The sequence below is a fragment of the Pseudomonas fluorescens genome (assembly GCF_002022275.1).
In the GTDB taxonomy this organism is placed as follows: domain Bacteria; phylum Pseudomonadota; class Gammaproteobacteria; order Pseudomonadales; family Pseudomonadaceae; genus Aquipseudomonas; species Aquipseudomonas fluorescens_AJ.
Genome location: NZ_MSDF01000052.1, coordinates 57,672 through 173,014 on the forward strand (window position 1 = coordinate 57,672; position 115,343 = coordinate 173,014).

Annotated in this window: 95 protein-coding genes (2 of these 95 cut by a window edge); 68 read left to right on the forward strand and 27 right to left on the reverse strand. The window is 58.9% G+C overall.

The window, feature by feature from the left end; translation table 11 throughout:
* From BFW87_RS25385 to BFW87_RS25430, 10 genes are all read left to right on the forward strand, one after another.
* Positions 1–283: the end of a fimbrial protein gene (locus tag BFW87_RS25385; protein WP_254865947.1), read on the forward strand. The gene continues 476 nt to the left of window position 1, outside the view; only the last 283 of its 759 coding nucleotides appear in the window; its start codon lies beyond the left edge, outside the window; its stop codon occupies positions 281–283.
* Between the two features lie 314 nt (positions 284–597).
* Positions 598–1,140 carry a fimbrial protein gene (locus tag BFW87_RS25390; RefSeq protein ID WP_078742449.1) on the forward strand — a complete coding sequence of 181 codons (543 nt, stop codon included), beginning with the start codon at positions 598–600 and terminating at the stop codon, positions 1,138–1,140.
* A 63-nt stretch (positions 1,141–1,203) separates the two neighbouring features.
* On the forward strand, positions 1,204–1,947 hold the full coding sequence (locus BFW87_RS25395) for a fimbrial biogenesis chaperone (protein ID WP_078742450.1): 744 nt from the start codon (positions 1,204–1,206) through the stop codon (positions 1,945–1,947).
* 154 nt (positions 1,948–2,101) lie between these two features.
* Positions 2,102–4,585 carry a fimbria/pilus outer membrane usher protein gene (locus BFW87_RS25400; protein ID WP_078742451.1) on the forward strand — a complete coding sequence of 828 codons (2,484 nt, stop codon included), beginning with the start codon at positions 2,102–2,104 and terminating at the stop codon, positions 4,583–4,585.
* 53 nt (positions 4,586–4,638) lie between these two features.
* The gene (locus BFW87_RS25405; RefSeq protein WP_078742452.1) at positions 4,639–5,778 is read left to right on the forward strand and encodes a fimbrial protein; all 1,140 of its coding nucleotides are present in this window, start codon (positions 4,639–4,641) and stop codon (positions 5,776–5,778) included.
* A gap of 64 nt (positions 5,779–5,842) precedes the next feature.
* Positions 5,843–6,973: a fimbrial protein gene (locus BFW87_RS25410; protein WP_078742453.1), complete on the forward strand. Its 1,131-nt coding sequence runs from the start codon at positions 5,843–5,845 to the stop codon at positions 6,971–6,973.
* A 209-nt stretch (positions 6,974–7,182) separates the two neighbouring features.
* A complete protein-coding gene (locus tag BFW87_RS25415; RefSeq protein ID WP_176159822.1) occupies positions 7,183–8,559 on the forward strand; it encodes an EAL domain-containing protein in 1,377 nt (458 codons plus the stop codon).
* A 128-nt stretch (positions 8,560–8,687) separates the two neighbouring features.
* Positions 8,688–9,353 carry a response regulator transcription factor gene (locus BFW87_RS25420; RefSeq protein ID WP_078742455.1) on the forward strand — a complete coding sequence of 222 codons (666 nt, stop codon included), beginning with the start codon at positions 8,688–8,690 and terminating at the stop codon, positions 9,351–9,353.
* Between the two features lie 86 nt (positions 9,354–9,439).
* Positions 9,440–11,779, forward strand: coding sequence for an ATP-binding protein (locus tag BFW87_RS25425; RefSeq protein WP_176159823.1), 2,340 nt, complete (start codon positions 9,440–9,442; stop codon positions 11,777–11,779).
* Positions 11,769–12,974 carry an MFS transporter gene (locus tag BFW87_RS25430; RefSeq protein ID WP_078742457.1) on the forward strand — a complete coding sequence of 402 codons (1,206 nt, stop codon included), beginning with the start codon at positions 11,769–11,771 and terminating at the stop codon, positions 12,972–12,974. Before BFW87_RS25425 ends, BFW87_RS25430 begins: the two co-directional genes overlap by 11 nt.
* Positions 12,975–13,002: 28 nt before the next feature.
* Here the strand turns inward: BFW87_RS25430 and BFW87_RS25435 are convergent, their stop codons facing one another.
* The gene (locus tag BFW87_RS25435) at positions 13,003–13,431 is read right to left on the reverse strand and encodes a hypothetical protein (protein WP_078742458.1); all 429 of its coding nucleotides are present in this window, start codon (positions 13,429–13,431) and stop codon (positions 13,003–13,005) included.
* 228 nt (positions 13,432–13,659) lie between these two features.
* On the opposite strand from BFW87_RS25435, the gene BFW87_RS25440 reads away from it, so the two are divergent.
* The 13 genes from BFW87_RS25440 (at position 13,660) to BFW87_RS25495 (ending at position 27,441) form a co-directional block, all read left to right on the forward strand.
* A complete protein-coding gene (locus tag BFW87_RS25440; RefSeq protein WP_078742459.1) occupies positions 13,660–14,262 on the forward strand; it encodes a hypothetical protein in 603 nt (200 codons plus the stop codon).
* Positions 14,263–14,355: 93 nt separating this feature from the next.
* Positions 14,356–14,850 carry a CS1 type fimbrial major subunit gene (locus tag BFW87_RS25445; RefSeq protein WP_078742460.1) on the forward strand — a complete coding sequence of 165 codons (495 nt, stop codon included), beginning with the start codon at positions 14,356–14,358 and terminating at the stop codon, positions 14,848–14,850.
* A 116-nt stretch (positions 14,851–14,966) separates the two neighbouring features.
* Positions 14,967–17,492, forward strand: coding sequence for a CS1-pili formation C-terminal domain-containing protein (locus BFW87_RS25450; protein ID WP_078742461.1), 2,526 nt, complete (start codon positions 14,967–14,969; stop codon positions 17,490–17,492).
* Positions 17,493–17,527: 35 nt separating this feature from the next.
* On the forward strand, positions 17,528–18,811 hold the full coding sequence (locus BFW87_RS25455) for a hypothetical protein (protein ID WP_078742462.1): 1,284 nt from the start codon (positions 17,528–17,530) through the stop codon (positions 18,809–18,811).
* A 43-nt stretch (positions 18,812–18,854) separates the two neighbouring features.
* Entirely contained in the window at positions 18,855–19,601 is a 747-nt protein-coding gene (locus BFW87_RS25460) for a pilus assembly protein (RefSeq protein ID WP_078742463.1), read from the forward strand.
* Positions 19,602–19,670: 69 nt separating this feature from the next.
* A complete protein-coding gene (locus BFW87_RS25465) occupies positions 19,671–20,162 on the forward strand; it encodes a CS1 type fimbrial major subunit (protein WP_078742464.1) in 492 nt (163 codons plus the stop codon).
* Positions 20,163–20,702: 540 nt separating this feature from the next.
* Complete coding sequence (locus BFW87_RS25470; protein WP_078742465.1) at positions 20,703–21,026, forward strand: hypothetical protein; 324 nt, start codon at positions 20,703–20,705, stop codon at positions 21,024–21,026.
* 147 nt (positions 21,027–21,173) lie between these two features.
* On the forward strand, positions 21,174–22,106 hold the full coding sequence (locus BFW87_RS25475; protein ID WP_078742466.1) for a cupin: 933 nt from the start codon (positions 21,174–21,176) through the stop codon (positions 22,104–22,106).
* A gap of 353 nt (positions 22,107–22,459) precedes the next feature.
* On the forward strand, positions 22,460–22,630 hold the full coding sequence (locus BFW87_RS32065; protein WP_176159824.1) for a hypothetical protein: 171 nt from the start codon (positions 22,460–22,462) through the stop codon (positions 22,628–22,630).
* A gap of 823 nt (positions 22,631–23,453) precedes the next feature.
* Positions 23,454–24,440 carry a taurine ABC transporter substrate-binding protein gene (tauA, locus tag BFW87_RS25480; RefSeq protein ID WP_078742467.1) on the forward strand — a complete coding sequence of 329 codons (987 nt, stop codon included), beginning with the start codon at positions 23,454–23,456 and terminating at the stop codon, positions 24,438–24,440.
* Between the two features lie 2 nt (positions 24,441–24,442).
* Positions 24,443–25,276 carry a taurine dioxygenase gene (tauD, locus tag BFW87_RS25485; protein WP_078742468.1) on the forward strand — a complete coding sequence of 278 codons (834 nt, stop codon included), beginning with the start codon at positions 24,443–24,445 and terminating at the stop codon, positions 25,274–25,276.
* 126 nt (positions 25,277–25,402) lie between these two features.
* Positions 25,403–26,068 (forward strand): response regulator transcription factor, encoded by a 666-nt coding sequence (locus tag BFW87_RS25490; protein WP_078742469.1) that lies wholly within the window; start codon positions 25,403–25,405, stop codon positions 26,066–26,068.
* Positions 26,065–27,441: a sensor histidine kinase gene (locus tag BFW87_RS25495; RefSeq protein WP_078742470.1), complete on the forward strand. Its 1,377-nt coding sequence runs from the start codon at positions 26,065–26,067 to the stop codon at positions 27,439–27,441. Before BFW87_RS25490 ends, BFW87_RS25495 begins: the two co-directional genes overlap by 4 nt.
* Here the strand turns inward: BFW87_RS25495 and BFW87_RS25500 are convergent.
* From BFW87_RS25500 to valS, 3 genes are all read right to left on the reverse strand, one after another.
* Positions 27,380–28,552 carry an alpha/beta hydrolase gene (locus BFW87_RS25500; RefSeq protein WP_078742471.1) on the reverse strand — a complete coding sequence of 391 codons (1,173 nt, stop codon included), beginning with the start codon at positions 28,550–28,552 and terminating at the stop codon, positions 27,380–27,382. The two genes, BFW87_RS25495 and BFW87_RS25500, sit on opposite strands and share 62 nt — an antisense overlap.
* Before the next feature lie 601 nt (positions 28,553–29,153).
* Positions 29,154–29,744 carry a class I SAM-dependent methyltransferase gene (locus BFW87_RS25505; RefSeq protein WP_078742472.1) on the reverse strand — a complete coding sequence of 197 codons (591 nt, stop codon included), beginning with the start codon at positions 29,742–29,744 and terminating at the stop codon, positions 29,154–29,156.
* Positions 29,745–30,016: 272 nt separating this feature from the next.
* On the reverse strand, positions 30,017–32,704 hold the full coding sequence (gene valS / locus BFW87_RS25510) for a valine--tRNA ligase (protein ID WP_254865948.1): 2,688 nt from the start codon (positions 32,702–32,704) through the stop codon (positions 30,017–30,019).
* Between the two features lie 78 nt (positions 32,705–32,782).
* Here valS and BFW87_RS25515 point away from each other — a divergent pair, with 78 nt between their 5' ends.
* Together BFW87_RS25515 and BFW87_RS25520 are read left to right on the forward strand one after the other, a co-directional pair.
* Positions 32,783–33,625 carry an oxidoreductase gene (locus BFW87_RS25515; RefSeq protein ID WP_078742474.1) on the forward strand — a complete coding sequence of 281 codons (843 nt, stop codon included), beginning with the start codon at positions 32,783–32,785 and terminating at the stop codon, positions 33,623–33,625.
* Positions 33,626–33,641: 16 nt separating this feature from the next.
* The gene (locus BFW87_RS25520) at positions 33,642–34,580 is read left to right on the forward strand and encodes an AraC family transcriptional regulator (RefSeq protein WP_078742475.1); all 939 of its coding nucleotides are present in this window, start codon (positions 33,642–33,644) and stop codon (positions 34,578–34,580) included.
* A gap of 177 nt (positions 34,581–34,757) precedes the next feature.
* On the opposite strand, the gene BFW87_RS25525 is transcribed toward BFW87_RS25520, so the two are convergent.
* The 6 genes from BFW87_RS25525 to BFW87_RS25550 all read right to left on the reverse strand — a co-directional run bounded on the left by BFW87_RS25525 (position 34,758) and on the right by BFW87_RS25550 (position 58,097).
* Positions 34,758–46,613 (reverse strand): hypothetical protein, encoded by an 11,856-nt coding sequence (locus BFW87_RS25525; RefSeq protein WP_078742476.1) that lies wholly within the window; start codon positions 46,611–46,613, stop codon positions 34,758–34,760.
* Positions 46,614–46,643: 30 nt separating this feature from the next.
* On the reverse strand, positions 46,644–48,047 hold the full coding sequence (locus BFW87_RS25530) for an MBL fold metallo-hydrolase (protein WP_078742477.1): 1,404 nt from the start codon (positions 48,045–48,047) through the stop codon (positions 46,644–46,646).
* 24 nt (positions 48,048–48,071) lie between these two features.
* Entirely contained in the window at positions 48,072–51,728 is a 3,657-nt protein-coding gene (locus tag BFW87_RS25535) for a hemagglutinin protein (RefSeq protein ID WP_078742478.1), read from the reverse strand.
* A gap of 30 nt (positions 51,729–51,758) precedes the next feature.
* Positions 51,759–54,980 carry a fibronectin type III domain-containing protein gene (locus tag BFW87_RS25540; protein ID WP_078742479.1) on the reverse strand — a complete coding sequence of 1,074 codons (3,222 nt, stop codon included), beginning with the start codon at positions 54,978–54,980 and terminating at the stop codon, positions 51,759–51,761.
* A gap of 87 nt (positions 54,981–55,067) precedes the next feature.
* Positions 55,068–56,909 carry a Hint domain-containing protein gene (locus BFW87_RS25545; RefSeq protein WP_078742480.1) on the reverse strand — a complete coding sequence of 614 codons (1,842 nt, stop codon included), beginning with the start codon at positions 56,907–56,909 and terminating at the stop codon, positions 55,068–55,070.
* A gap of 282 nt (positions 56,910–57,191) precedes the next feature.
* A complete protein-coding gene (locus BFW87_RS25550; RefSeq protein WP_078742481.1) occupies positions 57,192–58,097 on the reverse strand; it encodes a LysR family transcriptional regulator in 906 nt (301 codons plus the stop codon).
* 139 nt (positions 58,098–58,236) lie between these two features.
* Between BFW87_RS25550 and BFW87_RS25555 the strand changes: the two genes are divergently transcribed.
* Positions 58,237–59,331 (forward strand): alkene reductase, encoded by a 1,095-nt coding sequence (locus BFW87_RS25555; protein ID WP_254865949.1) that lies wholly within the window; start codon positions 58,237–58,239, stop codon positions 59,329–59,331.
* The gene (locus BFW87_RS25560; protein ID WP_078742482.1) at positions 59,331–60,071 is read left to right on the forward strand and encodes a glucose 1-dehydrogenase; all 741 of its coding nucleotides are present in this window, start codon (positions 59,331–59,333) and stop codon (positions 60,069–60,071) included. The genes BFW87_RS25555 and BFW87_RS25560 overlap by 1 nt, the downstream gene beginning before the upstream one ends.
* Positions 60,072–60,119: 48 nt before the next feature.
* On the opposite strand, the gene BFW87_RS31765 is transcribed toward BFW87_RS25560, so the two are convergent.
* Positions 60,120–60,449, reverse strand: coding sequence for a hypothetical protein (locus BFW87_RS31765; protein ID WP_139372502.1), 330 nt, complete (start codon positions 60,447–60,449; stop codon positions 60,120–60,122).
* Between the two features lie 14 nt (positions 60,450–60,463).
* On the opposite strand from BFW87_RS31765, the gene BFW87_RS25565 reads away from it, so the two are divergent.
* From BFW87_RS25565 to BFW87_RS25645, 17 genes are all read left to right on the forward strand, one after another.
* Positions 60,464–61,339: a MurR/RpiR family transcriptional regulator gene (locus tag BFW87_RS25565; RefSeq protein ID WP_078742723.1), complete on the forward strand. Its 876-nt coding sequence runs from the start codon at positions 60,464–60,466 to the stop codon at positions 61,337–61,339.
* A gap of 66 nt (positions 61,340–61,405) precedes the next feature.
* A complete protein-coding gene (locus tag BFW87_RS25570) occupies positions 61,406–62,206 on the forward strand; it encodes a transporter substrate-binding domain-containing protein (RefSeq protein WP_078742483.1) in 801 nt (266 codons plus the stop codon).
* 2 nt (positions 62,207–62,208) lie between these two features.
* Positions 62,209–63,594, forward strand: a complete 1,386-nt coding sequence (locus BFW87_RS25575; RefSeq protein ID WP_078742484.1) for an MmgE/PrpD family protein — start codon at positions 62,209–62,211, stop codon at positions 63,592–63,594.
* Positions 63,591–64,247 carry an amino acid ABC transporter permease gene (locus tag BFW87_RS25580; protein WP_078742485.1) on the forward strand — a complete coding sequence of 219 codons (657 nt, stop codon included), beginning with the start codon at positions 63,591–63,593 and terminating at the stop codon, positions 64,245–64,247. The genes BFW87_RS25575 and BFW87_RS25580 overlap by 4 nt, the downstream gene beginning before the upstream one ends.
* A 10-nt stretch (positions 64,248–64,257) precedes the next feature.
* Positions 64,258–64,902 carry an amino acid ABC transporter permease gene (locus tag BFW87_RS25585; RefSeq protein WP_078742486.1) on the forward strand — a complete coding sequence of 215 codons (645 nt, stop codon included), beginning with the start codon at positions 64,258–64,260 and terminating at the stop codon, positions 64,900–64,902.
* A gap of 12 nt (positions 64,903–64,914) precedes the next feature.
* A complete protein-coding gene (locus tag BFW87_RS25590; RefSeq protein WP_078742487.1) occupies positions 64,915–65,682 on the forward strand; it encodes an amino acid ABC transporter ATP-binding protein in 768 nt (255 codons plus the stop codon).
* A gap of 62 nt (positions 65,683–65,744) precedes the next feature.
* Positions 65,745–66,710, forward strand: a complete 966-nt coding sequence (locus BFW87_RS25595; protein ID WP_078742488.1) for an agmatinase — start codon at positions 65,745–65,747, stop codon at positions 66,708–66,710.
* Between the two features lie 70 nt (positions 66,711–66,780).
* Positions 66,781–67,191 carry a RidA family protein gene (locus tag BFW87_RS25600; protein WP_078742489.1) on the forward strand — a complete coding sequence of 137 codons (411 nt, stop codon included), beginning with the start codon at positions 66,781–66,783 and terminating at the stop codon, positions 67,189–67,191.
* A 271-nt stretch (positions 67,192–67,462) separates the two neighbouring features.
* Positions 67,463–68,359: a nitrilase family protein gene (locus BFW87_RS25605; protein ID WP_078742490.1), complete on the forward strand. Its 897-nt coding sequence runs from the start codon at positions 67,463–67,465 to the stop codon at positions 68,357–68,359.
* Positions 68,360–68,394: 35 nt separating this feature from the next.
* Positions 68,395–69,558, forward strand: a complete 1,164-nt coding sequence (locus BFW87_RS25610) for a substrate-binding protein (RefSeq protein WP_078742491.1) — start codon at positions 68,395–68,397, stop codon at positions 69,556–69,558.
* A 58-nt stretch (positions 69,559–69,616) separates the two neighbouring features.
* Positions 69,617–70,450 carry a branched-chain amino acid ABC transporter permease gene (locus BFW87_RS25615; RefSeq protein WP_078742492.1) on the forward strand — a complete coding sequence of 278 codons (834 nt, stop codon included), beginning with the start codon at positions 69,617–69,619 and terminating at the stop codon, positions 70,448–70,450.
* Positions 70,443–72,254 carry an ABC transporter permease subunit gene (locus BFW87_RS25620; protein ID WP_078742493.1) on the forward strand — a complete coding sequence of 604 codons (1,812 nt, stop codon included), beginning with the start codon at positions 70,443–70,445 and terminating at the stop codon, positions 72,252–72,254. The genes BFW87_RS25615 and BFW87_RS25620 overlap by 8 nt, the downstream gene beginning before the upstream one ends.
* A complete protein-coding gene (locus tag BFW87_RS25625) occupies positions 72,251–72,955 on the forward strand; it encodes a branched-chain amino acid ABC transporter ATP-binding protein (RefSeq protein ID WP_078742494.1) in 705 nt (234 codons plus the stop codon). Before BFW87_RS25620 ends, BFW87_RS25625 begins: the two co-directional genes overlap by 4 nt.
* A 5-nt stretch (positions 72,956–72,960) precedes the next feature.
* Positions 72,961–73,974, forward strand: coding sequence for an asparaginase (locus BFW87_RS25630; RefSeq protein ID WP_078742495.1), 1,014 nt, complete (start codon positions 72,961–72,963; stop codon positions 73,972–73,974).
* Between the two features lie 5 nt (positions 73,975–73,979).
* Positions 73,980–75,131, forward strand: coding sequence for a transporter substrate-binding domain-containing protein (locus BFW87_RS25635; protein ID WP_078742496.1), 1,152 nt, complete (start codon positions 73,980–73,982; stop codon positions 75,129–75,131).
* Between the two features lie 4 nt (positions 75,132–75,135).
* Positions 75,136–75,744 (forward strand): ANTAR domain-containing response regulator, encoded by a 609-nt coding sequence (locus tag BFW87_RS25640; RefSeq protein ID WP_078742497.1) that lies wholly within the window; start codon positions 75,136–75,138, stop codon positions 75,742–75,744.
* A 135-nt stretch (positions 75,745–75,879) separates the two neighbouring features.
* Entirely contained in the window at positions 75,880–76,530 is a 651-nt protein-coding gene (locus BFW87_RS25645; RefSeq protein ID WP_078742498.1) for a DUF3841 domain-containing protein, read from the forward strand.
* 478 nt (positions 76,531–77,008) lie between these two features.
* Here the strand turns inward: BFW87_RS25645 and BFW87_RS31770 are convergent, their stop codons facing one another.
* Positions 77,009–78,325, reverse strand: coding sequence for a hypothetical protein (locus tag BFW87_RS31770; protein ID WP_139372503.1), 1,317 nt, complete (start codon positions 78,323–78,325; stop codon positions 77,009–77,011).
* A 320-nt stretch (positions 78,326–78,645) separates the two neighbouring features.
* Here BFW87_RS31770 and BFW87_RS25655 point away from each other — a divergent pair, with 320 nt between their 5' ends.
* Together BFW87_RS25655 and BFW87_RS25660 are read left to right on the forward strand one after the other, a co-directional pair.
* Positions 78,646–79,155, forward strand: coding sequence for a hypothetical protein (locus tag BFW87_RS25655; RefSeq protein WP_078742500.1), 510 nt, complete (start codon positions 78,646–78,648; stop codon positions 79,153–79,155).
* An 81-nt stretch (positions 79,156–79,236) separates the two neighbouring features.
* Positions 79,237–79,635: a hypothetical protein gene (locus tag BFW87_RS25660; RefSeq protein ID WP_078742501.1), complete on the forward strand. Its 399-nt coding sequence runs from the start codon at positions 79,237–79,239 to the stop codon at positions 79,633–79,635.
* Positions 79,636–80,551: 916 nt separating this feature from the next.
* Here BFW87_RS25660 and BFW87_RS25665 read toward each other — a convergent pair.
* The 3 genes from BFW87_RS25665 to BFW87_RS25675 form a co-directional block, all read right to left on the reverse strand.
* Positions 80,552–81,166, reverse strand: a complete 615-nt coding sequence (locus BFW87_RS25665) for a nitroreductase family protein (protein WP_078742502.1) — start codon at positions 81,164–81,166, stop codon at positions 80,552–80,554.
* A gap of 70 nt (positions 81,167–81,236) precedes the next feature.
* On the reverse strand, positions 81,237–81,590 hold the full coding sequence (locus BFW87_RS25670) for a putative quinol monooxygenase (protein WP_078742503.1): 354 nt from the start codon (positions 81,588–81,590) through the stop codon (positions 81,237–81,239).
* Positions 81,591–81,673: 83 nt separating this feature from the next.
* Complete coding sequence (locus BFW87_RS25675; protein ID WP_078742504.1) at positions 81,674–81,871, reverse strand: tautomerase family protein; 198 nt, start codon at positions 81,869–81,871, stop codon at positions 81,674–81,676.
* Positions 81,872–82,021: 150 nt separating this feature from the next.
* On the opposite strand from BFW87_RS25675, the gene BFW87_RS25680 reads away from it, so the two are divergent.
* From BFW87_RS25680 to BFW87_RS25700, 5 genes are all read left to right on the forward strand, one after another.
* Entirely contained in the window at positions 82,022–82,924 is a 903-nt protein-coding gene (locus BFW87_RS25680) for a LysR family transcriptional regulator (RefSeq protein WP_078742505.1), read from the forward strand.
* An 808-nt stretch (positions 82,925–83,732) separates the two neighbouring features.
* A complete protein-coding gene (locus BFW87_RS25685; RefSeq protein ID WP_078742506.1) occupies positions 83,733–84,443 on the forward strand; it encodes a response regulator in 711 nt (236 codons plus the stop codon).
* Positions 84,436–85,752 (forward strand): ATP-binding protein, encoded by a 1,317-nt coding sequence (locus BFW87_RS25690; protein ID WP_176159825.1) that lies wholly within the window; start codon positions 84,436–84,438, stop codon positions 85,750–85,752. Before BFW87_RS25685 ends, BFW87_RS25690 begins: the two co-directional genes overlap by 8 nt.
* 144 nt (positions 85,753–85,896) lie before the next feature.
* A complete protein-coding gene (locus BFW87_RS25695) occupies positions 85,897–86,172 on the forward strand; it encodes an EF-hand domain-containing protein (RefSeq protein ID WP_217699427.1) in 276 nt (91 codons plus the stop codon).
* A gap of 493 nt (positions 86,173–86,665) precedes the next feature.
* Complete coding sequence (locus tag BFW87_RS25700; protein ID WP_217699428.1) at positions 86,666–87,727, forward strand: alpha/beta fold hydrolase; 1,062 nt, start codon at positions 86,666–86,668, stop codon at positions 87,725–87,727.
* Here BFW87_RS25700 and BFW87_RS25705 read toward each other — a convergent pair.
* Complete coding sequence (locus BFW87_RS25705) at positions 87,699–88,220, reverse strand: TetR family transcriptional regulator (RefSeq protein WP_078742725.1); 522 nt, start codon at positions 88,218–88,220, stop codon at positions 87,699–87,701. The two genes, BFW87_RS25700 and BFW87_RS25705, sit on opposite strands and share 29 nt — an antisense overlap.
* A gap of 153 nt (positions 88,221–88,373) precedes the next feature.
* Between BFW87_RS25705 and BFW87_RS25710 the strand changes: the two genes are divergently transcribed.
* The 3 genes from BFW87_RS25710 (at position 88,374) to BFW87_RS25720 (ending at position 91,377) form a co-directional block, all read left to right on the forward strand.
* Entirely contained in the window at positions 88,374–89,345 is a 972-nt protein-coding gene (locus BFW87_RS25710; RefSeq protein ID WP_078742509.1) for an NADP-dependent oxidoreductase, read from the forward strand.
* A 16-nt stretch (positions 89,346–89,361) separates the two neighbouring features.
* Positions 89,362–90,738, forward strand: a complete 1,377-nt coding sequence (locus BFW87_RS25715; RefSeq protein WP_078742510.1) for an MATE family efflux transporter — start codon at positions 89,362–89,364, stop codon at positions 90,736–90,738.
* Positions 90,739–90,960: 222 nt separating this feature from the next.
* Positions 90,961–91,377: a helix-turn-helix transcriptional regulator gene (locus tag BFW87_RS25720; protein ID WP_139372506.1), complete on the forward strand. Its 417-nt coding sequence runs from the start codon at positions 90,961–90,963 to the stop codon at positions 91,375–91,377.
* A 233-nt stretch (positions 91,378–91,610) separates the two neighbouring features.
* Here the strand turns inward: BFW87_RS25720 and BFW87_RS25725 are convergent, their stop codons facing one another.
* Entirely contained in the window at positions 91,611–92,360 is a 750-nt protein-coding gene (locus BFW87_RS25725; protein WP_078742512.1) for an SDR family NAD(P)-dependent oxidoreductase, read from the reverse strand.
* A gap of 100 nt (positions 92,361–92,460) precedes the next feature.
* Between BFW87_RS25725 and BFW87_RS25730 the strand changes: the two genes are divergently transcribed.
* The 4 genes from BFW87_RS25730 to BFW87_RS25745 all read left to right on the forward strand — a co-directional run bounded on the left by BFW87_RS25730 (position 92,461) and on the right by BFW87_RS25745 (position 95,781).
* A complete protein-coding gene (locus tag BFW87_RS25730; protein ID WP_078742513.1) occupies positions 92,461–92,829 on the forward strand; it encodes a winged helix-turn-helix transcriptional regulator in 369 nt (122 codons plus the stop codon).
* Positions 92,830–92,959: 130 nt separating this feature from the next.
* A complete protein-coding gene (locus BFW87_RS25735) occupies positions 92,960–93,451 on the forward strand; it encodes a DUF4019 domain-containing protein (RefSeq protein WP_078742514.1) in 492 nt (163 codons plus the stop codon).
* A 94-nt stretch (positions 93,452–93,545) separates the two neighbouring features.
* Positions 93,546–94,418 carry a thaumatin family protein gene (locus BFW87_RS25740; RefSeq protein ID WP_078742515.1) on the forward strand — a complete coding sequence of 291 codons (873 nt, stop codon included), beginning with the start codon at positions 93,546–93,548 and terminating at the stop codon, positions 94,416–94,418.
* Between the two features lie 154 nt (positions 94,419–94,572).
* Positions 94,573–95,781, forward strand: coding sequence for a multidrug effflux MFS transporter (locus BFW87_RS25745; protein ID WP_078742516.1), 1,209 nt, complete (start codon positions 94,573–94,575; stop codon positions 95,779–95,781).
* Here the strand turns inward: BFW87_RS25745 and BFW87_RS25750 are convergent.
* The 8 genes from BFW87_RS25750 to BFW87_RS25785 all read right to left on the reverse strand — a co-directional run bounded on the left by BFW87_RS25750 (position 95,751) and on the right by BFW87_RS25785 (position 102,934).
* The gene (locus BFW87_RS25750) at positions 95,751–96,056 is read right to left on the reverse strand and encodes a DUF971 domain-containing protein (RefSeq protein WP_078742517.1); all 306 of its coding nucleotides are present in this window, start codon (positions 96,054–96,056) and stop codon (positions 95,751–95,753) included. The genes BFW87_RS25745 and BFW87_RS25750 overlap by 31 nt on opposite strands.
* Positions 96,053–96,997, reverse strand: a complete 945-nt coding sequence (locus tag BFW87_RS25755; RefSeq protein WP_078742518.1) for a HEAT repeat domain-containing protein — start codon at positions 96,995–96,997, stop codon at positions 96,053–96,055. Before BFW87_RS25755 ends, BFW87_RS25750 begins: the two co-directional genes overlap by 4 nt.
* Entirely contained in the window at positions 96,994–97,833 is an 840-nt protein-coding gene (locus BFW87_RS25760; protein ID WP_078742519.1) for an ABC transporter ATP-binding protein, read from the reverse strand. Before BFW87_RS25760 ends, BFW87_RS25755 begins: the two co-directional genes overlap by 4 nt.
* On the reverse strand, positions 97,833–98,615 hold the full coding sequence (locus BFW87_RS25765) for an ABC transporter permease (RefSeq protein WP_078742520.1): 783 nt from the start codon (positions 98,613–98,615) through the stop codon (positions 97,833–97,835). Before BFW87_RS25765 ends, BFW87_RS25760 begins: the two co-directional genes overlap by 1 nt.
* Positions 98,616–98,628: 13 nt before the next feature.
* Entirely contained in the window at positions 98,629–100,023 is a 1,395-nt protein-coding gene (locus BFW87_RS25770) for an ABC transporter substrate-binding protein (RefSeq protein ID WP_078742521.1), read from the reverse strand.
* A gap of 118 nt (positions 100,024–100,141) precedes the next feature.
* Positions 100,142–100,387: a 4Fe-4S dicluster domain-containing protein gene (locus tag BFW87_RS25775; protein ID WP_028616162.1), complete on the reverse strand. Its 246-nt coding sequence runs from the start codon at positions 100,385–100,387 to the stop codon at positions 100,142–100,144.
* Between the two features lie 58 nt (positions 100,388–100,445).
* Positions 100,446–102,176 (reverse strand): fumarate reductase/succinate dehydrogenase flavoprotein subunit, encoded by a 1,731-nt coding sequence (locus tag BFW87_RS25780; protein WP_078742522.1) that lies wholly within the window; start codon positions 102,174–102,176, stop codon positions 100,446–100,448.
* Positions 102,173–102,934 (reverse strand): GntR family transcriptional regulator, encoded by a 762-nt coding sequence (locus tag BFW87_RS25785; protein WP_078742523.1) that lies wholly within the window; start codon positions 102,932–102,934, stop codon positions 102,173–102,175. The genes BFW87_RS25780 and BFW87_RS25785 overlap by 4 nt, the downstream gene beginning before the upstream one ends.
* 201 nt (positions 102,935–103,135) lie before the next feature.
* Between BFW87_RS25785 and BFW87_RS25790 the strand changes: the two genes are divergently transcribed.
* Positions 103,136–103,399 (forward strand): DUF2790 domain-containing protein, encoded by a 264-nt coding sequence (locus BFW87_RS25790; protein WP_078742524.1) that lies wholly within the window; start codon positions 103,136–103,138, stop codon positions 103,397–103,399.
* A gap of 6 nt (positions 103,400–103,405) precedes the next feature.
* Here the strand turns inward: BFW87_RS25790 and BFW87_RS25795 are convergent, their stop codons facing one another.
* Positions 103,406–104,320, reverse strand: a complete 915-nt coding sequence (locus BFW87_RS25795; protein ID WP_078742525.1) for a site-specific integrase — start codon at positions 104,318–104,320, stop codon at positions 103,406–103,408.
* 108 nt (positions 104,321–104,428) lie between these two features.
* Positions 104,429–105,247, reverse strand: coding sequence for a M949_RS01915 family surface polysaccharide biosynthesis protein (locus BFW87_RS25800; protein WP_078742526.1), 819 nt, complete (start codon positions 105,245–105,247; stop codon positions 104,429–104,431).
* 472 nt (positions 105,248–105,719) lie between these two features.
* Between BFW87_RS25800 and arnC the strand changes: the two genes are divergently transcribed.
* From arnC to BFW87_RS31775, 9 genes are all read left to right on the forward strand, one after another.
* Positions 105,720–106,754 carry an undecaprenyl-phosphate 4-deoxy-4-formamido-L-arabinose transferase gene (gene arnC / locus BFW87_RS25805; protein ID WP_078742527.1) on the forward strand — a complete coding sequence of 345 codons (1,035 nt, stop codon included), beginning with the start codon at positions 105,720–105,722 and terminating at the stop codon, positions 106,752–106,754.
* Positions 106,751–108,742 (forward strand): bifunctional UDP-4-amino-4-deoxy-L-arabinose formyltransferase/UDP-glucuronic acid oxidase ArnA, encoded by a 1,992-nt coding sequence (gene arnA, locus BFW87_RS25810; protein ID WP_078742528.1) that lies wholly within the window; start codon positions 106,751–106,753, stop codon positions 108,740–108,742. Before arnC ends, arnA begins: the two co-directional genes overlap by 4 nt.
* Positions 108,742–109,626 (forward strand): 4-deoxy-4-formamido-L-arabinose-phosphoundecaprenol deformylase, encoded by an 885-nt coding sequence (gene arnD / locus BFW87_RS25815; RefSeq protein WP_078742529.1) that lies wholly within the window; start codon positions 108,742–108,744, stop codon positions 109,624–109,626. The genes arnA and arnD overlap by 1 nt, the downstream gene beginning before the upstream one ends.
* Positions 109,623–111,278, forward strand: a complete 1,656-nt coding sequence (arnT, locus tag BFW87_RS25820; protein ID WP_078742530.1) for a lipid IV(A) 4-amino-4-deoxy-L-arabinosyltransferase — start codon at positions 109,623–109,625, stop codon at positions 111,276–111,278. Before arnD ends, arnT begins: the two co-directional genes overlap by 4 nt.
* On the forward strand, positions 111,275–111,622 hold the full coding sequence (arnE, locus tag BFW87_RS25825; protein ID WP_078742531.1) for a 4-amino-4-deoxy-L-arabinose-phosphoundecaprenol flippase subunit ArnE: 348 nt from the start codon (positions 111,275–111,277) through the stop codon (positions 111,620–111,622). Before arnT ends, arnE begins: the two co-directional genes overlap by 4 nt.
* Positions 111,619–112,032: a 4-amino-4-deoxy-L-arabinose-phosphoundecaprenol flippase subunit ArnF gene (arnF, locus tag BFW87_RS25830; protein WP_078742532.1), complete on the forward strand. Its 414-nt coding sequence runs from the start codon at positions 111,619–111,621 to the stop codon at positions 112,030–112,032. Before arnE ends, arnF begins: the two co-directional genes overlap by 4 nt.
* Positions 112,029–113,408 (forward strand): UDP-glucose dehydrogenase family protein, encoded by a 1,380-nt coding sequence (locus BFW87_RS25835; RefSeq protein WP_078742533.1) that lies wholly within the window; start codon positions 112,029–112,031, stop codon positions 113,406–113,408. Before arnF ends, BFW87_RS25835 begins: the two co-directional genes overlap by 4 nt.
* 3 nt (positions 113,409–113,411) lie before the next feature.
* Positions 113,412–115,034, forward strand: coding sequence for an ArnT family glycosyltransferase (locus BFW87_RS25840; RefSeq protein WP_078742534.1), 1,623 nt, complete (start codon positions 113,412–113,414; stop codon positions 115,032–115,034).
* A 209-nt stretch (positions 115,035–115,243) separates the two neighbouring features.
* Positions 115,244–115,343 carry the beginning of a type VI secretion system contractile sheath small subunit gene (locus BFW87_RS31775; RefSeq protein ID WP_139372507.1) on the forward strand. 101 nt of this gene lie beyond the right edge of the window, so 100 of the gene's 201 nt are visible here — the first part of the coding sequence; it begins with the start codon at positions 115,244–115,246; its stop codon lies beyond the right edge, outside the window.

Consider the following 115,343-nt stretch of genomic DNA (forward strand, 5'->3'; position numbering starts at 1 on the left):
CACCGCAGCTGTCAACTTTGAAGCAGGGCCAGGTGTCGACCCGACTACGTTTAACATTAGAAATACCGCTACTGCCGGCGCCGCCACAAACGTGCAGCTCCGGTTGCGGAACGCTGCGGGCAATACGCTCCGGGCTGGCAGTGCCACTCAAACTAACAATGCGCGGACCCCGCTCACTGACGGTGCGGCAGTGCTGCGTTATTCCGTTGAATACTTTGCCAGCGCTGCTGCTACTGCCGGTGCGGTAGTGGGTTCGGTTACCTACGCGATCAATTATCAATAAATGGGCTGCTGGCGCATCTGGAGTGATTCAGGGGAGCTGGCACTATCGTTTCTCGAAATAACGAATGCACTCGTTATTTTTCGGACAGCTCCTAAAGATACCTGTGCAGAGCTTTCTTATAATTACTGCTCGTACGGCAGTTGAAGCTTTAATAGCGAACAGATCGCTGATTCGACGGCTGGACGATCCATTTGCTTCTGGCAAGTCGCAGTTTAGCGAGCCGTAGCAAGGGTTGGTTTGATTATGCAGCGCGATAAAAAAGTAGCCCTTTGGGCATTTTCTTAACTGATGTTTCGATTTTAAAAAGGCAACTTATGAACCGCACCTTACTCGCTTTCGCAGCACTGACTACCACCCTTGCCATGTCGGTTGCCCACGCTACCGATGGTACGATCAACTTCACGGGCGAGTTGACTGCTCAAACCTGTACCGCACGGGTTAACGGCTCCACCACCGCTGTAAGCACTGTTGCCTTGCCGCGAATCGCTACTACGTCGCTGGCCACCGCAGGTGCGACGGGTGGTGCGACTACCTTCACCATTGCGTTGACCGGCTGCTCTACTGGCGCCAACGTCATTGCCAGCGCTGCGGCATTCTTCGAGGCCGGCCCAGGTGTCGACCCAACTACCCGTAACCTGCGCAGCACTGGCACCGCCAACAACGTGCAACTTCAGTTGCTCGACTCTGACGGCGAAATCATCCAGGCCGGTGCTGCCACGCAAGTCGCAAACACCGCCCGTACCACGGTGACAGCCGGTGCCGCTACCCTGCCTTACTCGGTGCGTTACGTTGCTACCGGCGTACCGACCGCAGGTACTGTTGTCAGTTCGGTTACTTACTCGCTCAACTATCAGTAAACACTGAACTGTCGGCGCATCGGCACACTGTGCGGTGCGCTGACAGTGCCGGGAGGGAAGAGTATGCAGGGCCAAAAAGCCTGGTTTCGTTATGCGGTTTTCATGGCTGCGTTGTTGGGTTGTTCCCAGGCGATGTCTTCCGTGGTGATTACAGGTACCCGTGTGGTGTACCCGGCGGACAAAAAAGAAGTCACCGTAAAAATTAACAACGAAGGCACCCAGCCCGTACTTGTTCAGTCGTGGATTGACGAAGGGGACGCGGCTTCCACACCCAGTAATTCGTCAGCGCCGTTTGTAATTTCTCCACCGGTATCGCGTGTTGATCCCGCCAAGGGGCAGAGCCTGCGCCTGATGTTTACCGGTGCGTCATTGCCAGGCGACAAAGAGTCGGTGTTCTGGCTTAACGTCCTCGAAATTCCTGTGAAAGCCGCAGCAGACGACGATCAGAACATGTTGCAGATGGCATTTAGATCAAGGATCAAGCTGTTTTATCGGCCGGCCAATTTGCCAGGCACGCCTACGGCATCCATAGAAGCGCTTCAATGGAAAGTGGTCGCTCAGCAAAACGGAACGTTCGCACTGCAAGCGTTTAATCCAACTGCTTTTCACGTATCACAAAGTGATTTAACGCTCGTTGCCGGTGGGCAAAGAGTATCCAGTGAATCAGGCATGGTTGCGCCAGGGCAGACGCAGTTGTTTGCGCTACCTGACATGAAGTCCATGCCGGCTGCAGGGGCCCAAGTTGAATACAGCGCTATCAATGATTACGGCGCCTTAGTCCCTGTTCGCAAACCCGTTACGCCATAGCTTACGCCTCAGCTACTTTCTTCTTCAGTTGTTCAGGTAAATTATGAGCCCGCTTTCTGATCTGCGCATCTGCCGCAGGGTTGCCCCTTGCGCGTACACCGGCCTGTCCAGAGTTTGGGTGGGGCGAGTTACCTTGATCTCTAGCGTGTTACTGATGCCCCACGCACTGGCGGAAGAAGTGCAGTTCAACAATGCCTTTCTGCCTGAGGGCTCCAGCGGGATTGACCTCGCGTTGTATCAGAGTGGCAACCCGGTCATGTCCGGCGAATACCGGGCTGATATCTTGGTGAACTCGAGCCTCAACGGGCGCCAGGATGTTCGCATCGTTTCCGACAAGCAGGGCAAGCACCCCAGAGTGTGTGTGAACACTCGTCTGCTCGATCTGGTGGGCGTAGACGTCGCGACCTTGTCGTCTACGGCACTCGCTACATTGGAGCAAGAGGGTGAATGCCCGGTCATCAGTGAAGTGATCGACGGTGCGACCGCTTATTTCTCTACCGACACCCAGCAATTGGATTTCAGTATTCCCCAGATCGCCATGCGCCGTAACGCGCGGGGCTATGTGAACCCGCAGTTGTGGGATCGCGGCGTCGGCTCGGCGATGCTTGGTTATGACTTCAACGCCAACCGCAGCAAGTCCCAAACCGGGCAGTATGATTCGGCTTACATGGGGCTCAGAGCCGGGCTCAACGTGGGTGACTGGCGCTTGCGGCACAACGGCTCGTTCAGTTGGCAAACCCAGAACGGCGGCAAGTACCAGCAGATCAATACCTTTGCTCAACGTGACCTGACCGGTTTGAAAAGCCAGCTGACCGTGGGTGAGGCCAACACCACGGGGGAGATCTTCGACACCCTGGCGTATCGTGGCGTTGAAGTGGCCAGCGACGACCGCATGCTGCCCGATGCACTGCGCGGGTACGCCCCCGTGGTGCGCGGCATCGCTCGCACCAACGCACGCGTTTCCATCAGTCAGGGCGGTAATCTGATTCAGCAAACCACGGTGTCGCCGGGTGCTTTTGCCATCGACGATTTGTACGCCACGGGCTATGGCGGCGATCTGCAAGTCACGGTACTCGAGGCGGATGGTACCGAGCAGCGGTTTATCGTGCCCTATGCTTCGGTCAGTCAATTGTTGCGCCCAGGCACATCGCGTTTCAGCTTGACGGCGGGCGAGACACGCAATAATTACATCGACGAAGAAGCCCCACTCATACAAGGCACCTACCAACGAGGTCTGACTAACGCGTTCACCGGCTTCACCGGCGCTCAGTTGAGTGACGGTTACGCAGCGATGCTCGGCGGCGTGGCATTCGGTACCCCGATTGGGGCATTGGCCATTGACCTGACTCAGGCGCGTACGGAGCTCGCGGCCGGAGCCGAGCAGGGGCAAAGCGTTCGCTTGTCCTACAGCAAAAACATCCAAAGTACCGGCAGTAACTTCTCACTGGCGGCCTACAGGTTCTCCACCAGTGGTTACCTGGACTTCAACAATGCGCTGCTCTTTCGGGATGCCGACAACACCGGAACAGACACGACAACCTTCGGTCGACCGCGCAATCGTCTGACGTTGAGCATCGACCAGAGCCTTGATAATTGGGGGCATCTGTCGCTGAGTGGCTTTACCCAGAACTACTGGAATCAACCGGGGCAGGACGTGCAGTACCAGATGGGTTACAGCAACCGTTTGGGCCGCGTCAGTTATGGCGTCAACGTCAGCCGCAGTCGTGTCGGTCTCGGCGATATGGACAACAGCCTGTTGTTCACGATGAGCATGCCCCTGGAGTTCGGTTCATCTGCCAACGTTCCGCAATTGTCGGCGCGGATGGGACGAGACAGCCAGGGTTATTACAACCAACAGGCATCCGTAAGTGGCAGCGCCGGCGAAGACCATGAGTATGGTTACAGCCTGACCGCAGGCCGCGAGGGTATGGGCGGCTCCACCAGCACCTCAATCGACGGCCAATACCAGGGTTCAAAAATGCGCGTCAACGGCAGCCTGAGTCAGGGTGACGGCTACACCAGTGCCTCAGTGGGCGGAGGCGGCACCCTTGTCGCTCACCCGAACGGAGTGACACTGACGCCGCATAGCGGTGAAACCATGGCGGTAATCAACGCCCCCGGCGCGGCCGGTGCAAAAGTGGTGGGGTATCCAGGGTTAAGGCTTGATGGAAAAGGGACGGCGGTCGTCAGTTACTTGCAGCCTTATCAACGCAATGAAATTGCCATTGACCCTGAAGGCATCGCGGACGGAGTCGAACTGAGCGAGACCAGCCAGCAAATAGCACCACGTGCCGGTGCGGTCGTGTCGGTGGAGTTCGCCACCGTGCGCGGTGACGCATTGTTGTTGAACGTGCGGTTGAAGGACCAGAGTCCGTTACCGTTTGGCGCCAAGGTGGTCGATGACGCCGGCAACTCCGCAGGGACCGTAGGGCAGGGTGGGCAGTTGTATGCACGGGTCAAGGAGGGCACGCACCGTCTGCACGTCAGTTGGGGCGGCCAAGATGATCAGGCCTGCACCGTCAAAGTACCTGAGGTTAAAGAACAGGGGCCGTTGTTCAAGGCCAACGCGATCTGCCTGGACGACACGAGACTGACTGATGTCGATGAGAACAGCGTGAACAAGAGCGCCGGGCGATGAGATGTTGAAACAGCAAAGTAACCGCTTTTTTTTCGAGCTGAAGGGATAACAGTATGAGGAGTAAAGTCATCGCCGGAGCGTTGATAGCGCTGGGTTATTTGATGGTTTCTCAGGGGGCTTCGGCGTTCTGTCTAGCGCCGGTAGCCCAGAACTATAATATGGCATTGAATATCAGCAGTCTCACTGTGCCGCGAGACGCACCCAATGGTACGGTGCTTCACCGTCAGGAATTTCACCAAGCCGGTGAAGGCGGGCTTATTACCTGTCGGGCGCTGGACCGAAATGACGCTCCACCGGTGACCATCTATTTTAATGTGATTGGCTTGCTGGCGAATACTGGCTTCACTGCTGCGCCGTTTGAAAGTCAAGTGTACGCAACGTCTGTTCCGGGCATTGGCGTTAGTTGGTTCAATGGGTGGAACTATGTAGGCGGCACGCGGATAAACCGACCAGCGGGTTCCAATTGTCCGTTTGTCAGGAACGCAGGGAGCGGAACTCAAAGTGATATCTGTCAATCCCAAAGGCTGACACTGACTAATCGTACGAGGGTGGCATTGATAAAGACTGGCCCGGTGGGCTCTGGCACTGTCCGAGCTGCTGATTTGGGACGATTGCAGTTCAGCCTGAGCATTCCCGGGGAGAACATCCCCGTCATGACGGAAGTTGGAGTAACCGGCGCTATCAACGTGGTCAGCCAAACCTGTACAACGCCGAACGTCACAGTCCCTATGGGCACTCACAGAACCTCTACATTCACAGGGGTGGGTTCGGCGTCACCCCAGGTGCCGTTTAACCTCAACATCACGAACTGCCCGGGTTTTCCCGGTTACTACGGTGGAACCACAACTGCGGCAACACCGGCAGCCTCTCAATCAGGGCCGACCAACGCCGGGACGCGAGTCCCCAATACCGTCAGCTTCCGGGTGGACCCGGTCTACACCGCCATTGACGCTGCCAACGGCGTATTCAGTCTGACACCCGGTACGGGTGTGGCGACGGGCATCGGCGTGCAGCTATTGCGTGAAGGGGGCGCCGTGCAACCACTCGCCCAGAATCGTGTGCTGGCTATTTCACCCACAACCTCTACCACCGGGTTTGTGATCAGCCTTGCTGCCCGTTACTTACAATCAACAAGTACCGTCACGGCCGGAAGTGCCAATGCCGTGGTGAATTACACGCTTATTTATCAGTAACGAACGCGCCTGGCGAAGCAGTGCGCACCACAGTATTAAGGTAAGTCATCACTGAGGCACTATTATGAACATGGCCACGCCCACTGGTTTATTGGTTTCGGGGTTGCTCCTGTTGAGCGGCCACCAAACTGCAAGCGCTGCAGTGGGCTGTGGCAACATTACCGGAGTGCCCGCGTTTAATGGCACGATGGCGCTTAATATCAACAGCTTGTCTGCGCCTCGAGATGCGCCCGTCGGTACTGTGCTTTACGTGCAGGAATTTCATCAGGCAGGCCAGGGACCAACTTGGCAGTGCGGTATCGAAAACGCCGCGATGACGGGTAATTACAGTGTTACCGGTTTAGGCCGCAAAGTGGATTTCAACTCCGGAACGTATGCGGGCAAGGTTTATGACACGGGCGTACCTGGTATCGGCGTCAGTTGGTTCAGCGGAGCAATAGGCGTCCGGGCTGTTGGGGCCGAAGTGGTGGCAGGCGTGACGCCTAACGGTTGCGGTCGAGTCGGAAACAATATCTGTCAAACTCTACCGATTAAATTCCTTACTAATGCCGCAGTGGTCTTGATCAAGACGGGTCCGGTTGGCACGGGTACTGTCCGGGGAAGCGAATTGGGCAGAATGGTCTTATCCACCAGTGTTGCGGATAGCCCGGCCTACAGTACCGCCGCTGTCGGGGTCACGGGCACTATCAATGTGGTTGCCATGACCTGCACGACCCCGAACGTCACAGTACCCTTGGGTAGTCACAAGACGTCCACGCTCACAGGCGTAGGCTCGGGCAGCCCTCGCGTAGATTTTATCCTCAATATTACGGATTGCCCGGGGTTTCCCGGCTATTTCGGTAACACCGCCGCATCATATCCCGCAGCTTCCCAGTCATCCGTGACCAGTACCGGCACGCGGGTCCCCAACACCGTGAGCCTGCGAGTCGACCCTGTCTACGCAGCGATAGATGCGCCTAACGGCGTACTGGGATTGACACCTGGTACAGGCGTGGCGACTGGAGTGGGTGTCCAGATACTGTATGCAACAGGCTCGTTACTGCCACTGTCCCAGGCCAGGCCGCTCGGCACTGCCTTCACCGCGAGCACTCGTTCTTTCAGCATTGGGCTCTCCGCGCGTTATTTACAAACTGCAAGTACGGTCACACCAGGTAGCGCCAACGCGGTGGCGACGTACACCCTTATCTACCAATAGAACAGCGCGAGCTGCCAAATTGAACGCGGCTAGGAGCCGTCTGAGTTTAAAAAATACCGATCACGCTGCATGACAACGGCCCACCCTATTCTCACTCCTACACAAAGCCTACTGCCGGGTTCGAAGGCTGCGTTTTTAGTCCTGATCCTATGTCGAGCACTGGCAGCATTGATTACAGTAGCCGGGCATATAACTCCTGGAAAATTATCGTGAATTCAATCGTTGCCTGCGGGCCCTGTGAACTTGAGCGCCTGCGCGTCACGGTGGTGGAATCTGATGTTCCACGGGCGGCGCGTTTGTTATCAATATTGCGTTCTTTGGGCATCCATCAACTGAGTGTCGTGTCCGGGCTGCAGGACCTAAGCCTGCAACTCAGTCAAACGCAGGTAGATGTGCTGGTGACCGAGATTCGCCCGAACAGTAACGATGGGTTGATGTTGCCCAGCGCATTAAAGTTGCACTATGGATCGGCGTGCAGCTTGCAGTCTCCGCGCATTCTCTGGTTGGCAGAAGTTGAACCGTTACTGCCGTTCACTGAGCTCTCGGAGCATCACTCGGTATCCACTTTTCGGCGTACCTCACCCGTCAACCGGGGCGAGGGTATTTCCGTCAAGGCACTTGATGCTCACGCTCAACTGGCGTGCGCCGCCGGTTTTGTCGCAACAACCCTGTATTCCTTTGATGCCCGGGCCGTAGGCAATGCGTTGGAGGCGCTGTTGGCGATGCCAAAGATAGCCAATCGGCCGCTGCCCGCCAGGAATGATGTACCGAGTGAGGATGATGTGATCATTGCGCTCGCGACGGGGGAGGGGCTGCGCGTGGTGTTCCAGCCACAGCATGATTTGCGCAGCGGGGAGATGGTTGCTGCTGAAGCATTGGTCCGCTGGCGTCATCCTGAGCATGGCGACATTTCACCCGCGGTACTGATCCCGTTGGTGAATAAGTTAGGCTTGCATCTGCTGCTGTTCAGTTTTGTGAAGGCCCGGGTGCTTGAGGTGTTGTGTTCCTTGCAAAGCATGCATATGCAGATGCCTATCTCCGTCAATGCCTCGGTCGATACCCTCTGCACTGCAGGGTTCTCGGCGCGCTTGGCTGATCGGATGATGCGCTCGGGTTTACCCAATCACTTGCTGAAGATTGAACTCACCGAAGACATCCCGGTGATGGACGAACTGTGTCTGTCGGCCGCGCTTAACGCGCTTAAAGCTCGAGGTTTTGGGGTGTCGCTTGACGATTTTGGCTCAGGCTCAGCGACGCTGCGCCAAATAGCTCGCATGCCTTTCGATGAAGTAAAAATAGACGGCGCGCTGATTCGCGACCTAGACACCAAACCTACCGCGCGTCGGGTTATTGCGACCACACTCGCGCTGGCGCGGCGCTTGAACATGACGGTAGTTGCTGAGGGCATTGAAACGGACTCATGCAGGATACTGTTGCGCAGGCTTGGATGTTCCTACGGCCAAGGCTTTGTACTCTCCCGGCCAATGGAGGTGTCGGATTTCTTGAACAGGCTGACTGCCGAAAAGCAATCGAACCTGTCACCGCCACCTGTCAGCCTGGAGCCAGGTGCGTTGAGAGAATTCTGATGTACCCGCCTTGAGCACTTTTGGTTCGGGCCACGTGAAATTCCTACGTGGAGCCGAAAAACTGACTAATCTTCTTCCAGTCATATCCCTGCAATCATGCTCTTTCGCGAGCTTGGTATAGCCAAATTATGAAACGCCTTCGTATTGCGCTCCTGGACGACCACGCGATTATTCGCCATGGTCTTTCTGCCCACCTTAGCAAAGAGCCACTGTTTGAATTGGTCGGCACCTACGGCACTACTCGCGAGCTGATGGCTGGGATGCAAAGAGCACCGGCGGATCTGTTGTTGCTTGATTACGCCTTGGGTCCGGATGAACTCGACGGCGTATCGTTGATTCGAGCGGTGCGCACCAAATTCCCTGACTGCCGCATTTTGGTGTTGTCTGCACACCATGATCCCTCCACCGTGGCGCTTGCGTTGCGGGTGGGCGCACGCGGTTTTGTCGGAAAGGGTGAAGAGCTGCCGGATCTTGTTCGCGCCATTCACGCCGTTGCCTCCGGTACGGTTTATTTGAGCGCCGAGATGTCGTACAGCGTCGCCGAAGCCACCACGCAAACAAGCGTGCAGCCCGAGGACGAGCCGCTTGATGCATTGCAGGCCGCGTCACTGTCTGCGCGGGAGCAGGAAGTCATTCGCTGCTACCTGGCTGGGATGACGGTCTCGGAAATTGCCGAAAAATTCAACCGCAGTATCAAGACAATCAGCACCCAGAAAACCGCTGCATTTCGAAAGTTGGGCGTGACCTCCAATAATGGTCTGTTCAAACTCAAAGAAACCCTTGGCTCGCCATGAGGCGTGTTTGGCTCACCCTGGTTGTGCTGGTTTTCACCTCGTTTCACGCTGGCGCGCATGCCGATGAGTTGGGCGGAACGCTCCAATTGACCGACGCCGAACGCGCCTGGATTACTGAGCATCCGGTGCTGCGCGTTGCGGTCATGGAGGGTTTTGGTGCGCTGGAGTACATGCAAGGCTCCCAGCTTTCGGGGCTGTCGGTCGAATATCTCAATGCGATCTCAAAAGAGCTGGGCATCACCTTCAGTTATGTACTGACAAATGGTGGCAGTGCGCGTATCGCGCTATTGCAGCAGGGCAAAGTGGACATGATCTCGACGATGCGCAGCATCGGCCCGACGTTGAAGATTCAGGGCCTCGCCTTGACTGATCCCTACCATGTCAGCGCTGCTGTCGTGATCGCACGGGCTAAAACGCCTTTGATATTTGATCTGACCCAACTGGAAGGCAAGCGAGTGGTGATCGCAGCCAAGGGGCCTTTCGAGTCCATCTTGAAGGACAACGTCAAGAATATCAGCCTCATAAAAAGTGATTCAGCGCTGGAAGCCTTGAGGCTGGTCGAGGAGGGGGATGCGGATGCAGCACTCGGCACCGAGACTTACCTGATCCCGTATTTCGGCTCTAAATTCGAAGGTGTGCTGCAGTTATCCGGGGTGATCTCATCGATGACTTCCGAGATCAGCATGGCGGTGCGTGATGACCAGACGATGCTGCTTTCCGTACTGCAAAAGACCTTGAAGTCCATATCTCTAGAGCGCGCCTACCGTATGAACGAGCATTGGCTGGTCGCCTCGGGATATGGCGCTGCGACAGATTCCAATTCGATTCTTGACGACCATCTGCACGAAGTCACTCTGGCAGTGCTATTGCTTGCAGTATTGCTGGGGCTGGTCCATCAGACCCACCGCCAACGTCGTCGGGCGGTGCGCAGTGAACGTGAGAAAGCAAAGTTCCTCGCGGTGATGAGCCATGAAATTCGGTCGCCCATGAACGCGGTCCTGGCGGCCGTGGAGCTACTGTCACTGACCCGGCTCGATTATGACCAGCGCCATCTCTCATCGCTGGCCAGCAGCGGGGCCAATACGCTGCTGGCACTTCTGGATGATGTGCTGGATCTGTCCCGGCTTGACGCCGAGCAACTGCGCCTGGAGCTTGAGCCTGTAGATCCTGCAGCGCTGGCCAGAGAGGCCGTTGCGCTTTACGGGCTGCGAGCCCTGACCAAAGGCATCGACTTGATCCTGCAAGTGCCCGACTCGGTTGAGTATTTGATGCTGGATGAGGGGAGGGTGACTCAGATCCTGCATAACCTGATTTCCAATGCGATCAAATTCACTGAATACGGTTCGGTGCAGGTGAAAGTGGTGGTAAGCGATACCGATGTCCCAGGCTTGAAGACGCTTGATATTGAGGTAGTCGATACCGGTATCGGTATTTCCGCGCACCTCCAGGAGCGCCTGTTCACGCCGTATTCACAGGCCGAACACTCCTACAAACGATCCGGCGGCACCGGGCTTGGCCTGGTGATATGTCGAGAGTTGGCCGAGCTGATGGACGGCACTCTGTCGCTCACCAGTGAAGTAGGCGAGGGCACGGTGATGGGGCTCTCACTGCACGCGCAACTGACGGCGCCGCCGGCGACCGAGGTCGGCGCGGTCACGCAGCTCGCACCCGCGGCCCTCATCTCATCCGAGGTTGTCGCGCCTGTGGCGGGCGAGCCACCTGCCAACCTGCGCATCCTGGTCGTAGAGGATGCCCGCGCCAACCAGGAGGTGTTGCTGGCGCAGCTCCATCAGTTTGGATTCACAGCGGCACTCGCTCCCGATGCTGCTCAAGCCGTGTTGCAATTTCAACAGCAGGTGTTTGACCTGGTGCTGCTGGACTGCGATTTACCGGACAAGGACGGCTACACGGTGGCCACTGAGCTACGCGCCCTTGAAACCGACCACGGACGCCGGCGTTGCCCGATTATTGCGATCTCTGCGTCCACTGGGCATGACCATGCCGAACGCTGCTTTGAGGTTGATATGGATGGCGTGCTCAGTAAGCCCATCCAGTTGGCCAAGTTGAAGTCGACCATTGAACTCTGGTGTGACGTAGTGGTTGCGCAAAAGCAGGCCGTGCCCCCCAGCGTGGTCAGCCTGGACCTGCACCAGATCCGCGAGTCGATGCTTGAAGACTTGCTTCATCTGCTGGAGGCGGTGATTCAGAGTAATGCTGAGCTTGCGTTGCACAGAGCCCATCGGCTTCACGGTGCAGCACTTTCTATGGGGTGGGTGGACCTGGCATTGGCCGCGCAAAAATTTGAAAGCCTGCTGCGCGCCAACATACCGATGGACGAACCCCATTGCTGTGCGCACTTGCGGGAAATCATGCAGCAGTGGCGTCAAGTTGATCTGGCGCTCTCGGCATCCAACCATGAAAGATAAGTATTCGGCAGCACTGTGGATGTTCGCGCTACTGGGCGCGTCGTGCCTGCTGGTTTCTATGGATCGGCGTATTTTTTGGGTATTCGCCAGCGGTATTCGACACGACCTCGGGCTCACGCACACGCAAGTGCAAATGGCTTCGGAAGCCGTCCAGCTGGGCTTGGGGGTGGCGAGTTTAGGGGCAGGTTATCTGGTTCGAATCGCCAACCGTAAAGGGTTGGCCATCACGGGTCTGTTGATGGCCTCATTGGCGACATCGGCGACTGCGTACGTCCTGGATTTCCAAAGCATGTTTGCTGTGCGGCTGGTCGTCGGCGCAGGGGTCGCATTGCATTGTCTGGCCATTTTGACGATTGGCATCAATTGCTTCCCGCGCCACCGAGCAAACGTGGTCGCGGCCGTGATCTTCTTCATGGGGGCAGGCGCTTTAATTGGCGTGAATCTGGGCACTATTATCGGCGAAGTCACGGATTGGCAAGGCACCCTTATCGCGTTCGGTCTGGCAGGTCTGCCCTTGGCGATAGCCATTTTCGTTTTCGTAAAACCCTGGTTCAGTGAGGCGGTGCTGCCCCAGCGCTGGAACATTCAGCCGGTGCAACCACCACCAGCCAGTTCGATATGGTCACGTCGGGTGTTGCTGTTGGGGTTAATGACCGTGTTGTTGAGTCTGTGCGTTTCCAGCTTCCGTGATAACTACCTGTTCCACATCCGTGAAGAAGGTGGCTTCAGCTGGCAGTTTGGGCAATTAGCAGTCAGCGCGTATGGCTTTGGCAATTTGTTCGCCTTCTATGGTGCATCGGTACTCAGAAGATACGGTGCCCGCAGTGCGCTGATCGCCTCGTTTGCGCTGACAGGTATTCTGTCGTTTTGCATTTTCACCATGAGTTGGGAGTACACGTTCGCCCATGTCACGCTTTCCATCCTGTTGGGCATAGCCTTGGGGGGCATTGCTACGGTTTCGTTGCTTTTACAGATGATCGATTCGGTAGTGGCTGCCCAGCGCCCCCCCGTGATGGGCCTTTTTTTCACCTGCCTGATTACGCCTACCATTTTGTCCAATAATCTGTGTCAGATAGCAGAACAAGCAATGGGATACGCGGTGGCGGGCTTAGTGTTGATGTCAGGCAGCGCGTTGATTGCTGCGGCACTCGCAACACAATTGCCTGCGCGACAGAGGACGCTGCGCAGAACTTAGCTGAACTTCAGGTGAGGAATCGAACAGTTCAATACTCATCTCGGCACGTCAGCCGCCAGTCGCGCGTGGTGTGACGAAAGTCTGCGGGGGCCGGCACCAGGCGAGTCATGAATTGTTCAAGCTCTGTGTACTCGGGCATTCCGTTTCTATAACAACCTTCTCCGGTGACCGACCACTGCAACTCAAGACTGTTGGAGGGGCAGCTGTAGACAAACAGGTTACTGATTTCAAATTTTTCAAACGCTGCCAACTGGCAAGGGTGTTGCCTTGATATGGGTTCGGCGGCCAACAGTAAATCAAATCTTTTTACTCCGGCGAAACTTAACTTGACGCCTTCCTCGAGCGTGGAAGTTGTGGCGATGCAGTAGTAACCCATTGTGTTGAGCATCTTTTCCACCTGCATGGATTGTGCGTGAACACTGTCCAGAATCAAGATGCGCAAGTGTTTATTCATCATGGCTGTATACCTCCCGGCGCCGGGTCAAAAATGAGTCACCGCCGAGCCTATCGATTTAATTTATTTTCGTATTTAAGAGTGCTCTGAAAAAAACCAAAATTAGCGGTATCGGCGATCATTGATCGCGGGTTTCAATTTTATCGGAGCAGTCCGATTTTCAAAGTGTTCGGCGCTCTCCACGCTTGGCTTTATGAGTGTTCTACCTAAATCATAAAACAAGGTGTAAGTATGTTGGCTCGTGCCGTTCCAAAAATTATTGCGGGCGTTGGGTTGCTTGCCGTGTTGTTTGTTTCCTATGCGAGTTTCGCAAAAGAAACCATCCAGGATCTCAATAAAAATAGTGGGCTAGAGGATTTAGTGCTGATCCAGGACTGGAAAAATGGTGACCTCGCCGTGCTGGTCAGGCATGAAGAGCGATGTCACCGATCGAGCAATAAATGCCTGGGGCCTGCCGATGGAATCACCGTGTTGGGCAGCGAGCGGGCCACTAAAACAGGCGAAAAAATCAGGGTGCAGCTCGGCTTGGACAATGTGGATATTCTTACCAGCCCGCTGGTGCGCACGGTTCAGACCGCTCAATTCATGCTGGGTGACGCAAAGCAGTTGCCCAGCCGGCACACGATTTGCGGGCAAGACATCATCCGCCGATTGGCCGAGCACAAGAACAGCGAAAGAAGTCTTTTGTTGATGACTCACAGTACCTGTATCAACGACTTGATCAAGTCTGCGGGTTATCGTAAAGAGGGTGAGCCTGACTATGGAAGTCTGCTCTTTGTTAGGTTTTTGCCACAAGGAGAGGTCGAAATCGTGGGCAAGATAGATATTAAATAATCGCTAAAATCCTAGAAATTCAGACAGCTCCTAAATTCACCGGCGCGGCAAACAGCCATTATAGGCTCTCTTCCAACCAACGGTGTTTTAACCATGTTTAAGAAACTCGCTATCGCTGCTCCAATGGCATTCCTGGCTATGGCTTCTACCGGTGCATTCGCTGCCGGCGAAGCCAGCCACAGCATTCAGCTGACCGCGCACGTGCCAACTAACAGCTTTCACGTTCTGCCTGTAAACGCTGATGTAGTTACCGCTCCACAAGTGCTGGTTTACAACATTGCCAACTCGAACTTCACACCGCTCGTTGAGAGCTTCGATGTCAAGCACACCGCAGGTTCAATCAGCGCCAGTATTGATGAGCCTAACGCCTACCTGTTCAACGGCAATACCAAGATCAACCTGAATGTTGTGTTCAATGACGTGAAACTGAGCGCCACGCCTATTCTGGTAGTTAGCGCAGCCGATGCACTGCCGGGCACCCGTGTTGATTTGGAAATCACTCCAGTAGCCGCACCGGCAACGGGTTATGTACCAGGTGACTACACCGGCACTGTAGCCATGACATTTGATGCTGTTGTTACGCCTTGATTGAAATAGGTGCGGTAACGCGCGCACCGGTTAAGCAGTGACTCAAGCAGATCGACTGGGCCAGTCCGGTCGATCTGTTTTCAAGTGGATTTCTTCAAAGCAAGAGTATCTCCAGCATGTTCCCTATAACGCTCATTGCAGCGGCGCTGTTGCCGTTGTTGTGCTTTAGTGCGTACGCCGCTTCCGAGGCAAACACCGGTTCGCCAAAGAGTCTGCTGGCGCAAGCAGCGGGGCTGCCTTCGGACTTTGCCGAACACTTTTTTGATGTGCCTCTGGCTGTCCGCGTAGAGCTGGACAAACAATTTCTGGGCGAGGCCATCGTGGTCTTGTCGCGTGACGATAAAGTCACCCTTATTGAGTTGATCCACGGTACACACGGCCAGATCGACTTGAGCGAGCTTGATACCTGGACTGCTTTTCTGAAGCGGGGGGTCAATTTGGGTGCGTGTGCAGATAACTGTGCAAACGACCTGCTCGCCGTGCACTACAGCCTCGAAAACTCCATGTTGTCGATCGTGACTCAACATGCTGAGCGCAGCATCACTGCACCTCGTTACTACGAGCAGCCCAAAGAGGGCGGCAGCGGCCTTATCGTTCGCAACCAGTTGAACCTGAATGGTGGGCAGGAGCAATCCCTTGGCGGCCGTTATGGCCTGGAAGCCACGGGTAGCCTGGGTAGCTGGACGCAAACACTTGGCTTCCAGATGGCCCGTATGGGGGGGGATGACGAGCAGCTGTATCACGCCGTGCAAGAGCTTTACTCCCAACGTGAATTGCAGGGCAGTTTTGTGCGCCTGGGTTATTTCACCCCCAGCTCCGACGGCGTCAGCCTGCAGCCACGGCTGCTGGGCAATTCCCTGGATACGACACTCGGGGTGATGTACGGCAGCTCCGACAGTCTGGCGATCAACAGCGCGCAACCCAGCGTGTACCCGATTTATGTCACGACCAACCGTCAGGCGTCGGTAGAGATCTATCGCAATGGGGTGTTGGTCAATACCCAACCTGTGGCCGCAGGGCTGCAGACACTTGAAACGCGCAATTTGCCGAGCGGTATCTATGAGGTGGAAGTGCGCATCGTTGAAGATGGGCAGGTGACTTCCACCAGCCGCGAACTGGTCTACAAACCGAACAACTGGGGCAACCCCGACGAGCGCTGGCGCTACAACGTGTTTGCCGGTCGTGAAAGTCAGCTGTTGAGCAACTGGGAAGAAGAGGAGGGCGCCGAGGAATTGACTGCCGGCGCTGCCTTCAACTATTTGCTGCATCCTCGCGTAGTCGTCGGGCTGTCCGGCCGCCAAATTCGCCAACAATTGCAGTACGGCACGACCGTGGACTGGGCGTTGACTGACGAGGTGCGAACCTTCGTCAACCTGTACCAGACCCAGGACTACGGTACAGGCGTGGACCTGCAGGCCCAGTATGTGTATGGCGCCGGTAGTGTGTCGCTCAGCCACAACCGCAGCTGGCTGGATACGCGTAACACCTATGAAGTGCTAGCGGATGGCACACGGTTGCGCCAGCGCAACAACTTTGTCGGCCAAACCAGCAGCTCCGCGGTGTCGTTCAATCACCGTGTTGACCGCAAGCGATCTATCAATGCCAGGGTTTCTCACAGCCAGGGCAACATGGAAGGTGTCGGTGTCGATGTGGGGCTCAACCAGCAAACCAGCCTGATGGGCAGTGATGCCAATTGGCGCTTTTCGGTGTTTGACCGCCCACGCAGTATCAGCACAGATAACCAGCGCAACCGTGGCGTTGAGTTGAGCGTAAACCTGGCACTGGGCTCCGACGGCGAGCACTGGTCTGCCAGCCTCGGTTCGCGAACGTCGCGTGACGGCGAGCGTGACAACAATGGCTCGATCGGTTATCGCCGTGATCTGCGTGACCATGCGCTGCAAAGTGTCGCTGCGACAGCCACCGTCGACACGTATGGCGTCGGTGTGTCCGGTCTGGCGCAATTTGAAACCGACCTCGTCAACGGTGATGTTTTTGCTCAGCGGTCCTCCTACAACGGCTCGTTGAACGGCGGCTTGAACCTCGACAGTACCGTCGTGGTCGGCGGTCAGAAGTTGGCTATGACGCGTAATGGGCAAACCACTGGGGCGGGAATGATCATCGATGTCGAGTCCGACCTTGACGACATCGTCTTGCGCGCCGATGACCTCAGCGGCGGCAGCGTGGTGCTGCGCGGCGGGCGTAACTTCATACCGATCACGGCGTACAAGAGCAGCTCCGTCAGCTTCGACTTCGAAGGCACCGACGTGCCGGCGGCGAGCATCCAGCCGGCGCGTGCGGCCTATCACCTGAACAAGGGCGCAGTGGCCTATCGCAAAATCAGTGTGATGAAGACGGTAACAGTGCTTGGGCGCTTGCTAAACACCCAGGGCGAACCGTTGAAGGGGCATCACATTATCAATCACGCGAGTCGTGGTGTGAGTGAAGCCGACGGGTTCTTTTCCATGGAAATGAACGCAGGAACTCCCACGTTGGAAGTTCGCCAAGGCGATCAGTTGTTGTGCCAATTCCGTATTGACACGTCGAGCCAGAGCAAAGAGGACAACGTGTTGATGATCGGTGATCTCCAGTGTGATCCGAAGACGCTGGCAGCGACCACGAACGATAGCGAGAAGGCTGGCTGAGCAGTGGCTCAGGCGGCTTACCACAGGACCAAACGATGAATATTGTAATGTTGACGCGTAGGTTGATCGGGAAGAGTGTGTTCCTGTCTGCGCTTTTTTATGTGTTATCCAGCCCCTCTGCCTGGGCTGTCCATGTACCGATTACTGCGGAATTTATACCGAACCCCAGTAATGCTCGAGTTAACCAGTTTGTCAATTTGACGCCGTTCAGTGGTTATTGCACAGAAGCCCGTGCCCAGTGCGCGGCTAGAAATATTTTCAGTGTCCGGGCGAATGTTAATTTTGCATCAAAGTTCATCCACAAAGGTGAGCCTGTCTATATAAAAGCGCCTTGGGAATGGAAAAAGGTTACCGTTACTCATCCGATTGGAGGTCCGCAAGAGGTTGAAGTCAGAGTGACAGGCGTGGGTTCGGGTTACCGAATCAACCCGGGCGCGGCGACTATCGCGGGTGGTGCGGACCAAGGCATTCAAGCGAGTCACAGTCGGCTTTGGGGGACGGGGAATGCCGTAGGCAATGACTGGGTGTACGTGCCAGCGCCTTGTCGATTTACAGGTTCCTCTTTTGCCACTCCGAATGTCTTCGGTTTTTTCTGGCTGGTGACCAATTCAAGCAGGTGCACTAAAACGGCCGCGGTCGATATTCCAGACTTTAGTTTTCAAAATATCGACTTTCTCTACGAGTTGCGCACCCCCAACCCATTGGCGATGCAGTCGGGCACGTACACAGGAAGTTTGATTTACAGCGTCGGGGAAAATAAGGACTTTGACTTTAATAAAATGGTGCCCAACGACAGTGTTATTTCACTGGACTTCACACTTAAAGTTACCCATGCCCTTAAAGTCGAAATTCCCCCAGGCGGAAACACCGTTGAGCTGGTACCGGAAGGCGGGTGGCAGCGCTGGATGAATGGGAACAAGGCACCGCCCCGCTTGTTTCGTGATCAACCTTTTCTCATCTCTTCGAGTACGCCTTTTAAATTGTACGTCGAGTGTGAGGGCACCATCGGTAGCGATTGTTACCTGACTAATTCGACCGGGTCGGGCACGGTGCCGGTGAATGTCAGCGTCACATTACCCAACGGGTTCACCGATACCTCAGGTGCAAGTATCAATAGGCGCAGGCTTAATCATATTCAAGGCATCAGTGCTGCGTCGGTGGGTAACGCGTTGTCAGTGAGGCCCAGTTATTACGTCGATAGATCTCCCGCCATCTTGCACTTTGAAGTGCCCAAGGAGGGCATAGACCAAGTACTGAAGAACGATGGCCCCTCCCGTTACTACGGTAAAATCACGGTTATTTGGGACGCCGATATTTAATCTTGCTGTGTACAGTTATCTATTTTAAATGAGAGTTAATGTGATGCGATTTTCAATTTTTTTATGGGCTGCCTCCGTATTGTTTGCTGCCACTGCCCATGCCGGTCCGAGTATTAACGTAGGTGTGATTTACGACTACCTGGAGGGCGACAAGAGCACCTACCTTAAACGGGTATTCAACAATGGTGACAGCACGGCCTTCGTCAAAATCAATATTTTGGAAATTGTCTACGACGCGAATGGCGCGTCCACCGAAATCCCGGTCGCCACGGACAGTGCAACCCTGGTACGTAATGGTTTGATGGCCAGCCCGGCTCGGCTGATTGTGCCCGCCGGCGGCACACAGGGCACACGGTTGCTGTTCATCGGCAGTCGCGACAAAGAGCGCTACTTTCGCGTCCGTTTTGTTCCCGTGGTACCGGAAAAAGAAGACCAGTTTGCTATTTCCGCTGAAGAACGTGACAGCTACAAGAAGAACTTGTCGGCGGGCATCAGCGTCATGGCAGGTTATGGCACCATTTTCTTTGTCCGTCCAAAAGACACGCGCTTTGATACCCAGGTCACCAACACTGCAGATAAGTACACGCTGTACAACAACGGTAATAGCGTGGTGGTGGTAGATGAGTTTCAGGATTGCGCCATTAACAAAGAAGCCGACTGTAAACCCACCAGCAAACATCACATCCTGGCAGGTCGAACTCATTCGTTTGGCAAGGAGCCCGGCCGAGAATATCGATTCAAACTGGTAGAAGGCACCAGCACCAAAAATGTTGATGTGGTGACTCGTTAACCAGTGGTGGGTATCAGAGGTCATCTCGACATTTCTGCCACGCGATTGATGATAGATAAGAGGTACGATATGGTAGATAGAGCTGTGTGGTTATCTATTGCAGTTTTTATGCTGATGGGCTCGTCTGCGCACGCGGCTAGAGAAGTACGTGAGTTTGACGTTTTCCTGGATATTCCCAAACCGATATTTTACGTGGTGCCGGTGGAAATCGACTGGATTCAGAACAGTCAATACCTTAAGTGGGACCCTATCAGTTCGACGTTGGCCAGTTTGCGCAAAGAATTCGACGTGCGAAATAACAGCGGAGCGATTACTGCGTCGTTGCTCGCTAAACCTGTCCTGTCCAATGGCATTGCGGGCCAGGAGATTGCGTTAGCCGTTACGTTCAATGATGTCACTTTGAGTGAAGTGGGTGACCGCGAAGCCGTGTCAGCCGCTGACGCGCGCCTTGGCAGCAGGGTCATGCTGGAAATAATGCCGGTGAAACCAGCCAATGGGTATCGACCAGGTCAGTACTACGGCAGTGTCAATATGCTGTTCAATGCGGTGGCTCCATTGTGATAGGAGTAATCCGCGGCATTAAATCGACTCGCCCTTTGACGGGTAAAATCAGAGCAAGTATTGCTGTGCTGGGCGTGATGTCTTTGCTGTCAGGGTGTCAGCAACTCAATCCACAGCCTGAAGCGCTACCTCACCCTGACTCTCCTCTCAGGGTTGCACTGGATGCAATGAACCACAGTTTTCGCAATGGGGTTCGAGACTTGCTTATCACGCAGCATGTCAGCGGTGGGGAGTTTCCGACAGCGGCCGTTATAACTGTCGAAGAAAGCGGTTTACTGGACGATTCCATTTCTGCACAAAGAACAGTGTTTTCAATGGCCTACCTGGAAGGGCGATGGGTCATAGAACGCCAGACCAAGGCGCAAAAATGTTACCCCGGTCGTGGCCATCAGGACTTTGCTGACAAACGCTGTCTTTAGGGAACTTCGTTTTTTGAGACGCAGAGACAAATAGTTGAGACGCAGAGACAAGCCTTTTTTTTCGATATCTTTTGCAACAATTTACCATTGGAGTTTCTCTAATCGCAAAAGGATGAGTGAAATGTCGCTGCGCCAATTCTCTGTAGCAGTCACCATGCTGGCCCTGCTGAGTGGCTGTAATGCACTCGCAGGCAAAACCAACATGTTGAGTGATGATGACGTCAAATCCCAAAGCGCTGGCGCATTGGGCTATACCCCATCCGATCTGACGATCGTCAACCGGCGAACCGAAGGCACAAACACCTACGTCTTGTTGAAAACAGGCGATAACAAGCAGTTCAACTGCATTATCAACGGCGGCAACATCCTGACGTTCGGTATGTCGAACCCACCCTCCTGTGCGAAAAAGGGAGAGCCGATTAAAAGCGCGCCGTTTGGAGGATAAGCGCGCAGTGACGACTATTCCCTGTTCGGCAAAACTGCTGTGCAGGGCAAGGGTTTAATCCCATAACGGGTACTGGCTATAGTGGGTTCACCACCGCAGGCGGTTTCAGGACGCCGCGGGACACAGCACAAGACTGAGGTGAACCTGATGACCCATGAATTCAAGCCTGCATTGCTCGACGTCAACCAGGCAGACGCCGAGTACTTCGAGTACAGCAAAGCGGCCAACCCCATCAGTGCCAATCTGATCCCGCGCATTCCCTATCACAGCTTTCCCGCGTCGCTGTATGACAGTGGCCCCTCGCGCATCGTAGCGCTGGACCTCAGCGACGCACTGGGCTGTGAAGGGCCGGCGACAGGGCCCGGGCTGTGTGCGAATTTCATCCGGCTTAACCGTGGCGACACGCTCACCTTGCAACCCAACGCGACCTCACAAGTGTTTTACGTGATCGCCGGGGAGGGCAGAGTGATCCAGGGTGAGCATGCGATTGAATGGTCCACCGGCTGCTTTATCGCACTGCCGGGTTTGCAGGCTGCGCAGTTCAGTGCCACCCAGGATGCGCGTTTCTACTATGTGCACGATGAGCCGCTGTTGCGTTATCTGGGCGTGACAGCCAGCGCGGATCGCTTCGCGCCCACGCTGTATCCCGCGGCGTTGGCCAACGCAAAGCTGCGTGAGGCCGCCGATGATCCCCGTGCGCAGGACCGCAGTCGCATCAGCATCCTGCTTGGCAATCGCAACTTTCCACAAACGCGCACGGTGACGCATGTGCTGTGGGCGATGTACGGAATTTTGCCCGCGGGCTCGGTGCAAAAGCCTCATCGGCATCAGTCGATCGCGCTGGACTTCATCATCGACTGCCCGGTGGGTTGTTACTCGCTGGTGGGCACGGAGCTCGAAGCCGATGGGCAGATACGCAACCCGGTGCGGGTTGACTGGTCGCCTGGCCTGGCCTTTGTGACGCCTCCGGGGTATTGGCACGCGCACTTCAATGAGTCAGATACGGAGGCGTTCCTGATTCCGATCCAGGATGCAGGGCTGCAAACTTATCTGCGGTCGTTGGATATTCGGTTCAGTTGAGCCATGTAGCCGCCGGGTGTCGGATCTGTTGTGTGTCAGGAAGGCTTGTCGAGGGTTTTTTCGGCCTCTTCCCTGGCACTGGCGACTTCACCCGCGAGCCGTGATTGTTGATCATGTAAAGCGTGTTGCTTTGGTCGTCATTACTTGTGGGGATGTCGATCCGATCAGGAATTGAGGCAAACTTTAATGGCATATTTTTAAGAGCATATTAAAAAGTTTAACCATTGATTAAGTTGAATTCGGTTACGCACTAGTTCAGTGATAATCTGTAACTTATTTGCTTGTCGATTGTTTGACAGCTCCCGAAAGTTCCACGCAATGATAGGGCGTTATCAGGGCGAGGAAGTTAGAGCATGAAATTGATTGATCGTTTTGCTGTTGGCGCGCTGTTATTGTTCAGCGCACAGGTCTACTCACAAGAGCAATCCACTCTAAGCGGCGCCAGCAGTGCCGAGCGTAAATACATTGCGCTACCTGCGCTCCTGGATGTACTGAAACGTTATATGGCATTTACAACGTGCTAACGGCCTTGCCATTATTCTCTGGAACAAAAACCCCAGTGATTCACGCTTTCTTTCTACAGCGGCCAACATCAGTGAGCGCATTACTTCAGGGGCACAGGATGGGGATAATGTCTTTATGCACGATACGTCTCTGCGCTCGGTAGAGGCTACAGAAATGGCCATCCGGGATCTTTCTGCAAAAGGCTTCGTTTTTGTGACGGCCGAAGAATTGATCAGGCACCGGCAAACGTTAGTGGCGGGGAAAGTCTATACCACTGGGTACGCTTAATGAATGTGATGAATGATTTACTGATGCTGTGCTGGATAGTCTGGCTAACAGGGGGATCCAGGTAGAAGAGGCCTGGATCTATAGCGCACATTTTATGTGCGTCGCACAAATTTCCTGGCAATAACCACTAGAGGGAATACAAACACTGCAAAGAAACACAAGCCCATCAGCATGATAATGAATAAAACATAAGAGAAAACAAGTTGGATATTCATACAATAACCTCTCTGTGCCGCATCCCACAGGCCGCGGGTTTCTACGTCGGCTTCGTTTAAAGGCGGACGTTTCAGGATGGACCAGAGCGAACTATGGCGGACAATATTTAAGAATGTCTTAAAAGGATTGGTGAGTTATTAAGACGCCTTCACCGCCCCTGCACATACAAATCGAAGGCTGCCTGGATCGCACGCAAGCCACGCGTTGATCATTGTCTAAGCTAATTCCATTAAATTATTTATTCCTGTCTTTATAGATCAATATCATCTAACCGAGTTGTCCCCTCAATGCGCCGAAAACCACGCTGCTCAGGCCTTATACACTCAGGAATCCATACACATGAAAACGCTCAAGCTGGCCCGGAACCTCCTCTCGGCCGTGGGCCTCGCTGTACTCTCGTTAAGCGCCCATAGCGCTGAATTGACCATCGGCTATATCAGCGGTATTGACCCTATCAAACGCGCCATTGCCGATGGCGACTATGAAAAGGGGATTGGCCAGAAAATCGATTGGCGCAGGTTCGATGCCGGCCCGGCTGTCTTGGCGGCGATGGCCTCCGGTGATGTCCAGATCGGTAACCTTGGCTCGAGCCCGCTGGCTGCTGCGGCGTCGCGAAACATGCCGCTCGTGGCGTTCATTGTCAGTGCACAGATCCGCAGTTCCGAGGCATTGGTGGTGCGCGATGGCAGTGGTATCAAGACCCCTGCCGACCTGATCGGAAAAACCATTGCGGTGCCGTTTGTGTCGACGTCCCATTACAGCCTGCTGGGCGCTCTGAAGCATTGGAACCTGGACCCGCGCAAGGTCAATATCGTGAACCTGACGCCGGCGCAGATTACCGCTGCCTGGAGTCGCGGCGACATCGACGGTGCATTTACCTGGTCGCCCGCGCTGGGCGAGATCCGCAAGACTGGCACCATCCTCACGGATGCCGGCGAGGTTTCAAACTGGGGTGCACCGACCTTTGAGGTGTGGGTAGCGCGCAAGGATTTCGCGGAAAAGAACCCGAAGGTGGTGGCTGACTTCGCCAAGGTCAGCCTGGCGGCGATTGCTGATTATGCGGCGCACAAGAACGAATGGACGGCAGACTCTGCGCCGGTGAAGAGCATCGCCAGGCTGACCGGTGCAAACGCTGCGGATATTCCGGAATTGCTCAACGGCTCCTCCTATCCGACCGCCGCTGAACAAAAGAGCGCTCAATACCTGGCAGGCGGCACCGCCCGGGAAATTGCCAAGACCGCCGAGTTTCTGAAAGATCAGGGGAAAATCGAAAAGGTTCTGCCGGATTACTCAGCCTTTGTCAGCGACAAGTTTATCGGGCAGTGATCATGAACCTGAGTCTTCGTCCCCTCGGCCCTGCGATTGGCGCCGAGGTAGAGGGGCTGGATATGTCCCAGCCTCTGAGCGAGCAGCAACGCCACTGGGTGGAGCACGCGCTGCTCCAGCATCAGGTGCTGTTCTTTCGTAACCAGTCCATCACCGCCGCAGAACACGTAGCGTTTGCTGCGTGTTTCGGCGATTTGCATCGACATCCCATTTACCCCCATGTCGATCTGCACCCGGAGTTGCTGCTGATCGACACTGCTGTCACCGATGTGCGCGATAACGCGATCTGGCATACCGACGTCACGTTTCTCGCGGCGCCGGCAATGGGGTCTGTGCTGGCCGCCCGGCAAGTGCCTGACTTCGGCGGCGATACATTGTGGGCCAATGGTGTGGCTGCGTTCGACGCATTGTCTGCGCCGCTCAGAAGCCTGCTCGACGGCCTGACAGCCACTCATGAGCTAACCAAATCATTTCCCACTTCACGCTTTGGCAACACACCGCAGGCGCTGGAGCGCTACGAAAAAGCCAGGAGGGATCATCCACCGCTGTCACATCCTGTGGTCAGGACCCATCCGGCTACAGGGCGCAAGGCGTTGTTTGTGAATGAAGGTTTTACGACGCGGATCAATGAGCTGGAGGCGGCAGAGAGCGATACGCTGCTGAGGTTCCTGTTCAGCCATGTGAGTCGCCCTGAATTTAAGGTGCGCTGGCAATGGAAAGCCAATGATGTAGCGTTCTGGGATAATCGCATTACCCAGCATTACGCGATTGATGACTACCGCCCGCAGCGACGTATCATGCACCGCGCGACTATTCTGGGTGACGTACCTTTTTAGCCGTTGCGCGTTAAGCTGGCCAGTGTGTTGAATAGAACGACCGGCTCGCACTCAAACTACGCTTAATACATTCTTAAAAGCGCCTGTTTAGAGTGCGAGCGTTTGTCACGCTCAATGAGGCTACCCGTGTATTTATTGTTGGTCGAAGACGATGCAATGCTGGCAGAAGCCATTTGCGATGGAGCCCGGCAAAACGCCTGGAGTGTCGACCATGTCATAGATGCTTCCCGGGCCAAGCTGGCGCTGGTTGAGCACACTTATAACGCAGTGTTACTTGACCTCGGCCTTCCGGGAGAGTCCGGGCTAACCGTGCTCAAAACCCTGCGTGGGCAACATGATCCGACACCTGTGGTGATATTGACCGCTCGCGGCCAGCTCAGTGAACGCATCATCGGCCTGGACGCGGGTGCGGACGATTACCTGGTCAAACCTTTCCAGTTCGATGAGCTTTGGGCGCGCTTGAGGGCGGTCAGTCGACGCAGTGAAGGGCGGGTGATCTCCCGCCTGACGTTGGGTGATATCGAAGTGGACCGCAGTCGAAATGTGGTGACGCGTGCGGGCGAGCGCGTGGCGTTGAGTGCCAACGAGTATCGCACGCTGCTGGCGCTGTGGGAGCGACCGGGGCACGTGGTCGCCCGCGACCACTTGCAAGCGCTGGTATACGGTCACTCCAGCCATGTCGAAAGCAACACCATTGCTGTTTACATTCATCAATTGCGCCGCAAGTTGGGCGACGAGGTCATTACGACGGTGCATGGTCAGGGTTATATGATCGCTGGCTCCAAAGGATGAGTTCTTTGCGCCGACGCATGATGCGCGTCCTCTGTCTGACCATCGGTATTTGCTGGGCGCTGACGCTGGGCCTGTTTCTCTATACACAACTGACCTCCCGCAGCAGCTGGGACAGCAAGTTGCAGACCATCGCCACCAAGCTGCTGCTCTCCATCCCGCAGGGCGACGGCATTTCCCAATTGACGGGCCCCGGCTTGCGACTGCGCGATAGCGAATTGGCCGACACCGGCGATTTGACCTTCCAGGTCTGGGCCGGCCGGGATCATTTAGTCGTGCGGGCACCGGGAGCACCGGCGAGTGCGCTGCGAGCGGATTTCCAGGATGGCTTTTCCAGCCCCCAGGTGGCGGGGCAACGCTGGCGGGTCTATTCGATTTCCGATAGCACGGGGCATATATTTGTCCAGGTCGGCAATTTGCACAGCGTGATCGACGCCGAAATCCGCCGTAAAACATTTTCGGCGCTGATCATCATCACCACGTTGCTGACGCTGCTGGGTTTATTTATGTGGCAGGTATTGGCGCGCGCGTTACTGCCGGTATTCGAAATTGAAAAGGCATTGCGTGAGCGCCACCGCCTCGATCTCACGCCATTGCCGGTGGTCGCTTTACCCCGTGAGTTGCAGCCGCTGGTTGAGGCCTTTAACCATTTGCTGGGCCAGCTAGACCAGGCGCTCGAAGGCGAGCGGCGATTTATCGGCAACGCCGCCCATGAGTTGCGTACGCCATTGGCAGCCTTGCAGGCGCATGCGCAGATCGCGTTGCGTGCCACCACCCTGGCCGAGAAGGACGCCACGCTGCTCAAGCTGCAGGCTGTGGCAGCCCGTAGCACGCGGTTATCCGAGCAGTTGCTTGATCTTGCGCGGCTGGATGCGTCCAACCTTGGGCTGCACCGCGTCCAGGCTGACCTGAGCAAATTGATCGGCTATGTGGCCGATGAATTTGCAGTCCAGGCGGTGCAGCAGCAACGCACGATGCAACTGTGCACCGAGCCGTGCCTGATCGACTGCGACATCGATGAGATCGGCATCTTGCTACGCAACCTGATTGACAATGCGTTGCGGTATACCGCGCCGGGCGACAGCGTAAAAATCAGCTGCGGATTTTCGGCACAGGAGGTGTATTTGCAGGTAGCCGACAACGGGCCGGGTGTGCCGATAGTGGAGCGTGAGATCATCTTCGACCGCTTTCACCGGGTCTCCGGTAATGGCGGGCGGGGCAGTGGCATTGGCCTCTCGCTGGTCAAGAGCATCGCCCAAGGGCATAAGGCCCGGATCCAGACCGGCGAGGGGCAAGACGGCAGAGGGCTGACGATTACCGTGTTGTTTCCGCCTGCGATTGTTGCGCAATCCCAGCCTCCAGCACCTGGGTCATGATCTGCGATTGCCAAGCGAAATAGGGGTTATACGTGAGCCTGGCGTGCACTCTGCCCAGCTCGCGATAACCCCACTCCGAATACCAGACAGGGTCACCGGACTGGCATTTCTGGTAGGCCGTCTCGCTCTGACCGTTATTGCACAGACGCTCGCTGCCTTGGCGACCGTATTGCGGATTATCAGGGGAGAACAGCACGCCCATATGGGAAAACTGGCTGATTTTTTCGGCGGGTAACCGATCGCTGCGTACCAACATGCGCGGGCTTTGCAACTCTTTGGCAAGGTCGCCATACCAGATCATTCGCGACGCGGGGTTGGGAAAGCGACGGTTAAAGGTATCCCGTACAAACGCCACGTCCACCACCGAATCATGGGCGGCGCTGACTACCAGCACAGGACGAAGGAATTCACGTGAGGCCAACTTGCTGCGTACCGCCGTACTGCTGAGGTAGTACTGGGCGAACCCATAGGTCGGCACATTCTGGTAGCGCATGGGTGTCTGTTGGGGCGTCGTGCCTGTCGGTTGCCGCAGCCAGGGCTTGACGGTAGCCAGCCACGGCGTCATCCAGTCGATAAAGAGATTCGACTTGAAGGCGGGCGAAAACAGCAACAAACCCGCGATCGACTGATCGTCCATCGCGTAATCCACTACCAGGTTTGCACCTGTCGAAAAACCGCCCAGATAAACGAAATCGACTTCTTTGCTCAGCAGCGCCACCTGTTGTTCCACCGTGCGGCGCCAATCATCGAGGCTTGCCTCAAGCATGTCAGCGGGCTTGGTGCCGTGGCCCGGCAGTAACACGGTACGTACGCGGTAGCCTTCACTGGCCAATTGTTTGGCAACGTCAAGAAATGAGCCGGGCGAATCGCCAAGGCCATGCACCAGCAAAACACCGCGCGCATTCGGCTGCTCGGGAATCCACTCACGGGGAACATTCCAGTTCAGCTCCAGGGTGTGGTCGCTGTTCAGGAAGTTTCGGTCGCGCTCAATGTGTGTGAGGGTTTGTTGGCGGTAGTCGGCGAAGCTGGCTGGCGCCGGTTGGACAATCTGCGCCGGTGGACGGGCACATCCAGCGAGGCTGACGGCCATGAGGGCGTAGAGAAGTTTCATCTGTATTCCTGAGTGATCCAATAGATGAGGGGTTAAAAACGATAAATGGGCAAAGCAGGCGTCGCCTCCAAAACCCGATGGGTCATTAATTGCGCGGTGAGGGCATCGTTGCGTAAACCTGAAGCCCCTGGGCCTGGCTGGGCGCGCGGTTCGTGCCTGTGGGACCTGTTGTCGGGTTGACACTCCTGAAGCAACGCCGCCAATGCATAACCTGTACGCCAACGCAGTTATTCCTGTAGGGAAATCACAGAGCAAACTATGGCGGACAATATTTAAGAAATTTTTAGGGGGGTTGTTTGGTTATTAAGCGCGCTATCAATCGGCATTGGCGTCACCGCTCGTATCCTGTCCATGGGCGAGATGCATCGCGCGATTTCAGGCAGCGTATTGAAGCAAGGCGGTGGGTTCTGCTCGCCGACTTACCCCGAAAGCGGGTTGCCAGACCTATGCCCCAGGTGCTACCTGCGCACCTTCTATCCCGTGGTGTTGCAGTGAACGAGCCACAAAGCCACTGGCCTTTACGTCCTCCACATAATCGCGCAAGGCCTGCCGTGCCAACGCTGTTCGGCTGGCAGGATTGCCCCGCTTGTTGTTCACGCGATTAAAACGAGACTGTTTGGTACTTTCTTAAAATATAGGTTCTGCACAAATCGAACGGCGGCAGCCTGACGATATAGTGTTGCAGGGTGAACCCCGCCAGTCGAAACTCCGACTCTATCCTCGCATGCCCGGGGTCGCCGTTTGCCCCTGAAGAAGGGTCGCCCTTAACGTCAACTGAGATAATCAAACAATCACGGGTGATTCGATGAAACTCTCGCAGTAAATCCAGGCGAGCAGAAGCGTCAACAAGGCCCTGAAACGGACGCATCGAGAAAATACAGTCCACCGATTCATCCGCAAGGCCCATGGCGAACGATGGGGCGTGCAGACGCACTCGTTCGACCACCCTGGAAGGGTTGGCATTCCAGGCCGAAACCAACATCGTGGCTGACTTATCGGTGGCAATTATCTTTCGGTCGCGTTTTTCTGCCAGTAATGGCCAGAATCGACCGTCACCGCAAGGCGAGTCCAGCACTGTGGTGGGCTCGTCAGCCAGGAAAAGAGCCCTGCGAGCGATTAAACGGTCCCAGAAATTGGACAGTGCACGTAACAGGTCGCTTTCCCGTTTATAAAGCAACTTTGTATTGCTCATCGTTTGCTCCCTGCATTGATCGAGGTTGTGAAAAAAGCAGGAGAAACGTTCTGCGCGCCCATACAGTGATTCCTGAAGAGAAGTTTCAGGGCGCACTATGGCGAACAAACGTTAAAAATTTATTAGACGGTTTTGGCCTGTTACACGCCGGGACGGGCGCGTGGGAAGTGGGTGTTGCGCGAGTGCTCGCTGGCGCAAGCGCTGAGTACCGTGCCACCCCGCGAAGCGATCTCCCTGATCGCCCCGCAAGTTGACTCACCCTCAGCGCTACATCACGTCAGCCATACTTCGACCTTCGGCTCTGTGCCCTCCATGAAGACCAACGCCTCGACCTGACCGGCTTCGATCAGGTCGTGGCGAACGCCTTTCATCATTTCGAGCTGCGCGGCGGTGTCAATCCACTCAACCCGTGCTACGGGCGCCTTCATGGATTGGCGTGCGTCAGATTTCGCTTTGCGAATCGCAGACAGCAGGGTGCTGACGCTCATCAATAAGCGTTCGACGGACGCATCAGGCGACGCCTCTTCGTTCGGCCAGGATGCGGTGTGCACGGACCCGCACTGCCAGGGCTGCCAGACTTCTTCACATACAAAGGGCATAAACGGCGCAAACAGTCGCTGCTGCACGTTCAGCGCATGGGCCAACGCATTACGCGCCGAATGGCCTTCTGGTCGATAGGCGCGGCGCTTGACCAATTCAACGTAGTCATCGCAAAACCACCAGAAGAACCCTTCAATACGCGCCAATGCCACGCTGTAGTCGTACTGTTCCAGCGCAGAGGTAGCGTCCCGAACCACTGCGCCCAAGCGTTTAAGCATGGCCTGATCCAGCGGCTGGTTGATGTCCTCGATGTCATCCCTGGCAAAGGCTTGAACCAACCTTGATAGATTGAACAGCTTGACGGCCAGGCGGCGGCCGATTTTCATCTGTTGTTCTTCAAAGGCGGTGTCACTGCCAAGCCGCGCCGAGGCTGCCCAGTAGCGCACGCCGTCACTTCCATACTGATCGAGCAAGGCTTGGGGGGTTACCACGTTGCCTTTGGACTTGGACATTTTCTTACGGTCAGGGTCAAGGATCCATCCGGACAGCGCGACCGTGCGCCATGGCGCACAGCCGTGCTCAAACTGGCTGCGTACCATTGTCGAGAACAGCCAGGTACGGATGATGTCGTGCCCCTGGGGCCTGAGATCCATGGGGTAGATGTTGGCGAACAACGCATCGTTGTCGCCCCAACCGCCGGCAATCTGAGGCGTCAGGGAGCTGGTGGCCCAGGTGTCCATGATGTCTTGTTCACCGACAAAACCATTCGGTTGACCACGTTGCTCGGGACGATACCCTAGCGGAGTATCCAGGCTCGGGTCCACTGGCAGGCTGTCTTCGCAGGCAATAATCGGCGCGCTGTAGTCCGTTTCGCCCTCTGCGTCCAGGCGATACCAAAACGGTATGGGCACACCGAACGTGCGCTGACGGCTGATGAGCCAATCACCATTCAAACCGCCGACCCAATGTTCGTAACGCCGCAGCATGTGTGGCGGATGCCAGTCCAGCGTCTGGCCAGCGGCAAGCAACGACGCCCGCAGATCCGGCTCGCGTCCGCCATTGCGCAAGTACCATTGGCGCGTGGCGAGAATTTCCAAAGGCCGGTCACCTTTCTCGAAAAACTTTACCGCGTGTTGAATCGGCCGTGGCTCACCTTGCATCGCACCGCACTCGCGCAGCATCGACACAAGTTGCGTCCGCGCCTGGGACAAGTTCCGGCCGCCCAGGGCCGCATAGGCTTCTTGGCTGCTCGGCGTGGTTAACCAGGAGGGCGTCTCAGGCAACAGGCGTCCGTCTTTTCCCAGTACTGACCGCGTTGGCAACTGCAACTCTCGCCACCAAATGACATCGGTCAAATCGCCAAAGGTGCACACCATCGCCAAGCCGGTGCCTTTGTCGGGGTCCCCCAATGGGTGGGCCAACACAGGTACGTGCGCGTCAAAAATCGGCGAGCGCACGGTTTGCCCAAACAATGACTGATAGCGCGCGTCGTCCGGGTGAGCCACCAGCGCCACGCACGCCATCAGCAGCTCAGGACGGGTTGTGGCAACCATCAGTGCCGCACCGTCGGGCGAGTCAAAGCGCAGCGTGTGATACGCGCCGGCGATCTCGCGCTCTTCAAGCTCGGCCTGAGCCACAGCTGTCTGGAACGTGACATCCCACAGGCAGGGCGCCTCCTGGCTATAGAGTTCGCCACGCTGGTAATTACGCAGCAACGCGCGCTGGCTGGCGCGTTGGGAGCGTTCATCAATCGTTGCGTAGGTGAGGCTCCAGTCAACCGACAGGCCCAGTTGTACGAACATCGCACGGAAAGCTTGCTCGTCAATGGCCGTCAGTTCATGGCACAACTCGATGAAGTTGCGTCTGCTGATGACGGTAAAGTCAGCTCGCTTTGATGGAATTGGCTCAGAGGGTTTGAAATCAGGCTGGTAAGCCGTCAGCGCGTCGCACCGTACGCCATAGAAGTTCTCGACCCGGCGTTCGGTAGGCAAGCCGTTATCGTCCCATCCGATGGGATAGAACACGGCCTTTCCTCGCATGCGCTGGAATCGGGCGATGATATCGGTGTGGGTGTAGCTGAAGACATGGCCAACATGCAACGAACCTGAGGCCGTCGGCGGAGGGGTATCGATAGAGAACACGGTGTCGCGTTCGGCGGTGCGGTCAAAGGCGTACGTGCCTTCGCGCTGCCACTGCAGGGACCAACGTGCTTCGATAGTGTCGAGTGTGGGGGTGGCGGGTTGATCGTTTAGAAATTCATCACGTTTAACGGTGACATAGCATCCTCCTGTTGACATCAAAGGGCGCACCAATTGGGATGCGCCGAAGCGAAAGTTATAATAAATCGCCTTTGAAAAGTAAACCTTTGATTCTCCCGATACCCGATAGTCCTCATCCGCGCAGCGAATAGAAATAGGCAAGCCTCATAGATGATCCGGCATAGGTCGGGAGTGGTTGCTTGCCTACAATTCCGTACGCACCCACCGAGAGGATTTTCCATGAGCAACCACAAAACCCTGTTTATTACCGGCATCAGCAGCGGCTTCGGCAAAGCCCTTGCGACCGAGGCATTGGCAGCCGGCCACCGTGTCATCGGTACCGTTCGCAACGACGCGGCCCTGCAAGCGTTCGAAGCGTTATCAGCGGAGCGTGCCCATGGCGTGATCCTTGATGTCACCGACTTTGAGCGGATCGACAGCGTCGTCGCAGAGGTGGAGACCCTTTACGGCCCGGTGGATGTTCTGGTGAACAACGCAGGTTATGGCCATGAGGGCATATTCGAGGAGTCGCCGCTGGAAGAAATGCGTCGTCAGTTCGACGTCAACTTATTCGGCGCCGTTGCCGTGACCAAGGCCTTCGTGCCGTACTTCCGTCAGCGCCGCAGCGGGCACATCATCAATATTACGTCCATGGGAGGCACCATCACGATGCCGGGCATCGCCTATTACTGTGGCAGCAAATTCGCGCTCGAAGGCATCTCCGACACGCTGAGCAAGGAGCTCAGGCCATTCAATATTTTTGTCACGGCCGTGGCGCCTGGCTCATTTCGTACTGATTGGGCGGGCCGGTCCATGCAGCGTACGCCGCGCAGCATTGCCGACTACGATGAAAGCTTTGATCCGGTACGCAAGGCACGCGAAAAGAAGAGCGGCCAGCAATTGGGGGACCCGCAAAAGGCAGCGCAAGCCATGTTGCAGTTGATTGCCAGTGACAACCCACCGGCCCATCTGTTGCTCGGCAGTGATGCGTTAGGTTTTGTGCGCGAAAAGCTGGCGCAATCCGTGCGCGACATCGACCAATGGGAAACACTGACACGTTCTACGGATGGTAAAGCGTCGTAACACCGTGAGAGGGCATATGAATCATTCTGCAACGCGAACCCGGCGCATGGTTCAACTGATGGAACAGTTGGCACCGCTGGAAGGCTACAACCTGAGTGCACTGGAGGACATACGCTTCCTGCGCTCCAATCGTCCGCTGAACCGAACACCCGTGCTCTACGAGCCGGGCATCGTGATCCTGTGCCAGGGGCGCAAGCTCGGCTATCTGGGTGACGAGGTCTACAGGTACGACGCCCAGCACTACCTGGTGGTGTCCGTACCGGTGCCTTTCACCATGGAAACCGACGCCAGCGCAGAGGAGCCGATGCTGGCGGTCTACATGCGTCTGGATTTCAAACTCGCTGGCGAACTGATCCTGGAAATTGACGAAAAGTTTGGCCCAACCAGCGAGCGCCCCAAAGGCATGTATTCCTCGCCGATGGATGAGATGTTGCGCGAGTCGACACTGCGCTTCCTCGAAGCGATGAGCCATCCTGTCGAGGCGCAGATCCTCGGCCCGTCGCTGGTGCGCGAAATTTACTACCGCATCATCGCAGGTGAACAAGGCGGGTCCATGCGTGCCGCGCTGAGCAGGCAAGGCCATTTCGGAAAGGTGACTCGCGCCATTCGCAAGATCCACAGCTGTTACCAGGAGCGGCTGGACGTCGAGTGTCTCGCTCAAGAGGCGAGTATGAGCGTGCCCAACTTTCATCTGCACTTTCGAACCGTCACCGACTCCTCGCCGATGCAGTACCTGAAATCGACCCGGCTGCATCAGGCACGATTGTTGATGCTGCGCGATGACCTGTCGGCCTCATCGGCGGCTTATAACGTGGGCTATGAAAGCGCGTCGCAGTTCAGTCGGGAATTCAAGCGCTTCTTCGGCCGCACACCGCATGCCGAGATCGAATGGATGAAAGCAACGTATTCGCTGCCGGCACCCGTGCAGCCTTCGATTTATGTGTCTTCGCACTGACTTGAACCGGCCGTGGGGTCAAGGAGGAGGGCGGTCATATCGCCGCCAATCAGGCGAGCCGAGGCCTGCACCTATGCCAAGCAACCGGCAGACACATCACTTCCAATAGCGCCGTGGGCGACGGAAGCTACTCTCGATTGATCCCGTGTCTAAGCGCTGCATCGCACCTGAACCGGTTTAACTCTGTTCCAGCACCATCGGTAAATACATATTCCATATCACCAGTAACGGACGCTGGTCTTCCTCCAACGAAGAATACAGAGTTATCGAAAATACCCATTCCCCCCCCTCCGGCTGCGGGTGGGCCTGCTTGCGCCAGGTGTCCACTGCCGTTTGCAAGTTGCCCGCCGTGCTGCTGTCGAGCGTCTGGTTGGGGTACAGGTACACTGGCGTTTCCCCCACGAGCCCATGGTTTGGGTCCTGCGGGTCGGTGGCCAGTTCGTAGGCATAGGCCACCCCGGCGGTGATACTCAGCCCGCCATTTTTCGCGGCGTCGCCGAACAGGCTGTCGAAGGCTACCTGCAGGGCCGCGCTGATTGTGGTAGACGCGGTCGCCAGCGGCACCCGCTGGTCCCATGCATTGAGTGGGGTGGCCACACTGGCGGCTTCGACCCGGTCCGTCTGGAACACGAACGCCGGATGAGTGGGGGGGCCGTCTGCACCGAGCAGTTTCTGATTGCGCTGGACCAGAATAGAGCCTGTACCGTTCTGCCAGCGCGCGACGTTAAGCCCTGCCAGGACCAGGCTGAAAGTCGGCCACGACGCCGGGACGTGCACATCCGGCGGCACCTCATAACGCGACTCGCTGGCCGAGACGCCTGTCCGTTCCAGTTGCACCGTCCACCCCGCTGCAGTCAGTGCCCATACTTGGGGCCATTGCCCGTCGGGACCGACGTCGGCGTTCAGCGCAGTGAGGCTGAGACTGGCCACTTCGCGGCTGGCTTGCAGCCCATCGCGATCGGTGACCCGTGCCTGGAAGCTGAATTGATCGGTGGCCGGGGCCAACAGGCGTGCATCCGCGCTATTGTCGGCCTGGCGCGTGTTCCAGCTGCCGGCAACCGCACGGGTCAGATCGCGTAGCGTATCAGCTGCATTGCTCTGCACGGGCGTCAGGGCGCCGCTCTCCGGCAGGTCACCGAGGATGTCCCAGAGCCCATCGGCCACAGTGATGTAGCGCGCCAACTGGACGAACAGATCCACATCGTCGGCCGCCAGTCGCAACATCGGGTCGGGCCGCAGGTTGTAGCTCAGGGTCAGACTGACATCGTCCTGCTCGGCATGCTCGTGGGAGTAGGTGAAGCGATGCTCCCATAACGCCAGGCTGGCCAGACTCACCTCGTTGTCGGCGCGCCGGGTACTGACGGCGCGGCGGCTGCGCAGGGTCTGACGCAGTTCGGCATTCAGCGCGGTGGTACTGGCGCGTTGCTCGACGATCACTGGCAGCGCCGGGAATTCGCGCAGCGGAATCGGCACCGAAACTTCGCCCAAGTCCACGCTCATTGCCGCCGGAAGATTGCTGCCGCCCAGTGGCGGGATAAAGGTCAGCCACTGCGACGCAGCGTAGCCGTCTGGCAGGCCGGCAGTGGTGATATTACGCTCCAGGTCGGTGATGCCGAAGGCCATGTTGGCAGTGACCGCACGGTGGCTGGAGGGGTCGGACTCGGTCAGCAGCAGGGTGATGAACGGCGAAAAGTCAGTGAGCCAGCACTTGCCCGCGCTCATGCTCCAGGAGCGCTCTTCGCCTCCGCTGGTGACGTCAATGCCGCCATACATGTCCGCCGGCAACAATGCGCTGTCCGGGTCCTGCCAGGCCGAAGCAACCTCGCGGTTAAGTTGCACCAGGGTCGAGGCACTCCAGGCCCGGGACAGGCTGATGCCCAATTGCTGTTGCAGGGTGGTGGCCGCTGCCGCCTGGCCGGCGACTGCGTCCGGGTCACTGATTTGCAGAATCGGTTTGAGCCCCTGCGCAATGGCCCCGGCCAGTTGGCGCTTGACCGCCACCAGATCGTTCAGGGTCTGGCGGGTAGCCGGGGTACGGTACAGCGCGGCGACGTTGTTGGCGCCAAGAATGCGGTCCATGTCCGAGAGAAACCGCCCGGCCCAGGGTTCCACGTCGACGCCCTGGAAATCATACTGGCTGCTGGTGTGCGACAGCGTGCCATCGGGCAGCAAAGCGTTGAGGTTGACGCCCTGGCGGCTGACCAGGCTCTTGTACAGCGGGGTCAGGGCAAAGAAGCGCGGCTGCGGTCCCGGAGCGCCGGGTACCGTGGTGGTTCCGGCGATAGCCAGGGAGCGGATCCCCGCATCGCCGAAGTTCACCGCCCACAGATCGCGGCTGTCTTCCAGGGCTCGTCCAGTGGCGATACGCAGATTGGGCAGTGCCGTGCGCATGGCAGCGATGAAGGCGTTCAAGGCGAGACCGCCGCCCTGGTCCTCGGCCGCCGGCACTTGCGGTGCCGGGATCGGGCTGCTGCTGTGCGATACGCCACCGTCGTTGTCAGCAGCGAAGTCCGGGTTGATCAGCGCCGTCGGGCGGCTCAAGGTCAGGCTTACATTCAGCGCGAAGGCAGGCCCCGGATATGGCCCGCTGGCATCGATCGGCAAGTTGATGCGTATCACGGCTGGCGGCACCAGGGCGGGTGCAGCCGCGGCGAACAGCAGTTTGTCAGCGTTCGCCGGGGTTTCGACGATTTCCTGGGCGTTGACCTGCACCCCGGCGTCGGCGAAACGTACGATCAGGCTGTTCAGACAGTCGTTGGCCTGGGTGACCACGCTGGCCTGGCCTTGCGGGGCATCCAGGCGGATACCGCTGGCGATCAGGTTCGGCGTACCGACGTTGGCCAAGGCAAAGGCGCCGGCGCTGACCCCCAGCAAATCAGCAAGGGCCGATGGCGCAGTGGCGCTGGCAAATTGCGCAGGGGCGCAGATCAGCAGGGCGCCCGGGGTCAGCACCTCAGTCTCGTCGCCGATGCTCGCCAACAGATCCGTCAGGGTCGCCGCAGGCGCCTGTTGCTGCAGTTGACTCAGTGTGGCGGCCAGGCTTTGCCCGCTGGCGGCAGTGATCAGGCGGTAGGACTGGCCGCCGACGCTGATGTTCAGGGTCACGCCACCGGCCATCACGGCGGGCATCTCCAGGTTGTCTGTGGCCAGCTCAAGAGAGCGCTGGGCGAAACGCGGGGCGATGGTGTCGAGGCTGTCGCCACCCTGGATCGAGTAGGGCACTCGCAGGTGGGCATCGTCAGCCGGCCAGCTCACCCGGCCCGGCAAGGCGAAAGCGCCGTCGCCCGGAACCGCGAGATCCGGGTTGGCGCCGAGCAGCAGTTCAGCCGGGCAAGCGTGGGCATCAGCGAATTGATGCAGGGTTTGCGCGCCATCGGCGCTGATCCCTGCGCCGTCGTTGAAGTCACCCAGATAAAGTAGCGCGCCCATTTCGAACAGATTGACCGAGGAGGTATTTTGCGCCGCGAGGGCTGCCTGGCCCAGACCGCTGCCGTTGTGCCCCAGGCTGTCGTCGTTGCCCGCGACCCAGGCCGTGCTGGAAATCAACTGGTTGGCCTGGAAAATCGCCGGCAGGGCCTGATGGCTTTGGCCCAGATCGCTGACGTTGATATTCACCCCCAAGGCGGCGAAGGCGGTGCAGACTTGCTCCAGCGAGCGGATCGGCGCCTGTGCATCGGCGTCGGTCACCTTCACCGAAACCAGCTCTGCCTCGGACACCGCAACCGAGAAGGTAATGCCCGGAGTGAGGATGGTCAGGCTGGCGTTATCTCCGGCCAGCAACCCGGGCAGGGTCCCAAGGAGATTGGCCAGGGTTGCCAGGTTGGCGCTGCCGTCGGCGGTGTTGCGGGTCAGTGCAGGCAAAACGTTGAGTATCGCGCCGCGGCGCAGCGGCACCTCACCGTTCTCGGGCGCGGCCAGCAGAGCCTCGGCAGTGATGCTCGGCCAGCCGCTGGGGCGGGTGATACCGGCGATGCTCTGCGCCGTGTCGTTTTCGGCGAACAGGGCGTAGGCCGGCACTTTCAGCAGGGCGCCGTCACCGAACAGTGCGTGCATGGGCACTTGCGCGTTGGCCAGGGCCATTTCCGCGTAGCGCAGGCTGTAGTTTTGGACCAGTGAAGCGAGGGTGGCATTCGCCGGGGCACGTGCGGCACCCAAGCGTGATGCACTGGCGCTGAAGGCTTGGGACGCGGCGGCGAAGCGCCAGAGCGGTTGCTGGTCGATAGCGTGCGCGGCGCTGGTGTCGAGGCTGGTCTCCACGGCCGCACTTAACGGCTGGCCGAGCTGGTAGTAGGCCTTGGCGTAGGCTTCGGCCTGGCGAGCGGCGGTTTGCGCGGCGGCATCGCCAGGCTGGCTTGGCGACGGCATCACCGTGGTCGGGCGCGCCTCCAGGCTGATGTTCAAGGTCACCTTGGTCTCGCTGATACTGACCGTCCAGGCGCTGACCAGTGCCGGCCAGGCGCCCACCCCGAGCAATGGATCGGTATAGCCGCTGGGCAGGCTTACCTGGCCCTGGCCGGCGGGGTTGGCGCCGGTCTGGTTGCCAAAGATGTCCTGGAAGTTCAACACGACCTGAGCCGAGGGCAGGCTCGTGCTCCAGCCAAAGCCGCGGTACGGGTCGTCGTCCGGACTCGGCAGGCCAGCCACACGTGGCAGTGGCGACGGCGTAGCGAAGCGGTACAGCGGCAGGATCTGCTCGTACAGCCAGCAAGGGTCGGCCTCCTCGGCCAGACGCTTGTCGCGCAGTAGGCCGCGACGGATCAGGCGCTCGCGTTTCCACGCAGAGGGAGCGTCCTTTTCCACCGGGGTGGGCGGCGCGGGCATACCCGAGGCCGCCATGGCGAACGGCGAACCCTGGACGGCCGGAATCTGCGTGCCGAGCAGGCTGAAGAGTCTGCGAGCCTGCAATTGAGGGGTGCTCTTGGCCTCGTCCGGCGGTGCGTCGAGGGTCAGGTTGAAGCCGACGCTGCCCGCCGGTACCAAAGCCTGCAGGATCGTGTCCTCTTCGTTATGGTCCTCGGCATAGAGGGTGCCGATGGTTGCATCCAGCCCCGGCGCTACCAGCGCGCAAGTATTGAACGGCAGCAGTTCGCGCCCCTGCGGCGCCTTGCCCTGCTGGGTCCCGGCGATCACCAGCAGGTCAATGCTGGCGACGCCATTGGCGTCCAGAGCACTGGCCGGCAGGCCTTTTTCCAGGCCCAGGGTGTAGCCGGTGCCACCGACTACGCTGCCTTCCCAAAGCAAGGTGACAAAGCGCTCCAGCTCATTGAGCGACGCGGCCGGGGCCGGCTCGCCGTCACGGGCCAGGCTGTTGACCCGGCCAAGGGAAACGTCAGGGGCGCGTGGCACGCTTTCCGTGGACAGGTTGGCCTGGATCAGCCAGGTCTGTTCAGGCGTGCCGTCGAGCACGCTGACCCCTGCGGCGTTGCCAGCATTCGGCGCAGGCAGGGCCAACACCTTGACCACTGTGCCGCTGCCTTCGCCGGCCGCCAGCCAGGCGCGTAAAGCCAGCAAGGTCGGGCGCTCGGCCTCGTCCACGCCTTGCAGGGCGAACAGGGTCAGGGCGTCATTGATCTGCTTGATTGCCACCGGAATGCGGCAGGCCCAAGTGGCGCTCTCGACGGCGACCGAGTCGCGTCCGGCGCTGGCGCCTTCAGCGGTGGTCAGCAGGTCGTAGGCGACGCTGGAACCGGACAGGGCCTTGGCCCGCAGATCCGCCGGCAGGGGCCAGAGGGTGGGTTGGGCACCCACGGGTGGTGCGTCCATGCCGGGAATCGGCAGTATCACTGGAGTTTGCAGCTCGATACGTTGGGTCAGGCCGTAAGCTGTCGGCGAACGCCCTGCGAGGACCATGGGCGCTGGCGCCTTGACCACCGGCAGGGTCAGGCAGGTAGCTGGGCCCATCGCGATGATCTGCGCGTTGCTGTAGCGGTAATTCAGGCTCTGCACCACCTCGGTGGGCACCGCCGTGCCGACGGGCAGTTCGCTGCGGACGAGGAAGCTGCTGTTCGGCAAGGCGTTGGCGCTGGCGACGGTGCTGTCCACCAGGCTGATCCATTTGCTCTGGGCGCTCAGGGTCATGTCCAGGGCGGGGTCGTCGGCCTTGTCCGGTGCGGTGTCCACTGCCAGGTCGAATTGCTGGCCGGTGAGGTCGTAGAGCGGTGTGGGTTGTTGCGTGTCGGCGACCGCATGCCCCTGGGCGTCGGCCACGGGCTTCGGCGCACGCAGGCCGGCCATCAGCGAGCGTGAGCCCTGGTTGACGATACGCGGCAGGGCTTCGCCGCCGAGCAGTTGGTCGAGCAGCCGTTCGATGGTGATCACCGGCAACTGGGTCACGTGCAGTAAGGTGCCAATGGCGTAAAGGCCGGCGAGATTTTCCAGACGCACCGCGGCATCGGTAATGCTCAGACCGAAGGTGTTGGCCAGCAAGGTGAAACTCAGGGTCTCGCCTTTGCCGGCCTTGGCAACGGCATTCGGCACCGGTACCACTGCCAGCGGCGCGAGGAAGGTCGCGGGGCCGGCCCAGGCGAGAATGTTTGCCCAGGCGTACTGCCAGGTGCCCAGCGCCGGGTCGTGGCCGGAGGTCCAGCTGACATCCAGCAGCAAGCGCCGGGCCAGAGCTGTGATGCTTTCCCCGGGCGCGGCGTGCAGGTCATGGGTGAGCGGCAGCCCAAATGTGTTGTTGCCGGTTTGGGTCACGTCGCCGAGAAAGGCCTGCCAGTCCGGTGCTTGCGGCGGAGACTGGGTGGGGTAGACCTGGACCAGGGCCAGGGTCGCGGCGATACGATCCAGGGTGTCGCCGGGCTGGGTGATGTAGTCGCTGACCGGCTCCAGCGCATTGAAGCCCAGAGGCACCCGCAGGGTCTGACCTGGTGGCAACTCCTGGCTGTTCACCGTGAGGTCGTCGCGTGTCAGTCTCGCGATCAGGTCGGCATTGCCGTTGAAGACGGCCTGGGCGTACCAGTCTGCCGGGAGGAGCGGTGGCAGGCGATAACGCACATAGGCCGTGGCGGCGGCCAGCAACTTATCGGCAGGGCCATTGCTCCAGGTCCGCAACGGCAGGTCGAAGGGCACTGCCGGGTCGAGCAGCTCGGCGGACTCGCCGAGGCCGCTGCCGTCGGCTTGGAACAGCTGGCTGCTGCTGGCCAGGTTGAACAGGCTCGCGATGGCGTCCAGGGTTTCGCTGCTGGCGGCCTGGTGAAGCAGGGTGCCCAGCTCGACGCTGTCCAGCGCAAAGGCTTGATTGGCGTTGTCCCCGGCCAGCACTTCTGGCGCAATGCCAAGATTTACCGGCAGGCGGCTGTTCACCGGTGCGCTGGCTAGCTGACGCTCCAGCCCGGGATTGAGGAACAGCAGTTCGGCACTGCTGGCGCCCAGTGCCTGAGCCACGCTTTCAATGGTATCCCCCGCGCGTACCGGGTAGTCGATGGTGGCGCTGGCAAAGCTCGCCGCCAGTTGCGCCAGGGACTGGCCCTGGCCGTCGCCGCCGTCGGCTACGCTGACCGTGGTGTTGGCCAATAGATCTCCAGCTTCCTGCACGGCGGCCTTGGCCAGCATCAGGCAATAGTCGCGGAAGATAAAGGTCGGGAAGGACTCGTAAGTCGCCGGATCATCCAGTTGCGGACGCGGTCCGCTGGCCCCGCCCACCGGCAAGTACTGGCCCATGTATTGGGCCAGTTGCCATTCGTACCAGGGCCCGACCCGATTGACCTCGTCGAAGTTCAGTGTTCCGCCCGGCGTGCCGCTGCGTATCAGGCCCGGTGGCAGCGGCGCGACCATGCCGCCGACTTCGGTAACGGCCCCCGGATCGGCCCCGAGCAGCAGGTGCAGGTTAGTCGCGAACAAGGTATCCAGTTTGCTCCAGGCAAAGGCCGCATCAGCGCTTTGCGGATCCTCAAGAGCACCGGCGAGCAGGGCCAGTTGGCCGGCGGTGAGCGGATCGGCTTCGGTCCGCGGGCCATCGGGAATGGCGTACAGCGCATAGAGCAGAACGGTGCGCACCCACAGGTCCGGCGTCAGGCTCGACGTGTCCTCGGCGCTGGCGGCGAGGGCGTGGTGTAACGCTGAGCGCCGGGCCTCGGCACGCGCGGTAGGGGCCTTTGGATCGACCCCGGAGTTGGCGCAGAGTATGAACGCGACGCGGTAGTTGGGCGTTGCATCGGTCTGGGCCGGGCCGCTCCAGGACACCGGCAGTTCGCCGATGGAAATGCTCGGCAGCAGATAGAGCAGGGCGCTGCGCGGCTGGTGGTCGGGCCATTGGCTGCGGCTTGGGTTCCAATCCCAATCGCTGGCCTCGACCAGCGGCAGGGCATTGTTTGCGCGCTTGCGCAGCAGCACTTGGTGCAGATGCTGGGCGCTGAGCACCTGCACCCGCTGCGCGTAATTGCGCCGTGCCCGGGGTCCGTAGCCGCTGCATAGGCTGCCCGCCCGCCCTGGCGTGCCCAACAGGTGGTTGCTCTGGAAACCTTTGGGATCGCCGCCTGGCGCGACAATCCAGGGGGTCTGCTGAACTGATCCGAGGGTGAAGGACAGCTCCAGCGAAACGTGGAAACTGAAAGAAATCTTGATGAACAGGATCTTCACCTTGGCCTCGGCGCGCACCGAGACCTTGAGCGTGAGTTCGGTCGGCCGGTAGCACTCGAACAGCGCGCTGACCTGGGCATAGGCCTCCAGGCTGATCGAAACCTTGATCACCTTGAAGTCCACGTAGCCGTAGACCTTGCCGTGCAGTGCGGCAATGCCCTGGGCACGGAAATACTGAGCCGACGCCAGCCCGGCGCTGGAGGGGTTGAACCAGCCGAGCACGCCCTGGAAGATCACCTGCACCTCGACATAAGCACCACCACCGAGGATCCCGGCGCGAATTTCCTTGCCGACCCCCACCGCGAGGCCGATGCCCAGTTCCAGTACCGGCGAGAAGGTACCGTTGCTGATGCGGGGTACCTGGCTCGAAGTTACGCCATCGAGCAGGCCGAAATAGACCCCGCCGCGACCAATGAAGACATAGGCCTGGACAGAGAACGAACGGCTGAAATCCTGGTTGTAGGGAAAGCCCAGGTCTACCTTGAAATTGCCATTGGTGTAGACCTCGATGACCACAGTACCGAGGGTCAGCGAGGCGATGCCGATCTGGAAGGTACGGAAGGCGTCCGGCAGGCGGAGCTCGACGCGGAACATGCCGACGTCATCGGAAATTTTCTTGTACAGGATCTCGAAGCGCAGCCCGGCGAGACTGCCGGCCTTCTCGCCGTTGAGGCCCACCGACAAGCCGTAGAGGATCGGGTCGTTGAACAGGAAACCGAGGTCTACGGTATTCGCCATCAGGCCGATGTCCAGGCCGATCAGCCACTGACTGTCGGCGGAGTAGGCGACCCCGCTGCTGCGAGTGCTCGGCAAGTTGTCGGGGTTTTCCACCGGCTGCATGAATTGTTTGAGCAGGGCCAGGTTACCGACCACGGTGTCCACCGGGTTCTGCAGACGGATGCGCTGGCCAATGCCGAGGTAGCGCAGCTCCACCAGCGAAGAACCGGTGCCCGGCACGGCGGGCGGCGGGTCGTTGACCACATCCCAGGCCAGGGCATCGTCGCCGGTATAGGATTTGCCCAGCAGCGAACCTTCAAGGATCAGCTCCACCTTGCCGGCACCGGCCCGGGTATAACGTACTCCGATCGCCGAGAGGCTGCCGAAGCCAAGGTCCACGTTGGCCTTGTAGACGAACTCGACCACGTTGTTGGTCGGGTCGAGGGTGAATACGAAGCTGGACAGCTCGATGCGCTTGAGTACGTCCCACGGCGAATCGAGGGTAAAGCCCAGGGTCGGCGCGGCCAGGTTGACCAGGTATTCGAGCATATCGCCCAGGGTGGTGCCGCCCAGCTGTACCGAGATCACTTGATGGCGTGGGTTGGTGGTGCTGTCCTTCTCGCCGCGCCAGGCGGTAATGGCCTGAACCCAGATCGTATCGACGTAGACCTTGAGCAGGTAAGTCGGCTCCTCGACCCCTACGTCCATGCCTACTTCCACGCCAATGCGGTTGATCGAGAACTCACCGCTCAAGCGCCCCGAGGCGGGTTTATCCGCGGGCGCGCTGCCGTCCCGAGCGATATCGATGCTGGCAGCTGCCGAGATCTTCAGCTCGGTGCCGAACAGGGTCGGGGTCCAGCGCATGGAAATAGTGCCGCCCAGTTCGTAGGACTTGTCGCCGGTGGAAAAGCTGACGTCGAGGCGGTCTACGATGAGCGCGGGTATCGAGGCGGAGGCCTTGCTCAGGCCAAGAAACTGGGCAACCAAGTCGCTGAGGTTAATGCTCGTGCCCTGGTAGAGCCCTCCGGCGAAAAGCCAACCCTCGGGGGTGTCCGGGTCCTGCACCGGGTATTCGGCGCTGAATACCAGGCGAGGGCTGTCGTAGTCGTCTTCTGCTGCCGAGGGGAAAAACGAGAACACGCCATTCAGGCCACCGCCAATCTTGCCGTTCTGTGCGGTGATCCAAAAGCCGATCTCTTCAAGACGCAGGGTGATCACCACCAAGTTGATCTCCCAGCCCTGGTCCATGCTGGGCTGGTCATCGGTGGGGTCGCCGAATACCACTAGGGTCTCGGCGGAATAATTCTGCAGCAGTGGATCGGCGGCGAAACCCAACTCGCTTACCACGGCGCTTTGCAGGCCTCCCACGGCAGGGCCCGGAGCGCCGAAGAAATAGCTGAATGCCTGGCCGATCGGAATGTAGTCGCCAGCGCGCATCTGCCCCTGAATGTATAGCTGCGGCAGGCTGACTGAGACATCAATGTCGACTTTCTTCCCGGAGTTGGCATTGTCGCCGAAGCGTAGGGTGCCAAACACCGCACCGCTGACAGTACCGGTATAGCGTGTAGCGCCACCGTCAGTGGTGATTGCACCCCAGCCCCACACCCAGCGGGTACCCACATCATGCAGGGTGATGAAGGGCACTGGAGGCGACCATTGCTGGTTAGAACCGATGGTCACGCCCAACGCCTGAAGCTGCGGAAGTCCACCACCTGCCGGTGACGTGAAGGTGAGGTCTACCTCTCGGAACTTGAAGGTTTCCAGGAGCGGGAAATTGTCCGGGAGGGGCAGGGCTGGCAGGCCGAAGAGGGTGCTCAACTGCGCCATGCCGCGAACAATCGAGGCGTGGGCCGGGTCGAATTCGGCGGTCAGGCGCCATTGCGCGCCCACCACCAGCAATGGCGTGGACAGGTTGGCCACCAGCGCCGCGTTGTCAGCGCCCAGACTGACGGTGCCGACCAGATTGATGACCGAGAAGCTGGTGCGGTTCCACAGTTCTTCATCGAGGTCGTCGCGTACCAGCAGCTCCAGGCCAAGATTACTCAGTGCCAGGCCTGCCGGGCCACGACCGGTGGGTGCGGGCGAGCAGACGTTGAGCACCGGTGAGCCGGCCGCCCTGGCCAGCAGGTCCATGACCGGTACGTCGTCCCAGCTGGCTGGCATCTTCAAGCTACCGCTCAAGGCCAGCGGCCATGGGGCGAGCATATCCAGGGCAGTAGAGAAGACGTCATTGGCCGGTAGGCGTCCGGATAGCGTCAGGCTGCCATCGGTCCGGCTATCGGCCTGGAATACGGGAGCCTCCAGTACCAGTCCTTGCAGGAAAGAGGGCTTCCAGACCACTGAATCGCCACGATCGGCGGGTTCGCCCTGCGTCTGTGGCAGGCAGGAGGGATTGAAGAAATCCGAGAAGGTCCATCTCGTCGAGGTGAAGGCCAGGCTTAATTGAAACAGGCCGCTGCCCGCGTCCGCCTGGGTATAGAGCAATTGCCCGTGGACCGCGAATCGCATGCCTTGTGGATCACCGGGCTGGCCGAAATGGCCGCTGGCGCTCAGGGTGACCCGGTCGAGCCCTTGGCTCAGAGTGACGCTGGATAACAGCCAGGAATCATGGATGCCGAACAGTTCCAGCACATCGCGTAGCGGCGCTAGCGCGGATTGTGTCGAGGCTTGCCAGAGGTCGATGACACCGTCGTGGATCGAGGCGTTCAGCGCGGAGTAAACGGTGGCGACTGACATGGGATACCTCGCAGAAAAAACAGGGACCCATCAGGGACGGGAAATCAGGCGACGCAGGTTGCGCTGTATGCGTGCAGGTGCGCGGGCGGATCCATCGGCAGGTGCAGGTGGTGGCGCAGTTGCTTGCGCAAGGCTGCTGCTGGCGACGTCGTTGGCCAGGCGAGCGCTAGCGAAGGCCTCGGCGAGCTGCCTGCTGCTCTTGGGCAGGCGGTTGCTGGAAAATCCGATGAAGCGGATGTTGCGTTGGTCCACTGAGGATTTCGCAGTCACCTCATAGCCCCAGTTCATGCCTTCGGCGAATGCGGCGGTCGGGGCCGTCAACGCCTTGGCGGGCGGGAAGCTGAAGTTGCCTTTCTTGCTCTCTCGTCCCCAATACAGGGTGGTGTAGTAGTTCTGGTTGGTCTGGTAGGTGTAATTGCTATTGAGCGCACCCTGAGTGTTGGAAAGCGGTACGTCGAAATAGGCTGATACCAGGTGATTGGGTTGGATAGGCTCATCGACCCACCAGGGGCCGCGATGGTCGGCGAACTTCATGAAGGCATTGATGGTGTCCAGGGATGGGTGGTCATGGCTGGTGTCGGCGCTGACGATGACCGTTGCGCCGTAAGTCAGCGAGGCGAAAGTCTTGACCACTTGCGCGGCCTCCTCGCTGATGACTGCGTTGGACACCTTCAGGCCGAAGGTGGTTGAGCGGCTGCCGTGGTGTGGTGCCTGAATCATGAACGAACTGGACAGCCAGACCTTGTGTTCGAGGAAGTGCCGATTGACAAACTGGAAGGTGGAAAAAGTCGCGTCGCCGAAGATCACCGCTCCAACGTTGAACATCTTCAGGTAAATGCCCAGCGACGTTGAATTGGCCAGGTTGCCGTCGGGCTCGTCGCGGGCCTTGTAGGCGATATCAACGTCTTCTCCCTGTTTGGTATCGGCCATCGGTGTATTGACCGCGATCACATAAGCATTGACGGTCTCGTTGCCCCAGATCGAATGCCAGTCCTTCGGGTCGCCCGTGGGGAAACTGCTGGCGCCCACGGCGAAGTTAAAGACGTGGGTGTCGGCGTTCTCGGTACGTTTGCCCAGTTCGCCCAGCACGTTCTTGGTTTTTTTGCCGGCGTACCACTTGTAGCGACCGCTATGGAACACGTGGCCGATTTTCATCTTCGGCAGTTCCTCCAGCAGGCCGCGGATCAGGTTGATATGGTCGGCATCTTTGTGCGAAAGAAAGACCGCGTCCAGGTAGCCCTCGTCGTCACCGCTGCGCGCGATGATCTGCCGCTTGAGAAACTGAATGGTGGGGCGTCCCGCGCGGCGACGGGTTTTTGTCGAGCCGAGGTCGAAGAGGGCGTTGGCAATCACGCTGTCGTCGTCGCCATACCCTTCGAAATAGGTACACATGCCCTGGCCGACATCCAGGCAGTAAAGGCGTTGTTTGCTCATCGCAGTGACCCTTGCCGTTGATTTTCAGATAACCGGTGGCGTACGCCGCCCGGAACGTGCGAGGCGCCTGCTGTCCGGCGTACGGCGCGCTATCTGGCGTGGCGCAGGGCCAGCCACCAGCGCTTGCTGCTTCTTCTTGTCCTCGTCCTTGAGGTACGCCGCATACCAGCCCAGTGAGGTTTTCGGGCTGCCGGGGGCGCCGAACAGCATCAGGTCGGCATTGCCTGGCGGGAAGCTCCAGGCCAGCACCGACAGGGCGAAGCGGCGCATGCGCAGCAGGTAGTTGAGACGGTTGTCGCTGTCGCGCCAGGTTTCGAAGAGGAAGTTGCGAAAGCCCAGCTTGAGCACGCCCTGCAGCGGCAGGCTGCCATTGATGGCATTGGACATGCCCAGTTTGATCCCGAGATAGACCGGCGGCTCGCCGGCCACCGGCTCCGGCCCCCAGGCAGCGAGCAGGGTGATCTTCAGGCCGATGGCACCGCTGAGGGCGCCAAGGGTGCCCATGTCCAGGGCCAGGCTGAGGCCGAACCAGGGCGCCGCGAGGGGTTGCTGGTCCAGGGGCGCGCCGATGGAAGTGAAGCCGAGGCTTTCCGGGGTCGCACCTTGCGGCGGCTGGCCGGCGGGGGCCAGGTCGGGGGCGGCGACCAAGCCGTCGAGGCGTAGCGGAAAGTTTTCCACCAGTGAGGCCGGGCGTGCCAGCGAAACGCCGGGGCCGGTGTTAAGGCCGACTCCGGCTTCGCCGGAGGTGAAACGTTGCTGAGCCGGGTCCTGCATGGGAAAGGACATGGCCACTACCAGCCCTTGAAAACTCAGGTAGCCGTTGACTGCCTCGCCGGGGCCATAGCCGAACAGGTCGAACTCGGGAATTTCGGCGAAGGCCAGGCGCCCCGCCAGCACGAAGTTGGCCGTGAGCATGCCGTCCACCGGGGCGGCGGCGGTCTCCAGCCTACAGTCGCGGATATCGATGGAAACCAGGGCCGCGCCATTGCTCTGGAACACATTGTCGCCCAACAGGCTGAAGGAATAGCTCGGCTGGCCACCGACACGCTGATAGCTGCCGGTGAGGATCAGATTGTTACCGCGAGCTCGATCGACCTTGGCCAGCCATGAGGCAAACAAGCGGTTGACCATCAGCTCGGCTTCGGCTGAGAAGTCCACCACCCGCGCGTTGTCGAAGCGCACGCGCATGGAAAGGGTTTTGTAGCCGAAGGGGATGGTGGTTGAGGCCACCAGGTCCTGCGGGTCGTTGTAATCGATCAAGCCGAACACGGCGGTCTGGCCCAGGTTGATGACGCCGTTTAGCGGCGTGTACGGGGTCAGCGAGAAGCCCACATGATGGGCATAGAAGCGCGAGCGATCGACCCCGGCGGCCATGAAACGCAGGGCCGAGGGCATGTCCTGAAAGTCGATCGGTGCATTAAGAAACAGCACACCGTTCCAGCGCGGGTTGTTCAGCACCTCGTGATAGAACAACACCAGCGGGTCGCTGTCGCCGATATCCGGGTTGAGCACAGCCAGGCGCGCCTTGCTGATCACCGCGTCGAGCGCGGCCCGGGTCGGGGCCAGCGAGCCGTCTGCAGCCTGCGCGACGGCGGGCCAGCACCAGGCACCGGTATCTACCGCGAGGTCAGTGATGGCCCGGCCGCAGTATTTGAACAGCATCAGGGTCGGAGTCAGGGCGTCGTTGCGCCATGAGCGCGGCGAGAGCTGGAAGGTCCAGCCTTCGATATCGGCGCGCAGCAGGCCAGCCGCGGCCTGGGCCTGGGCCAGGTAGTCGCCGGCGCTGGCCGACACAGCGACATCGAATGCGGTTTCATTGGCGAATTCCGGGTAGCCGAGTGCCTTTAGCGCAGTATTGATCGCCTGGGCCTGGGCGGCCGGTACCCCGGCGGCAAGCAAGCGCGAAACGGCGTCTGTGGCGCTCAGTTGATAAGCCACCGAACTACCTTGTTCCATGAAGGTGTCGACATTGGCCACCACCATGAACAACTGGTTGGATTGCAGCGCAGCCTGGAATGGGGGTTTGACCTCAGTCAAGATCAACTGCCCGGTATCCGACTGCGGCATGTTGGCGAACAGCACGCCGGCCCATGCCGATTGCGCCGCATTGAGCACGGCGATCAGGCCGCTTGGGGTAACGCCCAGCGGTGGGGTTTCGGCATTTGCGGCAGTGGCTTGCACGCCGAGTCGCAGGCGTCCGGTGGGTGCGCTGTGCGATGCATCCAGGGGCGGCAGGCCGATCAGCTTGCGCCGGGTGGGCGCCAGTGCAGCGTCCTCAAGATGTGCGGCTTGGTCAATCGCCTCCGGTGCAATCCGCCCATAGACGCCCATGGGCCAGACCACCGGCGCATTTTGTTGGCTCGCTTGTAAGGTCGGCAGGGTGGCGGCATTCATGTTCAGGTAGGAGAGGAAACCCGCGACCGGCACCCTGGCCGCGTTGAACAGAGGCGAGCGCGGCGGTTGCGCTTCGTAGCTGCGGCCACTGCCACCATCGGACAGCACGGTGGCCCAGGCAGTGGTGCCGAGGTCGCTCAGAGGGGCGCCATTTACCTGCTCAGTGGCCGGCGGCAGATAGGCTGCGCCGTTCGCCTGGAACAGCAGCAGTGACCCGCTGCCCTGCGGCAGCACAACGGTCTCGGTACCGCAGACGCCGAGAATCAGGCGCGTGTTGCCATCGCTGCTGCGGGCCTGTTGAGGTGTGCCGAAGTCGAACAGACCATCCGGAGCCAGATGCCAGACCAGGTTGGCACTGGCGACATCCGTGGCGACGAATAACGGGGTACGCCCGAAGCTCAGGCGCGCCCCTGGCAAGTCGCCGCTGCCGGTGCGTGGTGTGGCCAGGGTGGTGTGTCCGGTATTACTGAGCTGGGCAAATCCCAGAGTGGGCACGCTGCCTTGCCCGGTGGCGAAGACCAGGGCGCTGCGTTGCGGCAGTTCGGGGTTCAGGGGATCGAACGCCAAGGCCAGGTCAAAGGCCGTGGCGTCCAGTTGGCGGAACAGTGGCATGTCGATCAGGTTGACTTCGCCCACTGGGCTGTCGATATCGGCTTCGCCATACCGCAGCATCACGCCGAGGCGCTGCATATCGTCAGCCTCTGCGTCGAGGCCATTGCCGGCGCGGATGCCAAAGGTCATGCAACCCAATTGCCTGCCGCTCAAGGGTAACGGGCACTGGGACTGGGTCGAGGTATAGACGCCACCCGGGGCATGGAAGGACAAGCCCGGACCGTCGAACAGCAGGCTATCGTTGCCGGCGACCAGGCCGCTGCCACCCTTTATCGCCACCGCGTACTGGCCGAGGGCGAAACGCATATCGCGCACCACTCGCCAGCCGCCGCTCGGCTCGCCCACGGGCAGTGCGTCGATGCCTTGGGTCTGCCACTGGCTGGCGCTGTCCGCCGGGTTGGCGATCCACAGCAGGCGCAGCCAGCCCTTGGGTGACAGGCGCGGCCACAGTGCGCGCAGGTCGGCGACGAACGTTGCCGGATCGGCGGGGGCGTCAGCGCAGAACAGATAGGCGCCACCCGGGTCGGCCCAGGTCTGCGCCAGGCTGGCGCTGGCACCGAGGTCGCTGCCGGGACTGGCCAGATAGCCTGCCCAATAGTGCTCCAGCCCACTCTCGGTGAGGGTGGAAAGGCGGTACAGGCCCGCAGTGACTTGCTCGAACACCGGTACGCTCATGACGACTCCCTGCCGCGATGCGGTGATGGATCAGGGCTGAGTGGTGATAACGGCATCACCCGGCAGCAGCGGTACGGCCAGCGGTGTCCAGCCCGGGGCATAGCTGCCCAGCCCGCTCCAGTCCAGGCGCAACGGCCAGGCGCCGGTGCCCAGGGCCGCTGCCGGATCCAGCACGGCGGCGCCCAACCCGCGGAGCACGCGCACTCCGTGCACCGGTAGCGCCGCCGGCACCGGCATGCGTCCGGCCAAGGCCAGCAGGTTGGCCACGGTAGTGCCCACCGGCACCACCAGAGGCGTGCCATCAAGGCTGACACGCAGGCACGCCTTCGGCACCGCGCGACCGCGGAAGAAGGCAACCGGCACGGTACCGCCAGGCACATTGCTCGCGCTGTTCAGTGCAGTGAAGCTCGCGGCTGCGGCAAGGGTGAAATTGTTGGTCGTGGTGGTGATTGCCGGGTCACTGGCACTGGCAAGGGCAGACGGCGAGAACAGACGGTAAAAAGGGGCGATGAAAGCCGGAAAGTACAGGTCGGCGGCATCCGCAACCCCACCCATCTGCTGGGTGCTGTCATGGGCTGGTGGCGGGTTGACCGAGAGTGCGCCGCCGCTGACCAACTGGCCGATAAATGAGTCCCAGCCGGTGCTGATACTGCCCGAGCTGTCGACGAACTGGCCAACCGGGTAGTCCACCGTCGGCCCGGCGATGTAGCCGTTGCTCCACTTCAGATCCGAGGCGCTTGAAGAGATCGTCTGGAAAGGGCTGGCAGCAATCCGCAGAATCATTCCCGGACGCAGGTCCACCGAGCCGAGAGTGGCCCCGGTATCGGGGGAGGGGAATGACAGGCCAAAGCCGTAATACAGCGACTCCTCGAAGGTTTGCGGCATTACCCGTGCCAGCGCGTCCTGCACGGCGATGATGCCCCAGGCTGCGGCACCGGCGTTTTCCAGCGTCTGGAGAAAGGCCACGTAGGCTTTCAGCAGGCCGCTGCGCAAGGGTTGGCTGTCGAAGGTCCAGGGCGAGTCGGTGCCACTGGAGGCGATGGCAAGACTGTAGGGGTAGGTGGTGCCAGAGGCCTGCGCCAGGGTAAACGGGCCGTTGCTGATTGGCAGGCCGCTGAGGCTGCCGGTTTTGCCGATCTGCGGCAGGTACAGGGTCAGCGCTGCGGTCGGTGCGGTGCCACTTAGCGCGGTGCTCAGGGCCCGCGCCGGGATCAGATGAGGGAAGCTGGTCGATGCGGCTTGCGCCGATGGAATGAAGGCACTGCGATACAGGTCCGAAGCGCGGCTGGATGGGCCAATATTGTGGGCGCCGAGCACCGGCTGGTCGGCCTGGACCACCACGCTCAGGCTGGCTTCGGGGTTACTCGGGGCGTAGGCCCAGCTTTGCTCGAGCATCCCGGCGCTGGAGGTAAACACCTGGTCGACGCTGGTGGTGCCGGTCACTGATTTCAGCACTGAAATCCGGTAAGTCCGGCCCTCGTTCACGGCGCTCCAGCGGGCACTGAGGGTCGCGCCGTCATAGTCCACCTCGACATCCCGCACGGGGGTGCTGGCCAGGGTAAAAGACGCACTGGCAGGGCCGACGAAGGTGCAGCCATTGACCACCCCGGCGCTGCGCACGGTGACCTGTGCCGGACTGCCGCCGCTGGCCAGCTGTGCAGGAGTAAGGACAATGCTGGTACCGGTCTGGTCGAGGTGCTGACCGCCGGGCAGGCTCAGGCGGTAGCCGGGGGCACCGCTCAGCGCTGCCCAGCTCAGGGTGCCGCTGCCACTCACTGCATCGGTGTCCCAGCCGCTTATCTGAGGGATCGAGACTGGTACGCCCAAGGCCGTGGCGCAACTGTTGCGTACCACACCCTTGGCCGGAGTCAGGACGATGGTCAGGGACGCACCGTTGGGGTTGACCGGCAGGGTCAGTCGCGCCGTATTGCCGTCGACGTTGAGATCGCTTACGGCAGTACCGTTGAGCAGCAGGCTTACGGTGGTGGAATCGGCCTCAGTGAGCGATACAGGCGCCTGCCAGCTGATATCCACACTGCCGCCATCGGCGACGACCACTAGACTTGTGACGCTGGCGCTGCCTGTAACGATAGGTAATAGCTCACCTTCAGCACCGACGCCGCCGTTGTTGTTGGCGATGATCTGGGCAACCCAGAGTTGGCTGCTGTCCAGTGGCGCATTCAGGGGAATGCTGCCGGAAGTGGCTGTGGCGTTGCTGACGCTGGCGGAAAAACTCTGCCCGCTGGACAGCGACACGGCCTGCAGGGTAAAGCCTGTGACCGTAGGGTTGTAGGGCAACGACCACGTGAGGTTCAGCGCGGTACCGGCATAGTCCACGCCAGTTAAAACCGGCCGGGTTGAGACGATGGCGACCAGTGGGCTGACCAAGCCTGCGCCGCTGGAGGTAAAGGCCGTGACCGAGAGTTGGAAACTTTCGCTGTCGGCCAGGGCCGCGGGCAGAGGCAGGGTTGCGTTGCTGGCATCTCCGAAGGGGATATCGATGCCGTAGCAGGTAGCGCTCGCCAGGTTGATGGCACTGAGTCGATAGCGGACTATTTCGGCAGCATTGCTATCGCTCCAGCGCGCAACGATATGGTTACCGTCGCGGTACAGGTTGGTTCTGCCCAACACTGGGCGGACCATCGACTTGGCCGGAAAACTTGCCTCGTTAGAGCGTGCGCTGGCGCTGTTTTCTCCGACCGCAGCAACGCTTACCACCCACTCGCCACCGTCAGCCAGACCGCCGCCGAGCTCGGCATTTGCGACCACCGCGGAGCGGCTTTGCGCACCACTGACGGGGATGGTGTAGAGGGTACCGATACTCTTGGCCAGCACGATGATCTGGTAACCGCCCGCCGCCTGCCAGGACGTTTCCCATTCCACCCGCAGGGCGTTGCCGTCATACAGCGCCTCCTTCAGGGTCGGCCGCGCGGTTGGCAGGATCACCGGTGCGCTGTTCTGCCCGGCAGTATTGCCCCATTGCGCCTGGACCACCACCTGGTAGGCGACGTTGGTATTGAGCGGCCCGCTCAGGGGCAGGCTCCCGATATTGAGTAAGCGTCCGTCGAGAACCGTGCTTTGGTAAGCCAGCACCGGTTCGCCGGCTCCCAACCAAGCGAGCTGGATGATGTAGCCGGTGACCGAGGTATCGGCCGACGGAGTCCAGGTGACTCGTACGCTGCTGCCGTCATAGATGGCGGACACGATGACAGGGTCATTGTTGCTGGATTGCGCTTGCGCATGGATGGTCATGCGAGCCTCCGGAAAACGGGCAGGAAAAGGAGAGAGCCGCAGAGACGGGGCGGCGGGGAAACAGCTTGATGCTTCCCCGTGCGGGCGTCATTGGTCGTTATCGAAGTCCTGCAGCCACTCCTTTGGAAGGGTGGCGCGGATTTCCGCCGGACTGCGCAGTGGCGGACGGCTGTTCACGGTGGCCAGTGCCTGTTGCATGTTGGCGTCGCCGGTGAGTAAGCCGCCAGCGTAGTAGGTGCCGGAGGTCGGGTACGCTTGGGTCAGCAGGTTGTGCACCTTGCCGGTGTACTGCTCCTGGGTAAGGGAGGTGATGATGGCAGTGCCTTCAAGGGTTTTCAGCTCGTCACCGATGCGCAGCGAGCGGGCCTGGGCAGGTAGGCCGTTGGCCAGAATCATCGGGTGGGTACGGGTAACCAGAACATTTTGCCCGGCATTGGTCTTGATCCGGATCATCGGGTGTGGCTCGGTGCCCTGGGTGGTGCCGTGCACTTCGCTGCTCATGCCGTCAGCGCTCTTCACCGACTCTCCACCCTTGCCGGTGAAGGCTTCGACCGCGCGCTTGCTGCCGTCGGCCAAGGTGATCTCGGTACCTTCAGCCAGGCAGCCCTGCATGATGAACAGCGGCGGGATGATGCTCACTCCAGGCACGCCGATGTTGCTGCGGTCGCTGGTAAAGTTGAGGGTGCCGAACGGGGGGTCTTGAGTGCTACTGCCGTTGAGGGAGATGTATGCGATGACCCACAGGTTGGCTGCGGTGCCGTCGTAGTAGCCGATGCAGTTACCGGTATTCGGGAAGGCTGAGGCTGGATAGTTCCAGGAAATGGTCTGGCCGTTCACCGTCCAGTACTGCGGATCCAGGCCGCCGGCTTGCTGGAAGTAAACTTTGCAACCGCCACCGCTGGGGTTCTGCAGATAGATCGAGGTTACACCGACTGCTGGAGAGACCACGGTATTGGGGTAGGTCGCCGAACCCTGCAACGGAAAAACGAAGTTGGTCGGGTGCGCCGTAGGGTTCCAGTAGTCGCACTCACCCTGGCTGCCGCGGTACCAGCACAGCTTGATCGCTGTGGTGTTGGGTTTGGTGTTGGTACAACTGGTTTCGTAGCTGCCGGTGCAGTTGCCCTTGTTGTCGCGCACGCAGTAATTCGGCTGGTTGAGGCAGGCGCTGGTTGGATTGACGGTGTCCTGGTAGGTCTGGATGTACATCACCGGCGGAGCGTCAGGCCCGGAGCTTTTCGGGAGGTAGTAGAACAGTGCCTTGGCCTTGGTGGTCGGGTTGCCATTCGTTGAGGGCACCTGACCTTCCACCTGGACCCGGAAGTCGGTGCCTTGATTGTACTCTGAGAGCGATTTGCTGGCGTAGACCATGCCGGTATCGACCTCGTACAGCTCCATGACAATATTGGTGGCGAAAGTGCCGCCGACCACCGAAGACACCCCAGTCGCCTGGTAGCCCGGCTGGCTGGAAGTCAGCGCCTTGGTCTGGGGATTGGAAGACGCCGCGCCGTTGTCTTGGGAAAAGGTCGCGATGAAGTTGAGATTCTCAATCCCATCGGTGCTGTTCTCATTGCTCACCGCCAGCGCCTTCAGCGGTTTGGTGCCGCTTTTCTTCAGCTCGGCGAGGCCGAGGTTACGACCCTTTTCCAGGGTTTTGAACAGCTGCGGCGAGTTTTGTGGGGTTTTTCCGGCGCGTTTGTAGGTTTCGAGGATGTAGCGATAATGCAGCGGATTGGCCAGGTCAAGGCGGTGTGGAATGCCCGGCTGGACTTCCAGGTCGAGGGCTTTGATATCAGCCATGGCCGCGGCGCTCAGCACTTGGGGCGTGGAGGCTGTATCAGCGGCCTGGACCGGAGCGGTAGCCACGGTGACGAGCACGGCCAGTGAGAGAAAAGCGTTACGTACAGCTCGAACGAAATCGCGAGTGGCCATGATGTCTTCCCTGAAGTTATGGCTAGCTGCTCATCGCACCGAGTGCATTTCCTTGTGAGCGCTGGACGTTCAGAAATATAGTCGGGGGCCAGCAAACTGCAAATGTATATTTCAGGGCACCACTGAACACTCAGTGCTGAAACGACGACAGCCCATAGATGAAGTCCGGCGACGTCAAGTTCCGCAGGGTATTGACCATCACAGGTGATCACGCCTACGCGAAAAGGTAGTCGGGCATAAAGGGCATGTTTTATTCACGCATTGACCGCAAACCTGGATGCTTCAGGTATCGACGTCCGCCGAGTCGAGATCTTCAATCGAACGGAGCAGGGCGTCGATGAAAACCCTTACCTTTGTCGAGAGGCTGTGGTGATCGGCGTAAACCGCGTAGACCTCTGCACGCAAAGGCGCGCGTTCGCTAAAGAGATGCACCAGTTCTCCGCGCGCCACTGCCGGCTTGGCCAGGTAGTCGGGGAGCAACCCGATGCCACCGTCATGTATCAATATTTTTTCAACGATATCGGAGTCGAGGGTTTTGACGCGTCCGAGAGTGTCTGTTGCCAACTTGTCTGAAGCGGTGTCTCCGGCAAACCAGGACACTAATCGATCCGCACGACCAATCAAGTTGTGACTGAGCAAATCCTTCAGGGTGAGAGGCGTGCCGCATTCACTCAAGTATCGGGGGCTCGCACAGGTCCAAAGCTCAGTTGATCGGATCCGGCGCGCGACGAGCAGCGAGTCGGCCATGGCACCGATGCGCAGGGTGATATCGAACTCCCCGGAAAGCATGTTTATGCGCTCGTCCGTCGCCACTATCTCTACCAGAATGGAGGGATATCGCTTCAGGAAAGACGGCAACATGGGCGCGATGATGCAGCGGCTAAAGGCGCTGGGAGCATTGATCCGCAGTACACCGCTGGGTACGCCGGCATGATCGACCATCGTACTCATTGCGACTTCGACACGTTCAAGAATCTGCAAGGCTTGTGGATAGAGCAAATGCCCCGCGTCCGTGAGCCGAAGATGGCGCGACGAGCGCTCCACAAGCGCGGCGCCCGCCATATTTTCCAGGCGCGCCATGGCGCGGCTCACCGAAGACTTCGGGGCTCCCAGGGATTTTGCGGCGGCCGAGACACTTTTCAGGTCCGCAATGCGGATAAATACGCGCAGATCGTTGATTTCAAACATGCGCCAGCGTTCCAAATCTGGAACCCTTTGTCTACGTTTTCGAGTCTCTTCCTGTTGGGTTTTCGTTGTTAAGGTGAAAGAACACAGTCGCAGGCACCTCGTTGCTGACTGCAAGCCCCCATGAATACAGGAATACACCTTGAAAATTCTCGAGTCGTATCAGCTTGGCGCTCTGGCGTTGAGTAATCGAGTGGTTATGGCCCCCATGACCCGCAGTCGTGCGCGAGCCGATGGCGTTCCCGGTGATCTGGCCGCGCTTTATTACACCCAACGCTCATCGATGGGGTTGATTATCTCTGAGGCAATAAACATTTCCGAAGGGGCCAAAGGTGTGCCGAATACACCCGGCCTTTACACGATGGACCAGATCGAAGGGTGGTACGAGGTAACCTCTGCGGTGCACGCCCAGGGAGGGCTTATCTATGCGCAACTCTGGCATACAGGTCGAGCCGGTCATTCAAGCGCTCGCGCAGGTGTGCCGGGTGTCGCGCCCAGTGCGATCCGGATCGAAGGGCAGCAGTCGTTCACCCGTGATGGGCCGATGGATTTCGAGGTGCCTCATGCACTGACCATCGAGGAGATAAAGACGGTGATAAGCGACTACCGAGTTGCAGCGATGAACGCGCGGATAGCGGGTTTCGATGGTGTCGAGTTACACGCGGCCTTCGGCTATTTGCCTAATCAATTTTTAGTCGATGCTGCTAACCAGCGTACGGACTCCTACGGTGGCAGCATTGATAATAGAGTGCGCTTTACGCTGGAGGTGTTGCAGGCGTTGATGGAGGTTTGGGGCGAACGGCGTGTGGGTATCAAACTGTCGCCTTCCAACACCTATAACGGCATGACTGACAGTGATCCTGAGGCGCTTTATAAACACCTTATTACGGCACTGAACAAGCTCCCTTTGGCGTACCTTCAATTGATGCAGCCGCTGTTTCCTCTTGATGAGTTTCCTGACTGGCCGAAAGATACCGTGGCCACCTACGCCAGGTTTTTTGCCGGTACGGTCATTGCCAACGGAGGCTATACCCGGGAAACGGCCGGGGAAGAGATTCAATCTGGACGTACCGACCTCGTAGCGTTCGGCACCCTTGCCCTGGCCAATCCTGATTTGCCTGTGCGATTTGACAGGGGAGGGCCTTTCAATGAAGCGGACCGGGCCACGCTGTACGCAGGAGGCACAGATAAGGGGTATACGGATTATCCGGCGCTTTCAGCTAAAGGGGATTCATGATGGGCCGATTGGAAAATAAAGTTGCCGTTGTGACGGGGGCGTCCAAAGGCATCGGTGCAGCGATTGCGGCGTTGTTCGCCGCAGAGGGCGCCTCGGTAGTGGTGAACTATGCCTCAAGCAAAAGCGACGCTGACAAGGTGGTAGCCGGGATCCTCACTTGCGGTGGCAAGGCCATTGCCGTCAAGGGTGACGTCAGCAATGCCGAACATGCCATCGCGATCATTGACGCGGCCGTTGCGGAATTTGGCCGATTGGACATTCTCGTCAATAACGCCGGTATTTATGAGTTCGCACCGCTGCTGGATATCACCCAAGAGCATTTTCACAAGAGCTTTAATATAAATGTGCTGGGGCCCTTGTTGATGACGCAGGCCGCGGCGAAACACTTGGGTGAGGGAAGCAGTGTCATTAACATTGGGTCCAACATAACCCATATGAAGCCTCCTGGCTCAGCAGTCTATGCTGCGAGCAAGAGCGCAATCGAAACCATTGGCAGCGTGTTGGCCAAGGAGCTCGGCGGGCAGAAAATCCGTGTGAATACCCTGAATCCAGGGCCTACCCGTACTGAGGGTACCAGCCAGATCATGACGAATAGCGAAATGAGCCAGCACATCATCAACGACACACCGCTGGGCAGAATGGGGTTGCCTGGAGACATTGCTTCAGTCGCATTGTTTTTGGCGTCGGACGACTCTGCCTGGATCACGGGCGACGTGCTGCTTGTCAGTGGCGGGCTGTGAGGCAAGTACGTGCATTTAGTCAGGCGCACGGAAGTTAAGCCTGACTGATCACCCAGTCCAATCGCCATGGTGCTGATGCACATGGCGATTGGACAAACCCACCATGCCTTCTCCCTGCACCACAGGGGTGCGCTGCACCATTGAAACGCGCGATAAGTCGGTTGCCCATAGAATTTGCCGGTCGTAAAGGCAATGCCTTGCACCGCGCGCCGATTCACACGAATCAAAGAATGAATCAGGCCAATCGAATTTGGGTGGCAGGCGACTGAGCGCGTGCCACCTGCGCCAATACATGCGCTGCGAATAATGGTTCATTTGAATCACTCGAATTTTTTCTGGCACAGCTGTTGCAATTTCACCTGCATCTTCCGCAGTCATTCGTGGTTATGCCGATGGACCGTGAGCGTCTTTGCGCACAGCTGAAACAGCAGTTCGACACCTTCCCCCGGCAGGAGCGCGCTGCCGCCAGTTTCATTCTGGATAACCCGCACGAGGTCGCGGTGATGTCCATGCGCGATCTTTCGCGCCTGGCCAATGTGCCGCCTTCGACCATGACCCGTCTGGCCAAACGAGTGGGCATGGCCGGGTATGACGAGCTGCGCGAAGTGTTCATCGATTCATTGCGCGGGCACAACAGCGCCTATGGTTCCCGGGCCCACGACCTGGTGGAACTCAAGCAACGTGTGGGCGCGCACCGGGTGATTGAGGACATGGCCAACAACGCCATCGAACAGATTCAGTTGATGTGCAGCCAGGACAACCTCGAATCGATTTCCCGTGCGGTGGCTCTGCTGGCGGGTGCCCGTCAGGTCTATTGCCTGGGCATGCGCTCATCGTTCGGCGTGGCGTTTCAGTTCTCCCACGTGGCCTCGTATTTCGCGAAGAACGTGCGTCTGGTTGAAGGGGCCGGCGAAAGCGGCGTGATGTCGATCATCAACCAGACCAGCCCGAAGGATGTGGCGCTGGTGTGCAGTTTGCCGCGCTATTCGCGGCGCCTGATCACCTTGACCAATTACCTGCACCAGCAGGGCGTGCGCGTCATCGCCATCACCGACAGTGTCACGTCGCCCACCGCCCGGTTGGCGGCGGCAACCATCATTGTGAAAAACCAGACACCGTCCTTCTACGACACCATCGTGCCGGCCATGTTGGTCAGCGAAATCCTGGTGGCGTTGATGTCGGCCAGCTCCAGCCAGAACACCGAAGCCTCGGTCACCCACACCGAAGAACAACTGCTGAGCCTCGGTGAGTGGTGGGACCTTGGGTGAACGGTTGATCGCCTTAACCCGCCGCTGTTTTCGAATCCTGAGCCATTTAATCCTTGGAGCACCCGCATGAACCTGAACCCGCGCCAGCCGTTTAAGACAACCCTCCTCGTGACCGCCCTCTGCGCAGTGTTCTCCAGCCCGTTTGTACAGGCCGGGGATGCGCTAAAGCACATTCTTGACAGCAAAGAGCTGCGCGTGGCCGTGCCGGTGGACTACCCGCCGTACGGATACGTGGGCCCCGACATGATGCCCCAGGGCCTGGATATCGACGTCGCCAACCTGATGGCGGACAAGCTGGGAGTGAAACTTGAGCTGGTGCCTGTCACCGCGCCTAACCGGGTGGCCTATATCCAGTCGGGCAAGGCCGATTTCACCATCTCGTCGTTGGGCAAGACCCCCGAGCGCGAGAAGGTGATCGACTACAGCATCGCCTACTCGCCGTTCTTCGACGCGGTGTTTGGTGCCACTGGATTACCGGTCAAGTCCCTGGCCGACATGGCCGGCAAATCGGTGTCGGTTACCCGCGGCTCGATGCAGGACCGCGAGCTGACCGACACCGCGCCACTGGCCGTGGCCAAGCGTTTTGAGGACAACAACAGCACCATTTCTGCGTTCATGTCGGGCCAGACCCAAATGGTTGCCATCGGCACCACGGTCGCGGCCTCCCTCAAGCAGAAAAACCCGAAACTGGACATCGCGCTCAAAGTGGTGCTGTCCAACTCGCCGAACTACATCGGCATGAACAAGGACCAGCCCGAGTTGCGGGCCAAGGTCAACGAGATCATTCGGGCGGCGAAGGCCGACGGGACACTGGACGCGATTTCGCAAAAATGGCTGGGAGCCCCGGCCGGTGAGCTTCCAGAGTAACCATGAGCGACGTGACCCCAACCCTCGTTGCGCTCTCGCGCTGGAGCTCGAGCGTGCGCCTGGAGCAGGTTCCGCTGGCGGCGCAGCACGCCGCCAAGCGCTGCATGATCGATACGCTCGGGGTCATGCTGGCGGGCAGTCACAGTGACGTCGCCAACCAGGCGCGATCCATCAGCCTCGCCGTCAGCGCCGCCGGGCATTCAGCGTTGCCGGGGCATGCCGAATGCCTCAGCGCACCGGCAGCGGCCTTCGTCAACGCGACGGCCGGGCATGCGCTGGATTTTGACGACAACTGCTACCCGGGCGTCGTCCATGGCTCGGTGGTGATCATGCCGGCGGCCTTGGCCGTGACGCAGATGCGTGACCTGGACGGCGCAGCATTGCTGACGGCGTTCGTGGTGGGGGCCGAGTGTGAGTACGCACTGGCCAAGGCGTTGACGCGGCAACTCTATGAACGTCGCTGGTGGACCACCGGGTTGCTCGGCGTGGTGGGGGCCTGCGCGGCGGCATGCCATGCCCTCGGGCTTGACGCCGTACGCACGGCTTCAGCGCTGGGGATTGCACTCTCCAGTACGGCCGCCACGAAGGCCTGTTTTGGTACCGACGCCAAGGCCCTGATGGCCGGGCGCACCAGCGAGGCGGGCGTGATCGCGGCGTTGCTGGCGGAGCAGGGCAGTCGCGGGCCGGTGGATATCGTCGAACATGCCAATGGCCTGGCGGCGATGTTCAACGCGGGCGTACTCAAGGCGTTGCCTCTGCCGGGGGCGCACTGGAACCTGCTGGATCCGGGCGTCGACATCAAGCGCATCCCGCTTTGCCTGTCATCCCATGCGGCCGTGGATGCCTTGAAGGACCTGCTCGGGAGCGGCGCGGTAGCGCTTACGGACATCGCCGAAATCATCTGCGACGTCCCGCCCATTGTGATTCAGAACCTGACCCACAACTCGCCCACCCAGCGCCAGCAAGCGCAATTCAGCATGCCCTTCGCCATGGCCAGCACGTGCCTGCTGGGGGACATCACCCTCGCGGCGCTGACGCCGAAAATCATCAACCGCCCGGACATGCAACGCCTGATGCAGCGGGTGCGCTTGCACAGCAGCGATCGCTGGAGCACTGAGCGGCTGGATCAGGCCCCGGAAGGCGCATGGGTCAAGGTTGTGCGCACTGACGGTGGCAGCGTTGAAGGGTTTTGCGCACGGCCCCTGGGCTCGGCAGTCAACCCGCTGTCCCGGGCCCAACTGCACGACAAGTTCATGGCCTGCGCCACACCGCGAATGCCCGCCGCTCAGGCGCAGGCATTGCTTGAATATCTGGAACAGCTGGAGCGTATCCCCAGGGTTCGCTGCCTCCTGCCTTACTCACATGCGCTGGAGCAGACCGACTCATGACACTGGATTTTTCTGTGGTACTGACGCAATGGCCGTTGTTGCTGAACGGGTTGCTGTTGACGGTGTGCCTCACGCTGTTGTCGGCGGTGTTTGGCACCGCGCTCGGCATCGCCTGCGGGCTGGTGCGCAGCAAAGGGCCTGGGTGGGCGCGCTGGACAGTGGGGCTGTACGTCGAGCTGATCCGCAATACCCCATTCATCATTCAGTTGTTCTTCATCTTCTTCGGGCTGCCGGCCCTGGGGCTGAAAATGACCGCACTGACCGCCGCGATCCTGGCCAACGTGATCAACCTCGCGGCCTATGTCAGCGAGATCGCGCGCTCGGGCATCGAGGCCACGCCGGATGGGCAGATCGAAGCGGCCCAAAGCCTGGCGCTGGACCGCTGGCAGATTTTCTCCCGGGTGATCCTGCCGCCGGCACTCAAGCGCGTGTGGCCGGCGCTGGTGGGCCAGATGGTGATCATCATGCTCGGCTCGGCGGTGTGCAGCCAGATCTCCACCGAAGAGCTGACCTACGCCGCCAACCAGATCGCCAGCAACTCGTTCCGCAATTTCGAAACCTACATCGTGGTCGCGGGCTTGTACCTACTGCTGGCCATCGCCTTGCGCCGCCTGCTGAACTGGGTCGGTCCGCGCTTTATCTTCGGTCGCTGAGGGAAAACCCATGTTCGAGTTCTCTGCCTGGGATATCGCCCGCAACCTGTTGTTGGCCATGCGCTGGACCATCGGCCTGTCGCTGATCGCGTTCATCGGTGGCGGGGTGGTGGGCGCGCTGCTGGTGGTCATGCGCCTGACCGGCAACCGCCTGGTGCGCGGGCTGGTGATGCTGTACGTGCAACTGTTCCAGGGCACGCCGCTGCTGTTGCAATTGTTCCTGGTGTATTTCGGCCTCGCCATGTTCGGGGTCAGGACCACGCCGTTGGTGGCCGCGTCGGTGTGCCTGACCCTGTATGCCAGCGCCTACCTCACCGAGATCTGGCGGGGCAGCGTCGAGTCGGTGCACCTCGGCCAGTGGGAAGCCTCCGCCAGCCTGGCGCTTAGTTTCAGCGAACAGATGCGTTACGTGATTCTGCCCCAGGCGATGCGCGCCGGCATCGCACCCACCGTCGGCTTCATGGTGCAGGTGGTCAAGGCCACGGCGCTGACCTCGGTCATCGGCTTCGTCGAAATGACCCGCGCCGGGCAGATCATCACCAACGCCACGTTCCAACCCTTCGTCATCTATGGCTCGGTCGCGCTGATGTACTTCGCGCTGTGCTTTCCGCTGTCGTGGTACAGCCGCGTACTTGAACAGAAACTTCGCCGATAGGGGCCTGCCGATATGAATCCCTCCCACACCCATGATCCCAGGGCCGACTTTGCGCTGGTGGACATCCGCGGCCTGCGCAAACGCTTTGGCAACAACGAAGTGCTCAAGGGCGTTGACCTGCAGATCGCCCGCAAGGAAGTGGTCTGCATCATCGGCAAGAGCGGTTCGGGCAAGAGCACGCTGCTGCGCTGCCTGAACGGGCTTGAAGCCTTCCAGGAAGGCAGCGTTGTGGTCGATGGCCAGCCGATCCGTCACGACGACCGCCAGGCCATGCGCGAACTGCGCCAGAACGTCGGGATGATTTTCCAGGGGTTCAACCTGTTCCCGCACCTGAGTGCCGGGCAGAACGTGATGCTCGCCCCGCGTCTGGTGCAAAAAGCCTCCCGTGCCGGCGCCGAACAACAGGCGCGCAAACTGCTCGACCGCGTAGGGCTGGGCGACCGGTTTGATGCCTTCCCCGACCAGCTTTCCGGAGGCCAGCAACAGCGCGTGGCGATCGCCCGCTCCCTGGCGATGAACCCTCATGTCTTGCTCTGCGACGAGATCACCTCAGCCCTCGACCCCGAGCTGGTTGGCGAGGTGCTGAGCGTCGTCGAAGGCCTCGCGGAGGAGGGCATGACGTTGATCATGGTCACCCACGAAATGGCCTTTGCACGCCGGGTCAGTGACCGGGTGATTTTCATGCATCAGGGCCTCGCGCATGAAGCCGGCGACCCCGAGACCCTGTTCACCGCCCCGAAAACCGCTGAGTTGCGACGGTTCCTGTCCATGGACGTTTGACCGCCCAGCCCTTTATTTCACGCATTCATCCCTCCTTCCCACTGCCCGTTCAGGAGACACCCATGGATTTCCCATTGACCGTACCGCCGTCGAAAAAACACCAGAGCTTTCTGTGGTCGCCCATCTGCACCGACCTCGACCAGCTCGACGCTCACGTCGCGATTATCGGCATGCCCTTCGGCAAAGCCTACGTGGCCGAGCACATCACCAATGACCAAAGCCGCGCGCCGGACGCCATTCGCGCCATGAGCGACCGCATCTGTCGTGCGTTGCACCATTACGACTTCGACGTGGGTGGCCCGATCTACGACAACCGTGCGTTGAAAGTCGTCGACTGCGGCAACGTGCCCGCCGACCCGAGCGACCTCAGCAGCCACGGCCTGCGGGCCGAGCAGGCGGTGCGCAAGATTCTCGACGCGGGCGCCATGCCGATTGTGCTGGGCGGCGATCACAGCATCCCGATCCCGATTCTGCGCGCCTATGAGGGCCGCGGGCCGATCACCCTCATCCACATCGACGCGCACCTCGATTGGCGTGATGAAATCAACGGCGTGCGCGATGGCCTGTCCAGCCCGATCCGCCGCGCCTCGGAGATGGAACACATCGGCGAAATCTTCCAGATCGGCCTGCGCGCCCAGGGCAGCGGCCGGCCGACGGATTTCCAGGCAGCGGTGGACTATGGCGCGCACCTGATCACCGCCTATGAGGTGCATGACAACGGCATGCAGTCAGTGCTCGACCGCATTCCCGACAACGGCAACTACTACCTGACCATTGATGCCGACGGCCTCGACCCGTCGATCATGCCCGGCGTTGCCGGCCCGGCGCTCGGGGGCATTACCTACGTGCAGATGCGCAAGCTGATTCATGGCCTGGTCAACAAGGGCAAAGTCGTGGGCATGGACATTGTCGAAATCACCCCGACGACCGACGTCAACAACATCAGTTGCATCACCGCAGGCCGGCTGATCGTGAACCTGATTGGCGCCGCCGTGCGCGCAGACTATTTCGACGCGCCACCGCTGTAATTACACGCCGTTTCCAGATCTGGAAACGGCGTTTCCCGATTATTTTTTTGTCGATAACGCCAGGTCAATCATGCCCACTCATACGCGTATCCGGATGTTCAACACCAAGGACACTTACCCCAACCAGTCGCTGGACAACGACCTCTGCCAAGCCGTGCGCGCCGGCAATACGGTGTACGTCAGGGGCCAGTTGGGCACCGACTTCGACGGCAACCTGATCGGCCTGGGCGATGCCCGGGCACAGTCTGAACAGGCGATGAAAAACGTCAAGCAACTGCTGGAAGAAGCCGGCAGCCAACTGCAGGATATTGTGAAAATCACCATTTACCTGATCGACCCGCGCTACCGGGAAGAGGTGTACCAAGTGGTTGGTAAATGGCTGAAGGGCGTGTTCCCGATCTCCACCGGGCTGGTGGTGTCTGCCTTGGGACAGCCGCAGTGGTTGATGGAAATCGACGTGATTGCGGTGATCCCTGGCTAGGCTGCGGAGTGCGGGGAAGTCACAACACTTTCCAGAAATAAACTGTTTATGGTCTGGACACCCGTCTGCTCGCTCCAAAAACCGGGTTTTATGCCCTTGAAAAAAATGCGTTGACATCGCTCCTCGAGCCTCTGTAACTTCAGCGGCAACGGTCGCTTTTTCTGATGAGAAATGGCAGACCCTCAGCAATATTGCTGAGCACATATCGGCTATAGAAGCCCCTGATTTGCGTATCCACGCATTCGGGGGCTTTTTTTTTGGAAAATTTTATATGTCGACGTTGCCGTCCACTGATCAAACCCAGGCATTTCCGAGTTTCACCGTTGCGGCGTTGCAAATGGAGCCGCGCGTGGGCTGCAAAGCCGCCAATCTGGCGATGACGTTGCGTTTGATCGAAGAAGCAGTGCAGGCCGGTGCGCAGGTCGTTGTGCTGCCTGAATTGGTCAGCAGCGGCTATGTGTTCTCCAGCCGTGAGGAGGCATTCGACCTGGCCGAGGAAGTGCCCGCAGGTGCAAGCACCCGGGCGTGGGAGGCGATGGCGCGCAAACACAACGTCTACATCGTTGGCGGCGTGGCTGAGCGCGTGGGGCACACGCTTTACAACGCTGCTGTGATGGTGGGCCCGCAGGGCTACATCGGTACGTATCGCAAGCTTCACCTGTGGGGTGACGAGCACCTGTACTTCGAAGCTGGAGACCTTGGCTTGCCAGTGTTTCACACGCCCCTGGGGCGCCTGGCGATGATCATCTGCTATGACGGCTGGTTTCCGGAAGTGTATCGACTGCTTGCCTTGCAAGGCGCCGACATCGTGTGCATGCCGACCAACTGGGTGCCGATGCCGGGGCAGGGCGAGAGCACCATGATCATGGCCAATACGCTCGCCATGGCCAGCGCACACGTCAACAGCCTGAACATCATTTGCGCCAATCGGATCGGCACTGAGCGCGGTCAAGCGTTTGTGGGCAACAGCCTGATTGTCGGCGCCAACGGCTGGCCGCTGGCGGCTCCCGCCAGTGCCGATCGTGAGCAAATCATTTACGCCGAGATCAACCTGAAAGTATCGCGCCATACCCGACATTTAACACCGTTCAACACGCTTCTGCGTGACCGCCGGACCGACATCTACGACCCCTTGCTCGGCACGGGCTGGCAGCCAACTCGCTATTGAACCCATCGACAATAACAACCGTTGAGGAAACTCATATGAAATCCAGTCATCGCCTCACCCGTATGACAGCGCTTGCTGTAACGGCGCTTCTGGCTACTCAGGTTCACGCCGCTGAACCTATCAGGATAGGCGTTGCTGTGGGCTTGTCTGGCGCCAACAGCGTTGTGGCACCTGCGGTGGTCCAGTCCTCGCAGTTGGCCGTGGAACAAATCAACGCGGCAGGCGGGATACTCGGCCGCACGGTGCAGCTGGAGATTGTTGACGACGCTTCGGGTGCAATCGGTGCCCAGAAAGCCTTCGACACCCTGGTGCTGGAAAAGAAAGTGGATGCGGTGATCGCGATGCAAAGCAGTGCCGCGCGCAATGCGGCGCTGCCGATCATCTCCCGCGGGCATGTGCCTTACATCTACACCTCATTCTATGAAGGCCGCTCCTGCAATAAGTGGATGTATGTGAACGGCTGGGTACCTGAGCAGCAGGTCGCGCCTGTTGTGGATTATTTCGGCCAGAAGCTTGGGGCAAAAACCTGGTTCCTCGTCGGCAGCGATTACGCGTTCGGCCGCGGAATGTTGAAGTTCACCAAGGCCTATATCGAGGAACACGGCGGCAAGGTTATCGGCGAAGAGTACTTGCCGATGGATGGCAGCGACTGGACGGCGGTCATTTCAAAAATCCGCTCCGCGCAGCCGGACGCGCTGATCAGTGCCACCGCCGGTGGGGTGCCCAACGTGTCGTTGGCCAAGCAGTTGAAAGCCGCTGCGCTGACACTGCCTTACGCCAACCTGGCCATCGACGAGGGCACGGCCAAGACCATGGGCGATGTGGCGACGGGCATGTACATGTCTGCCTCGTACCTGACCAGCATCGATACCCCGGAAAACAAAAAATTCCTGGCCGATCTCAGCCAGAAGTTCGCCGGCAGCCTGTCCACCCCCAACGAGCTTTCCGAGCCGCAATATGAAGCGTTCTTCCTCTATAAAGCCGCGGTAGAAAAAGCCAACGCCACCGACGCAACTGCGGTCGTCGCCGCGTTGAACGACGTGTCTATCGTCGGGCCTCGTGGCGTGGTGCAGATGAATGCCAGCCGTCATACGCCACTGGCCATGCGCCTGGGCCAGATACAAGCCGACGGTTCGATCCGCATACTTGCAACCCAGCAAGCGGTCAGCCCTGGCGTTCAATGCCCGGACCTGAAATAGCCCGCTGCCAGCTCACTCAGCATCGCTTCACGCTACAAGCTCCCCGGAGGGAGACGTCATGGTGTTAATTCTGGATATAACAACAACAATAGCCATGCTGTTCATCGTAACTGCAGGCCTGATGATGATTTTCGGCATCATGAAAATCGTCAACTTCGCTCACGGCGCACTGCTGACAATGGGTGGCTACGCAGCATTCGTCGTCACCCAGTTGGGGTGGAGCCCCTGGCTGGCCTGGCCGTTGGCGTTGGTCACCGGCATGGCGGTGGGCGCGATCATCGAATTCCTGATCGTGCGGCCACTCTACAAGCGCCCGCTGGACGCGATCCTGGCCACGTGGGGCCTGGGCATCGTGATCGGTCAATTGATCATCATCGGTTTTGGCCGGGATGTGAAATTTGCCGACGTCCCCCTCAGCGGCACCTGGTCGTTGGGCGCAACCGATTACTCGTCTTATCGCTTGCTGTTGATTCCCCTGGCGCTGGGTTTGTGCGCCTTGCTGACCGCCTTGCTCAATGGCACACGGTTTGGCGTGAAGACCCGCGCGGTGATCATGAACGAGGAACTGGCCAGCGGGCTGGGCATTCATGCCGGGCGCATACGCTTTATTACCTTCACCCTGGGCGCGGGCCTCGGCACCCTGGCCGGCGCCTTGATCAGCCCGCTGTCGAGCATCGACCCGGGCATGGGCATTACCTGGCTGGTGTCTGCGTTCATGCTGGTGATGGTCTCCGGGCATTCGATGCTCAGCCTGATCGTGACCTGTGCGGTGTTCGGCGCTTGCCAGGTGATCGTCAGCACCTACGCCAGCCCGGTACTCGGCGGGCTCACCATCGCCGTCCTCGCGGCGCTTACCTTGCGTATTCGTCCAAAGGGGTTCGCACATGACTGACACTACGTTGCAGGTGGTTCACACCAGGCCCGCCCGGTCCGGCCATGAAGACAACTGGCATCGTTCGGCGTTTTTGGCGTTGATCGGCGTTGCGTTATTGGTGGCAGGGCCGTGGATGTTTGACAGCTACATGCTCAACCTGCTGATCAAGGCGTTTCTGTTTGCGATCGTCGTGATCACCGTGGATGTGTTATGGGGCTACACCGGCTATCTGACCTTCGGGCAGTCGGCTTTTTTTGGTATCGGTGCCTATGCGGCCGGGTTGGTGTTTACCCACTTTGGCCTGTCGGGCGGCACAATCGCCATCGCCATCGGGCTGGCTATCGTTGTGCCGATGGCGGTGGCAGCGCTGGTGGGTTGGCTGTCCTTTTACCGGGGAGCCTCGCCTTTTTTTGCTACGGTGATCTCGTTGGTGCTGCCCATCGTTGTGACGCAGCTACTGCTGTCCGGCGGTGAGTGGACCGGCTCCAGCTCGGGGCTGACCGGCTACGACACCTTCGACTGGTCACTGCAAACCTGGTACTGGATTGCCGGAGGCGGTGTCGCACTGATCGGTAGCGTGGCCTGGCTCTTCGTGCGCAGCGATGCGGGGCGTGTGTTGGCGTCGATACGTGACAACGAGTCGCGCTGCGCCTACCTGGGCATCAACGTGGTATCCATCAAAATTCTTCTGCTGATCGCTACCGCCGGCATTACCGGGGTCGCAGGGTTTGGTTATGGCGCGTTCAGTGGCGTGGTGGCGCCCGAACTGTCCGGGTTTGTGCTGGGTACCGAATTGATCATCTGGGTGGCACTGGGGGGCCGCGCAACCTTGTGGGGGCCCTTGGCGGGCGCGATTTTGATCAACGTTGCTACCGCCTTCCTCGGCAGCCGGATGCCGTTTGTGTGGCAGTTGATCATGGGGCTGTCGTTTGTGCTGGTTATCGTCCTGCTTCCGCAAGGCATCGTGCCGGCGGTACTCAAGCCTTTCGGCCTGGGTGCGAGGGCTCGGCGCGTGCCTGTGCTGGTGGAACGGAACAGTCAGGGGGTGCCGCAGGAAAATGGCACACCGGCGCTGTTGATGGAGGACGTGACCAAGCGCTACGGTTCACTCAAAGTCTTGCAGGGCATCAACCTCAGGGCCGAGGCCGGTGATCTGGTGGGGCTGATCGGCCCCAACGGCGCCGGTAAAACCACCCTGATGCGGTGCATGAGCGACGGCGCCGACCGTACCTCGGGAACGGTGCACCTGTGCGGTCATGATATTCGTCGACTGCCGGCAGAATCCTGCGTGCGTTTTGGCCTGGGGCGCAAGTTCCAGAACGCCAATATTTTTGAGTCGCTGACGGTGGCTGAGTGCTTGCGCATCGCCGGAACGCTTCATCAGCGGCCCGCATTTTTCACGCAGGCACCGGCGCTGGCCTTGCCGCCTTATGCGCTGGACGTGCTGCGTGTGACCGGGCTGGATACCCTGCTGGACGCGGTCGCAAGGGACTTGTCTCACGGCGAACAGCAGGCGTTGGAACTGGCCATGGTGCTCGCCCTGGAGCCGCGTATCGTGCTGCTCGACGAACCCACCGCCGGGCTAACCAAAACCGAGCGCACGCAAATCGGTGAAGTGCTTGCATTGCTCGCACACCGCTACAAGTTGTGCTGCTTGCTGGTGGAGCACGACCTGGATTTTGTGCAGCAGATTGCGACCCGCATCGTGGTCTTGCACCAAGGGAAAATGGTCATGCAAGGGACGTTTGAGGAAGTCGTCAATTCTGAGTTGGTCAAGACCATTTATGCCGGGTCTGCGCTCGTGCCACGGGAGGTCGTATGAACGGTGCCACGTTGCAACTCGATGCAGTCACCAGCGGGTACAAGACTTCGGTGGTCATCCGCAACTTGTCGCTGAAGGTGGGCGCCGGCGAGGCAGTGGCATTGCTGGGCAAGAACGGCATGGGCAAGACCACCTTGCTGAAGACCATCATGGGCTACCTGCCAAAGCAGGGGAGTGTGCTGGTCAACCACAGCGATATCACGCGGCTCGCACCGCATCGCATCGCACACGTGGGGGTCGCCTATGCCGCGCAGGAAAAGGCACTGTTCACCGAGCTGAGCATTCGTGACAACCTGCGCATGGGCCTCGAAAAAGACGCGTTGTTCAATGAGCGGTTTGCCGCCATCGAGCCTGTGTTCCCAGTGTTCAAGGACCGCCTGAAGCAATACGCAGGCACTCTGTCAGGCGGTGAGCAAAAGATGTTGCTGGTGGCGCGTGCATTGATGATGCGGCCTTCCATCATTTTGCTCGACGAGATCACTGAGGGCCTGCAACCCTCGGTGATCGAGCGGATAGCCGTTGCCCTGTTGCAGGAGCGGCAACGCCACGGCACGACCCTGCTGTTGATCGAGCAGAATGTGCCGTTTGCACTGAAGGTCAGCGATCGTTACCTGGTGCTCAAGCAAGGCGTAATTGAAGAAGACGGCGATGCCAAGGCGAGTAGGGCGGCCGAGGTGATTTTCAACCATTTGAGGGTGTGAGCGTTATGGTCCGATCAAACGCTGACGAATTGCCGGTGTGCCTGTTTATAGCCACCGGAGGAACCATTGCCATGCGGGTCGACCCTCTGACCGCGTCGCCGAAACCCGCTTTGTCGGGCAGTGATTTAATAGCGGCAGTGCCTGAAATAGCGGAGTTTGCTCAGTTGGAAGTCAGCAACCTGTTCAATGTGCCGTCGGTCGAAATGGGGCCTTCGCGCTGGGTAGCGCTTCATCACGAAATCGAGGCCGCCTTGGCACGCCCCGAGATCCAGGGCGTGCTGGTGTCGCACGGCACAGACACGCTGGAGGAGACAGCGTGGTTTCTCGACCTGACGTTGACCTGCCGTCACAAGCCCGTGGTGTTGGTCGGCGCGCAGCGCAACGCCTCCGAGCCGGACTTTGACGGCCCCCGCAACCTGAGAAGTGGCGCCAGGGTGTGTGTCGCACCGCAGTCATCGGGCAAGGGCGTGATGGTGGTGTTGAACGAGCAAATTGACGCCGCCCGGGAAGTCAGCAAGACCCACACCACAAACGTCGACTCATTCGGCTCGGCAGACGCTGGTGCGCTCGGCTGCGTCGACGGCGCGCAAGTAATCTTCAACCGGTCGCCCGGTCGGCGGCAGTATTTGGCGTTGGAGGGAGAGGAGGGCAGTTTGCCGCGTGTTGATATTGTGCCGATGTACGCCGGGGCAGATGCCGCGCTCTTGAAGGCTGCGGTACAGTCAGGAGCCAAGGGTGTTGTCATCCAGGCACTGGGCGCGGGTAATGTAAATGCGCAACTGTACGCGGCCATTGTGGAGTCAATCGATGCGGGTATCAGCGTGGTCATCGCCTCCCGCGTCCCCCGCGGTCGGGTCAGTGCGTTGTATGGCTTTACAGGGGGCGGTAAGACGCTTGAGGTTGCCGGTGCGGTGTTTGCCAATGACCTGAGCCCGCAGAAGGCGAGAATACTGTTGATGCTGGCACTTCAGGTCGCTCGGTCACCTTCACAACTGCAAGCTATTTTCGATAACAGGTGAGCGCCATGCCAAGTACCCGCAACGCTGCCGCAAAAGATCAGGGCTGGCCTGTAGGCGTTTTGTACTCGCGCACGGGGGCCACGGGGGTCACCGAGTCCGAACATTTCTTTGGTACGGCATTGGCCATCGAGGAAATCAACGCGTTGGGCGGCGTGTTGGACCAACAGCTTGTGCCCACGGCGTATGACCCCAAGGGCTCACCGGAGGAATACCGGCGGCTGACCAGCAAGTTGCTCATCGAAGACGAGATCAACGTCATATTTGGCTGCTCGCGCTCGTCCAGTCGCAAGGCGGTGTTGCCGCTGATCGAACGTCATAACGCATTGCTCTGGTACTGCTCATTCTACGAAGGCTTCGAATATTCGCCGAACATCATCTACACCGGCGCCGTGCCCAACCAGAACAGCATCCAACTCGCCGCTTACCTGCTGCAAAACAAGGGCACCCGGTTGTTCCTGGTGGGCGCGGACTATATCTACCCGCGAGAGTCCAACCGGATCATGCGCGACGTCGTCGAGCAATACGGCGGTGAGATTGTGGATGAGGTCTACCTGCCCATCGACGCGGGCATAGAGCGGATCAAGGAGGTGCTTGATGAGGTGCGCGAGGCCCAGCCCGATGTGGTTTTCTCGACACTGGTAGGGCAGTCGGCGCGCTCGTTTTATCAACAGTACGGTGCACACGGGCTCGATCCCAAGAAGATCCCGATTGCGAGTTTGTCCATGGCCGAAGAAGAAATACGCCTGATCGGCCCCCAACTGTGTGAAGGGCACATCACGGCGGCCACTTACTTCGGTTCTCTGCCCAATGAGAGCAATCAACGCTTCATCGAGCTTTGGCGCAACCGCTTCGGTGATCGCCCCACGAGCACCTGGTCGGAAATGGCGTATTCTCAAGTGCACCTGTTTGCACGTGCCCTGGAGCGGGCAGGCAGCCTGGACCGGCGTAAACTGGTGGAGGCGGTGCACAAGGTCAAGTTCGCCTCCCCGGAAGGCCCGATTGCCATCGATGCAGAAAACAACCATTGCGCGCTGACGCCCCGAATCGGCATCTGCCGCAGTGATGGCCAGTTCGACGTCGTGTGGGAGGGCTCAGGTCCGGTGAAGCCCGATCCGTATCTCTCTACTTTCGGCTTCTCTGAGTTTTGGTTGAGGTAACGCCATGAGTTCCAGCCTTCGCCGTCTCTATGAAGATTTGCGCAGTATCTGTGTTGCTTTTGTTTATCCCCCCGGGGATGACCGCGACATCATCATGCAACAACTGAAACGCATTGGTTGCCGTGTAAAAATCGTGTGGCCGTTTCCCGCAGAGCCCCCGGCGGACGTGGACGTCATTCTGTTTCAGATCACCCAGGAACTGGAAGGCAACAAGATCTGGTCCGGCGCCTTCGTCAATGCAGCGCTTATCGCGCTTTCCGACTATGAAAGCCCGACCATCCTGAAGTTATTGCTCGACACCCGGGCCCACGGCGTCATTTCGAAACCGTTTCGATCCTCCGGCATTCTCAGCACGCTGGTGCTGGCGCGTGCGTCTTACAGTTACCAGGAACGATTGCAAGGCAAGATCGACAAGCTGGAGCTGACCATCAAGTCTCGCCGACAGATCGAAAAAGCCATTCGCGTGTTGGTCGAACGTCAAAACCTGACCGAGACACAGGCTTACGAGCATATGAGGTCACGGGCAACCAGCTTGCACGTAACGGTGGCCGAGGTGTCGGGAATGATCATTGAAGCCCATGAGGCGATGGAAAGGCTTGGACTTAAGCTTTGAGCCGGATCGTTTGCGGTTCAGTGGCACGGCGTGTGAGCCAATCGCTAATTTACGAGAAAATCAGCAGGCCAAGCTCCGTAGGAGCTTTGCATATTCCCTGCGAATTAATGAGACACAATTCCGGAATCAACACAGATGCTGCATTGGTCTCTGACATTCGACATTCAAAAATGGCAAATGGAGTTTTCCAAAAATGGTCGAGTAAAATGCTGGACACTAATAGAGCGTTCGACTTGGCAACTGCTGGAGACTGAAGGCGTGCTCACATGCCCCATCAGCGCAGCCAACGACGACCCGATCTTCCAGGACGCCTATGCCTGGATGAAGCACTCGATGGCCAGCGCCGGCATACTCGCACCGGAGCCGGGCTTAACTCCTTGGTGGTGCTGGGTAAGGTGTGGTGAGAATCATCCTGAACCTTACATTGAGGACGCGGAAGGTCTGCATGATCCGGTCGTGCTTCAGCTTTCTGTTCCCGCAGAACAGATTGTGTTGTCGTGCTTCGATCTTTGGCATTTTGTACTCAACAAATGCTATGTCTGGGCGTCGGAGCTTGATGAGCAAGATTTTGATCGAGCTATGGAGAATGCGGAGGAGGGTTCAGATGCTGCGTCAAAGCTCCAACGGCGGATGCAGAAGTCCTGGTCGGCGGTATTTGAGCTTGATCAAACTGCCGTGGACATGGGCCCATTTGAAGCCAAGAGTATTCAAGGATGTTTTTGGACGCTGAGATTGGCCGACGTCACAGCCGTAATCGAGCGGGATGCTCTGACGTCCCACCACTAAGCTTGAAAGTCGCGGAGCAAACAGCCGTGCACATCCAAGCTACCTTACTCCGACCACCAGTCCTTCTCTGTGCGTCCCATGCAATAGCCGGAACAGAATCGCGTCAGCCGACCTTCGATCTTCCCACGCATGTCGCGAGGGCGCTTGTCCAAGATCCTGAGAATGAACTCAATACTGAAAGTCATGTGATCGACACTCCAATAGTCAGGTACATGATCGTGGCATAACAAACTCATCGGGTTGACCCGAACGCGCGCGACCTAAAACAAGGCTATCGGCGTTTTAGAGGGAAGGGTTGAACTCCAGGATTCATGAGCATAAGCAGCCAGACACATAATTTAACTAGTGGGCGATGTGATATGTACATAAGAGCGGCAATTCACTGATAAATATGAATATATCCAGGTTGCAAGCCACTCTAGTGCTCATCAAACGGCGCTCATAAGAAAAAGGGCCGCTCTGCTAACTTCGCACTGTTTCAGTGGAAGTGATAGTGCAGTACAACTGCAGAATGACCATTTGCTCGATGCACTCTAAAGCCGTGCAGATCGTTTGTTACGAGCTTATGCGGATGGTGACCATTGCAGCGGTCAGGAATGCAATGAACGAAATGATCAGGTGAAAATTTGGCAGCCATGCCTTTCACCCATGAGTGCTGTGAGCCATGATGAGGCACTTGTACGGCCGCCACCAAAGCCAATCGATTTGCACCATAGTGCGCCTGCATTGAATTGAACGTTGGCATGTCCATACACAAGTCGCCGAGGCAGAGGAGGCCAGCTCGATCCAGTATCGCTGAAGGACGCCTCGACGATCTCATTAGCACGCTGCGCTCACCGTCAAAGTACGAACATGCACTCACTTCGCTCAGAGGGCGTACCATCAGGCAGAGCGAGATGTTGTTCCGTTGCTTACTAGTCGCTCCGAAGTGGTGCTCATAGACCTTCTTAAAGTGTGATCGCCAATTTCGGTGAAGCCTGAGAGGGCAACTCAATCCGGATGAATCAATCGCAGTTGCGATCTGATCCTGCACGACATCTATTGACGAGAACGATTTTCGTGCAACCCGCGCACCTCCTTTTGTAATAAATAAGTCAGGTTGGTCGGAGTTGAAGAACATAAATTCCAAGGGGAGCGTACCTGGTCCGAAGCTGGCCGCATGATCCATCTCGAATGAGGCACCGCCCCATTTTTTGGAGCGTGCAGCAACTGCCGGTAACATATCATCAACCAAAAGTGGCTCGAGGGATGAGCCAAACACATCATCGCTAGGGCGACTGGCAAGCTCGTCCCATTCAGGCGATGGATTATCGCCGCGATCAGGGAGCGTGGAGCGTTCGTCCCCAGAAACACCACCCTTCACGAATATTACCGCCCCAACTTGCTCAGAAAGACCACTCGTCAGAAGCCACTGGACTGGATCGAGCTGGAAGAGCGCTGTCGACGCAGAGCATGTGCTGGCATCGCCAGCCAAAACCTCTTCAACTCGCTGGCCTATACACATATAAGGGACTGCCAACCAGCGTACACGCCTGTTTCGTAAGAAATGCTCCACACCGTTCACATGATCGTTGTCAAAGTGGGAAAGAACCAGCAAATCGATTTCCTGCGGCAACCAGCCTGCGATGTTTTGATCATTGATAGCTTTTTCTACACGATGCTGACTTCTAGCTCCGCAGTCATAAGCCCAACTGAATGCGGCTCGTCGCAACTTCTTATTCCAAACTACCCCGGTGAAAAACGTTCCGTGGCCTACCGGATGGAAATGTTGACGCACGTGCAGGTGGCAATTCATAAAGTTCCTTACCTAAACCCTGATCCAAAAATTTACATAATATCGGAAGACTAGGAGATATAATAGCTAATGGCCAGCACCAAGACGCAATCTCTGCCTTGAACCCGCCCTTGGTTTTATACTTGGCGGTGTTGGGGGCAGTCCACACGGTGCGGAGGCAGTTCGTAGGCTGGTTCCAGCGTGCGACTTTGCCTTGACGCTCTCAGGGGAGGGCTGGCTTGAGTGCATGTCAATTTGCTACTATTGGTTTTTTTGTCATTAGCATCGCCGTTTTGTTGAATGAATACGTGAGCGTAGTGACTGTAACCTAAGGTAAATCAATGGCGGATTCTGATTTCAAACAAAAGCCGATCGCATTCCCTACCGGTTGGATTCGGCACTCCAATGGAGGCGTCATTGGCTTAGATAGGTACCGCCCAGATCTATCTTTCCAGGACGCTGAGGGCAGGGTGGTTTGCGTAATTGAATCATCTAGCACCAACGATCGTAAGGTTGGAGTTGGAGAATTGTTTCTCGCGGACAAGTTTTTTTCAGATACTGCTGTCGATGGCGTCCTCATTTTTTCCCTTTGTGGGAAATCGACCAGCCCACCTCGTCCTGATACTCAACACGCCTACCTGCTGCCGTACTTCACGTATCTTCGTTCATTCGCTGGAGAATATGGCGTAAAGGAAATATATATTATCTCCGAAGCCGCGTTCGAATCATGTGATTGGACAGCACTCAGCGACGACTTCAAGTCCATGGCGTATGCACTCAAAGTTCAAGCTGTTATTTCAGATCCAGTTGTACAAGCAAAACAGGAAGCTCTACGCCCATCGCTCGCTTAGGTTGCCGGTTCGGATAGCGCGCTAGATATGCTTTCGCGATTTTCAGTTTGTGTTTACCTCCCCCCACGAATGGATGTCCTTATGGAAATTGAAATGACCCCGCTGCCAAGTGGCTTGCTTCAGCAACTCGACAATGTCGGCTGTACAGTGCCGAAACAATGCTACGCAAATTGCTTGGCTGCAGTAACCAATTATCTATTAGCAGAAAAATATGTTCTATGTTTTGTCGAAATAGAAAGTGGTGAGAAGTTAGGGCATGCCGTAATAAAGATTGATGGCAACTACTACGACCCTACACTTGAGCTTCAAGCGCCCCGTAAAGTAAAGTACTGGTGGCACTCAGAGTATACAAAAACTGAATTGCGCGACTTTGTTAAAGCGCAGCATAAAGACATTGTTCCAAAAAACGGTGGGATTGAAGTGTTTCCCCCAAGCCTTCGTCAGGATGGAACAGTGGTGTGCGAAGAAGTTACAGCTTAAGCGAACGACAACGGCACCCACTGGTAAAAGTCAGACAGTCATAGCTGCCAGAGAGCCCCAAAATTTCCGAGCATTCTAAGAGCCGTCAAGGTCGCCACGCATTCAGGTGAAAGTGGTGATGGAAACTTGAGGTCTCGGCTTTTGGCATAGGCATAGAAAAAGCCCGGATCGCCCGCAGATGCGCGGTACATTTGATCATTGGGTGCTTCATCGCTGCTGACCTCGATCTTCGGATCAAATTGGATGCTAGCACAAGCCTTACAACCCGCAGTCTTCCGTTGATCCCCTTTGATTGTGGAACTTAATCCATCAGATGTTCATTTCATCTCGCTTGGCAGTTCCGTTCGAATTCGGGAAAACAGATCGTCCAGGGAGATCAGATTGTCCTGAAGTAGATAACAGGCTACGAGTATGGTAAACGGATGAACGTCCAGTACAGATGACAGCTCGTCTACCTTCTCGATGGCATATTGTTTTACATGTGGGCGATGTTAGATGTTCATGAGTCGCTCATGGGTCAAATACCGCTGGCTTAGTACTCCAGAAATGAACGCAATTGTTCATCGTTTGATGTTCATAGACCCGGTTTTCCCTGCCGTCCTTAGCCTCGTCTCCCCGACCTCTCATGGTCCCAGTCCAGAGGGTGATGGATGCTGATTTTCACAAAAACATGCTTGGGCATCTGGCTGGAAATAGGGTAGTCCCTGTCAGACTCAGAATTGAGCAGTGTGATTTGTCCCGGAGCTGGTTACTCATGGCCCTCTTAACTGGCCTCAGTTTAAGGCATGGAGGTGTCTAAGAAACCCGCGGCGATTCATCTCTGGAGAGAAGCACGATTGAGCGTAGGACCGGCAGAACCATAGACGCTTGGGGTTTTCCCACACCGAGCTGCGCATGCACTGAACGTTCAAAGGGCTTAAACGAACTGCAATACGTCGTTTACGGCTTTACGCGGCTTTTGTGGCCAGTTGGCCAAGCCCGGGTAGCCAACAGTGATCAACATCACCGGCACTTCCTCATCCGATAGACCGAACTCCTTGGCTACTGCGACCTGATCAAACCCGATCATTGGCGTCGAAACCAGGCCCTGGCCCTTGGCAGCCAACATCAGGGTCATCGCGGCGAGCGAGCCCGAGCGAATGGCCTCGTCGCGCTGCAATTGAGGGTTTTCCTGGTACATACCTTGAGCCGCACCCACCCACATGTCGTAGATCGACTGATCAATGATTCCGGCATCCAGGGTCGGTTGCAATGCGGCAGGCAGGGTTACATGCGGGTTGAGGGTGCCGCAGACAATAAAGGTCACAGCGGCATCCAAGACCTTTTGTTGGCCGAATGCCAATGGCAACAAGCGCGCCTTGGCTTCGGTGCTGCGCACGGCCAGGAACGTCCAGTTTTGCAGGTTGAAGGCGGAGGGGGCGTGAGTGGCCAGGTTGACCAACTCAGCGACTTGGGCGTCCGTCAATGAACGTTCAATGTCGTAGCTGTTGGCGGAGATGCGGGACTTAATAACTTCAGCGATGGCGGACATGGTGATCTCTGTGTGGGATAAAGATGCGCAGGACACAGCTGTCAATCGTGAGCCTGCGCGTTGCTTGAAGTTAGCGGCTGAAGCCGTCGAACGGCGTCATGTAGACGGCGCCGAACGGGTCGAGGCGCTTGCGGATTTCAGCGTCGGGCGTGCCGTAGACCACCAGGCTCTTGATGGTGCACAACGCCAGGAAACGCTGGCCGAATGGCGCGAACGTGGTGTCTACGTGGCTAACCACGGCATCGGCGTTGTAACGCTCAAGGATATGCACGGTGCTGTTGTCTTCGTTGACGCTGTATTCGTAAATCAATGTGCCCGGCTCGGCGCGAGTGGCGGCAACGATGGTGGCGATCAGTGCCTTGAATTCAGCAAACTCTGAGGGTTTGACTGCAAGGGAGAACAGGCACGAAATAGTGGGATGCATAGGGGTTGTCTCCAGCAGAAAGACGACAACCTGCACGCCAGCATCGCTGGATTAGCCGGTGCATGGGGCGCAGGTCATGAGCGTCAGGATTTTTGGGATGCTTCCCCGAACAGCTTGCCGGCGCCGGCCCAGTCCGATGCGGCTACGTCTTCGAAAATCACGTAGATATAATTGGCATCGGTCCCGGTGTGTTTAACGATGCTTTCGGTGATATCGGCTGCAACAGCGGCTTTCTGCGCGTGTTCTTTACCTTCGAACCAGCTCACACGTACGACGGGCATGATGTATTCCTTCTAAAGCATTGATCTGGGAGAGGTGCGCAACGTGCACCGCTGTTTGGCTGGAATCCATCGTACTGTTGAATCGAGTGGCGATAAACGGCCTGCAGCTATAATCTGGGTAGCATAAAACTCCACAATAGCGGGCGCAGCATGGTACCTATCGATTCCTTTCAGGGCGTCATCACCTTTGTTGTGGCGGCGCGCTCATCCAGCTTTACCCAGGCAGCCGAGCGCCTGGGATTGTCGAAATCTGCTGTGGGCAAGGCCATTGCGCGCCTGGAAGAGCGTTTGGGTACGCAGTTATTCCATCGCACGACGCGAAGGATTTCCCTCACCGCCGATGGCGAGGCCTACTTCGCTGCGTGCTCAACAGCCCTGGAGGAAATCGGCGCCGCTGAAAGCGGGCTGGGCCCCGGTGGTGGTGAGCCATCTGGCCGTTTGCGGGTTGATGTTCCGGTGGCGTTCGGACGCCGGGTTGTCGCGCCATTGTTGTTTGAGATCGCCAACAAATACCCGGCGTTGCAATTGAGCCTGACGTTTTCCGATTACCTCGTGGACCCGTTCGAAGAGGGTATCGATTTGTTGGTACGATTCGGCGAACTCCAGGACACCAGCGGCCTGGTCGCGCGGCGATTGACCCGTCAACGCTGGGCCGTCTGTGCCTCCCCTGACTACCTTGCGCGTTTTGGTACCCCGCACACCCTTGAAGAACTGAGCCAGCATCGTTGCATCGTTGGCCATCGACAGGGACAACCACTTGCATGGCGAGTGATGCAGGCGGGTCAGACGGTCCGTTACGCGCCCCCATCAACTCATCAAATTGGCGATGGCGAAGCCATGATGCTTGCTGCGGTGGCGGGTGCCGGCTTATGCCAAATGCCGCGTAGCCTGTTCCAGGATGATATTGAAGCGGGCAGGCTGGTCGAGGTGCTGCAAACCTATGAGCCTGATGCGGTTGATGTGCATGCGGTCTGGCCCAAGGTGTCGCACCTGCGCCCCAAGGTCCGTTATGTGGTCGATGAGCTGGTCAAATTGTGCGCGCATTGGCAGTAAAGGCTGCGCGCACAGTTAATCGCTTAACCGGATGAGTATCGGTATCGGAAACTTTTGTAAGATCCCAGAAGCCCAGTTTTAAGGGGCTTGCCTAGTGAGTCACGCCGTCGTCACGGGTGAATGTAGTTTGCCCTGAATAGGTTTTCCCGCTCGCGGTAGTTACGGAAACGTCGTGATTCGTCACGCCATCCGCGGTGGTTGTGGAGGATGAGCGCGTTCCGTTCGGGCCGCTGGCTGAGGTTTGGCTGCTGCCGGTTACCGTACCGTCTGAATTTCGTACGTATGCACCGCTACTCGTTGCCGAGCCGCCATTGGCGCGTGTACTAGAGGAAGAATGCGAGCTTTGTGCGGTACCGTCGTCGTGTCGGCTATAACTGTTGCTGCCCGAATATCGCGTACCCGCATCGCCGGAGAAATAATGGCTACCGTTATGGCTGATGTTGCCACCGGACGACTGAGTATAGCCACCACCAGCGGCCGAGGCATGTGGCGTGGTCATCGCCGTGCCATGCGCACGCCCTGCCGCGTGAGAGGTGTTGATAGCCAGGCACAGCGCAAGCACGGCTGCGAGGGAAGAGCTTGAGCGGTTTGGTGAAATAGTACGCATGGCGATGATCCTTTTAGGACGGCTTGGGAGAGGATGACCATGCCAAGTTAGCTGCCGTTTCCTACGCGCCAGTTGCCGAAGTAGGCGAAGGTATTACACCCGGTTACAAATGGCTCCCAGCGCGGCTTTGGCGGTTGCGAAAGTCGCTGCGCACTGACCAGAATGCGTTTTGCTCTCGCGAAAACATACTTGGAGGTTCGCATGCCTAAAATTCTCGTGCTTGATGACGACGCCGAGTTACGTGCATTGCTACGGCGCTATCTCGGTGGGCATGGCTTCGACGTGACTGCTGTGGCTACTGCCGAGCATATGGATCGCGCCCTCGCGCGCGAACCGTATGACGCGCTGGTACTCGATCTGATGATGCCCGGTGAAGATGGCTTGGCGATATGCCGGCGACTGCGCCATCACGGCCACACAATTCCCTTGCTGATGCTCACTGCGCGTGGCGATCCGGTGGATCGGATCGTAGGCCTGGAAATGGGCGCCGACGATTACCTGGCCAAGCCATTCGACCCGCGCGAACTCACGGCGCGGTTGCAAGCGATGCTACGTCGGCAGCAGATGCTGCACAGCATGAAGACGTGGGGCAACGACGAGGTGACGGAGTTTGGTCCGTTCGTCCTGAACGTGTCGCGGATGGAGTTGCGCCGTGAAGATGAAGTCATTCCACTGTCGAGTACGGAATTCCAGTTACTACGGGTATTCGCGGCAAACCCACGACGCCCGATGACACGCGAGCACCTGCTGGACAAGGTCAAGGGGCGTGAGCACGAATCGATGGATCGCACCCTCGATGTGCAGGTGTTGCGGCTGCGGCGGAAGATAGAAACGGCCCCCACCTCACCGCGCTACATCCGTACTGTGTGGGGCATAGGTTACGTTTTTGCGCCGGATGCCGACCGTGATTAAATTTCTTCCGCGTTCGCTCTTCACCCGCAACCTGCTGGTGCTGATTACCTTTGCCGTATTTGTCCAGTCGGCATCGGTCACGGTGTTTCTACTCGCGCAGGGACCGAAGGTCACCGAGGTAGGCCATCTGCTGGCTATCGAACTCAATACATTGAACGCTGCCTTGTCACAGATCGAACCGGCGCGTCGCGAGGCGAGTCTTCTTCAGATCGACAGGATCGGCCAGCTGCGCCTCCAGCAAGGGTCGCCACCCGTTAGTATTCAACCAAATCCTCTGTCGATATTCGGCAAATTCGCCGCCGCGCTGCGCGAACAACTAGACCCCGATATTGGTTTTCGCTGGCAGGTAGCGCCTGTTCCCGCCGTGTGGGTGGAAATGAACGTCGCAGGACAGCGCTCGTGGTTCACGCTGCCCACAGGTACCGTGCCGCGTGATCGCGTGTTGACGTCTGGGCTGATGTTGTCGCTCGGTCTTGTAGCTTTGGCGACGATCATTGCTATGTTGATTCAGCAGCGCATCAATCGGCCACTGCGCGAGATTGCCGAAGCGGCCCGTCGGCTCGGTCGGGGAAGCCATGGCGAACGGCTGCCCGATTACGCGGCCTCAGAGCTTACGGCCGTCGCACGCCAGTTCAATGCTATGTCGGCCAGCCTCGAAGCGATGGAAGCCACGCGCATGGAAATGCTCGCCGGGATCTCGCACGATATCCGCACACCATTGACGAAACTACGGCTGACGCTGGCGCTGGAAGCACGAGGCGACGATTCGCCGGGGGTCGGCTTTATCAACCAGATCGATGCGATCGTCGGTCAGTTTCTCGACTACGGGCGCGATGACTCCGGCGAAGCCCTGATCTATGCCGACATCAACACGCTGGTTATGCAGATCGCAGGAGAGTTCGAGCAGAGGGGAACGCCGTTCGAACTCTTTCTCGGCCACGTGCCGCCGTTCCGTTTCCGGCCAACCTCTATGCTGCGCGTGATCAGCAACCTGATGGAGAACGCATTGCGCTACGCGGGCAATGGCCTTGAGGTCCGTACGCATTACGACTCGGGGAACGCCTACATAGAAGTACTCGATCGCGGCTCAGGCATCCCGGCCGAGCAGGTAGAGCATTTATTACGACCATTTACTCGAGCCGATGACGGCCGCTCGGGTGTCAGTGGCACGGGTCTGGGCCTGGCTATCGTCGATCGCCTCGTCTGCTTGCACGGAGGTCGGCTGCGGCTGCTTGATCGCCCCGGTGGCGGGCTGCGTGCATGTGTAGCCCTGCCAGTCAGCGACGGCGAAGCCTCCGACAGTCGATAGCATCGGGGGCTATTGCAACGCGTTGCAACATTTTTCAAGCGATACGAAATCAGCTACCAACATCGCGCGCTCAAGATGATGTGAGTGGACGGCTCAGAAGCCATCCACGATACAACCGCATCCCCGCCCGACAGAGGAAATTTCATGCGCTTATTAGTCGTAACCTTTTTTATGCTTGTACCCGCATTCGCCATGGCGACGCCCGGGTTTGGTAACTTCAGCGCCGATCAGGCCATGAGCAAGCTCAACGCCAGGTTTGCTCAGGCCGACGTTGATCACGATGGCAAGCTGACTAAGGCTGAGGCAAACGCTGGCATGCCGCGCTTGGCCGCACATTTCGATGAGATCGATAGCACCCACCAGGGATTCATCACCCTCGAAAAGATCAAGGGGTTCATGCAGAGTCGCGCTGGTGGATGACCAACACTGCCTCGATGTTTAGCGGTAACGCGGCCCCCCCGGTGCTTCGCTTCACTGCGGTGACCTGTGCCGCGTTGCCGCAATCCAACATCTCGACTTTCATGACGGTCACGATCACCACAACTAGACAGTTTTGTTGCCGGAGCGGCGCGTAGGCTGACCTGCGCCAGCTTTACAGCGGTCGACACACCTCGCTTGGGTTGTAGTGGTTTTCAGCGCTCCCAGGCGCCTGTAATCCGGTGTAATGGTTTCATCGCCCCTGGAAACGGTTTCGAAGGATGCGACGCATAGCATGCGTGGGATCAGTTACTTTTTCCGAGAATGTATCCCGATGCCTACCCCTCGCATATCAAAAACGCCGCTTGCAAACCCGCGCATGTCTAAGCATCAGGACAGCGGCGGCCAATTTAAATCACGACATCGGCGACGCAGGACGATAATTCTAAGGGCGATGAGTTCGATCATCGTACTCGTCGTCATAGCAGTTGCCATTATGCTGACCCGTCTCGTGACCTACGTGGACCCGTTCGCGGCAAAGGTGGCCGAAGCCGGCTACGTTAGCAAAACTGCACGCGTAAATACCGTTACCTTCAGCTACCACGAAGGTCCGAATAACGGGCCGCCACTCGTTCTGCTTCACGCCCAGTTCCTTGACTGGTTCAGCTACAGCCGTGTGCTGCCGGACTTATCTCGGTCATTCCATGTGTTCGACGTTGACTATCCAGGACACGGTGATACGAAGGTGCCTGCAGGCTACCCGATGACAGCTAACCAGATCGGAACGGATCTCAGTGACTTCATACAGGCGGCCGTCGGCGAGCCGGTATACGTTAGTGGCAACTCGTCGGGCGGGCTTCTGGCCTTGTGGCTGGCAGCGAACAGACCAGGGCTGGTGATGAGCACCGTGCTCGAAGACCCACCGCTATTTTCGTCTGAATATCCACGCATTACGCAGACGATTGCGAATCGGGCATTCGCGACAAGTATTACCGCAAGCCGCGATCATCCTTCGGATTTCCTGCTTTACTGGATCCACCACAATAACCAGTTCTTCAAGACGAACGTAGGCCCGGGCTCATCATGGCTGCTGCGCGAAGCTGTGCATCTCTATCGATGGACGCATCCGGGCCAACCCGTTGAGATCGGACTCGTGGGGAACGATACCGTCCGCATGCTGATCCGGGGCCTGGGTACCTACGACCCACGATTTGGCGCGGCGTTTTATAACGGTACGTGGAACTCCGAGTTCGATCATGCAAAAGCCCTTGAGCGGGTTACCTGTCCGACATTGTTACTTCAGGCCAATTACTCGACGTTTGCCGACGGTACGCTGGATGGCGCGATGAGTGGCCAGGAGGCGAAGCTGGCCATATCGTTACTAAGGAAGGGGACTTATGTGAAGGTGGACGCTAGTCACGTCATCAATCTGGACAAGCCCGCCGAATTCGTCCACATGCTAACGGCGTTCTTTCTTCAAAATGGCACGACCGCAACGCCTGCGACACCCCTGGAGCTACACGGCTCGGTCATTTCGACAACCCCTGTAATGCTCTGAACGCATTCTCCAAATGATCGACCAGAGGCAAAGAGGGATCCTGTACCCAAGTCTGTAGTCCATGCCCGGTAACCGCCATGCCGGTAACGGCTGCCAGCCCTGCTAGTGCTGGCTCTGTGTCGCGCAGAAGGAGCGCTTCGGTAATGGTCTGCGTGACCGAGGCTGCCTTGGCGAGCTGACGCTCCTGCAATGCGGGTGTCTTCGCGATCACGGCTTGCCCGATCTCCGCGAACGGCAGGTTTTCCTCGAACATTGATGCGAGAGACTGGTACGCCAAAACTACAACCTCGAGTGAACCTCGGTCGGCGGGCGCCTCAGCGATGGCGGCGCGCAATCTTTCGTGCAACTCGGCTTCGTTGAATAACACTTCACGCTTGTCGGGAAAGTAGCGGAAAAAGGTTCTCTCCGTGAAGCCCGCGCGATTTGCGATTTCGGCAGTTGTCGTCCCGTCGTAGCCATTTTCTTGAAACAGCTCCAGGGCTGCGATCTGCATACGACGACGTACGTCTCCCCGTTTTTTTTGCACAGTGCAAACTCCTATTGTCAGTGACTGACATAACGCATACCATTACGTGTCAGTCACTGACTTTACCGCATTCAGAATACTAATCAACGTGCCGATACGCGTCGACACCAGGAGAAGCTCATGTCCGCAGAAAAGATGAGAACGATCCGCTTTCACGAGTACGGCGAGCCGGCTGACGTGCTTCGGTTTGAGGAGGCGCCCATTCCCACGCCCAATGCCGGACATATTGCGGTAAGGGTTCTTGCCTGCGCGCTTAACCCGGCTGACTGGGCCCTCTGCCGGGGATTCTCTGCGCGAAAACTGCCCTGCGGCACTGGCCTGGATGTTTCTGGCGTGGTCACTGCTTTAGGTGAGGGCGTCACCGGCATCTCCGTGGGCGACGCCGTGTACGGCCCTGTCGACTTCACGAACTATCCCACCGCAGGCGCGTCCGATTACGCCATTCTGTACCACTGGGCACGGATCCCTAGAGGCTTATCGCATGTGTATGCTGCGGCGCTCCCCATGGTTGTCGAAACGGCAGCGCGCTACCTTTCGTGGGCTGGTGTGAAGGAGGGGCAGACCATACTCGTCAATGGGGCCGGCACGATGGTCGGTTTTGCCGCCGTGCAGATGGCGCTTCTGCAGGGCGCGAAAGTAATCGCGACAGCTGGCGTGACTTTCTCAGATCGCCTGCGCTCCATGGGTGTCCCAGTCGCTGCACACGGTGACGGCATGGTCGAGCGAGTTCGCGCGCTGGTCTATGAGGCGCCGGATGTGGTTCTGGATACCGCCCCGGTAAACCTGCAAGCGCGCTCGGCCAGCACGCTATTCGAGTTGGTGGAGATTGTCGGCGGTGACGCTTCGCGAGTCATCACTGCCACCGATGTTGAAGGCGCAAGCAAGGCGGGCGTACGAACTGGCGCGGAAAACATCAAAGCAGAAGGGGGCTTCAAGCTTCGGTGGGACGTGCTTGAGGCATACGGGAAGCTCGCGGCAGTAGGATGCTTCTCTGTACCTGTTGCGCAGACATACGACCTCGCGAACTGGCGCAAGGCGCTGGACGTCAGTCTTGCAGGCCGTGCCCGCGGAAAGCTTGTACTTGTGCCGTAGGCATGGTGCGGTAGCAATGGACGATAAACTCCGCGAAGTTATCCTTGACGGCTCTATCCGACACGCGCTGCTGACGCTCTCGATGCCGATCATCTTGGGTAACTTGCTGCAGACCGGGTATCAGCTTACCGACGCTTTTTGGGTAGGAAGGCTTGGCGCGCCGGCGGTAGCCGCTGTAGCAGTCAGCTTTCCGGTGACGTTCCTTGTAATTGCGCTCGGATCAGGTCTTGCCATGGCCGGTTCGGTGCTAATCGCGCAATACGCTGGTGCAGGCAGGCAGGACATGGTCGATCACGTGGCAGGACAGACCATGATGATGGTGCTGCTCACCGCCGTGCTGCTCGGCGCCGCGGGCTATCTGGTCACACCCAGCATTCTGACATTGCTGGGAGTCGCCATAGAGGTGCGCACCGGCGCGCTTGGTTTCATGCATGTATCTTTCGTCGGCGTCGTCTTCGTTTTCGCCTATGCCATGTTCCAGGCACTGATGCGCGGGATAGGCCGCACGCGCCTGCCACTCGTTATCGTCCTCGGAACGGTCCTGCTGAATTTTGTGCTTGATCCACTCTTCATCTTCGGATGGGGACCAGTGCCTGGTGCCGGCGTGGTTGGTGCCGCGGTCGCGACCGTAGTGACCCAGGGCATAGCTGCCACAGTAGGCATAGCGATTTTCTTGGGAGGACGGCATGGCATCCATTTGAAGCGCGAAAACCTGCGCCTGGATTCAGTGTATCTCCGCCAGGCATTTAAGCTCGGCCTTCCGGGGTCGATCGACCTGTCGACACGTGCACTGGGGCTAATGGCGATGTCCTTTCTAATCGCAGGTTTCGGTACGTTGCCGATCGCTGTCTACGGAGTTGGTTCAACGATCATGCAAGTGGTTACGATTCCCGCCGCAGGGCTATCGATGGCATTGTCCACGCTCATCGGTCAGAACCTTGGCGCTGGCAAGGCCGATCGTGCGGAGAAGATCGCGCGCTTGGGCATTTTGTACGGGTTTGGGATGCTTTCGGCATTGGGGATCGTTGCCATGGTAAGCGCCCCCACGTTGGTAGCTTTTTTTGTTCCCTCCAACCCGGATGTGATTGAGGTCGCCGCCCACTTTCTCAAAATCATGGCATTGAGCTGGGGCTGCATCGGTATCCAATTTTGCGTGGTCGGCGTGCTCCGCGCGTCCGGCAAGGTAGCGCACGCCATGGTCATAGCGCTGCTTACGCAATGGGGTGTCCAGTTCCCGCTTGCGTCTCTGCTTTCGACGCAGAGCTATCTTGGTATAGAAGGTATCTGGTGGTCTTTTCCGGCGGGTAATTTGGCTGCTGCAGTATTGGCACTGGCGTGGTTTGCGCGTGGCAACTGGAAGCGCGGTTGGCTCACCGAGGAAATCAAAAAATGAGCCGTTACGTTCTATTTCCATGAGCTCGATTAGCATTGTTCCCTGATCAAATCCCAAGACATTGAGATTCTCTACGGACGCCTCTCCACAATACGTTCATCAATCGAAAGTTACGACTGGAGTCAGCTGCTCAACATTGATGGTTGGAGCCCGGGCGTCAGCGGCGCCGATTAGCGGAAGGAGGAGGGTGGACCTTGGGAAAAAGTGTCATGTCTGTATAAATTGATTTCAGATGTTGACCAACGCCTGATTGACGTGTTGTTTGACGACTTGGCCATCTCAGTTAGCGCGCCAATACGTCTTCCTATGCCCCATCTTCCAGAGCTGAGATCGCTTGCAGAAAAGTGGCTGAATCAGATCGGAGAAATGGCGGGGCTGGATAACATCGTCGCTTTGTCATCTATGTCGAGACGGACTCTAACCCGCACATTTAAGAAAGAAACGGGGATGTCTGTCGGTAAATGGAGGCAACTAGCCCGTTTAATGACGGGTATAGAAATGCTTTCTGAAGGTAAATCTGTTACCGAAACAGCGATGTTTCTTGGGTATGACAGCATCAGTAGCTTTGTGACACTTTGCAAAAGGCTAACGGATATGAGTCCGAAAGCAATGGCTGAATCTACACTCCTGCAAAAATGAGCTCCGATGGTAATCTGGTTTTTGCTCATCAATATCTTGAGCTGGCAAGTAATAATGTTCACAGAGTTTTGTTCATGGCGAGCCTCTTGGCTTAATTTGGCTTGAATATCCATAAGGGCAGGAGATGAGTGGAGGGACACATAATTTAACATAATATACATTATGCGTAATCTCATACTACGCAATCAGGGGCAATGCCAGCCAGATTTCAACAGGCAAAACCCCTCTTTGCATCACACTTGGGCAGCACCACCATCGACAAACATTTCACTGCCCGTCATGAAGCTGCTTTCATCCGACGCCAAAAACAACGCCGCTGCCGCAACTTCTTCCGGCTGACCAATACGACCCAGCGGCACCTGTGCGGCCATACCATCGATCATTGCGTCCTTTTGGCCGGTGCCTGAAAGCACCAGGTCCAGACCCGGTGTCGCGATCGGTCCTGGCGACAGCACGTTGATCCGAATGCCAGTGCCTTTCAAATCCAGCGCCCAGCTCCTGGCGAAATTACGCAGCGCAGCCTTTGTGGCGCTGTATACGCTGAACGCTGGCGTGCCCATGGTCGCGGTTGTCGAGCCTGTCAGGATGATCGAGCCGCCGGCGTGCATCAGTGGCAACGCTTTTTGCACGGTGAACAGCGTGCCTTTTACGTTGACGCCAAAGGTACGATCAAATGATTCTTCGGTGATTGAACCAATCGGCTGAAAGTCTCCCAGACCTGCGTTGGCGAACACGATGTCGATGCGGCCTTTTTCTGCTTTGACTTGCTTGTAGACGCGGTCCAGGTCGTCCAGGTTCGAGATGTCGCCTTTGATTGCGATGGCGCCGGCGCCTATCTGGGGCAACGCCTTGTCCAATTCTTCTTGTCGGCGGCCTACGATGACCACTTGTGCGCCTTCTGCAGCAAAGCGTATGGCGGTGGCCAAGCCGATGCCGCTGTTGCCACCGGTGATCACTGCGATTTTTCCGTTGAGCCTGCTCATGAGAGTTTCCCGCTGAAAGTTGAGGCTCGACTGTAGATCTATGCTTTCCAGCTGACTAGTATGCACCTTTTAGTAAGTACCCAGCACAGCGAGCAAACCCATGCCGAACAACACATTTAATTGCGGGCTCGATGCCGCCCTGGCGGTGATTGGCGGGAAATGGAAGCCACTGGTCCTTTATCATCTGGCCCAGAATGTTCACCGCTACGGCCAACTCAGGCGCGCGATTGGCCGCGTAACCGATAAGGTACTGATCCAGCAACTTAAAGAGCTGGAACGCGATGAGATCATTGCGCGCACTGACTTTCAGGAGATCCCGCCGAAGGTTGAATACTCGCTCACGCCGTTCGGGCAGTCCCTGGCCACGGCACTGGGCGCCCTGTGCGTTTGGGGCACCGAACACATGCAAAGCGTTGAGCGCATCAGCAAACGTCGAACGTCCGCCCCGCTTCAGTGCGAAGTACAATAATATGCATAGAATGCATAACTCAACTAAATGTCTATTTAGTTGAGTTATAACTCGACCTCTCTACAGTGGCAATTTCGTCATCTCTCATCTTTACTCGACCCAATGGACGCCCTGCCCATTCGAGGTTTGCATGAAGCAATTCACTGTATTGCTGTTCTGCGTCGTACTGCTCACCGGTTGTGATATCAGCTTCAACAACGGCCCGCCGAAAGTTGTCACGCTGACTGATCCGGGAACGCCCCAACAGCAGCAGCAGGTGTTCGAGGCTGCTGGCCGCTTCGTCCACTTGCTGGATGACGGAAAAGCCGATGAAACCTGGGCGCTGCTAAGCCCGGTCTTCAAGGCCAAGACATCCGAGTTTGTGTGGATCAACTCCATCAAAGGCCTGCGAATGGGCTTGGGGACGCTTAAGGAGCATGGCTCAGTCTCCATGGGTTTTACCAATGAAATGCCCGATGCACCTGCGGGTCGCTATGCGGTTGTCGAGTTCCCGTCCACCTTCTCGACAACCAGCGTCAAAGAGAAAGTGATCTTGCGCGAGGATGACAGCCACTGGCTGATCGTCGGTTATTTCGTCAACAAATCCGTGGTTTTTGGAGATCAGGCGAAGACCAAGCCATAGCCCCCCTCTCCTCTTTAACAGCTTTTCACAACCGTCCAGGACCAGCCTGTGGTTATCATCCAGGCAGTCTTTAACGTTGTTGAAGGAGCGAGCCATGTCAGTTGCAAGCGTGGGGCAAAATACTGTACCGCAGCAAGGCGGTAGCGGTTCGGTGTTCGATGCGGCGCTCAACAGTGCCTGGAAAAATGAATGGACGCGGCGCGAGGAAGCGCGCGACCAGGCCAAGGCGTCAGGCAATGAGGCGTTGGCGCAACACTTCCAGAATGAACTGGATGTGCTGAAACTGATGATGCCGGAGGGCGTACCGAGCGGTGCAACGCCACCCCCGGTGCGTGCCAGTGAATCGGAACCAGCGAAAAGCCCGGTTACGGACACTGCCACCCTCGCGGCAACGCCTGGCGCTCCGCCAGCGGAACGTCCCAAGGATGCGCCAGCCGGTAATACGCTGAACTTCACCAATGAGCGCGATACGCCGATGACTATCGTGTTCACCGCCAATGCCAATCAGCCCGCTATTCCTTCCATCACGCTCCAGCCCGGAGAATCGCTGGCTCAGGCCTTCCCCGAGGGATGGTCCGGCAATTTCCGCTCGACCACTGGTGACGGCGCCAATGCCACACTCGGTGAAGTCGCTTTCAATGGTGGCGCGGACGGTAAACAAACGTTCTACGACGTCAGCTATATAGAAGGTAACAACGCCCGCATGACGATTGAACCGAGCGCGGGCGGCCCGGTGTCCGGCACCTTGAAAGACATCGTGAGCGGCGCCCCGGACAGCATCAAGGCGCGGGATGATCAGGGCAATGTCTACGGGCTGAAGAAAACCACCAACGCCGAAGTGATCAACGATTCGGTGGTCAGCTACTACCGTTCGGCTGTGGGTGACGGCCAGGGCTATGTCGTGCCCAAAGATGATTCGAGTACGCTGGGCTCACAGTCGAACAGCCTTAACGTGCGGATTGCTTGACCTGTAAAAAAGTTGGCCGTTGAGGCCAGCTTTTTTTCCTCTCCCAGCACTACATTCGCGTGGCTGCAAATGTAGCGGCTGTGTAACACCCACCTTGTGTACCCGCGATCCGCTCTCTAAGCTGGCCGATCTTTCGCCGTGCCCCGGAATTACCATGCCTCGAAGTATCGCCCACCTCGCCCTGCTGCTGGGGTTGATCACCGCCATTGGCCCGTTTGCCATCGATAGTTACCTGCCCGCCTTGCCTACCCTTGGCGCCAGCCTTCAAGCCTCGCCGGCCGCCTTGCAGATGAGCCTCACGGTGTTCTTCATGATCATCGGCGTGTGCCAACTGTTCTACGGGCCGATCAGTGATGTGTTCGGGCGCAAGCCGCCGATTTATGCGGGTCTTGTAATTTTCGCCGTGGCCAGCGTCGGCTGTGCGCTGGCGCCGACCATCGAAGTATTGATTGGCTTTCGGGCGTTGCAGGCGTTTGGCGCGTGTGCCGGGATGGTGATTCCCCGGGCGATTGTCCGCGACCTGTACACCGGCCACGAAGCGGCGCGCTTGATGGCCTTGCTGATGCTGGTGATGAGTGTTTCGCCGATCCTCGCGCCATTGGCTGGCAGCGTGATCATTTCGATCTGGAGCTGGCGCGAAGTGTTTGCGGCACTGGCGATCGTATCGGTGTTGTGCCTGATAATGACGGCCATGCAACTGCCGGAAACCCATCCCGCCGAGCGTCGCCTGGGCAAGACCATCGGCGCGGCAATCCGCAGTTATGGCGCCTTGCTGCGCGACCCGGTCTTTATCGGTCTGGCCGTGGTCAGCGGATTTGGCCTGGCAACATTCTTTGTTTTTATTGGCAGCGCGCCGTTCGTGTACATCGAATATTTCGGCCTGACACCGACGCAATTCAGCCTGTGTTTCGCCCTGAACGCCGCGTCGTTCTTTGCCATGAACCAGATGACCGCACGCCTGAGCCGGCGGTTTGGACTGGCACTGGTGATTCGCAGGTCCGTGATCGCCACGGCATCCGTCATGGCGATACTCGGCGCGACAACGTTCTGGGGCACCCATCTGGCGGTGATGATGACGCTGCTGTTTATCGGCTTCGGCTTCCTCGGTTTACTGCTGCCGGCTGTCGGCGTGCTGTCGCTGGAAGATCATGGCGCGGTGGCAGGCTCCGCATCGGCCCTGCTGGGCGCCATTCAGATGATCACGGCTGCGCTGTCGATGAGCCTTGTCGGCGTGTTTGCTGACCACACACCCGCGCCGATGCTGATTGGCATTGCGTTATGCGCGGTCGCCGCGATGCTCGTCAGCCTGTGGACACTGCGCCGCCTGCCCGCTCATCTGGTGAGTACCCCGCCCTCCTCCTGATCGCTGCCCAATTGTGCCAGGTACGCCCAGGGATAAATGCCACGCTGATGGCCATCGCTGAAGACCAGTTGCACGCCATAGCCCTGCGGGTGAATTTCCAGCACCCGCACCGCGTCGGACACCAGGGGGTGGCTGCCGCGCAGGCGAAACGCCCGGCATTGGGAGCACGGGCATTCGCGACGCAGACGGGCGTGATGAATCCACTGGGTGCCGTCGGCCCACTCCAGACGCAAGCGCCCGTGCGCGCCTTTGCCAATGCTGTTCGGTGCGTTCATTGCAATTGCGTCAGGGCAATGCGCACGGCTTTACGCACTTCCGGGTCGGCGTCGTCGGAGGCATCACGCAGGGCTGTCAACGCGTTGCGATCGCCCAGTTCACCCAGTGCCAATGCGGCTTCCTTGCGCAAGTTGCTGATGCTGTGGCCCAGCGTCTGAATCAATGCCGCCAGTGCCGGTGCATAGCGCAGACGGCCCAGGCTGCGGGTGGCACGCAAGCGCACTTGCCAGTAGTCGTCTGTCAGTGCTTCAACCAGCGCATCACCGCTAGTGCGGCTGCCGACTTTGCCCAGCGTGGTGGCGGCTTCCTCACGCACTTGCCAGGCCGGGTCCTGCAAGGCCTGATGCAGCGCAGGTAATACACGTTCATCGCTGGCCAAACCGAGGGCGCCTGTGGCGGCGCGGCGTACTTCGGTATCGGTATCGCTGCTGGCCAATGCGGCCAAGGGCTCGAGCGCCGGTACGTGCTTGAGCCAGCCGAGTACGCCCACGGCCTCACGGCGGATACCGGCGTCAGCGTCAGCCAGCGCGAGCAAGGCCGCCGGTGCGGCGGCATCCAGGCGCAGCTCGCGCAACGCGCGGAATATCGCAGTGCGCACACTCACCTCGGCATGCCCGGTCCACGGCAACAGCAACTCGCCGGCGCGCGTCGTCTTCAACACACTCAAACTCTGAGCCGCCGCCTCGCGTACCGGCACCTCGGCGTCAGTCAACGCTTCGCACAGTGCCTGCACCACGTCGTCCTCCTCCCAGGCTTCCAGCAGCGTCGCCGCCTGTGCACGCACGTCAACGGAGGAATCATTGCGCAGGCTGTCCACCAACCATTCCAGCCCGTCGGGGTCTTCAAGGTCTGCCAGATCGATCAGGGCGATCCGGCGCATGGCCGCATCCGGCGCCTGCAGGCGTGGGCGCAGGGCTTCTATTTCAGGGTTATAGGTCATATGGCAAATCGCGGTCTTGAGGGGTTGTCGGGCAGCCCGAGCGGGTTCAGCCGTGGCAGCTGGCGGCCATCTTCATGGTGCAACAGCTCCAGGCAATGACGCTTGAGGTGGGTAAATTCAGGGCTGGTCATCAGCTCGGTGTGGCGTGGCCTGTGGAAATTCAGCTGAAAGTCTTCAATGATTCGGCCCGGTCGCGGGCTCATCACCAGGATACGGTCGGCGAGAAACAGTGCTTCGTCGATGTCATGGGTGACGAACACCACGGTGGTACGAATCTGCGTCCAGATATCCAGCAACAGCGCCTGCATCTTCATGCGCGTCAACGCGTCCAACGCGCCGAAAGGTTCATCCATCAACAACAGGCGCGGGCGATTGATCAGCACCCGCGCGATCTCCACGCGCTGCTGCATGCCACCAGACAGCTGGTTCGGCCAGCGTTCGGCGAACCCTTCAAGGCCCACCAGCGCAAGGATTTCATCTGCGGCCGCCAGCCGCTCAACCTTGCCTACACCGCGCATCTTCAGACCAAACGCGACGTTCTCGCGCACGCTTCGCCAAGGAAACAATGTGTGCTGTTGAAACACCATGCCGCGCTGCTGGGAAGGACCGACCACGGCCTGCCCATCCATCTGCAACACGCCCTGACTGGGCACCAGATGGCCGGCCAGGGCGCCGAGCAACGTCGATTTGCCACACCCGGACGGCCCGAGAATGCACACGAACTCCCCGGGCTCGATGGCGCAGTCCAGCGCTTTTACCGCCTCGAACGCCTGGGCCGGCTCGCCCAGCACAATCGACACATCGCGTATTTCTACGCGCCCCTCACGTGCACTCATCAGGTTTTACCTCGCGGGCGATGCCAAGGGGTGAACACGGCGCCCAGGCGCTTGACCAGCCAACTGCTGCCCATGCCCAGCACGCCGATCAACAACATGCCGACCACAATGTCGGCGTAATTCTGGATGGTGTACGACTCCCACGTGTAATAACCGATGCCGAACTGGCCCGAGATCATCTCCGCCGTCACCAGGCAGAACCACGAGGTGCCCATGCCGATGGCAAGGCCGGTGATGATGCTCGGGGCCGCGCCTGGCACGATCACTTCACGCAAGATGGCCCCGCGCCCTGCCCCCAGGCTGCGCGCCGAAGCGATCAGCCTGGGGTCCACGCCTTCGACCCCGTGCACCGTGTTGAGCAAGATCGGAAACAGCGCGCCGGTAAACGTGATGAAAACCATCGACAGCTCCGACGACGGAAACATCAATATCGCCAGTGGAATCCACGCCACCGCCGGGATAGGACGAATGACTTCAAGCGGCGGCAACAGCACATCTTCGGCCCACTTCGAGCGGCCAATCGCGATACCCAGGCCGACACCCACCAGCACCGCGGCCAGGTAGCCTTCAAACACCCGTGTCAGGCTGGTACTCAGGTGTTTGGCCAACTTGCCCGAATCCATCAGGCCCAACGCGGCCTCAAGCACAGCGCCGGGCGTGGGCACATTGGCAAACGTCACCAGCCACAGGTTCCAGTGATGGCTGGCCGCGAGTTGCCAGAACAACAGGCACACCAGCAAGGAGGTGGCCCGGGGTAGCCAGCGATAAGCACGAGTCGGCATGGGCATGTTCCTGTCAGCGACTGACGACGGCGTTGGCGAAATCCAGCACCTTGCCGCCCTGGGCCGTCGCATATGCTTGCGCCTGCCCCTTGAGCAGGAACGCGCTCAACTTGCCTTGGCGGTCGCTGGCGAACCAGGCCTGGTTGGCGAGTAACTTGATACCGCTGTCTGCGGCCTGGGCGTACACCGCACGCACTTCTTTGCCGTCTTTCTTCAGGCTGGCCAGGGCGCTGAACGCCGCCTCAGGTGACGCATAATTGCGGACTTTGGGCTCGCCTTTTACCCAGATTTGCGCCACGTGCTGCCAGTCGCTGATTGGCTTGCCTGTGAGCGCATCATTGGCTTTGAGCGGTGCTTGCGCGTAGTTGCCCAATTGCGCCTGATAATCCAGGCCCGAGGCCTTGAAGGCGGCGCGGATGTATTGGTCGTCGATAAAGGTCGTGAGGTCCAGGCCCCGGTCAGCCTTTTTCAACAGTTTGAGGGTGTCGATCGCCGTGCCGACGGCCTGGCGGTATTCGGGTTTCCAGCTCAGGTCACGGGTTTGCACGCCCAGCGGGCCATGGAACAGATAATTGACCTCGGCTTCGACGCCGGTGACTTTTTCGATCAGTTCGCTGTATTTCTCAGGCTCTGCGGCCAGCAACTGATTGGCTTCGATACTTGCGCGCAGGTAAGCGACGACCACTTCGGGATACTGGCGCGCGTAACTTTCGTCCACCAGCGCGCCGTGAAAGGTTGGCGTATTGGATTGCGAACCGTCGTAGATCTTGCGCGCGAAGCCGCGGTTGGGGAACAGTTCGGCAAACGGCACAAAGTCGGCGTGGGCATCGATTTTATTCGCCTGCAGCGCCGAGCCTGCGACTTCCGGGGCCTGCGCGATGATGTTGACGTCGGTGAGCGGGTCCCAGCCTTGAGCCGCCACCGCACGCAGCAACATGCCATGAGCGGTCGAGGCGAAGGGCACGGAAATGGTCTTGCCTTTGAGGTCCGCCAACGACTGCGCAGTGGACGCCGTCGGCACGACAATGCCATTGCCACTGCCCTTGATATTGCCCGACAGCACGCTGATAAACAGGCTGTGCTTGCCCGCGCCTTCGAAAGCCACGCCGTTGAAGGCGCCGGGGAAGTCGGCCATGGCGCCGAAATCCAGCTTGCCGGCCACCATTTCATTGGTCAGCGGCGCGCCACTGGTGAAGTTCTTCCACTGCACGTCATACGTGGCGTCTTTGTATTTGCCGTCGTGGGGCAAGTACTTGTCCAGCAGCCCCAGTTCACGGATCAACAAGCCGCCGGCGGCGCAGTTGATGGTGGTGTCCTGGGTGCCGATGGCCACCCGGATGGTTTCGGCCTGCACAGACAGGCTCAAGGACGCCAGCACCAGGCTGGCAAAGGTTGCGCGCACTAACATTGGGTGTTTCCCCTCGAATCATGGTGATAGAAGTCGTCTCCGCCGCGATCGGGCACGGTGGGAAACGAGGGGTACGGCATGGGCGTCCGGTGTTGGCGGATAGCTTGGAGTCAACGGTTCAGCGCAGCAGGTACGGAATCTCGACCTTGACCGCGCCGGTGGGGCAATCCTTCTCGCAGGGCATGCAGTACCAGCACTCGTCGAATGCCATGTATGCCTTTTGCGTCGCGGGATTGATTGCCAACAGGTCCATCGGGCACACATCGACGCACACCGTGCAGCCTTTTTCGGCAATGCACTTGTCTTCGTCGATCGTTACCGGCGCGTTGGAGCGGAAAAATATTTCCTGGGGCTGGTAGGCCATTTCACGGTGTCCTTGTGGCGAGCGAGCTCTCTCGCGTTGGGCTGCGCAGCAGCCCTGATCATGCAGCATCAGCACCGACACGCAGGCGGTCGTAGGCTTGCATCTCGTCGGCATCGAGCGGAATCACGTAAGGCTCGACGGGTTTCTTGAAACTGACCATCTGCCCGTCATCGCCCTTTTTCAGGTGGCAATGGCAGAACCAGTCGGCGTCATTGCGCTGCGGGTGGTCCACGCGGTGGTGGTACAGGCCCCAGCGGCTTTCGGCGCGATACAGTGAGGCGCGCGCGGCCATTTCGGCGCAGTCGCGGATCACGCTGGTTTCCATGGCGCGCATCAGTTCGTGCGGGTTATGGGCCTTCATCTGGTCGAGGTCGCGTTCGATATCGCTGAAGCGCTGCAGGCCGATTTCCATCTTGCGGGTGACCTTGGGCGGTTGCAGGTAGTCGTTCACAAAGCGGCGCAACTTGTATTCGACCTGGGCCGGTGGCAGGCCGGTTTCGCGGTCCAGCGGCGCGTAAACGCGGGCCTGCTCAGCGGCGACCTGTGCGGCATTCACCTCGCTGAAGTCCCGCTCAGCCACAAACTGCGCGGCATTGGTGCCGGCAAACCAGCCGTAAGTGAACGCGCCGAGCATGTAATTGTGCGGCACGGCAGCCATGTCACCGGCGGAATAGAGCCCTTTCACCGAGGTCTCGGCACGCTCGTTGACCCACACGCCCGAGGCCGAATGCCCGCTGCAAAAGCCGATCTCGGAGATGTGCATCTCGACCATGTCGCTGCGGTAATCGGTACCGCGGTTGGCGTGAAACTGGCCGCGACTCGGGCGCTCGTTGCTGTGCAGGATCTGCTCGATGTTCTGGATGGTTTCCTCGGCCAGGTGATCGAGTTTGAGGAACACCGGGCCATTGCCGCTTTCGAGTTCCTGGTGGAACTCCCACATCATTTGGCCGCTCCAGTAGTCGCACTCGATAAAGCGCTCGCCCTTGTTGTTCGCGGTGTAGCCACCCAACGGCCCGGTCACGTAGGCACACGCGGGGCCGTTGTAATCCTTGATCAGCGGGTTGATCTGGAAACACTCCAGGTTCGCCAGTTCGGCACCCGCGTGGTAGGCCATCGCATAGCCGTCACCGGCGTTGGTCGGGTTTTCATAGGTGCCCATCAAGTAGCCCGACGACGGCAAGCCCAGCCGGCCAGCCGCGCCGCAGCACAGGATCACGGCCTTGGCCTTGATCACCTGAAAGTCGGCTGTGCGGCAATCGAAACCCATCACGCCGTTGACCGCACCATCGTTGTCAGTCAGCAAGCGCGTACACACCAGGCGGTTGGTGATGTTCACCCGCGCACGCTTGAGCTGGCGGTACAGGACTTTCTTGATGTCATGCCCCTCGGGCATGGGCAGCACATAGGCGCCCATGTGGTGGACCTTTTTCACCGCATAGTCGCCGGTTTCGTCCTTTTCGAACTTCACCCCCCAGCGGTCCAGCTGTTCGATGGTTTCAAAACTGTGGGTCGCGTAGGCATACACCGCCGCCTGATTGACGATGCCGTCGTTGGCGATGGTGATTTCCTTGGTGTACTGCTCCGGCGTCGAGTGGCCGGGGATGATCGCGTTATTCAGGCCGTCCATGCCCATGCTGATCGCGCCGCTGCGCTTGACGTTGGCCTTGTCGATCAGCAGCACGCGCAAGTCGCGGTTGGCTTCCTTGGCCTTGATCGCCGCCATCGGCCCGGCCGTGCCGCCGCCGATCACCACGATGTCGTATTCCAGCTCTACGGTGTTGCGGCTCATGGGCGGTTGCCTCGTTCACGGTCGATGCGCAGGCGATACTGGAAGGCGTCGCCACGGTAATACAGGTGCTCGAAATCCACTGGCTGGCCATCAGCGGTATGCGTTAGCCGTTCGATATGCATGATCGGCGAGCCAGGCTCCACGTTAAGCGCCTGGGTCAGGTCGCTGTCGGCCAGCACCGCATCAATGGCGACGTCGGCGTGGCCCAGTGGCAGGCCGCAGTCGTTTTCCAGGATCAGGAAGATGTCGCGGGTCACCAGGTCGGCCTTTTCCAGGCGCTCGCCGAGGGCCTGGTTCACATAGGTGATCTCCAGCGACACCGGCTCGCGGTTGATCAAACGCACGCGCTTGATCTGTGCGACGGTGGTGCCCTCCTCCACGCCCAGCCGCTCAGCCACCTGCTTGTCGGCGGGCACAAAGCGAAAACTGCGCAAGCGGTTGATCACTTCATAGCCGCGTTCGGTCATGGATTCCCCCAAGCCCTGCAAGGTGCTGACGTTCTGGTAGGCCTTGGGTTTGGAGACGAAGGTGCCTTTACCGTGGATCTTGAAGATCAACCCTTCTTTCTGCAGGTCGCCCAAGGCCTGGCGCACGGTAATGCGGCTGACCTTGAAACGCGCACCCAGCTCGCTCTCGGAGGGCATTTGCGTGTTGGGCGGGTATTGGCCATCGAGGATGCCGCTGCGCAACAGGTCGCGCAGTTGCGCATGCAGCGGAATGCTGGACAGTGGAGATAAGGCAGCCGTGGATTCGTTCATCAAAGTCACTTGTCATAACGAGTTATGACGTGATCTTAAGAAGTCTAACCAGCGCTTTGGAAATACCGTTTATGCATAAGCTTAAACTTCTATTGTTTTGGCTGATGTCCGCTATTGGCCGCATTCCCTTCTGGGGTCATGCCGAGCTCAATAGAATGGCACCCACAGTCAAACCGCCGCCGAAGGCTGTTGGAGGTCGTCATGCGTTACTTGCTTATTGCAGTGCTGAGCCTGTTCAGCACCCTTGCCGCCGCTCAGGGCAGCCCGAGCACCGGCGTGAATACACCGGTCACCCAAGCGGACGATTACACCGAAGACCTCGACCTCGCCAAAGCGGTGCGCAACACCAACGCTGCGTCCAGCGCTTGCGGGCCGGTCAAGGGCCATGTGGTGTATGTCGACAGCCAGGGCGTGCGCCACGAACTGGATTACGTGCGAGTGGGCGATCCCTGCTCGCACAGCTGACCCTTCCTACAAATCAAACCGATCCACCGCACGCCGACGCTCATTGTCATCGCGCACGTCATAGCTGGCCGTGGTCTGGATATTGGTGTGGTGCGCCAACTTCTGCGCAATCGACAGGTCATGTTCTTCAATCACTCGCGTGATGAAGGACCGGCGGAAATCGTGCGGCATGATTTTCACGCCGACTTGTTCGCCGCGTTGGCGGGCGATGTAATAAATCGCATGTTTGGTGATGCGTTCACGGGTGATATGGCTGCCCCGGCGGATGCGATTGAACAGAAACGTGTCGTCCTGCTCCCCTTCCTTGAGCTGTTCCCGGCGAAACGCCAGCCAGGCCTGCAGTTTGGCAAACGCCCAGGCCGGGGCGTATTTGATCAGCTCTTTGTTGCCCTTGCCGGTCACGCGCAAGCTGCGTTCGTCGAAATTGATCTGCGCCAGGTCGAGGTTGACCGACTCCGACTTGCGCATCCCGGAGCCATACAAAATCCCGATGACCGCCGCATCCCGCAGGCCCTGGGGGCGCGGGTCGGCGGCGCAGGCTTCCATCATTTCGCGAATCAACGTGCGCCGCAGATTGCGCCCATTGCCGAGGCGCGTGCCTGGGGCGGCCTTGACCGAGCGCATTTTCAGCAAGTGGTCCTGGCTGATCAGGCTCAGGCGCCAGGCTTCATTCATCACCCCGCGCACCGCATTCACATACAGTGACGAGGTATTCGGCGCATAGCCGTCTTCGCGTAACGCAGCCACCAGGGCGATCACGTGCTCGGGCTGCAGCAAGTGCCAGTCAATCTCTTCGAGGTTGATGTCTTCGAAGCCCAGGCGGTCGGCAGCGTCCTGCAACACGTAGCGCATGGTCAGTTGGCTGGAGGGGGCCAGTCGGGTCAGGTAGAGGGTCAGCGGATTGCGGATAGACTCAGTCAAGGTAGATCAGCCTTTGGATTAAATACCTCGAACAACTCATTGTTTATTCGAGATATTTAGTGAATTGGCGAAGGCCGAGTCTACCGCAGGATCGGTCCTCGCACAAAATCACGGGGCCGAATCGTCATCCTCGGTAGGCTCTTGAGGCTGGGGTTGAGACTGGGACTGGCTCCACTCGGTGTCTTGCTTTTGCATCAAGGCAAACCAGTGCTGGCGCATGAACGCGAGATAGCCCTCAGGCGCATTGACGAAATCCTTCTCCTCGCCGTAGCAACCCGGCAGCGGGAGTTCGGTGCCCTGCTCCTTGTACTGACTGACCAGAGCCTGTTGCGCCGCAACGCTGCAATCCTTGGGCAGCGGCATGCCCCGCAGGGCGCCCGCCTCCTCGTCCCACCAACTGGCGCCGTTACGATCGACGCCGCGCAGGCGGAATTTCTGCGACTTGCCCACATGCATGATCAGCTTGAATTCACTGGGGCTGACGTCGCTGGTGCAGGTGCGCGAATAACCCACGGTCGTCTGGGTAATGCCGTCGCCGGTCAGGTCAGTGACCTTGGTGGCCGCCATGTCAAAGCGCAGTGCGGCGTCGAACTGGCAATGCTGTACGTCGTCGTAGAGCATCCACACGCGCTTGGGGCGGATGCCGTCGATCAGGTATTGGGCCGCATACACAAACGCAGACTGTGTGCCGTCATCATCGCGTTCACTGACCTGCTCGGCGAGTACCAGCAGGTTTTTGCCCTGATGATCGTCCCAGGTGTAGGCCGCTATCTGCTTGCCACGGACTTCAACGCCCTCCGGTACCTGGTCGATGCTGGTCAACGTAACGCCGTCATCCGCCCGCACGGTCGTGACACACGCCACAGTCATCAACAACCCCATCAACACTGGCCGCAACTGGCCGCGTAAAAGCTGCACGCTATTCATCCGAGTACCCTGGCAAGAGATGGCTTACTTTACCGGCACTTGAAGCGCAATGCAGAGAAGATTGTTGAATTAAATCGATGACTGATGGCACTCTCGAAAAAACCTGAAGTTTTTGTGCGGATTCGGTAACCCTTGGCAGGTCAGCTACTTAACTGAACCCTAGCTGTCTACCTGTCAAATAAACGAGTTTTTCATCAGCCTTTCATATTCGTTCAACATTTTTCCGCTTAATCTCTGCTCCAGGACTTGAGAACAAGCCGCGTGTTCTGGGACTAACCTGTTGATTACGCTTTACCTTTCACACTTTTGGTCTTTACTACGATCCACCATGGAAGAAACCATTGCCCGGTCCAGGAAAGTCGAATGAGTATCGCAAACCCACGCTATGTTTAATCGGTGCTACTGAATATTCAGCCGCCGATTACTGCTGTTTTCACGCTCCAACCTGCTCTAGCCCCGAGGTCATGAATCTTTGAAACCCTACCCTATTCATTGCGTGTCGATCGTCATCCCGGTCTACAACGAACAAGAGAGCCTGCCTGAATTGCTGCGTCGCACGACGGCAGCCTGCAAGCAACTGGCCTACGAATACGAAATCATCCTCGTGGATGACGGTAGTCGCGACAATTCGGCCCAATTGCTGGAAGACGCAGCGGCAGAAGAAGGCAGCAACGTCGTGGCGGTGATCCTTAACCGTAACTACGGCCAGCACGCGGCGATCATGGCCGGCTTCGAGCAGTGCCGTGGCGAGGTGGTGATTACCCTCGACGCCGACCTGCAGAACCCGCCCGAAGAGATTCCGCGCCTGGTCGAACAAGCCGCACTGGGTTACGACGTGGTGGCCACCGTACGCAACAACCGCCAGGACTCGGCTTTCCGCCGCTGGCCTTCGCGCCTGATCAACCTCGCCGTGCAGCGCTCCACTGGCGTGGCCATGACCGACTACGGCTGCATGCTGCGCGCGTATCGCCGCACCATCGTCGACGCGATGCTCGCCTGCCGCGAGCGCAGCACGTTCATCCCGATCCTGGCCAACGGTTTTGCCCGCCACACCACCGAGATCCTGGTGCATCACGCCGAGCGTGAACACGGCGAATCCAAATACAGCCCGATGCGCTTGATCAGCCTGATGTTCGACCTGCTGACCTGCATGACCACCACGCCGCTGCGCCTGTTGTCGATTGTCGGCTTCAGCCTTGCGGCCCTGGGCGTGCTGTTTGCCCTGGCGCTGGTCATCCTGCGCCTGGCCTTTGGCGCGCAATGGGCCGGCGATGGCATGTTCGTGCTGTTCGCGGTCTTGTTCGTGTTCACCGGTGGCCAGTTCATCGGCATGGGCCTGTTGGGTGAATACCTGGGCCGCATGTACAGCGATGTGCGGGCTCGCCCACGCTTCTTTATTGAAAAAGTGCTGCGCAACACACCGGCAGCACCGGCTCCAGTCGTCGTTGTTGACGGCCTGGTGTCATCCCACACCTCTACTTCTCCTTCCGATCAGGTTTCGTCATGAATTCAAAAGCTGTTGTCTTCGCTTACCACGATATTGGCTGTGCAGGCATTGAAGCCCTGCTGACCGCCGGCTACGACATTGCTGCCGTGTTCACCCATGCCGACGACCCCAAGGAAAACAATTTCTACGGTTCCGTCGCCCAACTCTGCGCCCGCAACGGTATCCCGGTGCACGCACCGGAAGACGCCAACCACCCACTGTGGATCGAGCGTATTGCCAAGCTGAACCCGGACTACATCTTCTCCTTCTACTACCGCAACCTGCTGAGCGAGCCGCTGCTGGCGACCGCCCGCAAAGGCGCGTTCAACCTGCACGGCTCCCTGCTGCCTAAATACCGTGGCCGCGCGCCGGCCAACTGGGTACTGGTCAACGGCGAAACCGAAACCGGCGTGACCCTGCACCGCATGGTCAAACGTGCCGATGCCGGCGCGATCCTGGCTCAACAGAAAGTCATCATCGACCGTACCGACACCGGCCTGACCCTGCACGCCAAACTGCGTGAAGCCGCCGCCAACCTGCTGCGCGACGCACTGCCGCAACTGTCGCAGGGCAAGCTGACCGAAACCGCTCAGAACGAAAGCGAAGCCACCTACTTCGGCCGCCGCACCGCTGCCGATGGCAAGCTGGACTGGAAAAAGCCGGCTGAAGAGCTGTTCAACCTGGTTCGCGCCGTAACCCAACCGTACCCGGGCGCCTTCTGCGCAGTGGGCGAGCACAAACTGATCGTTTGGCAAGCCGACGTGGTCAAGGGCAACGAAGGCCTGGCCCCGGGTCGCGTGATCAGCGTCAACCCGCTGCGTATCGCGTGCGGCGAAGACTCCCTGGTGGTGAAATTCGGCCAGCGCAACGAAAACGGCCTGTACCTGGCCGGTCCATCCCTGGCTGACGAACTCGGCCTGGTCGACGGTTCCGTGCTGCGCGGCGCCGAGTCCGGCCGCAAGCCACGCCGTACCCGCGTGCTGATCCTGGGCGTAAACGGCTTTATTGGTAACCACTTGTCCGAGCGCCTGCTGCGTGACGACCGCTATGAAATCTACGGCCTGGACATTGGTTCCGACGCCATCGAGCGCCTGCGCAGCCACCCGAACTTCCACTACGTGGAAGGCGACATCAGCATTCACTCCGAGTGGATCGAGTACCACATCAAGAAGTGCGACGTGGTCCTGCCGCTGGTGGCCATCGCCACGCCGATCGAATACACCCGTAACCCGCTGCGCGTGTTTGAACTCGACTTCGAAGAGAACCTGAAACTGGTTCGCTACTGCGTCAAGTACAACAAGCGCGTGATCTTCCCGTCGACTTCCGAAGTCTATGGCATGTGCCAGGACCAGTACTTCGACGAAGACACCTCGAACCTGGTGGTCGGCCCGGTCAACAAGCAACGCTGGATCTACTCCGTGTCCAAGCAACTGCTGGACCGCGTGATCTGGGCGTACGGCGACAAAGGCCTGAAATTCACCCTGTTCCGTCCGTTCAACTGGATGGGCCCGCGCCTCGACCGTCTGGATTCGGCCCGTATCGGCAGCTCCCGCGCCATCACCCAGCTGATCCTGAACCTGGTGGAAGGCACGCCGATCCGCCTGTTCGACGGTGGCGAGCAGAAGCGCTGCTTCACCGACATCGCTGACGGCATCGAAGCCTTGGCCCGCATCATCGATAACGACAACGATAACTGCAACGGTCAGATCATCAACATCGGCAACCCGGAAAACGAAGCCAGCATCCGCCAGCTGGGCGAAGAGCTGCTGCGTCAGTTCGAAGCTCACCCGCTGCGTAGCAACTTCCCTCCGTTTGCCGGTTTCCGCGACGTGGAAAGCAAGGCGTTCTACGGCACCGGTTACCAGGACGTGGCACACCGCAAACCAAGCATCGAAAACGCCAAGCGCCTGCTGAACTGGGAGCCAACCGTTGAGATGAGCGAAACCATCGGCAACACCCTGGACTTCTTCCTCAAAGAAGCCATGCTCGAAATCGCGGACAAGCGCTGATGCGGGCAGGTCTTCGCATAGACGTCGACACCTACCGTGGCACCCGTGAAGGTGTGCCGCGGTTGCTCGAGTCCCTGGATGAAGCCGGGGTTAAAGCGACGTTCTTCTTCAGCGTTGGGCCGGACAACATGGGGCGCCACTTGTGGCGCCTGATCCGCCCGCAATTTCTGTGGAAGATGCTGCGTTCCAACGCCGTTGGCCTGTATGGCCTGGATATTTTGCTGGCCGGCACTGCCTGGCCGGGCAAACCGATCGGCCGTGACCTGGGGCATTTGATGCGCCAGGCCAAGGCGGCGGGCCATGAAGTCGGCCTGCACGCCTGGGACCACCACGGTTGGCAGGCCAACACCGGGCGCTGGAGCGACGCACAGCTGATCGAGCAAATTCGACGTGGCGTAGACACCCTGAGCGACATCCTCGGTGAGCGTATCGACTGTTCAGCGGCCGCCGGTTGGCGCGCCGATGAACGCGTGGTGCAAGCCAAGCAAGGTTTCAACTTTCGCTACAACAGCGATTGCCGGGGCACCAGCCTGTTCAGGCCGACACTGGCCGATGGCAGCGCGGGCACCCCACAAATTCCGGTGGACCTGCCGACCTTCGACGAAGTCGTCGGGCCGGTGGTGGCTGCCAAAGATTTCAACAGCTTCATTCTTGACCGGTTCGCCGAGTCGAAGCTGAACGTCTACACGATCCACGCAGAAGTAGAAGGGATTCTGATGGCCAACGATTTTCGCCAGTTGCTGGCCCAGGCAGGGCAGCGCGGCATCGACTTCAAACCGCTGGGCGACCTGTTGCCCACAGACCTGACCACCCTGCCCCAGCAACACCTGGTACGTGGCGCACTCAGTGGCCGCGAGGGTTGGCTCGGAGTGCAGCAGGCATGATCCGGCGTCTGGCATTACCCCTGCTCCTGCTGGCGTTTGGCGTGTTTTACCTGCTACCGCTGGCCAGCCATGGCCTGTGGATTCCCGATGAGACTCGCTATGCGCAGATCAGCCAGGAAATGCTGCTGACCGGCAAATGGGCGTCGCCGCACTTCATGGGCATTCGCTACTTCGAAAAACCCGCCGCCGGTTACTGGATGATCGCGCTGGGCCAGGCGATCTTCGGGCAGAACCTGTTCGGCGTGCGCTTTGCTTCGGCGCTGAGCACCGGTCTGAGTATTGTGCTGGTGTACCTGGTGTCGCGCCGGCTCTGGAACGACCCGCAGAAAAGCCTGGTCAGCACCGTGCTGTACATGAGCTTTGTCAGCGTGGCGCTGCTCGGCGGCTATGCCAACCTGGACCCGCAGTTCACCTTCTGGGTCAACCTGACCGGCGTCGCCTTGTGGTTCTGCTTTGACAGCACCACCCGCCGTGGGCGCTTGTGGTCCTGGGCCTTGCTCGGGTTTGCCTGCGGCATGGGCTTTATGACCAAGGGTTTCCTGGCCTGGCTGCTGCCGGTGCTGATCGCCCTGCCCTACGCCATCTGGCAGAAACGCTTTCGTGAACTGCTCGGTTACGGCGTAGTGGCGGTGGTGGTGGCGATTGTTGTCAGCCTGCCCTGGGCGCTGGCCGTGCACCTGCAAGAGCCGGATTACTGGAACTTCTTGTTCTGGCACGAGCATATCCAGCGCTTTGCCGGTGACGACGCCCAACACGCCGAGCCCTTCTGGTTCTACCTGCCGCTGCTGGTCGCGTTCACGCTGCCGTGGATTGCCTTGTTGCCCTCCACGGTGAAACAGGCATGGCTGGAAAAACGCCTGCCGAAAAACGCCTTCCTGTTGCTGTGGTTGTTGATGCCGCTGGCGTTCTTCAGCCTGGCCAAGGGCAAGCTGCCCTCCTACATCATGCCGTGCCTACTGCCATTGGCGCTGCTCATGGGCTCCACGTTAAGCGACAAGCTTGCTCAGGGGCATGGCCGCGCCTTGCGCTTCAACGGCTGGCTGAACCTGGTGTTCGGCGTGCTGGGGGTGTTGGCAATCAGCTGGTTTCAACTCAAACAGCCGGTGTACGAGCACGGCGAGGAAACCCTCAGCCTGGTGCTGGTATTTGTGTTCCTGTTCGGCTGGATCATCGCCAACCTGTTGCAAGCCAGCCGCCCTTTGCAGCTGTGGGCTGCACCAGTTGTCGGCAGCTGGCTGCTGGTGGCGTTGGTGCCCGCCGCGCTGCCGCATTCGGTGGTTTACAACAAGATTCCGGATCAGTTCATCATCGATCACCAGCAGGAATTGCACGCTGCGGGCTCCCTGCTCAGCAACGACCTGGGCGCCGCTTCCGCGCTGTCATGGCGCGTCGGCCGGCCGGACATTGCACTCTACAACACCGTTGGCGAAGTGAAATACGGCATCGCCTACCCGGACACCGCCCATCGCCGCATCGACACCAACGAAGTCCAGCAATGGATGACCGAGGCGCGTAAAAAAGGCTCGGTCGGCGTGGTCATGCGAGTCAAGGGCGAGGACGAAGTCGCCGAAGTGAATCTGTTGCCTCAGGACGGCAAGCGTTATGAACAAGGCAACCTGGTGATCCTGATCTTTCCACAGGTCGCGCAATGATCACGTTGTTTCTCCTGTTGGGCGCGTGCTTGCTCACCTGCATGGGCCAGGTTTCGCAGAAATTTGCCGTAGAAAGCTGGCGCGACCAGCCGGACGGTCTGGCGCCGAAACTGCGTTCGCCGTGGCTGTGGTCGGCGCTGGTGTGCCTGGGTCTGGGCTTGCTCGTGTGGCTGCTGGTGTTGCAGCGCCTGGAAGTCGGTATCGCCTACCCCATGCTCAGCTTGAACTTTGTACTGGTCACGCTGATGGCGCGCTTTGTGTTTCATGAGCACATCGATGGCCGTCACTGGCTCGGTGTCGCGCTGGTGATCGGCGGTGTGGTCTTGCTGGGGCGTCACCTATGAGCCGCGCGCAAGGGTTTGCCCTGGCGCTGGGCAGCGTCGGCCTGGTCAGCGCCGCCCAGTTGGGCATGCGCTGGAGCATGACGCGCCTGCCGTTGCCCACCGAGTGGCTCAACGCGTTCAACAGCAATGCCATCGACCTGAGTGCGCTGGGCGTCGTGGTCCTGGCGATCATCGCCTATGCCCTGTCGATGCTCTGCTGGCTCGGCGCACTCAAACATTTGCCGCTGGGTCGCGCTTACTCGCTGCTCAGCATCAGCTACGCCTTGGTCTACCTGCTGGCTGCCAGCCTGCCGGTGTTCAACGAAGATTTTTCGCTTTCAAAAACCCTGGGGGTGGCACTGGTCATCCTCGGAGTACTGGTTATTAACTCTCGCCGTGCTAGCACCACAAGTCCCAGGAATGCCCCATGAAAATCAGTGTATTTGGTAGTGGTTACGTCGGTCTGGTGCAGGCCACCGTATTGGCCGAAGTCGGTCACGATGTGATCTGCATGGACGTCGACAAGAACAAGGTCGAATCGCTGCAAAAAGGCCATGTGACCATCTTCGAGCCGGGGCTGGCTGCGATGGTGAAGGAAAACCTGGAAAGTGGACGCCTGCACTTCACCTTCGACGAAAAACTCGCTGTCGAGCATGGCGAAGTCCTGTTTATTGCAGTAGGCACACCGTCGGATGAAGACGGCTCGGCTGACCTCAAATACGTGCTGTCGGTCGGCGATGCGGTGTCGCGTCATCGTGTGGCACCGGTCATCCTGGTGGAAAAATCCACCGTACCGGTCGGCACTGGCGACACCTTGCGCGCCCACATCGAAAAAAACCTGCGCATAGCGGGCCGCCACCTGGAGTTCGATATCGTCTCCAATCCGGAATTCCTCAAGGAAGGCTCGGCCGTTGCCGACTGCCGCCGTCCGGACCGCATCATCATCGGCTGCGAGCGCGAGGAAGTGCGTGAAGTGATGCGCGACCTGTACGCGCCGTTCAACCGCAACCACGACCGCATCATCTTCATGGACCTGCGCAGCGCCGAACTGACCAAGTACGCCGCCAACTGCATGCTGGCCACCAAGATCAGCTTTATCAACCAGATCGCCGAGCTGGCCGAACACCTGGGCGCGGACATCGAAGCCGTGCGCCTCGGCATCGGCGCCGACTCGCGCATCGGCTACCACTTTATCTACCCGGGCTGCGGCTATGGCGGCTCGTGCTTCCCCAAAGACATGCGCGCCCTGATCCACAGTGCCAAGGAAGCCAACTGCAACAGCGACCTGCTGCAAGCAGTGGAAGCCATCAACCAGCGCCAGAAGAGCAAGCTGTTTGAGCGCATCAACGCCTACTTTAAAGGCGAACTCAAAGGCAAAACCTTCGCCTTGTGGGGTCTGGCCTTCAAACCCAACACCGACGACATGCGCGATGCACCCAGCCGCGTGCTGATGGAAGCCTTGTGGGCGGCGGGCGCCAATGTGCGCGCCTTCGACCCTGAAGCCATGCAGGAAACCCAGCGCATCTACGGCGACGAGTCGCGCCTGACCCTGCTGGGCACCCCGGAGTCTGCGTTGAGCGGCGCCGATGCGCTGATCGTCTGCACCGAATGGCAGCAATTCAAGGCGCCAGATTTCGACCTGATTCACGATCGCCTGAAAAACCCGGTGATCTTCGATGGGCGTAACCTGTACGACGGCGAGCGCCTGGCGCGCAAAGGCTTCAAGTACTTCCCGATGGGCCGTGGTGACTCCTGCGAACTGCCGATTCCTCAGCAAAACTGGGTATCGCAGGCAAAGGAAGCCTGATACGTGAACAAAGTGCATCCGCCCCTGCTCACGAAAACGATCCGTCACCACTCGCTGGGGCTTGGGCTCCTGGGGCTGGTGCTGTTTATCGTCGGCAACTGGCACCAGACAATTATCGGGTTTGACTCGCGTTTTGTGGTGTTCGCTCAGGAAATGCTGCGTCACGGTCCGAGTTTTTTCCCGACGACCTATGGGCAACCCTACGCCGACTACTTGGCGACCTCGACGCTGCTGACCTGGCTGTTTTCCTTGCCGCTGGGCGAGGTCAACAGTTTCACGGCGTGGTTGCCTACGGCCATCGCGTCGGCATTCATCGTCACGCTGGTGTATCGCCTCACGGCGCCCTACTCCACGCGCTGGGGCCTGCTGAGCATTGCGATGTTGTTGCTCAGCAGCACCTTCATCAGTGAAACGCGTGCGGTGTCGCTGGACCAGATGCTCGCGGCAGTGGCCTTGGCGGTGTTCTACCTGGGTTACGCCCATGACCACTTTGACAGCCCGAAACGCCTGCACTGGCTGTTTTTGTTGCTGATCCTGGGGTTTGCGATCCGCGGGCCGATCGGCCTGGTGATTCCCACCGGCGTGCTGTGCAGCTACTACCTGTTGAACCGGCAGTGGCGGCAGTTGTTCACGTTCGGGCTGCTGGCGCTGGCGCTGCTGGCAGCGTGTGTCGGCTTGTTACTGCTGCTGGCCAAGCTCAGCGGTGGCGAGGAGTTCATGCAGGACGTGATCCGCATGCAGTTCCTGGGGCGCATGGACGGCACCGAAGGCTCCAGTGGCGTGCTGTATTACTTCACCAGTTCTTTGGGCAATTACGCCCTCGCCTATCCGCTGGCGCTGCTGGTGTTGCTGGCTGTTGCGGTAAACGGGCGGCGTACTCCGAGCCCGGCCTTGCAGTTGGTGTTGTACTGCGCCGCAGCCGGTGTGCTGGTGATGCTGGGCCTTTCGGTGCCTCAGGCAAAAAAGGCGCGCTACATCCTGCCGATGCTGCCGATGGCGGCGATCATTGCGGCCTACCCGTTTCAGGTCACTCAAGGGCGGCTGTTTGCGCTGTTGCGTGGGTTGATGCTGGCCCTCTGGACGGTATTGCCGGCGCTGCTGGCAATCGGACTGGTCGTCGCACGGCGGCGTTACCCGGAACAGCTAAGCAGCTTGGGACCCATCTTCACGGTACTGGCAGTGCTTCAGTTGCTGGCGCTGCTGGGGCTGCTCAAGGCCCGGCTGCGTCCGCTGGCACCGGCGTTCGCCGCCGTGCTGGCGCTGTGGTCGACCTACATCGTGGTGGTCGAACCGTTGGAGCGTTCGCTCTACGACACCCGCAGCTTCACCCTTGCCGTCAAAGCGCAAATCAATCAGCAACCGGCCCCTGTGGTGCTGCATGGCCTGGGTAAAGATGCGAAGGCGATCAAGTTTATGGTCAATTTCGGCTGCGACAAGGTGCCACTGTTTACCCAGTCGGGCGCCGACCTGGCGCCGCTGCAAGCGCCAGTCTGGCTGGTGATGAGCGCGCAGGACTTCGAAAAGCTGCAAGACCCGCGCTTGCGCACACTCACGCCTACCCTGACCGGTGAGTTCGACAAAGACCCTTATGTGTTGCTGCATCTGGCCAAAACCCCGGCGCCCTGATCGCCGTTTCAACGACGGTGTAAGAAGCAACGCCCATTCCTCAAAGAATGGGCGTTTTTCGTTATTACCCGCAAGAAACCACCTACATCTCTATGCGTAATGGCTGGTGCTGTTTGCCTTCCTGTCCCCGGAACCCAAATGTAGACTCGTTCGCCAAGCGCACTAACTATCTACCACCGCGTCGACATCGCCGTAACAAGGACATTGCCGTGCGAGAAGATCTAATAGGGATACCGGGACCGACGCTGTATCGATTGATGGCACTGCGCAATGCTCTGGTTGCGTTGAAGGGCCCACTGGCGAACGACC

What these genes read in the sequence shown, in the direction of transcription:
- BFW87_RS31765 (WP_139372502.1), bottom strand. Translation starts at nt 60,449, where the DNA reads ATGACTGCGGAAGATGCAGGTGAAATTGCAACAGCTGTGCCAGAAAAA.
- tauA (WP_078742467.1), top strand. Translation starts at nt 23,454, where the DNA reads ATGAAAACGCTCAAGCTGGCCCGGAACCTCCTCTCGGCCGTGGGCCTC.
- BFW87_RS25420 (WP_078742455.1), top strand. Translation starts at nt 8,688, where the DNA reads ATGAAACGCCTTCGTATTGCGCTCCTGGACGACCACGCGATTATTCGC.
- BFW87_RS25560 (WP_078742482.1), top strand. Translation starts at nt 59,331, where the DNA reads ATGGGCCGATTGGAAAATAAAGTTGCCGTTGTGACGGGGGCGTCCAAA.
- BFW87_RS25790 (WP_078742524.1), top strand. Translation starts at nt 103,136, where the DNA reads ATGCGTTACTTGCTTATTGCAGTGCTGAGCCTGTTCAGCACCCTTGCC.
- BFW87_RS25445 (WP_078742460.1), top strand. Translation starts at nt 14,356, where the DNA reads ATGTTTAAGAAACTCGCTATCGCTGCTCCAATGGCATTCCTGGCTATG.
- BFW87_RS25705 (WP_078742725.1), bottom strand. Translation starts at nt 88,220, where the DNA reads ATGCAGATCGCAGCCCTGGAGCTGTTTCAAGAAAATGGCTACGACGGG.
- BFW87_RS25725 (WP_078742512.1), bottom strand. Translation starts at nt 92,360, where the DNA reads ATGAGCAGGCTCAACGGAAAAATCGCAGTGATCACCGGTGGCAACAGC.
- BFW87_RS25525 (WP_078742476.1), bottom strand. Translation starts at nt 46,613, where the DNA reads ATGTCAGTCGCCACCGTTTACTCCGCGCTGAACGCCTCGATCCACGAC.
- BFW87_RS25800 (WP_078742526.1), bottom strand. Translation starts at nt 105,247, where the DNA reads ATGAATAGCGTGCAGCTTTTACGCGGCCAGTTGCGGCCAGTGTTGATG.
- BFW87_RS25710 (WP_078742509.1), top strand. Translation starts at nt 88,374, where the DNA reads ATGTCCGCAGAAAAGATGAGAACGATCCGCTTTCACGAGTACGGCGAG.
- BFW87_RS25450 (WP_078742461.1), top strand. Translation starts at nt 14,967, where the DNA reads ATGTTCCCTATAACGCTCATTGCAGCGGCGCTGTTGCCGTTGTTGTGC.
- arnE (WP_078742531.1), top strand. Translation starts at nt 111,275, where the DNA reads ATGATCACGTTGTTTCTCCTGTTGGGCGCGTGCTTGCTCACCTGCATG.
- BFW87_RS25545 (WP_078742480.1), bottom strand. Translation starts at nt 56,909, where the DNA reads ATGGCCACTCGCGATTTCGTTCGAGCTGTACGTAACGCTTTTCTCTCA.
- BFW87_RS25700 (WP_217699428.1), top strand. Translation starts at nt 86,666, where the DNA reads ATGCTGACCCGTCTCGTGACCTACGTGGACCCGTTCGCGGCAAAGGTG.
- BFW87_RS25670 (WP_078742503.1), bottom strand. Translation starts at nt 81,590, where the DNA reads ATGCATCCCACTATTTCGTGCCTGTTCTCCCTTGCAGTCAAACCCTCA.
- BFW87_RS25635 (WP_078742496.1), top strand. Translation starts at nt 73,980, where the DNA reads ATGCCAAGTACCCGCAACGCTGCCGCAAAAGATCAGGGCTGGCCTGTA.
- BFW87_RS25430 (WP_078742457.1), top strand. Translation starts at nt 11,769, where the DNA reads ATGAAAGATAAGTATTCGGCAGCACTGTGGATGTTCGCGCTACTGGGC.
- BFW87_RS25760 (WP_078742519.1), bottom strand. Translation starts at nt 97,833, where the DNA reads ATGAGTGCACGTGAGGGGCGCGTAGAAATACGCGATGTGTCGATTGTG.
- BFW87_RS25615 (WP_078742492.1), top strand. Translation starts at nt 69,617, where the DNA reads ATGGTGTTAATTCTGGATATAACAACAACAATAGCCATGCTGTTCATC.
- BFW87_RS25745 (WP_078742516.1), top strand. Translation starts at nt 94,573, where the DNA reads ATGCCTCGAAGTATCGCCCACCTCGCCCTGCTGCTGGGGTTGATCACC.
- BFW87_RS25535 (WP_078742478.1), bottom strand. Translation starts at nt 51,728, where the DNA reads ATGAGCGTACCGGTGTTCGAGCAAGTCACTGCGGGCCTGTACCGCCTT.
- BFW87_RS25785 (WP_078742523.1), bottom strand. Translation starts at nt 102,934, where the DNA reads ATGAACGAATCCACGGCTGCCTTATCTCCACTGTCCAGCATTCCGCTG.
- BFW87_RS25770 (WP_078742521.1), bottom strand. Translation starts at nt 100,023, where the DNA reads ATGTTAGTGCGCGCAACCTTTGCCAGCCTGGTGCTGGCGTCCTTGAGC.
- BFW87_RS25755 (WP_078742518.1), bottom strand. Translation starts at nt 96,997, where the DNA reads ATGACCTATAACCCTGAAATAGAAGCCCTGCGCCCACGCCTGCAGGCG.
- tauD (WP_078742468.1), top strand. Translation starts at nt 24,443, where the DNA reads ATGAACCTGAGTCTTCGTCCCCTCGGCCCTGCGATTGGCGCCGAGGTA.
- BFW87_RS25580 (WP_078742485.1), top strand. Translation starts at nt 63,591, where the DNA reads ATGACACTGGATTTTTCTGTGGTACTGACGCAATGGCCGTTGTTGCTG.
- BFW87_RS25595 (WP_078742488.1), top strand. Translation starts at nt 65,745, where the DNA reads ATGGATTTCCCATTGACCGTACCGCCGTCGAAAAAACACCAGAGCTTT.
- BFW87_RS25610 (WP_078742491.1), top strand. Translation starts at nt 68,395, where the DNA reads ATGAAATCCAGTCATCGCCTCACCCGTATGACAGCGCTTGCTGTAACG.
- BFW87_RS25735 (WP_078742514.1), top strand. Translation starts at nt 92,960, where the DNA reads ATGAAGCAATTCACTGTATTGCTGTTCTGCGTCGTACTGCTCACCGGT.
- BFW87_RS25495 (WP_078742470.1), top strand. Translation starts at nt 26,065, where the DNA reads ATGAGTTCTTTGCGCCGACGCATGATGCGCGTCCTCTGTCTGACCATC.
- BFW87_RS25605 (WP_078742490.1), top strand. Translation starts at nt 67,463, where the DNA reads ATGTCGACGTTGCCGTCCACTGATCAAACCCAGGCATTTCCGAGTTTC.
- BFW87_RS25440 (WP_078742459.1), top strand. Translation starts at nt 13,660, where the DNA reads ATGTTGGCTCGTGCCGTTCCAAAAATTATTGCGGGCGTTGGGTTGCTT.
- BFW87_RS25655 (WP_078742500.1), top strand. Translation starts at nt 78,646, where the DNA reads ATGGCGGATTCTGATTTCAAACAAAAGCCGATCGCATTCCCTACCGGT.
- BFW87_RS25455 (WP_078742462.1), top strand. Translation starts at nt 17,528, where the DNA reads ATGAATATTGTAATGTTGACGCGTAGGTTGATCGGGAAGAGTGTGTTC.
- BFW87_RS25520 (WP_078742475.1), top strand. Translation starts at nt 33,642, where the DNA reads ATGAATCATTCTGCAACGCGAACCCGGCGCATGGTTCAACTGATGGAA.
- BFW87_RS25475 (WP_078742466.1), top strand. Translation starts at nt 21,174, where the DNA reads ATGACCCATGAATTCAAGCCTGCATTGCTCGACGTCAACCAGGCAGAC.
- BFW87_RS25630 (WP_078742495.1), top strand. Translation starts at nt 72,961, where the DNA reads ATGGTCCGATCAAACGCTGACGAATTGCCGGTGTGCCTGTTTATAGCC.
- BFW87_RS25675 (WP_078742504.1), bottom strand. Translation starts at nt 81,871, where the DNA reads ATGCCCGTCGTACGTGTGAGCTGGTTCGAAGGTAAAGAACACGCGCAG.
- BFW87_RS25460 (WP_078742463.1), top strand. Translation starts at nt 18,855, where the DNA reads ATGCGATTTTCAATTTTTTTATGGGCTGCCTCCGTATTGTTTGCTGCC.
- BFW87_RS25640 (WP_078742497.1), top strand. Translation starts at nt 75,136, where the DNA reads ATGAGTTCCAGCCTTCGCCGTCTCTATGAAGATTTGCGCAGTATCTGT.
- BFW87_RS25575 (WP_078742484.1), top strand. Translation starts at nt 62,209, where the DNA reads ATGAGCGACGTGACCCCAACCCTCGTTGCGCTCTCGCGCTGGAGCTCG.
- arnD (WP_078742529.1), top strand. Translation starts at nt 108,742, where the DNA reads ATGCGGGCAGGTCTTCGCATAGACGTCGACACCTACCGTGGCACCCGT.
- BFW87_RS31770 (WP_139372503.1), bottom strand. Translation starts at nt 78,325, where the DNA reads ATGAATTGCCACCTGCACGTGCGTCAACATTTCCATCCGGTAGGCCAC.
- BFW87_RS25465 (WP_078742464.1), top strand. Translation starts at nt 19,671, where the DNA reads ATGGTAGATAGAGCTGTGTGGTTATCTATTGCAGTTTTTATGCTGATG.
- BFW87_RS25565 (WP_078742723.1), top strand. Translation starts at nt 60,464, where the DNA reads ATGGACCGTGAGCGTCTTTGCGCACAGCTGAAACAGCAGTTCGACACC.
- BFW87_RS25620 (WP_078742493.1), top strand. Translation starts at nt 70,443, where the DNA reads ATGACTGACACTACGTTGCAGGTGGTTCACACCAGGCCCGCCCGGTCC.
- BFW87_RS25390 (WP_078742449.1), top strand. Translation starts at nt 598, where the DNA reads ATGAACCGCACCTTACTCGCTTTCGCAGCACTGACTACCACCCTTGCC.
- BFW87_RS25730 (WP_078742513.1), top strand. Translation starts at nt 92,461, where the DNA reads ATGCCGAACAACACATTTAATTGCGGGCTCGATGCCGCCCTGGCGGTG.
- BFW87_RS25775 (WP_028616162.1), bottom strand. Translation starts at nt 100,387, where the DNA reads ATGGCCTACCAGCCCCAGGAAATATTTTTCCGCTCCAACGCGCCGGTA.
- BFW87_RS25570 (WP_078742483.1), top strand. Translation starts at nt 61,406, where the DNA reads ATGAACCTGAACCCGCGCCAGCCGTTTAAGACAACCCTCCTCGTGACC.
- BFW87_RS25405 (WP_078742452.1), top strand. Translation starts at nt 4,639, where the DNA reads ATGAGGAGTAAAGTCATCGCCGGAGCGTTGATAGCGCTGGGTTATTTG.
- BFW87_RS25740 (WP_078742515.1), top strand. Translation starts at nt 93,546, where the DNA reads ATGTCAGTTGCAAGCGTGGGGCAAAATACTGTACCGCAGCAAGGCGGT.
- BFW87_RS25400 (WP_078742451.1), top strand. Translation starts at nt 2,102, where the DNA reads ATGCCCCACGCACTGGCGGAAGAAGTGCAGTTCAACAATGCCTTTCTG.
- BFW87_RS25695 (WP_217699427.1), top strand. Translation starts at nt 85,897, where the DNA reads ATGCGCTTATTAGTCGTAACCTTTTTTATGCTTGTACCCGCATTCGCC.
- BFW87_RS25540 (WP_078742479.1), bottom strand. Translation starts at nt 54,980, where the DNA reads ATGACCATCCATGCGCAAGCGCAATCCAGCAACAATGACCCTGTCATC.
- BFW87_RS25780 (WP_078742522.1), bottom strand. Translation starts at nt 102,176, where the DNA reads ATGAGCCGCAACACCGTAGAGCTGGAATACGACATCGTGGTGATCGGC.
- BFW87_RS25750 (WP_078742517.1), bottom strand. Translation starts at nt 96,056, where the DNA reads ATGAACGCACCGAACAGCATTGGCAAAGGCGCGCACGGGCGCTTGCGT.
- BFW87_RS25550 (WP_078742481.1), bottom strand. Translation starts at nt 58,097, where the DNA reads ATGTTTGAAATCAACGATCTGCGCGTATTTATCCGCATTGCGGACCTG.
- BFW87_RS25685 (WP_078742506.1), top strand. Translation starts at nt 83,733, where the DNA reads ATGCCTAAAATTCTCGTGCTTGATGACGACGCCGAGTTACGTGCATTG.
- BFW87_RS25470 (WP_078742465.1), top strand. Translation starts at nt 20,703, where the DNA reads ATGTCGCTGCGCCAATTCTCTGTAGCAGTCACCATGCTGGCCCTGCTG.
- BFW87_RS25515 (WP_078742474.1), top strand. Translation starts at nt 32,783, where the DNA reads ATGAGCAACCACAAAACCCTGTTTATTACCGGCATCAGCAGCGGCTTC.
- BFW87_RS25505 (WP_078742472.1), bottom strand. Translation starts at nt 29,744, where the DNA reads ATGAGCAATACAAAGTTGCTTTATAAACGGGAAAGCGACCTGTTACGT.
- BFW87_RS25435 (WP_078742458.1), bottom strand. Translation starts at nt 13,431, where the DNA reads ATGATGAATAAACACTTGCGCATCTTGATTCTGGACAGTGTTCACGCA.
- BFW87_RS25530 (WP_078742477.1), bottom strand. Translation starts at nt 48,047, where the DNA reads ATGAGCAAACAACGCCTTTACTGCCTGGATGTCGGCCAGGGCATGTGT.
- BFW87_RS25410 (WP_078742453.1), top strand. Translation starts at nt 5,843, where the DNA reads ATGAACATGGCCACGCCCACTGGTTTATTGGTTTCGGGGTTGCTCCTG.
- BFW87_RS25835 (WP_078742533.1), top strand. Translation starts at nt 112,029, where the DNA reads ATGAAAATCAGTGTATTTGGTAGTGGTTACGTCGGTCTGGTGCAGGCC.
- BFW87_RS25660 (WP_078742501.1), top strand. Translation starts at nt 79,237, where the DNA reads ATGGAAATTGAAATGACCCCGCTGCCAAGTGGCTTGCTTCAGCAACTC.
- BFW87_RS25680 (WP_078742505.1), top strand. Translation starts at nt 82,022, where the DNA reads ATGGTACCTATCGATTCCTTTCAGGGCGTCATCACCTTTGTTGTGGCG.
- BFW87_RS25590 (WP_078742487.1), top strand. Translation starts at nt 64,915, where the DNA reads ATGAATCCCTCCCACACCCATGATCCCAGGGCCGACTTTGCGCTGGTG.
- BFW87_RS25625 (WP_078742494.1), top strand. Translation starts at nt 72,251, where the DNA reads ATGAACGGTGCCACGTTGCAACTCGATGCAGTCACCAGCGGGTACAAG.
- BFW87_RS25665 (WP_078742502.1), bottom strand. Translation starts at nt 81,166, where the DNA reads ATGTCCGCCATCGCTGAAGTTATTAAGTCCCGCATCTCCGCCAACAGC.
- BFW87_RS32065 (WP_176159824.1), top strand. Translation starts at nt 22,460, where the DNA reads ATGAAATTGATTGATCGTTTTGCTGTTGGCGCGCTGTTATTGTTCAGC.
- BFW87_RS25645 (WP_078742498.1), top strand. Translation starts at nt 75,880, where the DNA reads ATGCTGCATTGGTCTCTGACATTCGACATTCAAAAATGGCAAATGGAG.
- arnF (WP_078742532.1), top strand. Translation starts at nt 111,619, where the DNA reads ATGAGCCGCGCGCAAGGGTTTGCCCTGGCGCTGGGCAGCGTCGGCCTG.
- BFW87_RS25600 (WP_078742489.1), top strand. Translation starts at nt 66,781, where the DNA reads ATGCCCACTCATACGCGTATCCGGATGTTCAACACCAAGGACACTTAC.
- BFW87_RS25585 (WP_078742486.1), top strand. Translation starts at nt 64,258, where the DNA reads ATGTTCGAGTTCTCTGCCTGGGATATCGCCCGCAACCTGTTGTTGGCC.
- arnT (WP_078742530.1), top strand. Translation starts at nt 109,623, where the DNA reads ATGATCCGGCGTCTGGCATTACCCCTGCTCCTGCTGGCGTTTGGCGTG.
- BFW87_RS25715 (WP_078742510.1), top strand. Translation starts at nt 89,362, where the DNA reads ATGGACGATAAACTCCGCGAAGTTATCCTTGACGGCTCTATCCGACAC.
- arnA (WP_078742528.1), top strand. Translation starts at nt 106,751, where the DNA reads ATGAATTCAAAAGCTGTTGTCTTCGCTTACCACGATATTGGCTGTGCA.
- BFW87_RS25395 (WP_078742450.1), top strand. Translation starts at nt 1,204, where the DNA reads ATGCAGGGCCAAAAAGCCTGGTTTCGTTATGCGGTTTTCATGGCTGCG.
- BFW87_RS25500 (WP_078742471.1), bottom strand. Translation starts at nt 28,552, where the DNA reads ATGAAACTTCTCTACGCCCTCATGGCCGTCAGCCTCGCTGGATGTGCC.
- BFW87_RS25765 (WP_078742520.1), bottom strand. Translation starts at nt 98,615, where the DNA reads ATGCCGACTCGTGCTTATCGCTGGCTACCCCGGGCCACCTCCTTGCTG.